The organism is Arthrobacter sp. 9E16, from assembly GCF_002929435.1.
GTDB lineage: Bacteria > Actinomycetota > Actinomycetes > Actinomycetales > Micrococcaceae > Arthrobacter_B > Arthrobacter_B sunyaminii.
In genome coordinates this window covers 397,401-480,110 of sequence record NZ_PJIU01000003.1, presented here as the reverse complement: position 1 = coordinate 480,110, position 82,710 = coordinate 397,401, and the positions used below count along the sequence as shown (strand labels likewise).

The 82,710-nt window shown below is 66.2% G+C and carries 60 protein-coding genes, 1 tRNA gene and 1 pseudogene (1 of these 62 cut by a window edge); 20 read left to right on the top strand and 42 right to left on the bottom strand.

Annotated elements, in window-relative coordinates; translation table 11 throughout:
* Positions 1–65 precede the first annotated feature (65 nt).
* Together CXR00_RS14480 and CXR00_RS18310 are read right to left on the bottom strand one after the other, a co-directional pair.
* Positions 66–441: pseudogene (locus CXR00_RS14480) on the bottom strand (aminotransferase class V-fold PLP-dependent enzyme); the annotation flags it as partial.
* A gap of 10 nt (positions 442–451) precedes the next feature.
* Complete coding sequence (locus tag CXR00_RS18310; RefSeq protein WP_181032574.1) at positions 452–589, bottom strand: hypothetical protein; 138 nt, start codon at positions 587–589, stop codon at positions 452–454.
* 196 nt (positions 590–785) lie between these two features.
* On the opposite strand from CXR00_RS18310, the gene CXR00_RS14475 reads away from it, so the two are divergent.
* Positions 786–1,526: a glycosyltransferase gene (locus CXR00_RS14475; protein WP_104055240.1), complete on the top strand. Its 741-nt coding sequence runs from the start codon at positions 786–788 to the stop codon at positions 1,524–1,526.
* Positions 1,527–1,646: 120 nt separating this feature from the next.
* Here the strand turns inward: CXR00_RS14475 and sufU are convergent, their stop codons facing one another.
* Positions 1,647–2,120, bottom strand: coding sequence for a Fe-S cluster assembly sulfur transfer protein SufU (sufU, locus tag CXR00_RS14470; RefSeq protein WP_104055239.1), 474 nt, complete (start codon positions 2,118–2,120; stop codon positions 1,647–1,649).
* Positions 2,121–3,437, bottom strand: coding sequence for a cysteine desulfurase (locus tag CXR00_RS14465; RefSeq protein WP_104055238.1), 1,317 nt, complete (start codon positions 3,435–3,437; stop codon positions 2,121–2,123).
* A gap of 281 nt (positions 3,438–3,718) precedes the next feature.
* On the opposite strand from CXR00_RS14465, the gene CXR00_RS14460 reads away from it, so the two are divergent.
* Positions 3,719–5,968 (top strand): LamG-like jellyroll fold domain-containing protein, encoded by a 2,250-nt coding sequence (locus CXR00_RS14460; protein WP_219816778.1) that lies wholly within the window; start codon positions 3,719–3,721, stop codon positions 5,966–5,968.
* A gap of 31 nt (positions 5,969–5,999) precedes the next feature.
* Positions 6,000–6,488: a VanZ family protein gene (locus tag CXR00_RS14455; RefSeq protein WP_104055236.1), complete on the top strand. Its 489-nt coding sequence runs from the start codon at positions 6,000–6,002 to the stop codon at positions 6,486–6,488.
* 21 nt (positions 6,489–6,509) lie between these two features.
* Here the strand turns inward: CXR00_RS14455 and CXR00_RS14450 are convergent, their stop codons facing one another.
* Positions 6,510–7,970, bottom strand: coding sequence for a glycerophosphodiester phosphodiesterase family protein (locus tag CXR00_RS14450; protein ID WP_181032573.1), 1,461 nt, complete (start codon positions 7,968–7,970; stop codon positions 6,510–6,512).
* A 23-nt stretch (positions 7,971–7,993) separates the two neighbouring features.
* Positions 7,994–8,446: an adenylyltransferase/cytidyltransferase family protein gene (locus tag CXR00_RS14445; protein ID WP_104055234.1), complete on the bottom strand. Its 453-nt coding sequence runs from the start codon at positions 8,444–8,446 to the stop codon at positions 7,994–7,996.
* A 248-nt stretch (positions 8,447–8,694) separates the two neighbouring features.
* On the opposite strand from CXR00_RS14445, the gene CXR00_RS14440 reads away from it, so the two are divergent.
* From CXR00_RS14440 to CXR00_RS14430, 3 genes are all read left to right on the top strand, one after another.
* Positions 8,695–11,802 carry a DNRLRE domain-containing protein gene (locus CXR00_RS14440; protein WP_146068519.1) on the top strand — a complete coding sequence of 1,036 codons (3,108 nt, stop codon included), beginning with the start codon at positions 8,695–8,697 and terminating at the stop codon, positions 11,800–11,802.
* Positions 11,803–12,166: 364 nt separating this feature from the next.
* Positions 12,167–12,661, top strand: a complete 495-nt coding sequence (locus CXR00_RS14435) for a hypothetical protein (RefSeq protein ID WP_104055233.1) — start codon at positions 12,167–12,169, stop codon at positions 12,659–12,661.
* An 83-nt stretch (positions 12,662–12,744) separates the two neighbouring features.
* Positions 12,745–14,223, top strand: coding sequence for a polysaccharide biosynthesis tyrosine autokinase (locus CXR00_RS14430; RefSeq protein ID WP_181032359.1), 1,479 nt, complete (start codon positions 12,745–12,747; stop codon positions 14,221–14,223).
* A 75-nt stretch (positions 14,224–14,298) separates the two neighbouring features.
* Here the strand turns inward: CXR00_RS14430 and CXR00_RS14425 are convergent, their stop codons facing one another.
* From CXR00_RS14425 to CXR00_RS14405, 5 genes are read right to left on the bottom strand one after another with little or no spacing between them, the layout of a single operon-like run.
* On the bottom strand, positions 14,299–15,534 hold the full coding sequence (locus CXR00_RS14425; RefSeq protein ID WP_104055231.1) for a hypothetical protein: 1,236 nt from the start codon (positions 15,532–15,534) through the stop codon (positions 14,299–14,301).
* Positions 15,535–16,338 carry a CDP-alcohol phosphatidyltransferase family protein gene (locus CXR00_RS14420; RefSeq protein ID WP_104055230.1) on the bottom strand — a complete coding sequence of 268 codons (804 nt, stop codon included), beginning with the start codon at positions 16,336–16,338 and terminating at the stop codon, positions 15,535–15,537.
* Entirely contained in the window at positions 16,335–17,813 is a 1,479-nt protein-coding gene (locus tag CXR00_RS14415) for an O-antigen polymerase (protein ID WP_104055229.1), read from the bottom strand. The genes CXR00_RS14420 and CXR00_RS14415 overlap by 4 nt, the downstream gene beginning before the upstream one ends.
* A complete protein-coding gene (locus tag CXR00_RS14410) occupies positions 17,803–19,008 on the bottom strand; it encodes a glycosyltransferase (protein ID WP_104055228.1) in 1,206 nt (401 codons plus the stop codon). The genes CXR00_RS14415 and CXR00_RS14410 overlap by 11 nt, the downstream gene beginning before the upstream one ends.
* Before the next feature lie 19 nt (positions 19,009–19,027).
* Positions 19,028–19,864, bottom strand: coding sequence for a glycosyltransferase family 2 protein (locus CXR00_RS14405; RefSeq protein ID WP_258060106.1), 837 nt, complete (start codon positions 19,862–19,864; stop codon positions 19,028–19,030).
* Between the two features lie 100 nt (positions 19,865–19,964).
* On the opposite strand from CXR00_RS14405, the gene CXR00_RS14400 reads away from it, so the two are divergent.
* Positions 19,965–20,753, top strand: coding sequence for an SGNH/GDSL hydrolase family protein (locus CXR00_RS14400; protein ID WP_104055226.1), 789 nt, complete (start codon positions 19,965–19,967; stop codon positions 20,751–20,753).
* 20 nt (positions 20,754–20,773) lie between these two features.
* Here the strand turns inward: CXR00_RS14400 and CXR00_RS14395 are convergent, their stop codons facing one another.
* The 14 genes from CXR00_RS14395 to CXR00_RS14330 all read right to left on the bottom strand — a co-directional run bounded on the left by CXR00_RS14395 (position 20,774) and on the right by CXR00_RS14330 (position 44,544).
* On the bottom strand, positions 20,774–21,463 hold the full coding sequence (locus CXR00_RS14395) for an acetyltransferase (RefSeq protein WP_258060491.1): 690 nt from the start codon (positions 21,461–21,463) through the stop codon (positions 20,774–20,776).
* Positions 21,463–22,746 carry a glycosyltransferase gene (locus CXR00_RS14390; protein WP_104055225.1) on the bottom strand — a complete coding sequence of 428 codons (1,284 nt, stop codon included), beginning with the start codon at positions 22,744–22,746 and terminating at the stop codon, positions 21,463–21,465. Before CXR00_RS14390 ends, CXR00_RS14395 begins: the two co-directional genes overlap by 1 nt.
* 3 nt (positions 22,747–22,749) lie before the next feature.
* The gene (locus tag CXR00_RS14385; RefSeq protein WP_104055224.1) at positions 22,750–23,718 is read right to left on the bottom strand and encodes an NAD-dependent epimerase/dehydratase family protein; all 969 of its coding nucleotides are present in this window, start codon (positions 23,716–23,718) and stop codon (positions 22,750–22,752) included.
* Between the two features lie 51 nt (positions 23,719–23,769).
* Positions 23,770–25,305 (bottom strand): sugar transferase, encoded by a 1,536-nt coding sequence (locus tag CXR00_RS14380; RefSeq protein WP_104055223.1) that lies wholly within the window; start codon positions 25,303–25,305, stop codon positions 23,770–23,772.
* 422 nt (positions 25,306–25,727) lie between these two features.
* The gene (locus tag CXR00_RS14375) at positions 25,728–28,496 is read right to left on the bottom strand and encodes an AAA family ATPase (protein WP_104055222.1); all 2,769 of its coding nucleotides are present in this window, start codon (positions 28,494–28,496) and stop codon (positions 25,728–25,730) included.
* Positions 28,493–31,357, bottom strand: a complete 2,865-nt coding sequence (locus tag CXR00_RS14370) for a LuxR family transcriptional regulator (protein ID WP_181035551.1) — start codon at positions 31,355–31,357, stop codon at positions 28,493–28,495. The genes CXR00_RS14375 and CXR00_RS14370 overlap by 4 nt, the downstream gene beginning before the upstream one ends.
* Positions 31,358–31,557: 200 nt before the next feature.
* Positions 31,558–34,266 carry a LuxR C-terminal-related transcriptional regulator gene (locus tag CXR00_RS14365; RefSeq protein WP_146068517.1) on the bottom strand — a complete coding sequence of 903 codons (2,709 nt, stop codon included), beginning with the start codon at positions 34,264–34,266 and terminating at the stop codon, positions 31,558–31,560.
* 204 nt (positions 34,267–34,470) lie between these two features.
* Positions 34,471–37,161, bottom strand: a complete 2,691-nt coding sequence (locus tag CXR00_RS14360; RefSeq protein WP_146068516.1) for a LuxR family transcriptional regulator — start codon at positions 37,159–37,161, stop codon at positions 34,471–34,473.
* A 27-nt stretch (positions 37,162–37,188) separates the two neighbouring features.
* The gene (locus CXR00_RS14355) at positions 37,189–39,816 is read right to left on the bottom strand and encodes a helix-turn-helix transcriptional regulator (protein WP_104055218.1); all 2,628 of its coding nucleotides are present in this window, start codon (positions 39,814–39,816) and stop codon (positions 37,189–37,191) included.
* Between the two features lie 519 nt (positions 39,817–40,335).
* On the bottom strand, positions 40,336–40,920 hold the full coding sequence (gene pth, locus CXR00_RS14350) for an aminoacyl-tRNA hydrolase (protein WP_104055217.1): 585 nt from the start codon (positions 40,918–40,920) through the stop codon (positions 40,336–40,338).
* Between the two features lie 66 nt (positions 40,921–40,986).
* On the bottom strand, positions 40,987–41,595 hold the full coding sequence (locus CXR00_RS14345; protein WP_104055216.1) for a 50S ribosomal protein L25/general stress protein Ctc: 609 nt from the start codon (positions 41,593–41,595) through the stop codon (positions 40,987–40,989).
* Positions 41,596–41,888: 293 nt separating this feature from the next.
* Positions 41,889–42,872: a ribose-phosphate diphosphokinase gene (locus CXR00_RS14340; RefSeq protein WP_104055215.1), complete on the bottom strand. Its 984-nt coding sequence runs from the start codon at positions 42,870–42,872 to the stop codon at positions 41,889–41,891.
* On the bottom strand, positions 42,872–44,389 hold the full coding sequence (gene glmU / locus CXR00_RS14335; protein WP_104055537.1) for a bifunctional UDP-N-acetylglucosamine diphosphorylase/glucosamine-1-phosphate N-acetyltransferase GlmU: 1,518 nt from the start codon (positions 44,387–44,389) through the stop codon (positions 42,872–42,874). Before glmU ends, CXR00_RS14340 begins: the two co-directional genes overlap by 1 nt.
* Positions 44,390–44,472: 83 nt before the next feature.
* Positions 44,473–44,544 (bottom strand) — tRNA-Gln (locus CXR00_RS14330).
* Positions 44,545–44,686: 142 nt separating this feature from the next.
* Here CXR00_RS14330 and CXR00_RS18755 point away from each other — a divergent pair.
* On the top strand, positions 44,687–45,751 hold the full coding sequence (locus tag CXR00_RS18755) for an NUDIX domain-containing protein (RefSeq protein ID WP_146068515.1): 1,065 nt from the start codon (positions 44,687–44,689) through the stop codon (positions 45,749–45,751).
* 115 nt (positions 45,752–45,866) lie between these two features.
* Here the strand turns inward: CXR00_RS18755 and CXR00_RS14320 are convergent, their stop codons facing one another.
* Genes CXR00_RS14320 through rsmA form a run of 3 tightly spaced genes read right to left on the bottom strand, consistent with a single transcriptional unit; the run spans position 45,867 to position 49,765 of the window.
* On the bottom strand, positions 45,867–47,732 hold the full coding sequence (locus CXR00_RS14320; protein ID WP_104055213.1) for an ABC-F family ATP-binding cassette domain-containing protein: 1,866 nt from the start codon (positions 47,730–47,732) through the stop codon (positions 45,867–45,869).
* A gap of 49 nt (positions 47,733–47,781) precedes the next feature.
* Positions 47,782–48,762 (bottom strand): 4-(cytidine 5'-diphospho)-2-C-methyl-D-erythritol kinase, encoded by a 981-nt coding sequence (locus tag CXR00_RS14315; protein ID WP_104055212.1) that lies wholly within the window; start codon positions 48,760–48,762, stop codon positions 47,782–47,784.
* Positions 48,763–48,820: 58 nt separating this feature from the next.
* The gene (gene rsmA, locus CXR00_RS14310; protein WP_104055211.1) at positions 48,821–49,765 is read right to left on the bottom strand and encodes a 16S rRNA (adenine(1518)-N(6)/adenine(1519)-N(6))-dimethyltransferase RsmA; all 945 of its coding nucleotides are present in this window, start codon (positions 49,763–49,765) and stop codon (positions 48,821–48,823) included.
* A 246-nt stretch (positions 49,766–50,011) separates the two neighbouring features.
* On the opposite strand from rsmA, the gene CXR00_RS14305 reads away from it, so the two are divergent.
* Positions 50,012–51,235, top strand: coding sequence for a helix-turn-helix transcriptional regulator (locus CXR00_RS14305; RefSeq protein WP_146068514.1), 1,224 nt, complete (start codon positions 50,012–50,014; stop codon positions 51,233–51,235).
* A gap of 92 nt (positions 51,236–51,327) precedes the next feature.
* On the opposite strand, the gene CXR00_RS14300 is transcribed toward CXR00_RS14305, so the two are convergent.
* Together CXR00_RS14300 and CXR00_RS14295 are read right to left on the bottom strand one after the other, a co-directional pair.
* The gene (locus CXR00_RS14300; protein ID WP_181032357.1) at positions 51,328–52,440 is read right to left on the bottom strand and encodes a resuscitation-promoting factor; all 1,113 of its coding nucleotides are present in this window, start codon (positions 52,438–52,440) and stop codon (positions 51,328–51,330) included.
* Positions 52,441–52,811: 371 nt separating this feature from the next.
* A complete protein-coding gene (locus CXR00_RS14295; RefSeq protein WP_104055208.1) occupies positions 52,812–53,714 on the bottom strand; it encodes a TatD family hydrolase in 903 nt (300 codons plus the stop codon).
* 137 nt (positions 53,715–53,851) lie between these two features.
* Between CXR00_RS14295 and CXR00_RS14290 the strand changes: the two genes are divergently transcribed.
* Genes CXR00_RS14290 through CXR00_RS14280 form a run of 3 tightly spaced genes read left to right on the top strand, consistent with a single transcriptional unit; the run spans position 53,852 to position 58,917 of the window.
* The gene (locus CXR00_RS14290; RefSeq protein ID WP_104055207.1) at positions 53,852–54,928 is read left to right on the top strand and encodes a MoxR family ATPase; all 1,077 of its coding nucleotides are present in this window, start codon (positions 53,852–53,854) and stop codon (positions 54,926–54,928) included.
* Positions 54,929–54,985: 57 nt separating this feature from the next.
* Positions 54,986–56,473: a DUF58 domain-containing protein gene (locus CXR00_RS14285; protein ID WP_104055206.1), complete on the top strand. Its 1,488-nt coding sequence runs from the start codon at positions 54,986–54,988 to the stop codon at positions 56,471–56,473.
* Positions 56,470–58,917, top strand: a complete 2,448-nt coding sequence (locus CXR00_RS14280; RefSeq protein WP_104055205.1) for a DUF3488 and transglutaminase-like domain-containing protein — start codon at positions 56,470–56,472, stop codon at positions 58,915–58,917. Before CXR00_RS14285 ends, CXR00_RS14280 begins: the two co-directional genes overlap by 4 nt.
* A 60-nt stretch (positions 58,918–58,977) precedes the next feature.
* Here CXR00_RS14280 and CXR00_RS14275 read toward each other — a convergent pair whose 3' ends face one another.
* Both CXR00_RS14275 and rsmI read right to left on the bottom strand, forming a co-directional pair.
* Positions 58,978–60,459, bottom strand: a complete 1,482-nt coding sequence (locus CXR00_RS14275) for an NAD-dependent succinate-semialdehyde dehydrogenase (RefSeq protein ID WP_104055204.1) — start codon at positions 60,457–60,459, stop codon at positions 58,978–58,980.
* 154 nt (positions 60,460–60,613) lie between these two features.
* Positions 60,614–61,438, bottom strand: a complete 825-nt coding sequence (rsmI, locus tag CXR00_RS14270) for a 16S rRNA (cytidine(1402)-2'-O)-methyltransferase (RefSeq protein ID WP_258060144.1) — start codon at positions 61,436–61,438, stop codon at positions 60,614–60,616.
* A gap of 159 nt (positions 61,439–61,597) precedes the next feature.
* Here rsmI and CXR00_RS14265 point away from each other — a divergent pair, with 159 nt between their 5' ends.
* A complete protein-coding gene (locus tag CXR00_RS14265; RefSeq protein WP_258060490.1) occupies positions 61,598–63,235 on the top strand; it encodes a dolichyl-phosphate-mannose--protein mannosyltransferase in 1,638 nt (545 codons plus the stop codon).
* Positions 63,236–63,247: 12 nt separating this feature from the next.
* The gene (locus CXR00_RS14260) at positions 63,248–65,092 is read left to right on the top strand and encodes a long-chain fatty acid--CoA ligase (protein WP_258060489.1); all 1,845 of its coding nucleotides are present in this window, start codon (positions 63,248–63,250) and stop codon (positions 65,090–65,092) included.
* An 88-nt stretch (positions 65,093–65,180) separates the two neighbouring features.
* Here CXR00_RS14260 and CXR00_RS18750 read toward each other — a convergent pair whose 3' ends face one another.
* Positions 65,181–66,842, bottom strand: coding sequence for a TIGR01906 family membrane protein (locus CXR00_RS18750; RefSeq protein WP_308470503.1), 1,662 nt, complete (start codon positions 66,840–66,842; stop codon positions 65,181–65,183).
* A gap of 182 nt (positions 66,843–67,024) precedes the next feature.
* Positions 67,025–68,020, bottom strand: a complete 996-nt coding sequence (locus CXR00_RS14250; protein WP_181032571.1) for a stage II sporulation protein M — start codon at positions 68,018–68,020, stop codon at positions 67,025–67,027.
* Between the two features lie 65 nt (positions 68,021–68,085).
* Between CXR00_RS14250 and CXR00_RS14245 the strand changes: the two genes are divergently transcribed.
* Positions 68,086–68,889 carry an RDD family protein gene (locus CXR00_RS14245; RefSeq protein WP_104055201.1) on the top strand — a complete coding sequence of 268 codons (804 nt, stop codon included), beginning with the start codon at positions 68,086–68,088 and terminating at the stop codon, positions 68,887–68,889.
* Between the two features lie 48 nt (positions 68,890–68,937).
* On the opposite strand, the gene CXR00_RS14240 is transcribed toward CXR00_RS14245, so the two are convergent.
* The 4 genes from CXR00_RS14240 to CXR00_RS14225 all read right to left on the bottom strand — a co-directional run bounded on the left by CXR00_RS14240 (position 68,938) and on the right by CXR00_RS14225 (position 72,492).
* Positions 68,938–70,182, bottom strand: a complete 1,245-nt coding sequence (locus CXR00_RS14240; protein WP_181032570.1) for an Ig-like domain-containing protein — start codon at positions 70,180–70,182, stop codon at positions 68,938–68,940.
* Positions 70,183–70,316: 134 nt separating this feature from the next.
* The gene (gene ahcY, locus CXR00_RS14235; RefSeq protein ID WP_104055199.1) at positions 70,317–71,795 is read right to left on the bottom strand and encodes an adenosylhomocysteinase; all 1,479 of its coding nucleotides are present in this window, start codon (positions 71,793–71,795) and stop codon (positions 70,317–70,319) included.
* A 33-nt stretch (positions 71,796–71,828) separates the two neighbouring features.
* Complete coding sequence (locus tag CXR00_RS14230) at positions 71,829–72,011, bottom strand: hypothetical protein (RefSeq protein WP_104055198.1); 183 nt, start codon at positions 72,009–72,011, stop codon at positions 71,829–71,831.
* A gap of 100 nt (positions 72,012–72,111) precedes the next feature.
* The gene (locus tag CXR00_RS14225) at positions 72,112–72,492 is read right to left on the bottom strand and encodes a DUF3499 domain-containing protein (protein WP_104055197.1); all 381 of its coding nucleotides are present in this window, start codon (positions 72,490–72,492) and stop codon (positions 72,112–72,114) included.
* Positions 72,493–72,599: 107 nt separating this feature from the next.
* Between CXR00_RS14225 and CXR00_RS14220 the strand changes: the two genes are divergently transcribed.
* Positions 72,600–73,130: a metallopeptidase family protein gene (locus CXR00_RS14220; RefSeq protein ID WP_104055196.1), complete on the top strand. Its 531-nt coding sequence runs from the start codon at positions 72,600–72,602 to the stop codon at positions 73,128–73,130.
* A 45-nt stretch (positions 73,131–73,175) separates the two neighbouring features.
* Here CXR00_RS14220 and CXR00_RS14215 read toward each other — a convergent pair whose 3' ends face one another.
* From CXR00_RS14215 to CXR00_RS18645, 3 genes are read right to left on the bottom strand one after another with little or no spacing between them, the layout of a single operon-like run.
* The gene (locus CXR00_RS14215; protein ID WP_104055195.1) at positions 73,176–74,885 is read right to left on the bottom strand and encodes a DUF5719 family protein; all 1,710 of its coding nucleotides are present in this window, start codon (positions 74,883–74,885) and stop codon (positions 73,176–73,178) included.
* Positions 74,885–78,421, bottom strand: coding sequence for a glycosyltransferase family 2 protein (locus CXR00_RS14210; RefSeq protein ID WP_258060537.1), 3,537 nt, complete (start codon positions 78,419–78,421; stop codon positions 74,885–74,887). The genes CXR00_RS14215 and CXR00_RS14210 overlap by 1 nt, the downstream gene beginning before the upstream one ends.
* The gene (locus tag CXR00_RS18645; RefSeq protein WP_104055193.1) at positions 78,421–78,951 is read right to left on the bottom strand and encodes a WhiB family transcriptional regulator; all 531 of its coding nucleotides are present in this window, start codon (positions 78,949–78,951) and stop codon (positions 78,421–78,423) included. The genes CXR00_RS14210 and CXR00_RS18645 overlap by 1 nt, the downstream gene beginning before the upstream one ends.
* A gap of 330 nt (positions 78,952–79,281) precedes the next feature.
* Between CXR00_RS18645 and CXR00_RS14200 the strand changes: the two genes are divergently transcribed.
* Positions 79,282–80,013, top strand: a complete 732-nt coding sequence (locus CXR00_RS14200; protein ID WP_258060488.1) for a TIGR03089 family protein — start codon at positions 79,282–79,284, stop codon at positions 80,011–80,013.
* On the opposite strand, the gene CXR00_RS14195 is transcribed toward CXR00_RS14200, so the two are convergent.
* Positions 79,991–80,584 (bottom strand): GtrA family protein, encoded by a 594-nt coding sequence (locus CXR00_RS14195; RefSeq protein WP_104055192.1) that lies wholly within the window; start codon positions 80,582–80,584, stop codon positions 79,991–79,993. The genes CXR00_RS14200 and CXR00_RS14195 overlap by 23 nt on opposite strands.
* A gap of 187 nt (positions 80,585–80,771) precedes the next feature.
* Here CXR00_RS14195 and CXR00_RS14190 point away from each other — a divergent pair, with 187 nt between their 5' ends.
* The 3 genes in view from CXR00_RS14190 to CXR00_RS14180 are tightly spaced (at most 9 nt apart) and all read left to right on the top strand, a layout consistent with a single transcriptional unit that may run on beyond the window.
* Positions 80,772–81,941, top strand: a complete 1,170-nt coding sequence (locus CXR00_RS14190; protein WP_104055191.1) for a 5-(carboxyamino)imidazole ribonucleotide synthase — start codon at positions 80,772–80,774, stop codon at positions 81,939–81,941.
* Positions 81,942–82,469: a 5-(carboxyamino)imidazole ribonucleotide mutase gene (gene purE, locus CXR00_RS14185; RefSeq protein WP_104055190.1), complete on the top strand. Its 528-nt coding sequence runs from the start codon at positions 81,942–81,944 to the stop codon at positions 82,467–82,469.
* 9 nt (positions 82,470–82,478) lie between these two features.
* A protein-coding gene (locus CXR00_RS14180) for an LCP family protein (protein WP_104055189.1) crosses the window boundary here: on the top strand, positions 82,479–82,710 show its start. 1,421 nt of this gene lie beyond the right edge of the window; only the first 232 of its 1,653 coding nucleotides appear in the window; the start codon lies at positions 82,479–82,481; the stop codon falls past the right edge of the window.

Sequence of the window (82,710 nt, the reverse complement as noted above, 5' to 3'; positions counted from 1 at the left end):
CCGTGCCGGGCCTTGGCATGGTCCAGGATGATCTGCTGGTACAGCTGCTGCAGCTCGGCGCTCATTTACTTCACTCCAAAAAACGGACGCACGCCGGCCACCGCGTTCAGGAACGCGTCGACGTCGTCGGTGGTGTTGTACAGGTAGGTGCTGGCGCGGGTGGTGGAGATCAGACCCAGGCGGCGGTGCAGCGGCTGCGCGCAGTGGTGGCCTACGCGCACGGCAATGCCCTGATCATCCAGGAACTGGCCGACGTCGTGGGAGTGGACACCGTCGACGTCGAACGCCGCCAACCCAATCCGCTCCACCCCGGCGCGGGGACCGAGCACGCGGATGCCCTCGATCGCTTCCAGCCCCTCGACCAGCCGGCGGCGCGGGCAGGTACTCGACCGTCTCCATGGTCACCTTGGTGATCACGGAGCCGCCGGTCAAAAACGGCGGCTCGCCGGGATCATCGGGCAAACGCCGCCACGACCACCACAGTGGTGGCCATTACAATCAATGCCAGTCCGGCGAGGGTGAGCCAATCTCGGCTCGTGCGTCGGTAGCGCTTCCGGCGCCATTCCCTGGTGGGCTCAAGTGTCTCCATGCGTTCGAACATATGGACCCGCCCTGAACTCCAAAACCGTGTTTGCTACTCGCTTTGGCGTCCGCTTACGTGCGCCAAACCAGCATTCCGCCCGGTATGCGCGGCGCTGTTCCCGAGTTCCTCATGCCACGGTAGGATCTGCCAATCTGCACTCGCCGCTGCCCCTCCGCAGCCGCGCCGACAGGAGGGCCCACCCATGCGGAACCACGTTCGGATCAGTGTCTGCCTAGCCGCTTACAACGGCTCCTCCTATATCGAGGAACAGCTCCGCTCCATCCTGCCCGAACTCGGTGACACCGACGAAGTCATAGTGGTGGACGACTGCTCCTCCGACGGCACCGAGACCGTGGTGAAGGACGTGGACGATCCCCGGATCCGGCTGCTGCGGAACGAGCAGAATTTGGGCCAGGTGAAAACCTTTGAGCGGGCGCTGCGTGAGGCCACAGGCGACTTCCTGTTCCTCTCCGACCAGGACGATATCTGGCTCCCCGGCCGGGTGGACAGAATGCTCAAGGCGTTGCAGGAGGACATGGTGGTGGTGTCCAACTGCCGGCATTTCGGCGCCGCTCCGGGACGGTTCCATCAGATCCGGCTGCGGGCCGCCGACTCATCCCGCCATGCGGCCAACGTGCTGGGCATTGTGGTGGGCTACCGGCTGCACTGGGGCTGCGCCATGGCACTGCGGGCAGAGTTCCTGAACCAGGCGCTGCCGTTCCCTAGCTACCTGCGCGAGTCCCACGACCAGTGGCTGGCCATGGCCGGAAACCTTGCCGGCAGCATTCGGTATCTGGAGGAGGACACCGTGCTGCACCGGCTGCACGGCGGTAACCTGACCCCGGACAAGGTCCGCGGCCTGCCCGCCATCCTGCAGGCACGGATGGCGTTCCTCACCAACGTGGTGATCCTTCTCGGCCGCACCCGGCTCCGGCGTTCCTAGCTGTGCAGCAAGGCGGCGTTCTGACGGTGTGCCACTCACTGTCCATGCTTAGACCCTGACCCGGGAGGCCGGGTTGTGCAGCCGGGTGGAGGGATGCCTCGGACCCGACGCGCCTCGGCACTAGTTGGCAGCCAGCAGCGCTTCCTCCAGCGCCACCCAGGCGAGCATGGCGCACTTAACCCGCGCCGGATAGCGGGAAACGCCGGAGAACGCAGCGGCGTCACCGAGCACCTCTTCATCAGCCTCCACGGTACCGCGGGAGCGCATGACCTCCCGGAAGTTCTCCACCAGGTCCATCACTTCATCCCGGGGCATACCGGCGGCCAGATCGGTCAGGACCGAGGCCGACGCCATGGAAATGGAGCACCCCTGCCCTTCCCAGCTGATGCCCTCAACCGCGGAACCGCCGTCGTTCTCCGCAGCGGCCGCACCCATCACCGCGCGCAGCGTAATCTCATCACCGCAGGTGGGGTTCAGCTGGTGGCTCTCCCCCGACTTCGCACCGGCCGGAACCTCCGCCAGACCGGCGCCGTGCCGGGCCTTGGCATGGTCCAGGATGATCTGCTGGTACAGCTGCTGCAGCTCGGCGCTCATTTACTTCACTCCAAAAAACGGACGCACGCCGGCCACCGCGTTCAGGAACGCGTCGACGTCGTCGGTGGTGTTGTACAGGTAGGTGCTGGCGCGGGTGGTGGAGATCAGGCCCAGGCGGCGGTGCAGCGGCTGCGCGCAGTGGTGGCCCACGCGCACGGCAATGCCCTGATCATCCAGGAACTGGCCGACATCGTGCGAGTGGACGCCGTCGACGTCGAACGCCGCCAGCCCGATCCGCTCCACCCCGGCGCGCGGCCCGAGCACGCGGATGCCCTCGATCGCTTCCAGGCCGGACACCAGGCGCTGGCCCAGCGTGGCCTCCCAGGCGTGGATGCGGTCCATGCCGGTTTCGCTCAGGTAATCCACCGCGGTGCCCAGCGCCATGGCCTGGGAAATGCGCTGCGTGCCGGCCTCAAAGCGCTGCGGCGCGGGCAGGTACTCGGCGCGTTCCATGGTCACGGTGGTGATCATGGAACCGCCGGTGAGAAACGGCGGCATGGCGTTAAGCAGCTCGGCCTTCCCGTAGAGCACACCGATGCCGGTGGGGCCGAGCATCTTGTGCCCGGAGAAGGCGGCGAAATCCACATCCAGCGCCTTCACGTCCACCGGCAGGTGGGGCACGGACTGGCAGGCATCGAGGACGACGAGCGCTCCCGCGCTGTGCGCCAGGCTCACCAGGGTTTCCACCGGGTTGATGGTGCCGAGCACGTTGGAGGCGTGCGTGAACGCCACGATCTTGGTGCGCCCGGTGATCAGCCGCTCGGCTTCCTCCAGCCGCAGCGCGCCGTCGTCGTCCACCGGAATGAACTTCAGCGTGGCGCCGGTGCGCGCGGCCAGCTCCTGCCAGGGAATCAGGTTGGCGTGGTGCTCCATTTCGGTGACCACAATGTCATCGCCCTCGCCCAGCGCGAAGCGGCGGGCCGCCTCTCCCCCGCGGCCGGCGGCGGCGTTGGAGAACGCGTAGGCCACCAGGTTCAGCGCCTCGGTGGCGTTGGAGGTCCAGACAATCTCATTGGGCCGGGCGTTGATGAACGCGGCCACTTTGGCGCGGGCGTCCTCGTACACGTCGGTGGCGGCCACGGCGAGGGTGTGCGCGCCGCGGTGCACGGCGGAGTTGCGCTGTTCGTAGAACTCCTGTTCGGCCTCGATCACGCTGAGCGGGTTCTGCGAGGTGGCGCCGGAGTCCAGGTAGACCAGCGGATGGCCGTTGACCTGCTGGTCCAGGATGGGGAAGTCGTTGCGGATGCGCAGGACCTCGGCGTTGTCCATCAGCTCCGGTGCGGGCTGAAGCGTAGCGGGGGTGGAAACCACAGGCACGGGAAAAACTCCTTGGCTGGCCGTCGGTGTGCGCGGGTAATCTGCATTACGCCACATAAGTCTGTGCTAATCATCCCACTGCACGCCCGCGAGCGCACGTGAGCAGGGCCTTAGTTGGCACACGGGTGGGGGGCTGAGTGGAGCCCAGCGGAAGACAAGTAACCCCTACTCATGCTCTCCCCCGGGCGCAGCGGCTAAAACTTCCTTAGCGGGTGCTCTCTGCACCCTCAGGTGCCGCTGGGGCACACACATGGTGCTGGGGGGCACCCAGGCGGGAGATCATGATGCGCAAGAAGATTACAGCTGTTCTGGCCGGCATTCTGCTCGCGGCGGTTTCACTGATTGGTCTGGCCCCGCCGTCGGCCGCCCTGTCTCCGGGGGTGGCGTTCTCCGCCACCAATCTGCCTACTTGGCAGACCAACGGCATTGTCTGGGCCATGGCCGAATCCAACGGCGTGGTCTATGTGGGCGGCACCTTCACCGCCATCCGTCCGCCCGGAGTGTCCGCAGGCGGTGCCGGAACCCGAAGCGCGGTGAACTTTGCCGCCTTTGACGCCTACACCGGCAACCCGATCAACTGTTCCCTGTCCGTGACCGGCGGCAGCGCCACGGTGCGGGCCATGGATGTCTCCCCCGACGGCCGCACCCTCTACATCGGCGGGAACTTCAGCACCGTCAACGGCGTCGGCATCAGCCGCATCGCAGCCATCAACCTGCCCGGCTGCACCGTGAACACCAACTTCCGGCCGCCGGGCTTGTCCGCCACCGTCCGGGCCATCGAAGCCACGTCGAGCGCCATTTATCTGGGTGGCGATTTCAAGACGGCGGGCAGCGCAACGCGCAGCATGCTGGCGGCAGTATCCTCCACCGGAACACTGCTGCCGTGGGCTCCGGCCGCGGACCAGCCGGTGCGGGCGCTGCACGCTCCGGCCGGCCGGGGCACCGTGCTGGCCGGCGGTGATTTCCTCACCATGAACGGCGCCGATTCCAAGGCCCTGGCAGTGCTGGACAGCACCTCCGGCGCCAACGTGCGCACGTACCCCAACTTCTTCATTCCGCGCACTTCCAGCGTTAAGTCCATCGACTCCGACGCCACCAGCTTCTACATCGGCAACGAGGGCACCGGCGGCGGCGTGTTTGACGGCCGCGCCCGGCTGGACCTGACCACCTACAACCAGGTCTGGCGGGACACCTGCCTCGGCGCCACGCAGGCGGTCTCCGTCTACGGGGCGACCCTCTATGCAGCGCACCACGCACACGACTGCTCCAGCATGAACTCCTTTCCCGACGGACCGCGGGTGCACCTCAGCGCACAGAGCATCAATAACCCTTCGCCCATGCTGCAGTGGAACCCCGTCACCAATGACGGCCAGGGTGAAGGCATCGGGCCGCGCACTCTGACCCACACCACCGCCGGCAACGGCACGGACATCCTGTGGACCGGAGGAGAATTCACCACCGTCAACGGTGCCGCGCAGCAGAGCCTGACCCGGTTCGGTCCCGGCCCCGGCACCGCCGGCCCCGGAACGCCGCGGTTTGTCAGCGCCGAGTCCCGCGCCTCCGGCCAGAACACCATCCGGTGGCAGTCCACCTCCGACCCCGACGATTCCGAGCTCACCTACCGTATCTACCGCAACGGTTCCGCCACCCCGCTGGCCACTGTGAACTCGTCGTCGCGCTGGTGGGACCTGCCCCAGGCCTCCTTCACCGATACCACAGCGGCGCCGGGCACCACCTACACCTACCGGGTGCAGGCCAGCGATCCCAGCGGCCGCACCGGCCCCCTGTCCGCGCAGGCACAGATCACCACCGCCAGTACGGCTGCCCCCTATCCGGCCATGGTGCGGGCCGACGGCGCCACCACCTACTGGCGGCTGGGCGACTCCCAGGCCGCGGCCGCCGACTCCTCCAACGGCAACAAGATGGGTCTGCCCAACCTCGGTGCCGCCATTGGGGGAACCACCGCGGCGCTGCGCAGCGACAGCAACCGCGCGGCCACCTTTGACGGCGTTGACGACATGATTTACGGCCAGCAGCGCGTCAGTGCTCCGACCGTTTTCAGCGCCGAAGCCTGGTTCAAGACCGACACCACCACCGGCGGGAAGATCCTGGGTTTCGGCAACGCACAGCCCCGCCGCAACGGAAACCTCCTTGGCTACAGCAGCGTCTATGACCGCCACGTGTACATGAGCGACGCCGGCAAGCTCGTCTTCGGCGTCTGGACCGGCACCCGGGTGGTGGTGACCTCCCCCGCCAGCTACAACGACAACGCGTGGCACCATGTGGTGGCCACCCAGGGTCCGGGCGGCATGGTGCTCTATGTTGACGGCGTGCGGGTTGCCTCCAACACGGTCTCGGCGAACACCGTCAGTCTTGGATCCTGGCGGATCGGCGGAGATTCGATTCCGTCCACCTGGCCCAGCGCTCCGACCAGCCGGCACTTCAAGGGCGCCATTGACGAATTCGCGATCTATCCCACCGCTCTGACTCCGGCTCAGGTTGCCAACCACAACCAGCAGGGACGCCGGTAGTTGCCGCCTGAGTCCTGTCCCGGGCACCACTGTGGGTAACGGGCACCCCGGCTGGCGCCGCAACGCCCTCCTCGCGGCCGCCGCCGTTGTCCTGGCCGGGATGGGGGCTGTGCTGCTGTGGCCTGCGCCGGTCGACAGAGAGTTATACGGCACCATTCTGCGGCTGATCCGCCGTCTGCAGGGCCACGGACTCCCCGTCTGGGTGGACTATCAGGCAGTGGAATCCTTGGCGAATGTGCTGCTCTACATCCCGCTGGGCATGCTGGCGGCAGCGCTCCTGCCGGTACGGCGGTGGTGGCTGGCGGTGCTTTTGTGCGCCGCGCTCACTGCCGGGGTGGAGGGGTTCCAGGATCTGTTTCTGCCCGGCAGGCAGGGGGATGCCCGGGACGTGCTGCTGAATTCCTGCGGTGCGTTGCTGGGCGCGGCTGCCGCGGCGGCGGCGAGGTGGCTCACCGCCGTCCGGCGCCGACGTCGTCGTGCCTTCACTGCCCGACGGCGGACACGAAGCGTTTCCGGTTGACCCCAGTGTCCCGGGACGGTTCTAGATGACCTTGATGCCGCGGAACTCCACGGGAGCGTCCTCGGGGTAGTTGCGGCAGAGGCTGAAGTAGCCGCCCCGGTACTTGCGGTCCGATGCAATGCCCGCCCAGCCTGCGCCGTCCAGACGTGAATACCGGACACTGTCCGGAGCAATGTCAATTTTGAAGGACATCCAACTGCCTGCCTTCACCGGGTCCGTCTTCTGGGAGCTGAGGCGCAGGCCACCGGGCTCGCCGGGGCTGCGCAGCAGCAGCGACATTTCTCCCGTGGGCCGGATTACCAGGTGATAGCCGCCCACTTCGCTGGGAATCAGCACCCGGTAGGGGCGGTCATCTTCCTGCCCAAACGCAATTCCGGCATGCAGGGTGGTGTCTGCCGGAAGGTCCGTGGGCCAGCGCATTTCGAAGTGGATGCTGTAGACCTCACGCTGAACCGGGCTCATGGACCCCATGCGGTAGCTGCTGTTGGCCTGGGCAGCCATCAGCAGGGTTCCCGTGGAAGCGCTCAGCTGCGGCTGCACGTCCCATCCTGCGCCCACCAGATAGGGCAGGTCTCCGGCTGCGCGCACGCCGTCCGCGAAACTGTCCGCGGTCGCCGCCGGCACGTCCGACGCGAGGTACGGAAGGTTGGCTGCCATTTGGCCTGCCACACCAAGTTTTACCAAGCGGTCGCGCAGAACCCGGGTGTGGACTTCCCAGCAGATAACGGGTTTGCCGGTAGCCACTACTGCGGCCACCTCCTCGTCGGAAGCTGAATGGTGCACCCCCAGGAGCGTGAACTGGCCGGCGAGGTCTGGTATGAACTCCAACTGCTCCGTGGTGAAATATCCCCAGCTCACATAGCCACGCTTGGTAACGGCAGCAATCTGCGCGGCTTCGGCCGACTGCTTCCAGATGAGACGGCTGCGTGACTCCGGATACGAGTCCATGAGGTCCAGCAACGCCCGGGCATTGGTGCCCTGTTTGTCTTCGATGAACAGCACGTGTGTGCCGGCGAACGCATCCAGTACTTCCTTGAGCAGAGGGATCTTCTCCGGCTCCGCCTGCGGTCCCAGCCATGCACGGGCATCCACTCTCAGCTCGGACAGCTGGGCATACGTGGAATCCTTGATGACCAGTTTGGTGCCGGTGGTGCGCTCTGTGTTCAGGTCATGGTGGCAAATGAGTTGGCCGTCCTTCGTGGCACTGACGGAAATCTCCAGGGCCACTGCTCCGGCGTTGACCGATTCCCGGTAGGCCGTCATGGTGTGCTCGGGCCAGTTGTCCCAGGAACCGCGGTGCGCCACCAGGAACGGGGCCGAAGCCAGCATGGATTCGATGGTGTGAACCGGTGCGGGGGCCTCGGCGGGCTGGGTGTCCTGGTCCGCTTCCGCTTCGATGCTACAACCGGCGAGGACCACTCCGGCTGCTCCCAGGGCAAGCAGGTTCCGCCGCGACAATCCGGAAAGGGTTCGAGACGCCATCGGCTCGAAAGGCGGAAGACGCTTCATGCCTTGAGCGCGGTGTCCGGGGCACGCCCGCCGTCAAGCAGGGTCAGGGCACGGCGAAGGACTGTTGACGACGTGCTCACGGTATACGGGAAGTAGACCACTTCCACTCCTATCCGGGCCATATCCTGTTCCAGGCGCTCGCCCTTCTCGGTGCCTTTCCAGTCATCGCCCTTGAAGAAGATGTTGAACCCGACTTCCTGCCAGGTGTCCGCCTTGTTCACATGGGTGTCCACCACCACTGCGTCCACATAGCGCACGCTGCGGACTATCTCCAGCCGCTCCGCGAGCGGAATGACGGGCGTGGTGCCCTTCAGGCGCTGCGTCATCTCAGTGGAAGCCACGCCTGCAATGAGGTAGTCGCACTGACTCCGGGCATGTTTGAGCAGGTTCAGGTGGCCGATATGGAAGAGGTCATAGGCACCCGAGGCATAACCAATCCGTACCGCCATGTTTTTTCAACTCCTGCTTGTCGACCATTCAAATACTTGTCCATCGTGGGTGCAGTCCCGGAGCCAGTAAAGCGATTTGGGCCTATTCAAGTAGCTGCCGGCAGAACATGAGTAGAGAGAAGATACTGGCGGGTAACCGACCGGGGAACTCGAGTAAAGGCCACCGTGGGACGCGCAGCCGGGCGGCGATACGCTTCCATTCAGTTTCGGGCCGCGGGCCTGTCCCCAGTTAATAGGTGGTTTTAGCCGTGCATAAAAAAATTGCGGCGATGTGTTCGGCTGCGGGTCTCGCCGCAGCTGCCCTGATTGCCCTCGCCGCTCCTGCTTCGGCACTGTCGCCGGGCGTAGCCTTTTCCGCCGTTGCGCTTCCCACTTGGCAGACCAACGGCATCGCCTGGGCCATGGCGGAAGCCAACGGCGTCATGTACGTCGGCGGCACCTTCACGCAGGTCCGTCCGCCCGGAACCACCGCAGGCAGCAGCCAATCGCAGGCAGCGGTGAACTTTGCCGCCTTTGACGCCTACACCGGCTCCCCCACCTCCTGCGCCCTGTCCTTCACCGGCGGAACCGGCGCCACCGTGCGTGCCATGGATGTTTCTCCTGACGGCAGCAAGCTGTACGTGGGCGGCAACTTCACCTCGGTGAACGGTGTCACCGCCAACCGCCTGGCCGCCATCAACCTTCCCGGCTGCACGGTGGACACCACCTTCCGCCCCGGCACGGTCAGCAGCACGGTCCGCGCCATCGCCGCCACCGCCGACGCGGTCTACTTCGGCGGTGACTTCAACACTGTCAACGGCACGTCCCGCAGCCGGTTCGCCGCCGTGAACACCGCCGGAACCCTCCTGCCCTGGGCACCGGCGGCCGACGGTGTGGGCCGGGCACTGGACGTGCCGGACGGCCGCAGCGAGGTCCTGCTGGCAGGCGACTTCAGCACGGTCAACGGCACCGAATCACGGGCCATGGCCGTGGTGGACAAAAGTTCCGGCGCCACGATGCGCGCCTACCCCGCCGCCGATTACATCCCCACCTCGGCCGTGGTCAAGGACATCACCAGCGACGGCACCAGCTTCTACGTGGCCGGCGAAGGCATGGGCGGGCGGTCCTTCGACGGCCGGGCCCGACTGTCCCTGAGCGGCAATTACGAACAGATCTGGAAAGACAGCTGCCAAGGAGCCACCCAGGCGGTGCTGCCATACAAGGATGTGCTCTACTCCGGCCACCACGTGCACGATTGCTCCGGAATGAACGGCTTTGCCGACGGCACCCGCAAGCACCTCTCCGCACAAGACATCGACAATCCCTATCCGTTCCTCGGCTGGAGCCCGGACACCAATGACGGCACCGGCGAGGGTCTGGGCCCGCGCGCCCTGGCCGTCACCGACAAGGGCACCGGCGACGTGCTGTGGGTTGCCGGCGAGTTCACCACCACCAACGGCACTGCGCAGCAGGGGCTGACCCGCTTCGGTCCCGGCCCCGCCTCGGCAGCCCCCGGGACACCGGCAAACGTGAGCGCCGTGAGCCTGGCCGCGGGCCAGAACCAGATCCGCTGGACGCAGGGCGTGGACAATGACGACTCGGGTCTGACCTACAGTGTGTACCGCAACGGCAGCTCCACCGCCCTGGGCACCGTCTCCGGGAACTCCACCTGGTTCGACACCCCCCAGCTCTCCTTCACTGACCGCACGGCATCCCCGGGCACCGCGTACAGCTACCGGGTGCAGGCAAGCGACGGAACCAACACCAGCGCGCTTTCCGGCCAGGTCCACCTCACTACGGCCACCACCACGCAGGCCTATCCGAAGGCCGTCCTCGACGACGGCGCCAGCACCTACTGGCGCCTGGATGACAGCAGGGCCACCGCTCCGGCAGACAGCTCACCGGGCAACAACCGGGGCGTGGCCTTCGGCGGCCCCCTGCTCGCCGGCGCCCCCGGTGCAGTGCAGGGAAGCACCGCGGGCCTGTTTGACGGCGTTGACGACCAGGTTTCCGGACAGCAGCGCTATCCGGCGCCCACCACCTTCAGTGCCGAGGTCTGGTTCAAGACCGACACCGTGAAGGGCGGCCAGATTATGGGCTTCGCTTCCGGCCAGCCCGACCGCAAAGGCACCCGAAACAGCACGGGCACCGTGGACCGCCATTTGTACATGACGACAACGGGCGCCCTCGTCTACGCCGTCCTTGATGACGCCAATGAGCGGGTTGCCGTGACCACCGCCGGGACCTTCAACAACAATGCCTGGCATCACGCCGTCGTAACCCAAACACCGGCAGGGGCCACCCTGTACGTGGACGGCAAGGCTGTGGGGTCCAGCCGGACGGCTGCGGCGCAAACCTATATCGGCTCGTGGCGGGTAGGCGGAGACAGTCTCCCAGCTGTCGCGGCGAACCCGACGATTCCCGGTTTTCCGGCCCGGACCGTCCCCAACTATTTTGCCGGCGCCATAGACGAGTTCTCCGCGTACCCCACGGCCCTCAGCGCCGGACAGGTGGAGCAGCACTTCACGGCCGGCGGCGGAATTCCCGCGCCGGTACCCGTGCCGGACACAGCGGCTCCGGACAAGGTCACCGGTGCGGCGGCTGCTGTCAGCGGGGCAACAACCACGTTGAGCTGGAACGCCTCCGCGGACAACGTTGCCGTGACCGGCTACCGCGTGTACCGGTCCGCTGCTGAAGGCTTCACGCCGTCGGACGCCACCTTGCTGACCACCACCGCTGCTTCCGTCCTCTCCCACAGCGACGCCGATCTGGCGGCGGGCACCTATTACTACCGGGTGGTGGCGATCGATGCTGCAGGCAACACCGGCACCGCCTCGGACCAGGTGACCGCAACCGTGGCCGGCGCGCCGCCGGCCGAGCCGGTGACGTTGTCCCTGACACCGGATGCTGACACCTACGTAAACCAGGGCGCTCCCAACAGCACTCACGGAAGCGCCGTCTCCATGGCCTCCCGCGGAAGCCTGGCCTACACCTCCTACCTGCGGTTCACCCCGGGCACCGAGGTGCCGGCCGGCATGCGCCTGCTCTCGGCCACTCTGCGCCTGTACACCACCTCGGAGTCCTACGGTGGGTCGGCGGACCAGCACACCGTTCAGGGAGTGACCGGCAGCTGGACGGAAGCCGGAACCACCTACAACACCCGGCCCTCCCTGGGTTCCGGGGCGCTGGGCACCCTCTCCCCGGTTGCGGCGAACAGTCCGTACACCGTTGACCTGGATCCCGCCGCCGTGTCCGCCATGCTGTCCCAGTCCGTTGACCTGGGCATCACCAGTGTGGGCTCGGACAACGCGTGGTTCTACACCAAAGAAGCCTCCTCCACCCGCCGCCCGGTGCTGACCCTCGTCTTCGGTCCCTAGGCCGGGACGGGCTGCACCGGCAACACAGCATAGTTGCACCGCCAACCGTGAATCGCCTGAAGGAGGGGCGCAGTCAATCTCTGAATGTTCCAACGCACAGAAAGCACACGTCATGAAATCTGGTCTCAAAAGAGCGACCCTGGGAATACTGTTGTTGCCGCTGCTGGGTGCGGCAACAAGCTGCAGCTCCCCGGATGCTTCTTCCCCAGCGGCCCCGGACGCCGCGTCACAGTCATCATCCGCCGCAAAACCGCCAACACCGTCCTCCTCGTCATCCGCAGCGGATGGGAACACCGGCTCCGCTTCGGACCCCTCCGCTGCCGCGCCTGGCCCGGAAGAAAGCCTGCCGGCAGATCCGGGGGCCGTGGTTCAGTCACCGCAGCCCGCCCCGGAACCCACCTTCGACGCCCCCCAGGAACAGTTCCTGGCAGGCAAGGTGCCCGAGGGCACCGATCCCAACGCCGTACTGCAGGTGGGGCAGGAACGCTGTGACCAGCTGACCAGCGCCAACGCCGTGGATGCAGACTCCGTGATCAGTGAACTGATCATGAACCCTGCCCCGGACACCGCCGATGCCATTGCGGCACTGTGCCCCGAGCTCCTGCCTGCTCTCGAGGCGGCCGGCCGGGGCTTCCCGGATGGTGTGTTTTCGGTTGGCGCAGCGGCTCCGCACAGCGACGAGCCCTCAGTGGAACCGGGAACCTACCGGGCTTACGGCGCACCTGCGGACTGCACCATATCGGTGTACGCCGGCGGTGGTGAGCTGATCGGCTCCCACAACGGTTCAGCTCCGGTGGTTATCGACGCGGTGGCGGCCCGAGTGGAATCGGACCAGTGCTACTCGTGGTTCAGGGCATGACGTCCACGCCCGCAAATTCAGTTTTGTACTTCATTTCATTGCACATTCATCTGCCTATCCAAGGGAAGGGGTAACCAATGGATATGCGCGAGCAAATACTCATCCTTCGCCGTAATTGGATGCTCATAGTCTCATTTGCACTCATCGGCGTCATCACCGCGGGCGTTGTGTCCGTTCTGATGCAAAAAACCTATACCGCAACCAGCAGCCTGTTTGTTTCCACACAGAATGTGGAAACTTCGGCAGAACTCCAGCAGGGCAGCGTTTTTGCCCTCGCCCGGGTGCAGTCCTATGTGGATCTGGTGAGCAAACCGCAGGTCCTGGACCCTGTCATTGAGGCCCTGGACCTGGACATGTCCGCCCAGGAACTCGCCACCAAGGTCAAGGCTTCGACCTCCCGGAACACCGTCATCATTGATATCGAAGCGGTCGATTCCTCGCCCGAGCGGGCGGCTGAGATTGCCAACGGAGTGGTGGCCAACCTTATTTCTTCGGTAGCGGATTTGGAGCGGCCCACTAACGGGCTGCCGTCCCCGGTCCGGCTCAGTTCCGTGGACACGGCGCAGCCCCCCGCGGTACCGTCCAGCCCGCAAACCTCGCTGAACCTGATGCTGGGCCTGCTGTACGGGCTGGCACTTGGTTTGGTCGTGGCCATCCTGCGCCATGTGCTGGACCGGCACGTGCGCAGCGAAGCTGATGTCCGCAAGTCCACGGCGCTGCCGCTGCTGGGCGGGATCGCTGAATCCCAGGGACAGCGGAACACGTCCCGGCCTGTCGTTCTGGGCGGCTCGGGAACGGATGCCTTCCGCCAGCTGCGAACCAATCTTGAGTTTGCCGCCGTCAGCCAGCAGATGAAGTCCCTGGTGGTGACTTCATCGCAGGCCGGCGAAGGCAAGAGCACTGTCGCCCTGAACCTGGCCCTGAGCATTGCGCAGAGCGGGCAGAAGGTGATTCTCGTGGATGCGGACCTGCGGCTTCCCACGGTGGCCTCCGCCACCGGACTTGAGGGCAACGTGGGGTTGACCACCGTCCTGATCGGCCGGTCCACCCTGGCGGATGCCACACAGCACTGGGGATCCGGCAGACTGTCCGTCCTGACTTCCGGGCCGCTGCCGCCCAATCCCACAGAACTGCTCGGCTCACAAGCCATGCAGGACTTGATCACGGCGCTGGAAGGCGAGTACGACACCATCATTTTGGATGCTCCCCCCGTCCTTCCGGTCGCCGACGCCACCATCCTGACGCGCAACACCGACGGCATCCTGTTGGTGGTGGGCGCCACCCGCGTCAGTCAGCACAACCTCTCCAAGGCCGTGGAACAACTGAGCCTGGTAAACGCCAACGTGGTGGGTGTGGTCCTCAACCGCATCCCCCGCACCGGGCCGGACGCCAACTCGGCATATCTGGCGGATTACGGCGTCACTCCCCTGCCCGTCCCGGCGGACATGGACGCCGGGCCGGCATCCCCGGTGGCAGAGGCGGAAGCGGCCATCATCCGGGACAGCGAGGGCACTCGCTGGAACAAGGGACAGCCGATTCGCAGCGGAGCCCACTACAACTAGGACATCGGTTTACGCGACAAACCCTTCGGGAGATGTGCAGCATGACGCACATTCCCCGAAGGGTTTTTCGTGTGCTCAATCCACCGGTGCCAGCGCGGCGTCCGCCGTCCGCCCGGAGCGGATGCGGCCCGCCCGGACGGCGAGGAGCCCGCAGACGGCAGCCACAGCCACCGCTGCGGCAAATCCCCAGGCGGAAGCCACGGCAGAACCGGTGAGTGCCAGGCCCAGGGGCAGGGCCAGCGTCAGGGCAGCAAGAATACCGCGCATCAGGGTCGAAAGCCGGTTGGCCTGGGCGGCCCGGAAATACGCCAGCAGAACGGTGTACGGAACCATCGCCAGATACTGCAGGGCATAGGGCCAGCGCAGTTCGGCGGCGTTCCGCCAGGTGTCTCCGAGGACAAACTCACCGGCTGAGGCCGGCAGGAGCAGCACGGCTGTCCCCCAGCTCAGAGACAGCACCAGCACAATGCCCAGCGTCTCCAACAGCCGCTTTCGGAAGGCTGCAGTCCCGCGGGTGCGGACGAGCTCCGGGATGACGGCGGTCTTGATGGCACTGAACACGGTGTTCAGCGGTGAAAAGAGCAGCTGGGCGGCCCGAAGTGCTCCGACTCCGGCCGCCCCCAGCGGAAACACCAACAGATACAGCACCGCAAAGGTGGAGGCATTCAAGGTGAGAAACTCCGCCAGATAGCGGAAGGCGAAGTCCCGGTTCAGCCATAGCCAGCGTGCCCCCGGAACGACGCCGGGAACGGTCCGTGCCAAGACCAGTCCAAGGGTGAGGGCAACAGCTGCGCCGGCACCCCACCAGATCAGGACGAGCATTAAATCCCCGCCCGCCCGGGCGGTCAGTATCATCGCGGTGATGGAACCAACCGCCCAGATACTGTCAATCAGCAGGGCCCTGGCCGGGCGTGCCTGGCAAATGAACAGGTAACGGATACTGTCCTGCAGCAGCACAAAAGGCGAAACAGCTGCCATGACCAGCCACAGACCGGCGTCCTCCGGCCCTGCGAGCAGTGCCGCACCCAGCAACAGCAGGGCCGCGGGCACGGCAACCAGGACCGTGGCCCCCAAGCCGGCACCGGCAATCCGGCGGGTCAGTTCCCCCGTGCGCGAGTAGCGAACCAGGAGCGTTTCCCCCACCAGCGCCCGCTGCCCGCCCAGGAACAGCAGCAGTCCCGCGTACGCCAGGGAGAATTGGCCGAAGTCATGGGCGGTTGCCACGTTTGCGGCAACCGCCACGGCCACAAAGTTGGAGATGCTCGAGACGCCCTGGTCAGTGAAGGTAACGAGCCGGCGGAAACCGCTCACCTAGCCCAGCGCCAGGAGTTCGGAGCGCCACTTGGGCAGGAAGGCCAGACACATCAGTACATGGGCCACAGCCAGGACGGCGTAGGCGGTCAAAAACAGGCCGGGCCAGGGCAGCAGCAGGAACGACAAACAGGTCACCCCGTAGTCCACGGGCAGGGTTACAACGGACCGCCGCAGCATGCGGCGGTTATTGGCCCGATCAGCCGCCTCGGAATCCCCGGACGCCGTCGTCGTTGGTGTTGGTGTGGGTGTGCCGGACGGATCTGGACGGACATTGCGGCGCAGCTGGTCCACCAGCGCTCCGCCGAAGAAGATGGTGGAGCTGGCCAGCAGGAAAATTCCACAGCCCGCCGCGAGGAGTACCGGGTCATAGTCCGTGGTCCGGGAAAGGTAACAGAAGACCGCTACGTGCATCACCGTTATGCGCCCGTTGTCGAGGGCATGGTCCAGCCATTCTCCGAACGCTGAGCTGGAGCCCTGAAGACGGGAAAGCTGCCCGTCGGCTGAATCCAGTACGTAGCCCAGGGCCAGCAGGAGACCCACAAGCGCGGACACCAGGTTTGGCTGGGCAGCGAAAGCCAGCCACAGCAGCGCTCCGTAGGTGAAGACCGCCCCCGTCATCGTGACGTGGTTTGGCGTCAGCCGGGTGTTGCGCAGTGCTGCGGCCACGGCGCGTCCTGCAGGCCTGTTCACGTACAACAGGTACAGGGGCACCCCCTTGCGGGTTTTCTGTGCTTGCTTGAGCTGGTTGAAAGACTCCTGGAAGGTAGCCCGGGAGGACGGCTGAGGCAGGGTCCGACTCATCGTTCCAGCCTTTCTTGACGGTTGGTGACAGCGGTGAGGATAAGGATGGACAGCACGAGGATCATCAGCCGTCCCATGGACTGCAGCAGCGATCCCCGCAGGATGATAAACAGGTAGCCGGCGAAGATGGAGATCCCCAGATACCCTACGGAGCCCTTGCTCAGGATTTCTGCCCGGAACCCCGCGTCCAGCCTGCGGGCCAGCAGGCCCAGAGCCGCAAAGATGAGAATGAGGCCCAGCAGCCCGAAATTAATCCATGCCTCGGCCCAGAGCGGGGCTGACAGGTTGAGGTTAGTGCTGTTCATCCACATCCCCACTTCAACTCCGGTGTCCAGCGGTTTCTCCGGCCAGGCGACGCGAGGCACCCAGAACAGCAGCGGGCCCAGAGCCTGCATACCCCAGGAAAGGCCGTGATCCATCGTGTACCCCAGGGTGTTGGACAGCATGGTGAACTGGTCATAATCCTTGGTGGCGATGGTGACCCAAATGGAATCTGACCGCACAGGCACGCCGGCACCGGCAGCACGGCGGGTGATGTCGGAGAGCGGGAAGATGACCACGGACGCGATCACTCCACCGGCTACGGCGGCGTTGAACAAAGCCTTTCGGCCGCGGATCAGCGGCAGCAGTACCCCGAAGACGACCGCCAGCGTCCAGTAGCGCGAATTGGAAACCGGGTTGTTGACGATCACGTTCATGATCACCAGGGCGGCGATCAGGAATCCGTCAACGGCCGCCAGCTTTCGGTCTCGGGTGCGCCAGACGTGAATATAGAAAATCAGTGCCGTGAGACAGGCAACCGATCCTGCGGCAGAGACAATGGCGCGCAGTGCCTGTCCGCTGTCCGGGCTGATTGCGTCCAGCGCCTCGCTGGTTTCCTGGCGGCTGAGGAAGAACACGGCCGGCCCGCCCACCTGGACGATATACACCAACGCCGCCACCACTGCACCAACCGAAAAAATACGCAGCACGTCCAAGCTGCGCAGCGTCCTGAACCGCAGCCGCGGACGGATGAGGCCCCGACGCCGCAGCCGCACGTGATAGGCAAGGTCAAAGCACACGCAGCCGACCAGCGTGAGCAGGCTTGCCATGGTCAGCAGGTCCTCCGTCACTTGAATCGCCAAGGCTGTGGACCGGCCCGTAGCGAGCTGGGCCAGCGGAGCCAGACCCATGCCGGTGTAGACAAAGATCCAGAACACGCCCGCCACCGGGCGGATGTCCGTCTGCCACAGCAAAGTGGCCAGCTTGATCGCGGCATACAGCGCCACGGCATATCGGATGAGGAAATTGGTGTCGGTGTAAAAGACGGAGCCTGCACCGCGGATCTGCAGCGGCAGGACCAGGGCGAAGACTAGGAGGGCAACCAGCGCGACGGCGGTGCGGGGACCGGACCGCCGCGAATCTGCGGCTTTCTCAGCACCTGCAGGGCCGGGCCCGCCGGGGGTGATCCTGTGCGGCACGAGTTCAGCGTTCACGGGATGCCTCCAGATAGTGCGCGGTAAGGTTTTCGGCAAGCCGCTCCGTGGACCAGAGCTCTTGGTGCAGCCGGCGCGCATTCGCACCCAAATCTGCCCGGCGCTGGGGATCCGCCGCCAGCTTGAGCATGGCTTCACACAGGGCGCCGGCGGTTGGCTCCGTCAGCACTGCGGCATCCGCTGCACCAAGGGCTCCGGCCAGTCCGCACTCTTCTGTGACGATCAGCGGAGTTCCCGCCGCCGCGGCCTCCAGGACGGACATGGGGTAAGGCTCATTGCGTGCCGGCAGGACGTATGCCGTGCAGTCTGCCATGGCCGCCTGCACCTGCCGGGGGGTCAACTCCCCGGGCAGGTGGAACCGGCCGGAGTGCGCAGAGGCAGCTATCAGATCCCGGACTCGGCTGCCCTCCCCCTGATCGGGACCGGCGAGGACAAACCGGGCGTCCAGCCCGGCGTCGAGCGCAGCAAGGGCTGCCTCAACAAAGACGGCGGGCTGCTTCCGGGCGGAGAGCCGGGCGGCAAACAGAAACACCTGCTGCTCCGGATCAGACCAGGCAAGAGCGGAATCTGCGCTGGCGTTGACCACCCGGCGCATGCGGGCACGGTCCACCCCCAGCTCCCGGAGGCCGCGTTCCTCGTCTTCGGTGAGGGTCAGCCAGAGCCTGGGTATGCGCACCAGCCATCGGGTGATCACGGCGTCGAACAGGCGCACGGACAACGCGGCGGATGGAACCAGCATGCCGTGGGACTGTGCCACCACGGGGGTTTTGGCCCGCCGAAGCATGGCCGTGGAGACGGTGGTGATGAAATCGCGGGAAAGATGAATCTGTACCACGTCCGCGGAAGCGGCGCGCATGGCGACGTAGCGCGGCAGGCTCAGGCTTACCAAGCCGCGGAGCTTGGCTCCGGGAAGCGGCCGCCGCACGCGGAACAGGCGGGCCTGTTCCTGTGCCTCGCTGTCCGCGCATCCAGCAGCTGTGTCAGGGTCTGAGGACACAGCACCGGGAGCACCGGAAGGCAGCGCGCCCAGCCATCCGCCCAGGAGTTCCACCGCCGCACCGCTGCGCCGCAGCGCGGCGCTCTGCATGCCCGCCACGGCCCAGACACCGCCGGCGGCCGCGCCGGGACCGGCCAAACCACCCACCTGGAGGACCTTCAAGCTGCCCGGCTGCCCGGTGTCGCGGGGGCGCGGCACTGAGACCGGTTTCGGAGCCCTAGCCACGGTCTTCGCCCGCTGCCCCGCTGATCTGCACCCGCTGCAGTTCCCTGCTCTTCAGGCCGATCTGCCAGTAGTACGCAGACAGCGCCAGCGCGTAGTCAAAGCCCGCCCTCCCGTCCAGGAACCCCCTGCGCAGCACATAGCTGTAGAGGAAGAACACCAGCGGTTTCAGCGGGACGGCATCGAAGCGCCTGCCCTGACTGCTCTTGGACTCCCGGACGCTGCCGCGGGTTTCCGGATGCGTCCGGATGTACGCCTCCCAATCGGAGTAGCGGTTATGGCGGTCGAACCAGGTCCGCACCGGGTCCATGTCATTGTGAACCAAGAGTGCCGATGTTCGTCCCACGGGACCGGACGGTTCGGGCTGGTAATGTGCCTCCACCTCGCCCATGCCGGGCAGATGGAGCAGGTCGATGTTGCGGAAGGCGTTGCGCCCGCGGCGCAGGAACGAGCGTTTGACCACCCGGTGCCCGTACCTGAGGCCGGTTCCGGCGAAGTGATAGGCCACTGGAAGGTCGAAGGCCACCCGTTCCTCTGCGGAATCCTCCGCAATGCTCCTGAGTTCCCGAACCAACTCCGGAGTGGGAAACTCATCGGCGTCAAGCATGAGCAGCCACTCGTTGCGGGTCTGCACCTGTTCAAGCTGCCATTGCTTCTTCTGCGGGAACTTGCCGTTCCAGGTGAAGTTGATGACCGTGGCACCGGCTTCCCTTGCGAGTTCCGCTGTGCGGTCTGTGCTATTGGAATCAACAACAATTACCTCGTCAAATTCCGTCAAAGCAGCCAGACAGCTGGTAATTCCTTTTTCCTCGTTCTTTGTTTGAATCAACACGGAAACAGGTATTTTGTTCACGTACTTTCCCCCCTGAAGCAGGTAATCTTATTGTTTTGGCAGAGCATTCAATTTGAGACCGCTCGGTTATCCTTTGTTAATGCCCACACATCGCCGCGAAGTTCGCCGCACCTCCCGTTCCCGCCGCAGGTGGCCCACAGTACTGGGTTTTCTTGCCCTGCTTGCCGCAGCCGGCCTGCTCACGGTCTACGCGCTCTCCCAGTCGGCTGAAGCGAACGGATCTCAACGGCCGACCGACACGAACTCGACGGGCGCCACCCTCACCGCAAAGGTTCCGCAGATCGACATCGTGGGAGACTCCTACGTTGCCGGTTCGGCCCAAGGCGGCAAAGGGGCGACCAACTGGACCAAGCTGATTGGCAGCCGTTTCAACGCCCGCGGACAGCAGGTGGACATGAATGTCATGGCCCTCCCGGGCTCGGGCTATCTGGCCCGTGGTTCCACGGATCTGGTCTTCCGTGAAACGGCAACCCTCCGCCTGCGCCCCACGGCTGACGTGGTGGTGGTCTTCGGCAGCCGCAACGACGGCCGGCAGACTGAGGCGGCCATGTACCAGGCTGCCAAGTCGCTGTACTCCGACATCCATAACATCGCCCCGCAGGCTCAGGTAGTGGTGATTGGACCGGTATGGGTGGATGCAGATGTTCCGGATTTCATCGCGGCTAACAACGTGATCATGGCCCGGGCCGCGGAGGAAGAAAACGTGCAGTACATCGACGCCCTTGAGGAAGGCTGGTTTGCCGGACCGGAAGAAGGATTGATCGGCGCTGACGGCATCCATCCGACCGACGCCGGGCACGCGTACCTTGCCGCCAAGCTGCTTCCCATGCTGGATGAGAAGATCAAGGGCCTCACCCCAGCGGGGTAGGCCGGGGCACGGCACCGGATTCATCCCTGCAGCCCGGACCCGTCAGCGCCGGTGACACCCGTTTCTTCAGTGAACCGCTCCCCCAGCTCCCCGGGCTGCACCGGGTTTCCATACACGCGGTTAGGTTCGATGGTGCCCTTAACAACGGTCATCGGCTGCACCACGGCAGACTCTCCGATCTGCGATCCTCCCAGCACCATGCACCGGGAGGTGAGCCATGCCCCGTCGCCAATCCGGATGGGACTGGTAATCAGGCCCATGTCCGTCCGCACCCGGTGGCTGCCCGTTGTCAGGAAGGTTTCCTGCGAGATCACGACGTCCGCTCCCACATAGACATGGTCCTGGTTGTGGAACCAGACGCCCTCGCCTATCCAGGTGCGCTCACCGATGTGCAGCTTCCACGGCGACTTCACCCGGGTCCGCGGCCGAAAGATGACGCCCTCGGCGATCTCAGCACCGAAGGCACGGAGCACGGACACCCGCAGCCGCGAACTGATCTGCCACGGGTTGGTGACGAACAGGAGTTCGCAGGCTGACCACAGATACACCACGGCGCGCGGCCTGCCCCACGCTTCCCCGGCACCCGGGGCACGTGACAAGTCGATCACCGGAGGACGACGCCGGCGGGTTGGCTGCGGAACGTCCCCCGGTGAATTGCCAATCTGCTGCTTCCCCGTTCGCGGCGCCGTACTCCGATCGTGCTGCAGCATTAGGAAGCCTTTCCCGGGAAAACGCGGAAGCCGGCAGCGGCGTGCGCCGGCCGTACCCTGGACAGCGCCGAGGGTCCGGGAACCACTTTGCGGAGAACGGTTTCGAAGCGGTCCGCAATGGGTCCGATGCCGAAACGGCTTTCCGCCAGCTTCCGTCCCTGCATTCCTGCAGCCCGTGCGGCTGCAGGGTCGGCATGAAGACGGCGAAGCCAGCCCACCGCAGCCGCTACTCCGAAGTCCGTGGGCGGGCCAACAAACCCTGCAGCAGCCAAGATGTCAGCTGCCGCCGGGTTGTCTTCAGGCATTAACCCCAGCACCGGACGACCGGCGGCCAGGGAGGAGAGCACCTTGCTGGGGATGGAGAATCGGGAGGCTTCCGGTTCCAAAATGGTCACGAGAACATCAGCCGATCCCAGCATGTCCGGCAGGTCTGCCGCAGCCTGGAACGGCAGCAGGGTGACGGGAAGCTCCGGTTCCCGGGCAAGGTCCTCCCTCAGCATGTCAATGCCCTCGCCCTCGGACGCCACAATGAGCCGTGCCGGCAAGCCTGCTGCAAGCGCTTCCCGCAGGAGCGCGGCCAAGAGCAGCGGATTGTGCTTCCGGCCCAGGGTGCCCGCGTACAGGAGGCGCAGCTCCTCACCGGCCGGCAGGTGCAGGCCTGCCCACTCGTTGTCCCGGGCCCGGGGCGTGATTTCGTCGATGGGAGCCCAGTTGGGAATCACCGTGACGTGATCAGTGGTTAGCCCCCACTCCCGGTAGGCCTGACGGAACTCCTCCCCAATCGCCACGACCTGTCTGGCCCCGATAACGACGCCGGCCTCAATCCTGCGCACGGCGGCACGCCCGACCAGCGCAGCCGGTGCGGGGAGCCTGCGGCCAAGCTCCTCGGAGATGGCGTTGCTGAACAGATCCTGGTGCCAGAGCAGCCAGGGCTGCTTTCGGCGGGCAGCTGCGCGCTTGAAAGCGGCCAAAGCGAAGAGCGGCACGTTGCAGGCGACCACACAATCCGGGGCCGTCTGTTCAGTGTGTTCCAGCCAGGTTGCCGCATAAGCCCGTTCAAAACGGATGCGGCCCGCCGCACTGTACTTTTGGAACGGCCGTTTTGTCGTGAGAGGTGAAAAACCCAGCTGTTCTGGATCCGCCGCCGTACGTTCCAGCAGGCCTTTCCCGCTGCCGTACTGGGTGGAGTACACATGGTCTACGTTGTGTCCGCGCGCAGCCAGCTCCCGGGAGAGCTCCGCCTGGAACGGATGACCGGAGAAGTCATGAACCTGGATCCGCATGGCTTATGCCCTTTGTGCTTTGACTTGATCCTGAATCCACTCGTAGGTCCGTTCCAGCCCTTCATGCAGGGAAATGGACGGCTCCCATCCGTAGATGGAGTGGAACAGGGTGTTGTCACTGTTGCGGCCGCGGACTCCCTGCGGTGCATCCAGTTTGTACCGGCGGTCAACGACGGTCCCGGAGATCTGTTCCAGCAGGTCCGCCATCTGGTTAATGGAAACCAGTTCCGCCGATCCCAGGTTTACCGGTTCCGACGAATCGCCATTCATGATTTCGAGGATTCCGCGCACGCAGTCGTCGATGTACATGAAGCTGCGCGTCTGCTCGCCGTCACCCCAAATCTCCAGATCCAAATCACCGGTGAGCGAGGCCATGGCGAACTTCCGGCACAGCGCGGCCGGGGCCTTTTCCCGCCCGCCTTCCCAGGTGCCCTCAGGGCCGTAAACATTGTGGAAGCGAGCCACCCGGGTCTGGAGGCCGTAGTCCTCCTGGAAGTGACGGCACATACGCTCGGTGAAGAGCTTCTCCCAGCCGTAGCCGTCTTCCGGCTGCGCCGGATAGGCGTCTTCTTCCTTGAGCGCCACGACGTCGGCACTTGTCTGGTGGTCCGCTGCGTAGACGCACGCCGAGCTGCTGTAGAAGAAACGTTCAGCCCCGGCATCACGGGCGGCCATCAGCATGTGGGTGCTGGTCAGCACAGTGAGCATGCACAGTGCCTTGTTGTTCTCGATGAACCCCATTCCACCCATGTCTGCTGCCAGGTTGTAGACGTGCTGCATTCCACTCGCTACTTCTCGGGCTGTCTCAAGCAGTGAACAGTCCCCCTGGATATTCTCGGCACCCTCATGGATCTGGTACCACTCATCCAGCGGCTTGCAGTCGACAGCACGCACCTCGTGACCCTCGTCAATCAGTTTGGCTACGAGATGACCGCCAATAAACCCGCCGGCGCCTGTGACTAGAGATTTCATGATTACCGCTTTCTGTAGAGATGAGACCAGCCGAAGCCGGATCGGATCGGGCTAATATGCGCCCACTGGGCGGCGGAGCATTTGCACCGTGCGCCAGAGAATGATGAGGTCGCCGGCAAGCGACCAGTTTTCGACGTAGTACAGGTCCAGCCGCACTCCGTCCTTCCAGTCGAGTTCCGACCGTCCGTTGATCTGCCACATGCCGGTCAGGCCGGGCTTGATGTAGAGCCGCCGGCGGACGGCGCCGTCGTACTGGGCCACTTCACGCGGGAGCGGCGGCCGGGGACCGACCAGGGACATGTGTCCCAGGAAGACGTTCCACAGCTGCGGCAGCTCATCGAGGGAGTACTTCCGCATCCACCGCCCAACGCTGGTGACGCGTGGATCGTGCTGCATTTTGAAGAGCAGGCCGGCGCCTTCGTTGCGGTCCAGGAGTCCGGCCAGGTCATCCTCGGCTGTCTGCACCATGGACCGGAACTTGAGCATTTCGAACGGTTCGCCGCCGCGGCCCACCCGCTCCTGCCGAAAAATCACGGGCCCGGGGCTGTCCCTGTGGATGAGCAGGGCCAACACCGCGAAGACCGGAATCAGCACCAGCAGCGCGGCACCGGAAAGCAGCATGTCCAGTCCGCGCTTGAGGACATGCTTTCCGCCGGCGTACTGCGGCAGTTCCACATGCATCAGGGGAAGGCCTTCAACGGGGCGGGTATGGATTCGCGGACCCGCCACGTTGGTCAGGCCGGTAGTGAGAATCAGCTGGGTGGCCGATTCCTCCAGCTGCCAGCCCAGTTCCTGCACGTAGGCGCTGTGGCCCTTCATACGGCCTGCCACAATGACGGCGTCCGCCCGCAGGCGCCGCACGGCGTCCACTACGGTGTCCCGGTCGGCGATCACGGGGATCTGGTTGCCGCTGCCTCCCACCTCGCAGTGCCCGGGACTGGTTAGCGCTGCACCGATGACCCGGTATCCCGATCCTTTCTGGCGTTGAATCTGTGCTGCCACATATCTGACGTCCTTGGGCCGTCCCAGAATGATGACTGTGGACAGGTACCGGCCTTTGGCCCGCTGGTCTGCCAGCCACAGCCGGAGGATGAATCGACAAAGGATCAGGCCGCCCAAACCAATAGGAAAGGCGAGCGCGAAGTACCCGCGGGAGATGTCCACCTGGAACACGAGGCAGAACACCGCAATCAGCCCCATCAGGATGACCGTGGAGTTGATGACACGCTTGTACTCGTCCACCCCGGTTCCGAGTATCCGCGGGTCACGGGTCCGGTAGACCGCCAGGGCCAGCAGCCAGGCCGCCCAGATGCCGGCGGACACGGCGACGTAGGAGATGTTGACGCTGGGGCCGCCGCCCGACATGAATTCCGGTGCCACCCCGAACCGCGCCAGGTGTGCCACTGCCACGGCCAGCGTTACCGCCGCCAGGTCAAAGGCCAAGAGGATTCTGCGGTACCTGCTAACCCAGCGGGCTCTGTCACCGGTGGCCAGGGCCGTGGCGCCGGAGCCCTTGTAACTGGGGAAGGTGAAGGGTGCAGGCGGGGCCTGGATCGGTCTCGGCCCAGCAACTTTGACATCTGTCATCCGAGACTCTCCTAGACGCTGCGAAATCTTCCGAAAGGGCCGACGGCGGCTGGGGGGAAGCCTTGGTCTCAAGAGGCTTCGACGCCGTCGGCCCCGCTCGGGGGCCGGCGCCTGGGGCGCCGGATGACTGGTTCAAGACGGGCCTGGAGGTGGGCAGTATCCGCTGGGAATATCCGCACTACCTGCGCTGAGAGAGGCGCAGCCGGTAACAACAACCAATCAACAAAACCAAGACTAGGAGCGGCTCAAAAGGCGGGCACGAGTAATGCCTACTCGAGTCCGCAGCCCAACTTCGCCCTCTGCGGGAGCTTTACCTAGCACTACTTGGAGGGACGCCCGGGGATGGTTCCGGGGACGCAGAAAACCGGCCCCGGTAGTGCGAATCCGGGGCCGGCAGGATGTCCATCTGTCTGCGGGTGCAGCTATTCGTGTGCCGCCGAACTCGTTCCCGGCTCCAGTGCACGGTAGGCGGCTTCAAGATCTGCGCGGCGGCTGATACCCAGCTTCACGTAGATGCGGTACACATGGCCTTCGACCGTTCGCTGCGAGAGAGTGAAGTGTGCCGCCACGTCCCGGGTGCTGGCCCCGGCGAGCAGCAAATCGACAATTTCATGCTCGCGGCGGGTCAGCCGGACCAGGTGCAGAGACGGGCTCAGGTAGGACACGGTCACGCCCGCCAGCTCCCCGCGCCGCCTTCTCAGTTGCTGGATCAGGGCCCGTTGCCGGCGCAGGTTGCCGTGCGTGCCGTAGAACCTGATGGCGTGCCCGATGCTCTCCACGGCAAGGAGGTATTTGCGGTGGCGCACTGCTTCATCCGCTGCCGCAACCATGAGATCCGGGTTGCCGGAAGCCACCGCACCGGCATAGGCGTTCAATGCCTGCGCCTCACCGCCTTCAAAGGCCGCACTGACCTCCTGCAGCCGGGATGCCTGGGACAGGTCCCCCACGGCGAGGCACAGTGCCAGGATGTCCTTTTCCGCCGCCAGCAGACCCTCAGTCCGGGCCTGTTCAGCGATTTCCGCCAGTGTTGCCGGAACGCGGGCATCCGGTTCGGATGACGCCAACGCCGCAGCCGCATATGCCTGGCTCACCAGCCACAGCGGCCGGGACCCGGTGCTGGCAAGGCTGCTAAGTTCCTTGGCATACCGGGCTGTCTGGTCCTGGTCCCCCACCACGGTGGAGGCATAGCCGGCAAGCCCCAGGGCATAGGGCAGGAATTTTTCCGGGTCGGAAATCCGCAGGGCTTCCACTGCCGGATGCAGGCTTTGAAGCCCTTCCCGCAACCGGCCCTGGTGAATCTCCAACGCTCCCTCGAAGACGCCCAGGGTGCCGCCGTGCGCGATCAGGTGCTTGGTGCTGCCCTCCAGCTTGGCCGCCAGAACGCGTTCGAGTTCACTGAAGCGTCCTCCGTGCAGCAGTGCCTGGGCGTGACGCACCAGCATGGCACCGCAGTATGCCTGCAGCAGACCACCCAGGCGTTTGATCAGATCCAGCGCCGTGCCCGAGTGCACCAGCGCGCTGCTGATCCGCCCTTCCGACACCAGGAGTTCCGCCAGCAGCCCGTGGGAGACCGCGGCCACCAGTGCCGGCAGCCCGGAGGCCTGAGGCTGCGGAGCTTTCGTTAGTTCGGTGAGCCTGTCCCGTGCCTCGGGATAGTTCCCCGCCGCCATGAGCGCCAGAACGCGAAGCACCTCAGCCCCGTCCTCAACCGAAGCCGGCGGCTTCCCGGTACCGCCGAGCCTGGCTGACAATTCGCCGGCGGCCGCAACCCAGGTGGAAGCAAGAGCCATCAGCTCCCCTTCGTTCAGCCCCGACCGGTTGTCCAGACGGACGGTGGCCAGCACCGCACGGGTGAGGGTTTCTTCATCCTGGGCCAGGGTTGGTTGTCCCGGTTCCAGCATGCCTTCCAGCAGGTCACCGGCCTGGGCGAAGCCCCCGGTTTCCATCAACGCAGCTGCGGTTTCCACCCGTGCCGCCGCGAGGCAGGAGCCGTCGCGGACGGCGGAGCCGAAGCGGACCGCCAAAGGCCACTGGCCGTCGTCGTTCGCTGCCCGTGCCGCCTGCAGCAGCTCCGCGTCGGGGATCCCTTCACCGCAGTCAAGGGCCCATTCCAGCCGGCGCAGCCAGGCCGTCTTTACGGACGGATCACCGGCCTCTGCCCCCTCGCGGTCCGGCAGGCAGTCCAGCACCTTTGTACGGATTGCGGCACTGCGCACGGCCGGCACCAGGGACCGGATCACGTCAGCGTGAAGGGGCTGGGCCAGCCGGAGCATTTCAGCCGGCCCCTGCACGGCGCACAGAATCCCGTCAGCCAGCAGGGCGTGGACCGGGGCCGGGCCGCAGACTGCCGCCAGCACCGAACGCTGCAGGGGCTGGGCCAGGGCGAGGGTCTCCAGGGTGTCGCGCTCTTCAGGACTCCGGGTAAGCAGCTGGCTCTTCACCCGGTCAATCACGGCGGCGTCCAGTCCGTCCGGTTCGCGGCGCAGGAACCATGCGCCGTTGCCTTCGGCGAGGTGGCCGAGGCGGCGTGACTGGGCGAGCAACGCCTTGAGATAGAGAGGATTACCGCCGGATAACGTTGCCAGCACGGCGCTGGAGGCCCGGAGCACGGGTCCGTCAAGGACACCTTCACAGACTTCGTGGACCGCCTCCCGGGACAGTGCCCCCAGGTCAATGCGCGCCAGCAGCCCGTCCCGGGCCAGGGACAGCAGTTCATGGATGTGTCGGGCACGCGGCTGCGCCAGGATCAGGAGCCTCAGCTCCCCGGACATGGCCAGCTGCGTCACCACGTGGGCGCTGGCTTCATCGAGGAACTGGGCGTCGTCGATGACCAGCAGCGGCTGCCCGCTTCCCATCTCGCTGAGCTTGCGGAAATGGCGGCGGATGGTCCGAAGCACTGCAAGCGGTGACTCCATATCCTCCGGTCCGGCGGTTTCGAGATACGCGGAGAGCACCCCGTAGGGCAACCGGGACAAAACGGGGCTGCCGTGGATGAAGGACGGCGTGACGATTCCGTTCAACCGTTCCAGGACCTGATCTGCCAGTGCAGACTTTCCCATTCCCCCTTCTCCAATAACCACGGCGCCGCGCAGCCCCGGCTCGAGCAGCCGGGAAGTGATTTCCGCAAGCTCGCGGTCCCTGCCGAACAGCGCCGGTGCCCGCCCAGGTCCGGGAATCGCTCCGGGGATCATGGCCGTACCGCCGATTTTTCAGCGATGACTTTGGCCAGTTCACGCCTGCTGCCGACGTGGAGCTTGGAATAGACCTGGTACAAGTGACCCTCCACGGTTCGCACCGAGATGTTCAAATCAGCGGCAATGGCTTTATTGCTCGTTCCCGCGGCGGCCATCCGGGCGATCGACCGTTCCCGGAAGGTCAGGGCGCTGAGGTACTCGTCGGCGGAGTCGGAACCTTCAAAGGCGGCGACGTCGGGCCCGCGGCGGCTGCGGTGAATCAGCCTCACCGTTGCACGGTCTCCCGCTCCCGACGCCACGGCGAGCGCACGTTCCGACGCCTCGGAGGCGAAGAGCACATGCCCGGCGGCCTTCCCCAGCTCACTGGCCTGGATCAGCAGCTGAGCGTCGAAACTACCCACGCCTTTGGCATAGACCTCGCACATCCGGGGAAACGAACCCTGCTGATGTGCGGCAACGGTCAGAATCCGGTCAAGGTTCTCCAGATCCCCCAGCCGGGCGGCGTTGAGCAGCGACAGCAGCTCGTATGAGTACGCTCCCCTTCGATGGTCATGGCCGGCCAGCTCAAGGAACCGGCCGGCAGCCTGCGGGGAGCCAAGCGCACCGTTGGCGAGGGCAGCGAAATGACGTGCGGCGCGGCGCAAGCTCCAGGGACCGCCGTCGCCCGCCTTGGCTCGGAGCTGCAGGTAGGCCTCGGCATTCTCGCGGTCCTTTTGCAGGGCAAGGCAATAGGCGGCTGCGGACGTGGCCAGCGGCAGCAGGGATGCCGGTCCGCTCAGCCGCAGCTGCGCGACGGCGGGGACCAGACAGCGCAGCGCGGGCGCCGGCTCTCCGGCATAGGCGTGCAGTATGCCCTCGGAAATTTCGCCGAGCAGCCCCGGGAACAGCTCTGCCTGGCCGTTCGCGGACGGCTGCTGCAGCAGGCGGCGGGCGCTGTCCAACGCTCCAATGGCCAGGTGGACGTGGACAATCCGGGCGAAGGCACGGGTACGGTGGGCCATGCTGATTCCGGAATCGCCCAGCAGCCGCTCCACCTCCCGGGAGACTTCGGCTGCCTCATCCTGCCGGTTTGTCATCCCCAGCGCCTCGCAGAGCCAGGAGCCTGTGAGGACGCGGTAGGTCTTGTCCTGGGAAGCTGCCTCAGCCTGCAGCGGTGCGAGGAAGGCGGCGTTTTCGAGGAACCGCCCGTGTGTGGAGTTGCACTCGGCCCGGGCCAGGACCAGCCTGCGCTTCAGCTCTGCGGCCTCGCTGCGGCTGACGGTTCCGGCACTGCTGATCGCGGCCACCCGCTGTTCGGCTTTGGCCAGCAGTTCTTCGTGTTTCTTGGCAGCCCCGGAAGGAAGCACTGCTGCGGACACCGTGGCGGACAACGCGCCGGTGGCAGCCATGCAGAGTACCCTGTTCTCCGCAATCAGCAGCAGCACCTCTTCCCGCGGTGCCGCGCCGCCGCTGCGGGCCCGGCAGGCACCCAATACTGCGACCGCCGCAGCGTAGTCTTCCAGTGCCATGTGGGCAGACACCAGCTCAAGGACGGCTCCCGGGCTGTTCGCGTAATTCTCACAGGTGGTGATGATGCGGATGGCGCCCCGGAAGTCCCCCGCGGCGTTGGCACTTTGTGCCGCCTCCACAGCGGACTCCAGGTCGGGGGACTCTCCGGCGTCGAGCCGCCACAATGCCAGCCGTGCAGGGTCCAGAACCGCCGCCAGCGGGTCCGTACCGGCGGCCGGGGTTTCGCCGGCCGGCACCGCAGCCGCGGCAACGTCCCGCAACTGATGCAGCAGTTTCGCCCGTGTGGCTGTGTCCGCTGAAGAGCGCAGGGCGGAGACCAGTACCCTGTCGGAGATCATGATCCGCGGGATGCTCCCCTGTTCGAGGGCAAGAATTCCCCGTTCCTGCAGGGTGTCCACTTCATCGGACGCGACGCTGTGCAGTGCTGCTGCCAGGGGCAGGGACCCTGCCAGCGCGACCGTTTGCACCAGTGCCAGCTGGCTGTCCGTCAGCGTGCCCAGCTGGTTGAGCACTGTTTCAGCCACACGGCCCGCGGGTGCCGCCTTGGCGCGGTCAAGAACCCAGACGCTTCCGCTGAGGCGGAGCTTGCCCGAGTCACGGTAGTCCTCGCAGCCCAGCTGGAGCAGATGGGGGTTGCCGCCGGTGGAACGGTGCAGGTGGGCGACGGCGGAACCCGAGACGGGGCCGTCCAGTGCAGCCGACATCAGTTCCGCCGTCTCCGCCAGATTCAGGGGGTCCAGATCGACCCGTGACAGGATGCCCTCGCGCCAGAGCCCGGCGAATTCGGCCGGTGCCCGGCTGAAGTCGCGGAAACAGGCCAGGAGTCCTGCCGTGCGGCTAAGGACCATTTGGCTAAGTGCCATGGCGGAGAACTCATCCAGGTCTTCCCCGTTGTCCACGGCCAGCAAGACGGCACGTCCCTGAGCACGTTCCTGGATCAACCGGGTGAGTCCGCGAAGGATCAGTACCGGGTGCGTGGCAATCTCCGGTTCCAGGTCCGAGAGGAGGAAGGTGAGGGCGCCGAAGGGGGTCCGGCCGGAGAAGGCCGATCCGCGGACATGGACCACATACGTGTCGGGGCTGCACTGGCGCAGTACGTGGTGGATCAGTGCGGTCTTGCCGCTTCCTGCTTCCCCCACCAAGATGCATCCTGCTCCTCCGCCGGATGCCAGGCGGCCGAGAATGGTGCGGGTGACGTTGCTGCGGCCCACAAAGTAGGATGGCGTCCGCTCTTCAGGGCCAGCCGTATCCGGCCTGGGAGCGCTGGCGAGGGATGCGACAGGACTCAGGGAGTTCGGCCCGGCAGCTGACTGGGGACGCACATAGGACTGGGAGAGACTGTTTTGCACGGTGAGACCCGATTCTTCCGATGGCCTGCACCCGACGGCGTTCGAGGGACACAGGCTGCGTTCTATACCTGCGGCCAGAGTAGAAGCCGGAGAAAGTACAAACACGAGTACCGTTCACCAGTCACGCGCGCCAACTACTCAGGTTCGTCCCGCATCCGGCCCGGACACCACTTGGTTTGAGGGTAAGTTGCGGCGTGTGTCTACGTAGTTTTCCCGCTGAGAGCCGCTCGAAGGTCGCTTCTGCCCGAGACACTCAACCGGGCGAAAATGCGGCCCAGATGCCAGTCAACAGTCCGGGCTGACAGATGGAACCGTTCCCCAAGCCGGGCGCTGGTCTCCCCTGCGGCGGCAAGCAGGGCAAGCTCCCGCTCAAAGTGTCCCAGCCGGGACAGGCCGTGCTCAATACTGTTGGCCGGCGACAGTTCACGGAAGGTCACGTGCTCCAGCTGCCGGGCCCGCCGCGACAAGGCGCGGCCGCCGCCGTCGGCCGCGAAACTGCGGGCAGCACCGGCAGCTTCATAGGCCAGCAGGGTGTTTGACTGCCCCAGAGCCGTTTCCCCGGCCCGGATCAGCGTTGCCGCGTCCTTCTCCAGGAGTCCGTCAGCCAGATTGCGGTAAAGGAGCCCGGGGATGCCGTTGGCCGATGACGCCGCAGCGGAAAGGTCCGCTGCCGCCGCCCGGCTGCCCCGCAGCGCTGCCGCACCGTAGCAAAGGAGGGCATCCGGAAGGTTTCCCTCAGCTCGGGCATGTCCGGCACGGGTATGAAGCTGCTCCGCCGTACGGCCGGTGCCGGCAGGGGTACTCAGGATCCGAAAGTACCGCACCGCTGTTTCGAGATATGGATCCGTGCGGTACCCGGATTCGGCGTATGCTTCCCGGTCCGGCTGCATTCCGGGTTCCGGACCGAGGAAGTCCGAGTAGGCAGCTGCCGCGGATGCCAGCGGCAGCATGTTGTCCGGGTCGCGCGATTCCAGCTGTGCCAGGGCCGGATTCAGGAAATCCATGGCGGTGTCGCCGCGGCCGGCATACGCGTGGACCAGGCCGGCGGGCAATTCGGTCCCTGCGGCGGCCCGCAGCCCTGTTCCATTTCCCGGGCGGGCAACCAGTTCGGTCATTGCCAGCGCCTGGCCCAGCTCGCCGCAGCGGATCAATAGGAAGAACAGATGGTGGAAGAGCTGTTCCCGGGTGCGGACGTCTGCCGAAATGCCTCCTGCCAGACGGGACCGAATCAGCGCCACAAGTTCCAGTGCTTCGTCAAAACGGCCGGCAGCTGCATCCTGCTGTCCCCGGCGGATACCGGCCATCAGCCTGAGGTCGGACGGAGCAGCGGGGTCGGCAAAGTCGTCCCCCAGGGACGCCGGCAAGTCCCCGAGCCTGCCGTCCAGCGAGAGGATTTCCGCCCGTGCCAGTGTTAGCCTCAGGCCGGGTCCGGGATTGGCGCCTTCGTCTTCGGGGAGCAGCCGTTCGGCCTGCTGCAGCAGGGCCGGCGGATCATCGGTTGAGTCCAGGATCCGGGCCGCTGCCAGCGCACGCTGGGTCAGGAGGCTGATGTGCCGGTCATGCGATGCTTCGCTGCCGGTTTGTGCCGCTGCAAGACACCGGTGCGCCTGCGCATGGTTTCCGATGGACCGCAGTGCGGCCGCTTCTTCCAGCACCAGAGGCAGCGGCCGCGGGGACGGAACCGCACGGGAATACCGCAGGGCGGCGTCAACGTCCCCGGTTTCGTTGGACCAGCGTGCGGCTGCCAGAGCTTCATCCGGGTCGAGGGAAACGCCCACCGAGAGGGACCAGGCGGCCATGCCGGCAGCAGCGTCTCCGCTCAGCAGTTGCGGATTCACGACCCGGGTTACTTCGGTCCAGAGATCCCGGCTGCGGCCGAAGGGGATTCTCGCTGCAATGGTTGCCGGCTGCAGGTTCCAGGCCAGGCGCACCGGCTGGCCCGGTCCGCCGCCAATGGTCACCAGCGATCCCTCCTCCAGTGCATCCACGGTGTGGGCCGGCAGCAGCTGCAGGAGAGTCTCCAGCGGCAGCCCGCCGCAGAGCGCAAGAATTTCCACGGCGTGCCGTTCACCGGGGGTGAAGCGGCGAAGTACTGTTTCCACGCGGTCCGGAAGCTCACCGGAATGAACCAGCGGACCGGTCCACGTCCAGTAGCCGCGTCGAAGCACCAGCGCCTTGGCCGCTTTGTGGTCCCTGCACAACAGGGCCGCCAGAAGCGGATTCCCCCTGCTTTGCTGCCACAGCTTCTCCTGCGCCAGCGTGGTCAGCGGGCCTCCGGCGGCGGTGGCGAGCAGTTCCGCGGTTTCCGGCAGGTCCATCGGTGCCAGGTCAATCCGTTTCAGGGTTCCGTCAGTCCACAGCCGCACGTAGTCCTGGTGGCAGCCGAGCAGGTCACCGCAGATGAGCAGCAGTGCCACGGTCCCCCGGCGGCACAGTTCCGACGTCACGAGGACGCCCAGATCATCAATTCCCTCGGCGTTGTCGATCACCAGGATAATTCTCCGGCCGCCGGCCAACCGGATCAGCAGTGATTCCAACGCCCGCAGGACCTGAACCGGATTGACGAGATCTTGCGGGGGCAAATCGCTGAGCAGCCAGGCCATGGCTCCGTAGGGGGTCTGTGCTGACAGGGGGCTGCCGCGAAGGTGCACCCGAAACCCGTCCTCGCAGAGGTCCACCGCCTCCCGTGCCAGCGTGGTTTTTCCGATGCCCGGGGGGCCCAGGATAACTGCACCGGATCCATCCAAGGCGTCCCGCACAGCCATGCGGGCGCTCCCCCGGGCGTCGGCGGATCGAGACGGGACGGGTGTCCGGTGGTACGGGGTACCGGCCGGGGACAGGGATCCAGGCACCCGGCCGTCCGGGGTCGCGGGGTCGCCGGGCGGACCGGACTGCAGGAGCGTGCTCATCAGGGACCTCTAAACAAGTGCGGAGTGCGGCTGGTGGGGGACCGCCGAATTTTCCGGGGGCCTCATTGGCCCCGGACAACAATTGCTCACCAAGGATCACGGCCAGATTAAGTCACGGGACTGAACCCTGCACGGGTAAGGCATACCCGAATAGCGGTCCCTGACCGCTTGGATTTACTGCCAGGCCACATACGGAGTACTGGGTCAGGCCGAGCCGTCCCGGGCCAGAAGCTCCTGTTTCAGCTCTTCCCGCTTGCTGATTCCGAGTTTTTCGAAGGTCCGGTAGATGTGTCCTTCAACTGTTCGCACGGAAAGGAAAAGCCGCTCGGCTATTTCCGCGTTACGGTAGCCCTGCATCACCAGCGCTGCGACGTCGCGTTCCCGGCGGGTCAGCAGTGGAATCCCGGCCTTGGTCCTTGACCCCGTCCCCCCACGCTGCTTGCTGAGGACCCGCTGGACGCGCTGGAGCAGAGCGTGGTCTCCTCTGGCCTTGGCAATCCGGTGCGCTGCGGCGGTGCATTGACCGGCCAGACGCTCCCAGCCCGGTTCCACGGGATCGGATCCCATCAAGAGCAGCTCATCGGCGTCGTCGTCCAGGATTGCCCGGGCGAAACGGCCCAGGACCGATGCCTGCGGTCCCTCAAAATCCTCTGCGATTTTCTGCAAACGGTTGAGCCCCTCCATGTCGCCGAGGGACAGGGACAGGAACCGCAGTTCCAGCTCAACGGAAACAAACCCGGCGTTCTCCGCCTCATCGGCGAGCTCGCTGAGCGTCTTCGCCGCCTGCCGCTCCGGCGACAGGATCGAGCGGGCTGCCGTCTCGTAGCCCTTCGCCAGTAAACGGTACGTAGCGGCTCCCCGGGGTTTACGGGAATCAGCGTCGGCAAGTAGTTCTTCAGCGAGGATCGGCTGCCCGCTCGAGGCTGCGACGAAGGCGCCAAGCCCCAGGGCGAGAGTCAGCAGTCCTTCCGAATCGCTGGTGCGCAGCCCCTCGACGGCGGCGGAGAGACGAACCATCGCCTCCTTAGTGTCGTTTGTCCGCAGGTGCGTGACGGCTTTGGTCAAATCCACGACACCGGCAACGTGGACCAGCGCGCCGAAGACACCTGAGACGCCGATTTGGATGGTGGAGTGGATTTCATCCCACTTCCCCAGCCAGAGGAGCACCGTCAAATGGCGGTACAGGACAAACTGGTAGTAGGCCATGAAGCGGTGCCCGCCCAGGTCCAGCATCGTGACCGCATCCTGCGAAAGACTGTAGGCGGCCTGAAGCCGGCCGGTTTCGGTCAGGATCTCGGCAAGGAGGGTCTTCGCGATGAGGACCGCTTCGTCGTCGTGCGCCCGCAGCCCTGCAGCGAGGATGGTGCGGAGCTCCTCCTCGGCGGATCCGAACCTGCCCTCGAGTATCCTTCCCGTCAGATCCAGCAGCCGTCCGCCGCGGCGCGATGACAGGATGTCCGCCGCCAGCTCGCTGCCCGCGTTTTCTCCCGCGGACTCTTCGATCCGATCCACGCCGGCAAGCCAATCCGCAGCTATGGCGGACAGCCCGCCGTCATCCGTCTGCTGCAACCGAAAAAGTTCCACCCGGATCAGTATTGCCATCTTGAGCGTGGTGAGGTCCGCAGCGGCGGCACTCACTCCGTCAATCAGTTCACGGGCCGCCTCCGGTTTACCGTCCTGGAAACGGGCGCGGGCGGCCTGAACCCGCGCGGCCATGGCATACGCCGGATCCTTGACGGCGGAAGCCAGCCGAAACGCTGACGAACTGTCGAAGAGGTTGTTGGCACGGTACGCGGCTGCAACCAGACTCGAATCCGGCACATCCGCTCCACAGTCAAGGGACCATGACACCCACCGCAGCAGGTTCTCTCCCGCGTCAGCCCCGGGATCGGAGACAGTGAGCAGCCGCCGGCGCAGGCGCGCACTGCGGGCGGCGGGGACGAGCCGGCGAACAACGTCACCGTACAGCGGATGTTTCAGCTGCAGAAGCCGAACCGGATCCCCGGAAAGGACCACAAGCTTGGCTTCGGTCAGCGAATCCACCGCGCGGTGCAGGCCCAGGCTGAACGCTGCGGCGGCCGGCAGCGGCTCCGCCAGCGCGATGATTTCCAGCGCGTCCCGTTCCTCGGTGGACAATCCTGACATCTGTGCCCGGAGCAGGTCACCCAGCCGCCCCTCCGGCGGAAGCATCTGTTCATGCAGCAGCCAGACGCCGTGCCGGAACACCAGGCTTTCGGCCCTCACAGTCTCGGCGAGAAGCGCCAGGACCAGCATGGGATTACCGCCGCTGACCCGGGCGAGGTCGGTGCTGGTGCTGGTCAGAACCGGTCCGTCAAGGACCTGGACGCAGAGCTCATGAACCTGGGCCTCGGTCAGCGGGGGCAGGTCGTGCCGGGACAGTACACCCTCCCACACCAAGTTGGACAGCCCGGCGGGAAGACCGGCGATCCGCCGGGTGAGCAGCAGGACACGTATGCGGCCGGAGGCCACCAGCTGCATCACGAGGTCACCGGACGCCTCATCCAGCGAATCGGCATCATCCACGATCAGCAGGGGTGCGGTGGCAGGTTCGTAGCGGGCATCCGGGAACAACCGGCCCATTAGCGACCGCATCACAGCGAGCGGAGAATCGGTCTCGCGTGGATCCAAATCGGAAATGAGCGGTGCCAGTGCACCGTAGGGAACGGTGGAAAGGGAAGAACTCGTGTGGATGCGATGCACCTCCACCCGGCCCTTCAGTTTTCCGGCAACGGCCGTTGCCAGCGAACTCTTGCCTGTGCCCGCGTCAGCCACCACCACCGCTCCGTGCCCGCCCGGCCGGCGGAGACTCTCCATCACAGCCTCAAGGACCGCATCCCGGCCAACCGGCGGCCGCACGTTAAAGCCCTGTCGCACCAGTCACCCCCTGACTTCCGTACCTGTTCAGCGCTGCCCCAGAACCTCGCCAAGTTCCGAGCGCCCCGAAACGTGCAGCTTGTCGAAGATCTTACCCAGGTGCCAGTCAATGGTGCGCGGTGACAGTTTCAACGCGCCGCTAATCTCCGCCCGCGTGGCCTCTCCTGCCGCACGAAGGGCAATTTCAGCTTCAAACGGCGTCAGGGTCTTCATCCGTTCCGTGATGGTGTTGGATGCGCGGAGTTCGCGGAAGCTCAGATGTTCGAGCCTGAGCGCGTCCCGGGCATGGACCCGGTCTGCGGAGTCCGAACGGCCGTCCAGAAGCCGGAGTGCAGCACGCGCCGCTGTGTTGGCCAGAAGGACGTTGCCCAGTTCAAGGGCGGTCTCCGCCGCTTCCACCAGCAGGGCGGGGTCATTGCCGTCCATGCCGGCACCAAAGCAGTACAACGCCCGGGCCCAGCGGCCGCTGGCTTGGGCAGCAGCCTCGGCCAGCTCGATTGCTGCTTTTGCATCCCCGTACCGCGTTGCCGCGGCCAGGCATTCCAGGGCCGGCGCCACCATTGACTGGTCCAGGCAACGGCGCGCCATGGAACGCAGTTCGACGCAAAGCCGCTGCGGTTCACCGGCCAGCACCACCTGTACCCGCAGCAGCTGTGCCACTGATTCCAGCTGGGCAGTAGGCCGCCACCGATATCCGGCACTGTTTTCGGACAGACGCGCGGCCTCATCCGTGTTTTCCAGCAGAAGGTGTGCGTAGGCAGCCAGTGACTGCGCCGTCGGCAGCAGATCGATGGAATCACGCAGCTGCAGTTGGCTCATGGCCGAAGCCAGCGACCTGAGCGCCTTGTCAGCTCTTCCCGAGAGGGCATGCACCATCCCGGAAGCAATTTCACCCGAGTTGCAGCAGAAAGCACGCGGGCTCCTGCCGTCCACCAGTTCATTTGTCAGCGCCGCGGCACGCGCATACTCGCCGGCCGCGGTGAGGGCCTGAAAAACCCGGACATGCACAGTGTCCAGGATGCTTGGAATGGACACGCCGCGGACATCCTCCATCACGGCATCGAGCAGTGTCACCGCCTGGCCGGCCCGGCCGGAGAGCGCCAGGAACTGTGCCTGCAGGGCACCCGCACCGGCACGGACTACGGGCGGGAGCGCCGGATCCGACCTGATGTCCGCGAGCTCCGGGGGCACATCGGCCAGGCACCCGGAGTCAATGGCCAGGGCGCCGCGCACCATCAGCAGCAGGGCCTCTCTCTTCCGGCGAACAGGTTCCGGTTCATCCGGCAGGACCGCTGCCCGGGCCTTCTCCAGCACTTCCACCGGGTTTCCGCGTCCGAGGAGTCTCAGCAGGAGGACCTGATGGCGGAGAAGATCCGCCCACGAGTCCACGTCTGCGGGGCCTTCCGCTCCAACCAACCTCTGAAGTGACTCCAGTGCATCGCTGTACTCGCCCTGCGCCGTGAGCGCGCGCACCTCCTCCACCACCATGGCCTGGGTACGCTGCCCGGCCTCAACGGACTGGACAAATTGCAGGGCCTGGCCAAAATTCCCCGACGCCGTGGCCAGGCTGGCTGCACGCTGTGCGCTTTGCGGGTCCAAGGTGCCGTCACATGCCAGGGTCCAGCGGCAAAAACCCGGAAGCGCCGAAGACGGCAGCAGCGCCGGATCCAGGATGGCGGACACTTCCTCCCAGAGCTCGCGGCTTCTTCCCGGGGGTATGCTTGCGGCGATTGCCTCGGCGGAGGTCTCCGGTCCAAGACGGATGGTCCCGGAGGCGGTCACTTCCAGCAGCCGCTCCTCTTCCAGCGTATCCACGGTTTCCGCGGGAACCAGCTGCAGGACAACGGACAACGGCAGCTCACCGGAGAGGGCAAGCAGTTGAATGACGGAGCGCTCCGCCGGGGGACGCCGTTTCAGCCGAACGGTCATCACTTCGGCAACCTGACCCGAAGACACCAGCGGTTCGGCCAGCACCCACACACCGTTCTGCTCCTTCAGGACTCCTTCGTCCGTCTGTTCCCTGGTGAGGAGCGTGATCAGGTGGGGGTTCCCGCCGGTATGCCGCTGCAAGGCACGGGCCGCGGCCGAGGACACCGGCCCCCGCAGGATAGCCTGCATGAGTTCACGGGTGTCATCCAGGTCAAAGGGAGCCAGGTCCACTCGGAGAAGCAGCCCTTCAGTCCAGAGTGCCTGAAACTCGGCAGCTGACCGAAACAGGCTTTCGGCCGTGGCCAGCACAGTGACAACGGAGCGCCGTACCAGTTGGGAGACCACCATGGCGGTCAGTTCGTCCAGGTGCTCCACGCCGTCCAACAGCAGCAGAATGCGTTTTCCTGCAGCCCGTTTCAGCAACAGCTGTTCAAGTTCCTGCAGCAGGTGGGCGGGACGGGATCCCAGCCCGTCGGGAAGGTCCGAGATCAGCCAGGCCAGAGCGCCGAAAGGCGTCTTGCCGGATTCGCGGCTGCCGCGGATGGTAACCGAATAAAAAGCCGGATCGGCCGCCGCGGCATGAACCAGGACAGTCTTGCCAATGCCCACCGGCCCCACCACAACGGCACCGCCGTGGCCGGTCTGCAGCGCCTCAGCCAGCACTTCAAGCTCTTTTGCCCTGCCAATTAGCGCGCAGTGCGCTACGCCAGTATCCTCAAGCAACATATTATTGTCCACGCCCCCGCGGCCCCCCACGACTATTGCAACCACACACACCGAGTCCGGCGGCAACTAGACTGCCGGCGCCTGAATTTTCAGATCGCTGCGGAAAAAGCGGCGGTTACTGGAGCGACAGTACGCGATATGCCGGGGTTTCGTCTACATACAAAGGCATGAGTTTTGGGCGTGGCGGTTTTATTGGATCGAGACAATCTGCAAAACGGCGGACAACCCTTAAACGCAAAAACCCGGGCGCCCGGCAGAAAAACTGCCGAACACCCGGATATTCTGTCAAAGGGACCGGCGCCGGGATGGGGGTGGCCCAGTCTCGGAGGCCTCCCGACGCCGGCCCCAGCTAATAGTGCCCGAAGGCATGATTCGATTCTAGGCCCGGGGTATGCCCCCAACAATGGGTGCCGGCCTGTTTGCCCTGACGGGATCAGTACCCGTTTTTGCTGGCCAACTACCTGCTTGGCCGCCCCGCACGTGCGAACACGGGCAAAGAAGACCGAACGCCCGCCGGTCTCAGGCCGCTGAGTGGAATTTCTGCTGCGCCGCCGTAAGGCCCTCCGTCAGCAGCAGCTCCACGGCATCCGCCGCGTCGCCAATGAGGAACGGCAGTTCCTTGGCTTCGACTGAGGGAAAATCCTTGAGGACGTAATCCGCGGTGTCCATGCGTCCGGGCGGCCGCCCCACCCCTACGCGGACCCGGTAGTAGTCCTTTGTGCCCAGGGCGCGGCTCATGTCGCGGAGCCCGTTGTGGCCGCCTTCGCCGCCGCCGGACTTCAGTTTGATGGTGTTGAAGGGGATGTCGATCTCGTCGTGCACGGCCACTACGTGGTCTGCCGGAATATCGAAGAACTTGGCCAGCGCCGATACGGGGCCGCCGGAGAGGTTCATGTAGGTCTGGGGTTTTGCCAGGATGACGCGCGGTCCCCCAATGCCCAGCCGGCCCTCCAGGATCTGCGCCCGGGATTTGTGGGACTTGAAGTTCCCGCCCACGCGGGAGGCCAGGTCATCCAGGACCATCTGGCCAATATTGTGCCGGTTGCGGCTGTAGCCGGGCCCGGGGTTCCCGAGCCCGACTACAAGCCAGGTGTTGCTGTTCACTGCGGGTACTGCTCCTTCGACAAGAACCGGACGGCTCCGTTGCGGGGAGCGGACCCCGGAGATGAATTAGACCTCTGCGTCAACTTCGGCAGCTGCAACGGCGATCTGCTCATCCGACGGCGCGCCCAGGTCCTGGACGACGGCTTCGGAGATGTTGATGATCATGGTTTCGGGATCCAGCAGCAGCTCAACGCCGGCCGGCAGTTCCAGATCCTTGGCGTAGATGTGCTCGCCGGCGACGCGGCCTTCGATGCTGACCACGATGGTTTCCGGCAGGTTGGTGGCGTCGGCCGAAACCAGAACCGTGTTGGCTTCCTGGTTGTAGACGTCGGTGCCCGGAGCCAGTTCGCCGTCAACGTGGACGCTGACCTCAACCTCAACCTTTTCGCCCTTGCGGACGGTCAGCAGGTCGATGTGCTCGATGATCTGCTTGATCGGGTCGCGCTGGATGTCCTTGGCCAGGGCCAGGTGGGATTCGCCGTCGACATCGATTTCCAGCAGGGCGTTGGCCGTGCGGACTGCCAGGGTGGTTGCCTTGGCGGGCAGCAGGATGTGCATGACATCTTCGCCGTGGCCGTAGATGACGGCGGGGATCTGGTTGGCAACGCGTGCCTTGCGGGCCGCGCCCTTGCCGAATTCGGTGCGGACGGTTCCTGCGAGCTTCTGCTCAGACATTTCAAACTCCTGATAATGGATGTTCCGTGGTTGCCGGGACGAAGGCGCCGGTATGGGAACAGCGCTGCATCCCGCGGATCAAACGTCCGCGGATGCAGTCAGAAGTTGCCAGCCACCGTCGATAACGGAGTATTGCCCGAATATATCCGGGCCTCTCCCTCGCCTAGGCATCGCAGACCATCCTACCAGCAGCACGCTGCCCGTCCGAACCGCGGCCCCAAGGGAGCCGGAGGTTGAACGGGCAGCGCGGATGTTGCAGTGATTAATTTATGAAGCCGCTGTCGCGGAAGGAACTAGGCCTTGCCGTCGAAGAGGCTGGTGACGGAGCCGTCTTCGAAAACTTCCTTGATCGCCCGGGCAATCAGCGGAGCGATCGAGAGGACGGTCAGCTGGTCGAAGCGCTTGGCGGCCGGAATCGGCAGCGTGTTGGTGACCACCACTTCGCGGGCACCGGACTCGGCCAGCGTGCGGGCCGCCGGGTCGGAGAACACGGCGTGCGTCGCAGCGATAATGACGTCCTTTGCACCGGCTTCCTTCAGCACACGCACGGCGCCTGCGATGGTTCCGCCGGTGTCGATCATGTCATCGATGAGCACGCAGGTGCGGCCTTCAACCTGGCCCACAACCTGCTTGGACACAGCCTGGTTGGGCACTGTGAGGTCACGGCTCTTGTGCACGAACGCCAGCGGGGAGCCGCCCAGACGTTCGGCCCACTGTTCGGCGACGCGGACGCGGCCTGTGTCCGGAGACACCACGGTGACGTTGGAAACATCCACTCGGGTACGGATGTAATCGGCCAGCAGCGGAATGGCCATCAGGTGGTCCACGGGGCCGTCAAAGAAGCCCTGGATCTGCGAGGTGTGCAGATCAACGCTCATGATGCGGTCCGCGCCGGCGGTCTTGTACAGATCAGCCACCAGGCGTGCCGAAATCGGTTCGCGGCCGCGGCCCTTCTTGTCCTGGCGTGCGTACGGGTAGAACGGGGACACGACGGTGATGCGCTTGGCGGAGGCGCGCTTCAGGGCGTCAACCGTGATCAGCTGTTCCATCAGCCAGTTGTTCATGGGCGCCGGGTGGGCCTGGATGACGAAGGCATCAGTGCCGCGGACGCTTTCGCCGGGACGGACATAGATCTCGCCGTTGGCGAAGTCATAGGAAGCCAGCGGCAGCAGGTCCGTGTCGAGACAGCGTGCGATTTCCTCGGCCAGTTCCGGGTGTGCACGGCCGGTGGCAAGGACAAGCTTCTTTTCACCTTGGGCGGTGATCTCGCTGCTCATTAATGATCGCTTTCTCGCGTGGGGGAATCAGTTGTTGAGGAAGAGGCTGTGGAATCGGCGTCCGCAGCGGCGGCTGCCGCATTGGCTGCGGCGGTGCCCGGACGGTTGGTCAGCACCCAGCCGTCGAGGTTGCGCTGAGGCGCCACGTTGATGGCCAGGGAGCCGGCCGGAACGTCCTTGCGGACCACGGTTCCAGCTCCACTGTACGCGCCGTCGCCCACCGTGACGGGGGCCACATACATATTGTCGCTGCCCATCCGCACGTGTGAACCGATGGTCGTGTGGTGCTTGTTGACGCCGTCGTAGTTCACGAAAACCGAGGCGGCACCGATGTTGGACTGCTCGCCGATGGTGGCGTCCCCCACATAGGAAAGGTGGGGAACCTTGGACCCGGCACCGATGTCCGCGTTCTTGGTTTCCACGAAGGTGCCGATCTTTCCCTTGGCGCCCAGGACGGTGCCCGGGCGCAGGTAGGCGAAGGGCCCGACGTCGGCCCCGGCTCCCACGCGGGCCTCGGAACCGTGGGTGCGGACCACTTTGGCCCCCTCCCCCACCACCACGTTGGTGAGGGTGGTGTCCGGGCCGACGACGGCGTCGCGCTCCACCACGGTGGAGCCGTGCAGCTGGGTGCCGGGCAGGATGGTGACGTCCTCGGCGAGCGTGACGCCGGCGTCGATCCACGTGGTGGCGGGGTCAACGACGGTGACGCCGGCCCGCATCCAGCGAACGAGGTTGCGGCGGTTGTGCTCGGCGTTCAGAGCTGCCAGCTGGACGCGGTCATTGGCGCCTTCCACCTGCCAGAAGTCATCGGTGACGACGGCGGCAACGCGGCCGCCGTTCGCCCGGGCCAGGCCGAGCACGTCAGTGAGGTACATCTCACCCTGGGAGTTGTCCGAGGTGACCTCGGCCAGGGCGCTGCGCAGCACGGCGGCATCGAACGCGTAGATGCCGGAGTTGATCTCGGTGATGGCGCGCTGGGCGTCGTCGGCGTCCTTGTGCTCCACGATGGCGGTGACGGTGCCGTCTTCAGCGCGCAGGATCCGGCCGTAGCCGGTGGGATCATCGAGCCGGGCGGTGAGCACGGTGACGGCGTTGGCGTCGATTTGGTGCACGGCCACCAGTTGCCGCAGCGTATCCGCTTCCAGCAGCGGCACGTCTCCGTAGGTCACGACGACGGTGCCCTCCAGCGGTGCGAAGGTGTCCAGTGCGTCCAGCGCCACCTGCACGGCGCGTCCGGTGCCGGGAATGTCATCCTGATCCACGATCACGGCCTGCGGGGCGGCGGCGGCAACGTGCTCTGCCACCCGGTCCCGCTCATGCCGGACCACCACGGCCAGGGCGCGGGGCGCCAGTGCCTGTGCGGCCGCCAGGGCATGGCCCACCATGGACGTTCCGCCAACGGGATGCAGGATTTTGGGTGTCCGGGACTTCATCCGGGTGCCGGCTCCGGCAGCGAGAACGATGACAGCCGCGGGTCCGCCGGTCTCGGCGCTTTCGGTGGATTTTGCATCCTGCATGGTCACGAAGTAGCGCTCCTGGGGGTGGTACGGCCTCGGGGTTTGGAGGGGCGGGCCACCGGACCTGGCCGGTGCTCCTACCGTTCCGCCCATAGGATTCGAACCTATACTCCACGGCTCCAAAGGCCGGGGTGCTGCCATTACACCAGGGCGGAAAATGTACAGGTTGCCCCGCACACAAGAGTTTAGTTTGCCATGTCTGCCGATGTCGGCGCGACTTGGGGCGGCGGAGTGTCACGCAGCGCCGCTTCCGGACACATCCGAACGCGGCCCGGAGACAAGGCTTAGACTGTGGAGGTGGCAAGAAATCCGGCTGGCGGCGCCCGCCTGCGCATGACCGGCGTGCAGCGGCGCGCACAGCTTATTGAGGTGGCCCGGGGGCTGTTTGCCCTGCGGGGGCTCGACGGAGCAACCATCGAGGACATTGCCGCTGCGGCCGGTGTCTCCAAACCGGTGGTGTATGAACACTTCGGCTCCAAAGAGGCGCTCTACACCGAGGTGGTTGAGGCCGAGTTCAACCGGCTGCTCGCCGTCATTACCGAAGCACTGGGCGCCGACGCCGGTCCGCGGATCCTGATTGAACGTGTTGCCTATGCATTGCTGGACTATATCGAAAATCACACCGACGGTTTCCGCATCCTGGTCCGGGACGCCCCGCCGTCGCAGCCCGAAGGCACCTTTGCCACCCTGCTCTCCCGGGTCACCAGCCATGTGGAGCACATCCTCTCCAAGGAGTTCAGCAACCGCGGCCTCAGCGCCGAGGTGGGCGGCATGTACGCGCAGATGCTGGTGGGCATGGTGGCCATGACCGGCCAGTGGTGGCTGGATGCCCGAACCCCGGACAAGGCAACGGTGGCGGCGCATCTGGTCAACCTGTCCTGGAACGGCCTGACCGGGCTGCAGAAGGATCCCGAACTCCGCCACATGCGCACGGATGACCCGGTGGTCCTCACCCTCTCCGCCGTCCTGGTCCGCGACGCCGGCGGACGGATCCTGCTGGTCCGCAAGCGCGGAACCAGCAAGTTCATGCAACCGGGCGGCAAGCTGGAGCCCGGCGAATCATTCAGCGCTGCGGCGGCCCGGGAGATGCAGGAGGAACTGGGCCTCTCCGTCGCGGAATCCGAACTGGAAGTTCTGGGCGACTGGTACGGCCCCGCCGCGAACGAGGAAAACACCTTCATTGATGCCGGGCTGTTCGCGTACACGCTGCCGGCGTCCAACGGTGATCCCTCCCGGGAACCCGCAGCCGCTGCCGAAATCGAGGAACTGCTCTGGATGGATCCGGCGCAGGCGCTGGAACGCGAGGACATTTCCCCGCTGCTGCGCGAGCACATCCTGCCGCACATGCTTGCCGGCGCCTGACCGCCGTTTGGGGCATTCCCCTCCGTTTTGGGAATTTACTGCCGGTACGCCCCGGCAGTAAATTCCCAAAACGGTTGCCTTTTTCGCCCTTTTTCGCCCTTTTTCGCCCCGAAGGCTACTCGAGCTTCTCCGACGCCTCGAGCCACTGCATTTCCAGGTCCTCCTGGTCCGTTGCCAGTGACTGCAGCTTCTTGTTCAGCTCGGCCAGCTGCTCAAAGTCCGCTCCGCCGGATTTCTCCGTGGCGGCCGTCATCTGCGCGTTGACCTTTTCCACCTGCTGCTTCAGCTTGGTCATCTGCCGGTCGATCCGGGTCAGGTCCTTCTTGGCGATCCGCTTCTCGGCTTCGGAAGAGCCGGAGGCCACCGCCGTCGCCACCCCGCCGCCGGAACCGGGCCGGGTGGACCCGGCCGCTGCGGCACGCGCCGCCTGCGAGGATCCGCGGGCCGCCGTCGACGCCGAAGAGTTCGCCACCAGAGCCGCGTTGCGCAGCTCAAGGTACTGGTCCACGCCGCCGGGCAGTCCGCGCAGCTTGCCGTCGCCCAGCAGTGCCATCTGGTGGTCGGTGACGCGCTCAAGCAGGTACCGGTCGTGCGAGACCACCACGAGCGTGCCGGGCCAGCCGTCCAGGACGTCCTCGACGGCAGCCAGGGTGTCGGTGTCCAGGTCATTGGTGGGCTCATCGAGCATCAGCACGTTGGGTTCGCCCACGAGCAGGCGCAGCAGCTGCAGCCGGCGCCGCTCACCGCCGGACAGTTCCTTCACCGGGGTCCACTGGCGCTGTGCGTTGAAGCCCAGCTGCTCCACGAGCTGGCCGGCGGAAAGTTCCCGGCCGCCCACGCTGAAGACCCGCTTCTCGTTTTCGATGACCTCGATGACGCGCATGTCCGCCACCTCGTCGAGTTCCTTGACCTCCTGGGTCAGCACGGCGGTCTGCACGGTGGTGCCGCGCTTCAGCCGGCCCTTCGTCGGCTCGATTTCGCCGTTGAGCAGGCGCAGCAGCGTGGTCTTGCCGGCGCCGTTGACGCCCACCAGGCCGAGCCGCTCCCCCGGGGCCAGGCGCAGGGTGACGTTCTTGAACAGTTCGGTGTCGCCCAGGGTCAGGGACACTTCCTCAAGGTCCAGGACGTCCTTGCCCAGGCGGGCGGTGGCCATCTTGTTCAGTGAGAGGGTGTCGCGGGGTTCGGGCACATCGGCAATGAGGTTGTTGGCCGCCTCGATGCGGAACTTGGGCTTGGCGGTGCGGGCCGGCGCGCCGCGGCGCAGCCAGGCCAGTTCCTTCTTGACCAGCTGCTGGCGCTTGCCCTCCACCACGTTGGCCATGCGGTCACGCTCAGCGCGGGCCAGCACGTAGGCGGCGTAACCGCCGTCGAACGGGTCGATGACGGCGTCGTGGACTTCCCAGGTACGCGTGCAGATTTCGTCCAGGAACCACCGGTCGTGGGTGACCACCAGCAGGCCGCCGGCATCGGCGCGCCAGCGGTTCTTCAGGTGCTGGGCCAGCCACGCCACGCCTTCCACATCCAGGTGGTTGGTGGGCTCGTCCAGCATGACGACGTCGTCGTCCCCGGTCAGGAGCTTGGCGAGGGCCACGCGGCGTTTCTGTCCGCCGGAGAGGGAGGAAACGGAGGCGTTCCAGTCCACTTCCTGGATCAGTCCGCTCATGACGTCGCGGATGCGGGCGTTGGAGGCCCACTCGTAATCAGCGGCGTCACCCACGATGGCCTGGCCAACGGTGAGGTCGCCGTCGAGCACGTCGGACTGGTCCAGGTAACCCACGGTGACGTCGCGGCGGCGGGTGACGCGGCCGTCGTCGGGCGTCTGCCGCTCGGCCAGCAGGCGCATCAGGGTGGACTTGCCGTCACCGTTGCGCCCGACAACGCCAATCCGGTCCCCCTCCTCCAGGCCCAGGGAAACCCCGTCCAAGATGGTGCGGGTGCCAAAGGAAATGCTGAGGTTCTCAGCACCAAGCAGGTGTGCCAATCGGTACTACTTTCTTCCGGGGTTGGAAATGTTGGAAAAGATAAAAAAGCTAGCCGGCGACGGCGGAGGCCAGCCGGGCGCCGGAAACCGGCCCCTCGACGGCGAGGGCGCGGTGGCCGGCGGCGCGCAGGGCCGCCGCAAGCTCCGCAGCCGCGGGCGCGTTCTGGGCCAAAAAGGCCACGGTGGGCCCGGAGCCGGAAACCATGCCGGCCAGTGCGCCCAGCCGCTCGCCGGCGCTCAGGACGTCCGCCAGGCCCGGCGCCAGCCGCAGCGCGGCCGCCTGCAGGTCATTGGACATAACGGATGCCAGGTCCTGAGCATTCCCGGAGCGCATGGCGGCAAGGATTGCCGGGTCAACTTCCTCCGGTTCCTGGGCCTGCAGCTGGCCCTCCTCACGGAGGGAATCCAGGGCACCGTAGACGCCCGGGGTGGACAGCCCGAAGTCGGAGGCGACGAGCACCCAGTGCAGGGGCGTCTTGGATATGGCCGGGGTCAGCCGGTCCCCCACTCCCAGGCCGACGGCGGTGCCGCCGAGCAGCGAAAAGGGAACGTCAGCGCCGAGCCCGGCAGCGATGCCGGCCAGCTCTTCGCGGGAAAGATGCGTGTTCCACAGGGCGTCACAGGCGACCAGCGCCGCCGCGGCATCGGCTGAGCCTCCGCCCATGCCGCCGGCAACCGGCACCCGCTTGGTGATGTGCAGGTGCACCCCGGTGGGGTTCTCCGCGAAGGCCGCCAGTGCCTGGGCCGCGCGGACCGCGAGGTTATCCGGCCCGAGGGGAATGTCCTTCACGGGGACCTGCAGGGCACCGTCGCTGTCCACGGTGACGGTGATTCCGGGTCCCTCGGTAACCGTGGCCCGGACCTCTTCGAACAGCGAAACGGCCAGATACACGCTGGCGACGCTGTGGTAGCCGTCGGGCCGGAGCGGGCCGACGCGCAGGGATACATTGATCTTCCCGGGGGCGCGGACGCACACGGACGCCGGGGCTGCCGTGGGGGGCTGTGCGGGTGAAAACTTCGCTGCGCTCATATCTTCCAACTTAGAGGAAGGGCGGGCCGCGCCGTTAATGCGCCCGCCGGAGCCAGCGTTAGGACGCTTCGCCGTCGGGCAGTGCTTCGGTCTCCGGTCCGGACGGATCCCCGGCGTTCGCCGGCGCCTGCGCACCCTTGGCCTCCGCAATCCGGGCAAAGGCATGGATGTCGATGACTTCGCCCCGGGCGCGCGGGTCCACCCCGGCCGCAACAAGCGCGTTTTCGGCCTGGGCCGGGCTCCCTGCCCAACCGGACAGAGCAGCGCGCAGCGTCTTGCGGCGCTGGGCAAAGGCGGCGTCGATCACGGCGAAGACCTCTTCGCGGGTGGCAGTGGTGGGCAGCGGATCGTGGCGGGTGAAGCCCACCAGCCCGGAAGCGATCTTGGGCGCGGGCCAGAACACGTTCATGCCGATCACGCCGGCCTTGCGCATGGTGGTGTACCAGGCGGCCTTCACAGACGGCACGCCGTAAACCTTGGATCCGGGGACCGCAGCCAGCCGGTCCGCAACTTCGTCCTGAACCATGACCAGGCCGTGCTGCAGGGACGGGAAGCGCTCCAGCAGATGCAGCACCACGGGAACGGCCACGTTGTACGGAAGATTGGCCACCAGTGCCGTGGGCTCAACGGGAAGCTCGGTAATCCGCATGGCATCGCCGAGGACCACGTGCAGCTGGTCCGCCTTCTCGGGCCGCCATGCCTTCACCGTTGCGGGCAGCCGTCCGGCAAGCACAGGATCGATTTCGACGGCGACCACGGCCTTCGCTGCGTCCAGCAGTCCCAGCGTGAGGGATCCCAGGCCGGGCCCCACCTCCAGCACGGTTTCTTCCGGTCCGACGCCGGCGGCGGCGACGATGCGCCGGATGGTGTTGCCGTCAATGACGAAGTTCTGGCCCAGGGTCTTGGTGGGGCGCACGCCCAGCTCGTCGGCCAGGGCGCGGATGTCAGTGGCACCCAGCAGCGGTTTGACCGGAGGACGGGAAGCGGAGGCGGATTCAGTCACCTAGCAATACTAGCCGAGCACCGTGTCCCTACCGATGGGGCGCTAGTCAGGCCAGTTACCCACCGCGGCGCCTGCCCGCAGGCGGAATTCATTCCTCTTCATCGTGTTTCCTTCCAGAATGGGGCACCACCCTGCCCCCGCCAAAAATCGGTCGGTAGCATTCCAGCCGAGGCACTCTTCCAGTGTCCCCCAGCCCCGGAACGGCGGTAATGACATATGGGCAAAACCTTCGGAAACCGACTTCAATTGGCGCGCACGGAACGCCTGCTGACCCAGGAAGAGTTGAGCGGCGACGTGTTCCTGGCACGCGATGTGTCGATGCTTGAAAAGGGCCGGCGGGAGCCGTCCGGCGGGGCCATCCGGTTTCTGGCGGAACGGTTGACCGCGGTGCCGGGCTATCCGCGCCCGAGGGCAGGCGGGGACAGCCGCCTCTTCCTGGAGTTCTCTGCAGCACAGGCGTGGGATGAGCGGAATTACCAGGCCGCACGAAGGTTGTCCCAGCTGGCGGCGGATGCGGCGCTGGTGGAGCAGGACCCTACCGGATGGTGGGAACTGTCCTTTATGGCGGCTGCGTGCCTGCGCCGGCTGCACGACTATCCGGCCTGCATCGCAGAGGCGGAACGGCTGGCACAACACCCCCTGGCAGCGGAGGGGCAACCGCTGCGCCCGCAGGCTGAGGCCTTGCTGGCAACCGCCTGCCAGGGAGCCGGACGGCTGCCCGAGGCTGTCAGCCATGCCAGACGCGCACTGGACATTGGCGTGCTGCTGCGGCTGAACGCTGATCAGCTCATCGAGGTATATCAGGCACTCATCGCTGCCCTTTCCGAAAGCGGTCTGCAGGAGGAAGCGTGGGGCCACTGCCAGGCATTGCTGCTTCCGCTGCTGGAAGCAGCGTCGGATGCCCAGACGGCGGGAAAGGGATTTTGGGCGGTAGGCAACGTCGCGTTCCGCCGGGGCGATACAGCCGCCGGCCTCCGTTACCATGCCAGAGCCGGTTTCCTCCTCAATCCCGACACGGATCTGGAAGCCTGGGCTGCATTTAACCGCTCTTCGGCAGCCATGCGTCTTGCCGAGGGACTGCACGACGCCGCTACCAGCCGGCTCATGGACCATGCCGAGACTGCCCTCTCAGTGCTGGGCGGCACCGAGGAAGACCTTCTGGAGAACCTGCACAGCAGGGGCCGGTGGCATCAGCTCTCCGGCAACCATCAATCCGCCGTGCAGATCCTTACCGATGTGTACGCCCGGCGGGCGGCGCTCTCCCCCCAGGGTGCCGCCGAGGTGGCCCTGCACCTGGGCTTGAGCCGGGCTGCCCTCGGAGAATTGAGCACTGCGGTGCAAATGCTGGAGGACAGCGCGAAGGCCTTTTTCAACGCCGGAGCCCTGGACCGGGCAGACCATGCAGCCCGGTTGGCGAGCCAGGCGCGGGCCGGAGCCCCTGTCGGGTTAACCGCGAGGACCGGAACCTGATAACAGGTTCCGGTCCTCGGGGAACTGGCAGCGCTCTGTGCCCTTAGCCCTTAGCCCGGGCGGGCACAACAGGCGGGGGAACTCCCGCCCGGTTAGAGCAGGCCCAGCTTGGCGGCGCAGGACGGCCAGTGGCCCCAGCCGCCGTTGGCGCGAAGCTTTTCTGCTACGGCAATCTGCTGGTCCGGGGTGGCCCCGGCGGCGATGGGCGCGTACTGGCCGCCACCGGCACCAAGCCAGCTGGAGACGCTGAACTGCAGGCCGCCGGAATAACCGTTGCCGGTGTTGATGTGCCAGTCTCCGCCGGATTCACACTGGGCCAGAGCCGCCCAGGTTCCGCCGGAGGGAGCGGCGCCGCCGGGAGAGGCAGCCGGGGCCGGTGCCTCGGCCGCGGGTGCCGGTGCGGGCGGGGCTTCCTTCTTCTTGGTACCGACGGCGATCTTCGCGTCAACCGGCTGCACGGAGACGGTTTCACTCACCAGGGTCCGGCTGACCTCACGGCCGTCAACGAGTTTGATCGCGAAAACTGCGGCCTTCTCGCCCGGCGTTCCCTTGACCGTCACCTTTTCTTCGCCCTCGTAAAGGTTGGGGTCCGGCACTTCAGCGGTTTCAAACGGCAGGGCTTCGGTGACTGTGACCTTTTCGCCGGCCGTGACGCGGGTAATCTTCAACGCCATGCCGTCCACCAGTGCGGCGGACTCAGGAGCCGAGAGGCGGTCCGTTGCCGCGAGTTCAATGCCCGCTTCGTCCAGCAGCTCCTCCACCGTCTCCGCTGTGGTGGGGCGGTTGTAGGACTTGCCGTCCATCACCATGGTGACTGTCTTCGGAGTGGAGATCGACAGCGGATCCTGAAGCCCGGAGAGGGCCGTGTCCAGGGAGGCGGACACTGCAGAGTTGGAAGCTACCCGAAGTTCCGACACCAGATCCGCAACGGTCTGGCCGGTGGTGCTTACTGTGTGGCCCTGGCCGTCCAGGGTTACGTCCACGGACTTTGCCTTGGAGACTTCAATCCGGGTTCCGTCGCTGACCTCGCTGGCCAGGTCGGGGCTCACCCGGTCTGCCTCGGTGACCTGGACATCTGCTTTTTGGAGAACTTCAGCGACTGTGCCGCCGAACGTCTTGACGTCGCTGGTCTGGCCGTCGACGCTTAGTACCACTGACTTGTTGGTGCCTACAAAGGCCACCAGTCCCAGAATGAGGGCGACCATAACAACGGCCTGCCCGGTTAGTTTTACCCCACGCCTCACGAGTGCATGTGCCACGGAATCCCAAACGTTCATAGTTTCCGGGCACGGGGATCAGGGCGCGTGGCAGCCGATGTCCCCGGGTCTCACGGGGCGACTCTGTGCGCAGGCAAGGAACCTCTGCCGCAACCAGGCACAGATGTGGCGCGGCGCTTCGACTGAAGCGTGCGCACACCTGTTCACAGGACGGTGTGTGGTTCGATATCAGTTCCGGCGCCTTCCCCGACCCCGGCTAATAGGTCCCCACCGTAACCGAACCGTGACCTGAGGGCAAACCGAAGTTTTGGCCGGTCCAAGTGATACCTGTGCCGTACGTGGAAACTTCCATACCGGGGCTAGGCCCATGAACCGTAGGTACGGACCGTGTTTTCCACCAACTGCGTTCCCAGTTCAGCCAGGTCCGCTCCGAGTTCTGCGGCCATGAACCGGACGGTGTAGGGCACCATGTAGCTGGCATTGGGCCGGCCGCGGAAGGGGTGCGGCGTCAGGAAGGGGGAATCGGTTTCCACGAGCAGCAGCCTCCGGTCGGCCACGGCGAGCGCCTCCCGGAGATTCCCCGCGTTCTTAAAGGTGACGGTGCCGGCAAAGGACATGCTCCAGCCATGCTCATTGCAGGTCCTGGCCAGATCCGCATCACCGGAAAAGCAGTGGAAGACCACCTTCTCCGGGGCCCCCTCTTCCAACAGCACACGGACAACGTCCGCGTGTGCGTCGCGGTCATGGATCTGCAGGGCCAGCCCCAACCGCTTGGCGATGTCGATGTGCCGGCGGAAGGAATACTGCTGCCGCTCAACGCCGTCCGGGCCGGTGCGGAAGTAATCCAGTCCGGTTTCGCCGATGCCCCGGACCCGGGGATGGCCGGCCAGTGCTTCAATTTCCTCGAGCGCCGCGTCCAGGGTCCCCTCCCCCGCCAGTACGGGGGCATCGTTGGGGTGAATGGCCACCGCTCCCAGCAGCCGCGGTTCCTCATCCAGGATCCGGACAGTGAACCGCGAAGATTCCAGATCCGTGCCTACCTGAACAGCACCCCGGACTCCCGCCGCGGCGGCAGCGTCCATGGCCGCCCCCACTTCCGCGGTGCCGGCCCCGCCGGGGGCAAAGTCCAAATGGGTATGGTTGTCAATCACGGGCACCGGCAGGGGCTCCGGCCCGGGAGGATAAGGTTTCCCGGTGCCGGACGCGAAGTCCAGATAGGCCGCAGGGATTTCGCCCGGAACATAACCACTGTCATTGCACATGTCTTTAACCCTAAGTGAGCTTGTAACCTGTATTCACATGAGGCCGCTGCCGAACCGGCGGAGGGCCTGTAGCGTCGCACACCGGATCCCCTAGCCAGGGCAACGGAGTGCGATTTCCCGAGGCTTGGAAGGTATCCATGGACGCTCGAACTCCAGCTGCAGCCGCCGCTCCCTTTGCCGGTGATTCACCGGGAACGGAGGTTCCCGGGCCTACGGCTGGATGGAACCGAGCCGCAGGAGCGGGATACAGTGCCGACGCATTTCACACCGCGGCGTCCAGCATCCTCGCCGCAGTCAATACTGTCATTGACGGCAAGAAGGAAGCAGCCTCACTGGTCCTGACCGTGCTGCTGGCCCAGGGCCATGTCCTGCTGGAGGACGTGCCCGGCGTCGGAAAAACGCTCCTGGCCAAGACGCTCGCCCGGACCATTGACTGTTCGGTGACGCGGATCCAGTTCACCCCGGACCTGCTGCCGTCCGACGTCACCGGCGTGTCCATCTACAACCAGGACGCCCACCGGTTCGAGTTCCGCCAGGGCCCCATCTTCGCCAACATCGTGATCGGAGACGAGATCAACCGCGCTTCCGCGAAGACCCAGTCCGCGCTGCTGGAGTGCATGGAGGAGCGGCAGGTGACCGTCGACGGCGGGACCTACCGGCTGGCCGAGCCCTTCATGGTGGTGGCCACCCAGAACCCGATCGAAATGGAAGGGACCTATCCCCTGCCCGAAGCCCAGCGGGACCGGTTCATGGCCCGCATTTCCATGGGTTATCCGGACACGCGGTCCGAAATTGAGATGCTCGAAAGCCACCAGTCCACCTCGCCGCTGGACGCGGTCTCGGCAGTGGTCGACGTCGGTGAAATTGCGGCCATGACGGCCCGGGTGCGGGATATCTTTGTCTCCTCCGCCGTAAAGGAGTACACGGTTGCCATTGGCCAGGCGACCCGGGAGCATCCCCATCTGCGCCTCGGTGCCAGTCCCCGCGCCCTGCTGCAGCTGCTGCGCGCCGCCAAGGCCCACGCCGCGCTGGCGGGGCGTGACTTTGTCCTGCCCGATGACATTTCCCGCCTCGCTGATCCCGTGCTGGCCCACCGCATCATCCTGGACCGCAAGGCCACCAGTTCCGGCGATACGCCGTCGGGCCTGCTCTCACACCTGCTCGCCCGCGTTCCCGTTCCGCGCAGTCCCGCCGGCGAGCGCCTGAGGCGGTAGGGCCGAGGCAGGACGGCTGAGGCAGCACCACCGGTACACCACCAGCGGGAAGGCTCCATGGACTTTGCAAGCGCAGCACGGCTGCTGACGGCGCGCGGCTGGGGTCTTGTCGCGGCCGGGGCCGCCGCCCTCCTGACCGCCCACATTATGGGCCGCCGGGACGCACTCATCCTGGGCCTGTTCCTGCTCGCCCTGCCGCTGCTTTCGGCGCTGGCACTGCGGCTGGTCAAGCCGGTGTTCCTGGTTGAACGCACCTTCAGCCCGGCCACCGTGGAGACCGGTGTCCCCGCCCGGGTGATGCTCTCGCTGCGCACTCCCCGCCCGGTCCGGCAGAGCGCCTCCATGCGCGAAGGCCTCCCGCTGCGCTTCGGACAGAGTCCGGTGTTCCGTTTTCCGGCCCGTTTTCCGGATGCCGACGGCGCCAGCACCTACGAGTACCAGCTGCGCTCCGCCCGGCGCGGCATGTTTCCGATCGGACCGGTGACGGCGGAGTTCACCGACCTTTTTGGCCTCTCCCGGAGGCTGCACACCCTCGGTGCCACAGATCCGCTGGTGGTGTCCCCGGCACCCCAGGAGCTGCCGGCCGCGTCGCTGGGCGGCCCCCGGGGGACGGAGGGATCCGTTTCCAATCCCCGCCGCGGCAGCCCCAGCGAAGATGACGTCTCCACCCGCGAATACCGCGCGGGCGATCCTATGCGGCGGGTCCACTGGGCGGCGACTGCCCGTCACGGCGAACTGATGGTCCGGCAGGAGGAACCCGTCACCTCCCCCAGCGCCACGCTGCTTCTCGATTCGCGGCAGTCCTGCTTTGCGGGCGGCCTTGGAACGCCGCTGTGGACGGACCCCGCCGCCGGAAACGGGCTGTCCACCTCCGAGTCCTTTGAATGGGCGGTCACAGCATCCGTTTCAGCTGCCGCCTTCCTGCTCGACAACGGCTACTCGCTGCATCTGCTGGATGCGTACGCACGGCCCGGTCTCGGCCGTTCCCCTTCCACCCCCGATCCCCTGCAGTGCGATTTCAGCGGCGCCGCAGGGCTGCAGGACATCGCAGAGGGCCTGGCAGCGCTGGAACTTGAGGCGCGGCCGTTTGAACGGCAGGCGGACACGGGCAAGGCGGCGGTCCCCGGGTCCGTGCCTGCAGCCCGGTTCCGGGGAATTCGCGCGGTCCGCGGCGCCCACAGCGCCGGCACGGCCAGCCCAAAGGGGGCGGACCCGTCACCGGCCGAAAACCGTCGCGCCTTCGGTTCCGGGCTGGCGGACACTTTGGCCCAGCGCCGACGCGGCCCCCTCGTTGCGGTTCTGGGCAGGCTCACGGCCGAGGACGCCGCCCGGCTGGCTCCGGCGGCAGACTATGCCACCCTGGCCTGCGCCGTCCTGGTCACGGACCGGCTCCAGGAGGCGGGGCCGGCACTGGCCGTCCTGCACGCCGCCGGCTGGCAAGCCGTTGCTGCTACCCCCGAATCCGATCTCGCGCGCTGCTGGGCGGCCTTCGCTTCCGCCGCCCAGCCGGTAACTTCATCCCCCGGTCGGGAGGACCGCCCATGACTGATGTGCTGTCCCGCCCCGCGGCCAACGCCCCGGCCGGGCCTCCCCCGCCGCCGCGGGCCAAGATCAGACCGCCGTGGGAGTGGACCGCCGCCGGAGCAAGCGCCGCAGCCGTCCTGCTCTGCAGTCTCAGTCTGCACGGAGTCCTGGACGGCTGGAGCTGGTTGCCGCCGCTGACCCTCACCACGGCCGCGGTGATCGCCGCCATGGCTGCGGCACGCAGGTTCCGGTTTCCCACCGCACTGGTGCCGGCGGCAGGTCTGGCAGCGCTCGCCGTCGTCCTGACCTGGTTGTTTGCCGCCTCGACGGCGCTGCTCGGGCTGCTGCCCACCGGGGCGACGCTGGGGCGGGGCAGACAGCTGCTCACCGAAGCCCAAGCGACCATCATGAACCAGGTTCCGCCGGTGCTCGCCGACTCCGGGATCGTTTTCATTGCCTGTTTGGGCACCGGACTGATTGCGCTGCTGGTGGACACACTGGCCACTACCCTGCGCATGCCTGCAGCCAGCGGCCTGGGGCTGCTGTCCCTGCTGATCGTGCCGGCCGTCCTGAAGCCGGAGAGCATCGGCGCGCTCCCCTTCATCCTTGCCGCAGCCGGATACCTGCTCATCCTGGCCACCGGGGCCTGGCAGGAGCGGCCGCACCGGCCGGGGGACGCCATGCGGCGCCCGCCGCGCAGCCAGGTGGGCACGGCGGCCGGCATCGGCGCCGGTGCCATGATCCTCGCCCTGTGCCTGCCCGCAGCTCTTCCGGGCTTTAACCAGGGCACGTTTCCGCAGGGCTCACGACTGAACATCTGGACCGGCCAATCCGGCCTCAACCCGGTGGTGGCGCTGGGCAATGACCTGCGCCAGCCCTCAGCCTCCGGCCGGATCCGGTATGCCACGGATTCTCCTACTTCGCTCTATCTGCGATCGACCACTTTGGAGGACTTCTCGGGCCGGCGCTGGGCACCGGATCTTCGGGAGGACACCCGACGGCGGGGCCTGCAGGACATGTCACCGGCAGAGGTGAACGATCGGGCGCCCGCCATGTCAGTGGTGACCACACGGGTCAGGTCCGAGACCTATGTCAGTCCCTGGCTGCTCGCCCCCTACGCTCCCCAGCGCGTGTCCGGAGCCCTCGGACCGTTCAGCTGGGATCCCAAAACCATGACCGTCATCTCCGGGGACAACACGGAGCGCGGGAAGTTGGACTATGAGGTCCAAAGCTTGGCGCCCAACTTGTCCCAGGCTGACCTGCAGGGCCTGACTCCGGCATCCAAAGACGCCGTGGATCCCGTTTTCACCTCGCTGCCCGAGGACCTGCCCGCAAGTATCCGGGACGCCGCGGCGGCTGCCACGGAGGGAACCTCCGGACCCTATGAACAGGCCATGGCCATCCAGGCCTACCTCCGCGGGCCGGCGTTCAGCTATTCGCTCGATGCTCCGGTTGAGGGCGGATACGACGGGAACGGTATCGATGTCCTTGACCGGTTCCTGCAGGAAAAATCCGGCTACTGCACTCATTTCGCCGCTGCCATGGCCGTCATGGCCAGAGAGGCCGGCATTCCCAGCCGCATGGCGCTGGGCTTCGCTCCGGGGCGGTCCACCGGTAATTCCTTCCCGGGCAACGACGGCCAGGAGCTTCGGGAGTTCGAAGTGGATTCCCGCGATGCGCACGCGTGGCCGGAACTGTATTTCGAAGGGCTGGGCTGGGTGCGGTTTGAGCCGACCCCGTCCCGGGGATCAGTGCCTGCCTACGCGGTGGAGCCCCGCTCGAACCCCACCCAGGTCCGCGACGACGAGCGGGACCTGGAGGCGGGAAACCCGGTGCTTCCCGAGCCCCTTCCCGAAACCTCAACCAGTGAGGCCGCCCCTGAGGCTGCCGCCCCGCCGCAGCAGGAAGAGACCCATGCCGGGAGGTTCGCCGGAGTTGGATTTGGCCTGGCGGCAGCCGCCGGTGCACTGCTGAGCCCCTGGCTGCTGCGCCGGCGCAGGCGCAGCATCCGCCGGCGCCTCCTCGGACCCGGACAACCGGCACGCGGCCGCGCGGGTGCTTCCGGAGCCGGCGGGGCGGGGCACGGGCACAGCCTCACCGGGCCCGCAACCCTGGCCTGGGAAGAAGCGGCGGACACCGGAGTGGACTACGGCCATGTCCCGCAGAAGGCCGAATCTCCCCGCGCCTACGCCCTGCGGCTGGCGCACGAGGCCGGACTGGCGGACAACTCCGCGGCAGCGCTGGAGCGGCTTCGGGCCGCTTATGAACACGAAGTGTATGCCGCACCGGCTGCACGGCCGCAGGGCGCGTCCGGAGCAGCCCGAGACCTGCCGCCGGACCCCGGAGCAGGGCTCTGGTCCGATGTCACCGCTGTCCGGCAGGGGCTTCAGGAATCCGCCACTTGGGGCGCAAAACTGCGGGCCCGCTTCTTCCCGGCCTCGCTGGCCTCCCGGTTCCAGCGCTGACGGACAGGCTGCACTGACCGGCAGTACGGTACGGGAGACCGGGAGCCCGGACCGTCCGGGCTAGACCGCGGTGGGGTCAGCGATGCCGATGTACTGCGTGTACAGGTACTCTTCGATGCCCTCGGCGCCGCCTTCACGGCCGAGCCCGGACTGCTTTACCCCGCCAAAGGGAGCGGCGGCGTTGGAGACCACGCCCGCGTTGAGTCCGAGCATCCCGGTTTCCAGCTTCTCCCCGATCCGCAGCCCGCGGTTCAGGTCCTCGGTGAAGACGTAGGCCACCAGGCCGTACTCCGTGTTGTTGGCGAGTGCCACTGCTTCATCCTCAGTGGAGAAGGTGACGATGGGGGCCACCGGACCGAAGATTTCTTCCCGCAGGATGCGCGCATCAGGAGCCACGTTCTTCAGCACGGTCGGCTGGTAGAAATAACCCGGGCCGTCCACCGGTGCGCCGCCCACTACGGCGGAGGCGCCGCCGTCGACCGCGTCCGACACCAGGGCGTGGACCTTGTCGCGGGACTTGGCATCAATCAGCGGGCCGATCTTGGACTCGTCCTCGGTACCGCGGGCAGTGGTCATGGCGCCCACCTTCGCCGCGAACTTCTCCGCGAACTCGTCGGCAACGGACTCGTGCACAATGAAGCGGTTCGCTGCAGTGCAGGCCTCGCCCATGTTGCGCAGCTTGGCGGCCATGGCGCCGGCCACGGCCTTGTCCATGTCAGCATCCTCGAAGACCACAAACGGGGCGTTGCCGCCGAGCTCCATGGAGGTGCGCAGCACCCGGTCCGCGGCGTCGCGGATCAGGCCCTGGCCCACGGGGGTGGAGCCGGTGAAGGAGACCTTGCGCAGCCGCTCGTCCTTCATGATCGGGCCGGTGACGTCGCCTGCGGACGTAGTGGAGACCACGTTGAGGACGCCGGCCGGCAGCCCTGCCTCCATCATCACCGCGGCAAAGAGCTGGGAGGTCAGCGGGGTGAGCTTGGCGGGCTTGAGCACCATGGTGCAGCCTGCGGCAACGGCGGGGGCGATCTTGCGGGTGGCCATGGCCAGCGGGAAGTTCCACGGGGTGATCAGCAGGCACGGTCCCACGGGTTTCTTGTTCACCATCAGGCGGGACTTGCCGTCCGGGGAGGTGCCGTAGCGGCCCGAGATGCGGACGGCTTCCTCGGAGAACCAGCGCAGGAACTCAGCGCCGTAGGTGACCTCCCCCCGGGCTTCGGCCAGCGGCTTGCCCATTTCCAGGGTCATCAGCAGGGCAAAGTCCTCAGCCCGCTCGGTTACCAGTTCAAAGGCGCGGCGCAGGATTTCCCCGCGTTCCCGCGGTGCGGTTTTGGCCCACGAGTCCTGGGCGGCAGCGGCGGCGTCCATGGCGAGGGCGCCGTCCCCGGCACTGGCGTCGGCGATGCTCAGCAGCACCTTCCCGGTGGCCGGATCCTCGACGTCGAAGGTCCTGCCGCCCTCGGCATCCCTCCACTCGCCGTTGATCAACAGGCCGGTGGGGACCTGAGCCAGCAGTTCGGCTTCGCGGTCAGCAGTAATACCCATGGAATGCCTCCAAGATTCGACGTCGTTGCCCGGGCCGGAAGACCCGTCATCTGTGTTCACCGTATGCGGGTGCCGTTGCGGCTGTAAATGCGGAAGTGCACCATGGAGTTACCGTGACGCTGTGCACTTGGCCAAAGACCGGACGGCTGCAGTCCTAGCCGCGGGCGGCCAGCACCGCCGAGTACAGCTCCCGCTTGCTGATCCGGGCGTCCTCCGCGACGGTGGCCACGGCGTCCTTCAGGCGTGCGCCCTGGGCCACCAGGCCGTTGACCGCCGCAACGTGGTCTTCGGGCAGCTCGGGGGCAGCCTCGCCGGCTCCGGCGACGACGACGGCGATCTCCCCGCGCACCTCGGAGGCCTCAGCCCATTCCAGCAGTTCACGCAGCGGGGCACGGAGCACCTGCTCGTGCAGTTTGGTCAGCTCGCGGGCGACGGCGGCCCGCCGGTCTCCACCGAACGCTGCGTCCAGCGCGCGGAGCATCGGTTCCAGACGGTGCGGCGCCTCAAAGAACACCATGGTGCGCCGTTCTCCTGCCAGCTCGGCCAGCCGTGCACTGCGTTCGCCGGCCTTGCGGGGCAGGAACCCTTCGAAACAGAACCGGTCGGTCGGCAGGCCGGAAAGCGCCAGGGCGGTCAGGACCGCGGACGGACCGGGAGCTGCGGTGACGGTGAGGCCCTCGCGGGCTGCGGCCTCCACCAGCCGGAACCCCGGATCGGAGACCGCGGGCATGCCGGCGTCGGTCACCATCAGCAGGGTGGCGCCGCCTCGCACCATCTCCAGCAGGTCCGCCGTGCGGGTGGCCTCGTTGTGCTCGTGGTAGCTGATGATCCGGCCGCTGGTGGTGATCTTCAGGGCGGACACCAGCCGGTGCAGGCGGCGGGTGTCTTCCGCGGCGATGACATCGGCGGTCTCCAGCAGCCCGATGAGCCGGTTCGTGGCGTCTCCCATATTGCCGATGGGAGTGGCGGCCAAAACAATCTGCCCGCCGCCGGTGCGGGCGGCAGCGGCGGCCGAACCGCCGTCGTTCTGCGTGTTTTGGGAGGTGCCGGGGCCGGTGGTCTGCTTGCTGGAATTCACCATCTAACCCTACGCGAGTTGGGAACATTGGACGCCCCCGGCACCTATAGAGTGGTGCGGGTGAGCCCGACCGTGATCGAGACCCCAGCCCCCGGAGCAGCACCGCTGGTGCAGGATCCCCGCCGCGCGTACAGCGGTACCCAGCTGCGGAACCGGCTGCTGGGCTGGGCGCCGGGCACCTCCTTCACCCTGGGCGTCTGGGGCTGGATCCTGCCCCTGGTGTCCACGGTGATCGGGGCGGTGCTGCGTTTTGTCCGGCTGGACGAACCGCATTCGCTGGTATTCGACGAGACCTATTACGTCAAAGACGCTTATTCGTACCTGATCTCGGGTTATGAACGGCAGTGGCCCGAAGACGCGAACGCGTCCTTCAACGCGGGCATCCCGGGCGTGCTGCTCGCCGACCCGGAATACGTGGTGCATCCGCCCGTGGGGAAATGGATGATCGCTGCCGGGATGGCGCTTTTCGGTGCGGACAACAGTTTTGGCTGGCGTTTCGGCGCCGCGCTGACCGGCACGCTCACCGTGCTGCTGGTGGGACTCATTGCCGTCCGGCTGTTCCGCTCACCGTTGCTGGGCGGCATCGCGGGGCTGCTGCTGGCTGTTGACGGCCACCACTTGGTGATGTCCCGCACCTCCCTGCTGGATGTTTTCCTGACGTTCTGGGTGGTGGCGGCTTTCGGCGCCCTGTTGCTGGACCGCGACGACGGGCGGCGGCGCCTGGCCCGCCGGCTGTCGGCGGCGGCCGGCGGCAGTGCACCCCCGGCAGCCGCCCTGCTGTACGGTCCGTGGCTGCTGTGGCGGCCCTGGCGACTGGCCGCCGGCGTCTGCCTCGGGTTGGCTGTGGGCACCAAGTGGTCTGCGCTGGCCTTTGTCGCCGTTTTTGGCCTGATGACCGTGCTGTGGGATGTCAACGCGCGCCGCGCCGCCGGCATCCGTGCCTGGCCAGCGGCGGGACTGCTCAAGGACGGCGTGCCGGCATTCTTCACCGTCATCCCGGCGGCGGCCCTCACCTATCTGGCCTCATGGACGGGCTGGCTGCGCTCGGCGAATGCCTACGACCGCAACTGGGCGCAGGACAACCCCTCCGAAACGTGGGGCTGGCTGCCGGACTGGCTGCGGTCGCTGGCGGAATACCACCGCAGCGCATACGCCTTCCATAACAATCTCAGCTCGGAACATGCGTACGAATCCAGTGCCTGGACCTGGCTGTTCATGGGCCGGCCCACGTCCTTTTTCTACGAATCATCAACCATGGGAGCCGGCGGCTGCACCGCGGACAGCTGCTCCACGGCCATCTCCTCCGTCGGCAACCCGGTGATCTGGTGGTCCGCTGCACTGTCCCTGCTGGTCCTGCTCTTTTGCTGGCTCGGCCGCCGGGACTGGCGCGCCGGCGCCATCCTGGCCGGAGTTGCCGCAGGCTATCTGCCCTGGTTCGCCTATCCGGAGCGCACCACGTTCTTCTTCTATTCGGTGTCCTTTGAACCGTTCCTGATCCTGGCTCTGACCTACGTGCTGGGCCTGGCCCTGGGCCGGAGTACTGATCCGCCGACGCGCAGGAGGACAGCCGGTTTGGCGGTGGCCGTGTTCCTTCTCGCCGCGGTTCTGGTCTCCGCTTTCTTCCTGCCGGTCTGGACGGCTGAAACTATCCCGTATTCTGACTGGCGGCTGCGTATGTGGATGCCCAGCTGGATTTAGTCTCATTTACCCATGTGCGCAGCACAGAAAGAGAGGCCAACGGTGCGCGAATCCGCCACTGATTTACTGGTCCATCTCCCCGAGAAGTCGAACATCACCGACATCCTGGTGGGACTCCATGCGAAGACCCCCAACCACCCCCTGTTTTCGCTGAAGAACGGCACCGGCTGGAAGAACGTCACTGCCGACGAATTCCTGACGCAGGTCAGCGAACTGGCCAAGGGACTGATCGGCCTCGGTGTGCGCCCCGGCGACAGCGTGGCCGTCATGTCCAAGACCTGCTACGAGTGGACCCTGGTTGACCTCGCTGTGTGGTTTGCCGGCGCGGTCACGGTGCCCATTTACGAAACGTCCTCCCCCTCCCAGGTGGAGTGGATCATCCAGGATTCCGGCGCCGCACACGTCTTCGTCGAAGATGCGCGGAAAGCGGCGGTGGTATCCGCCGCAGTGGCCTCGGGAGACCTCGACATTGCGCTGTGGCAGATGAAGGCCGACGGCGGCGAGGGAACGTTTGAGGAGCTCATCGCCGCGGGCGCTTCGGTGGACGATGACCGGCTGGAAACCGCCCGGACCACCGCAAACCTGGAATCCGTGGCCTCCATGGTTTACACCTCCGGCACCACCGGCCGTCCCAAGGGCTGCCAAATCACGCACGGCAACTTTGCGCTGTTCGGCGTCAACATTGTGGAGTTCCTGCCGGAAATGCTCAAGCACAAGGACGTCAGCACGCTGATGTTCCTGCCGCTGGCCCATGTACTGGCACGCGCCGTGCAGGTGGGCTGCCTTGCCGCCGGGGTGCGCGTAGGCCACTCCGGCAGCGCCGCGGACCTCATGGGCGACCTGAAGTCCTTCCAGCCGACCTTCCTGCTCGCCGTGCCCCGGATCTTCGAAAAGATCTATGCCGGAGCGCAGCAGTCCGCGGAGGCCGCCGGCAAGGGCAAGCTGTTCACCGCCGCAGCGGACACCGCCGTCGCCTATTCCACCGCACTGGATGCCGCAGCCCGCGGCGGCAAGGGACCCTCCCTTGCCCTGAAGGCACGCCACAAGTTCTTTGACAAGACCCTCTACCCGAAGGTCCGCAACGTCTTTGGCGGCAAGCTGACCCACGCCATCAGCGGTGCGTCCGCGCTGAGCCCGCAGCTGGCTCACTTCTTCCGCGGCGCCGGGGTCATGGTCCTCGAGGGCTACGGCCTGACGGAAACAACGGCTCCGGCCACCGTGAACACCGTCCCGCTGGCCCGGGTCGGTTCGGTGGGCCTGGCGCTGCCGGGCAGCAGGATCCGGATTGCGGACGACGGCGAGGTCCTGATCGCCGGGGCCGGCGTCTTCAAGGGCTACCACAACAACCCCGAGGCCAACGCTGCCGCCTTCAGCGGCGAATGGTTCCATTCCGGGGACACGGGTTCCCTGGACGACGACGGTTTCCTGACCATCACCGGCCGGAAAAAGGACATCCTCGTAACCGCCGGCGGCAAGAATATTGCCCCCGGACCGATGGAGGAGAAAATCCGTGAGCACCGTTTGGTGTCACAGGCAATCGTGGTGGGCGAAGGCCGGCCGTTTGTGTCAGCGCTGCTGACCCTGGACGACGAGGCGCTGGCGGCCTGGGGCCGCGAGAACGGCGTGTCGGCGGTTGCCGCTACGGCTGCCGATGACCCCCGGGTCCGCGCCTCGCTGCAGGAAGCCGTGGATGCGGCCAACGCAACGGTTTCCCAGGCCGAGCAGATCCGTAAGTTCACCGTTTTGCCGCAGGACTTCTCGCTTGAGTCCGGTCACCTGACGGCAACCCTGAAACTGCGGCGCAATGCCGTGATTGCGGATTACTCTGCCGAGGTGGAGAAGCTTTACCAGAAGTAAGCCTGCACGCCGCTCACCAAAAAAGCTGCACGCCTCCGGAAGGAGACGTGCAGCTTTTTTATTCGGTGTCCGAAGTACCGCCGGTCTGCTAAACCGCTTCCAGCGACTCGAGGTAGCGGCGGCGGGCCTCTTCCTGCTTGCGGCGGGAGCGTTCCCGGCGGGCCTTGGTGGGCCAGGCTGCGATCAGCACCACGATGCAGGTCAGCAGCACCAGTCCGGCAATGGCGATGCCGGCGTCCATCCAGAACTGGGCGGGGAAGAGGCGGATCAGGGTGTCATCCATGCGGAACGTCCAGTTGCCGTTGGCAAAGAAGATGGTGTGCACCTGGGTGAAGAAGCTTTCCCAGCCCAGCACGGCCGTCACAATCAGCGCACCGACCAGGACCAGCGTCACCACTGAACCGGAGAACAGTGCACGCCGGATTCCGCCGGGGCTGCGCTTCGCCAGGTAGATGCAGGCCAGAAGACTCAGCACCGCCATGGCGAGGGCGGTCACGAAGGCAACGGTCAACACGGTTTTGACGTCCGCCATATGGCTGACTTCGCTTTCCAGATACAGCGGTTCGCCGCTGGCCATCACCAGGTCACCCAGATAGCGGGCGCCGGAGAAGTTCAGCAGATAGTCCACGGCATAGGAGCCGTATGTCATGCGGTCATCCGTGGAGAAACCGTAGCTGTCGGTTGGGAACCCCGGCCGATGGTACTCGACCCAGAGGAACAGCGGGGTGGCCACCGCCCGGATGGCTGCCGCCAGCAGCATCACCGGGAAGAACACCGCAATCATGACCTGCAGAATGCGGGCCAGCACGGGCTTGGCCGCTCCGGCCCGTTCGCGTTCCTCGGCCCGGCGCCGGATTTCTTCTTCGGAGATCTCGTCTTCGGCCGGACGGTCCGCCTGTGCGGCCGTGTTGTTGCTGTTAGTACTGTTGCCTTCCCCGCTGCCGGTCCCGGCAGCGGCTGCTCCCGCAACAGGAATGGCGGCTGTGGCAGTGGTAAAGGCGGTGCTTCCGGACGCACCCTCCGCAGCGCCGTGGGTGCTGGCACCTGCTGTTTCCGGGCTGCGGTCCAGCAGCGCCGGGTCCTGATCCGGCGCAGTCTCCTGGACCGACGCAGTCTCCTGGACCGGCACCGTATCCGAAACCGGTTCTGTCGCCGATTCCTTTGCTGCGGCGCTGTCATCGAGGTGCGGGGCCGAGGCACCGGTGCTGACGGGGGTGGTCTCCGGCGACTCGTCCGGGTCCGTGTCACTGGCCGGAGCGTGGGAGCTGTCCTGCGCCGTGTTGTTCCCGGCGGAGGGCACCTCGGCGTCGATGCGGCCCGCTTGTTCCCGCTCCTCATCGCTGAGGTCCCCGTAGCCGCTGACGTTGGGCATGGTGCTTGCCCGCCGCATCGGCAGGGTGCTGCGCTGGGCGAGGGAAGGATGGCCGCCCGGGACAACGTTGGCGCTGGAAGTTCCTGCCGCCTCGGCAAAGGCAGCTTCCCAGTCATCATGATCGAGTCCGGCATCGTGCTGTTCCGGTTCGGAATCCCGGGATGCGGGAGAACCTGCGGCGTCAGCGGCACCCGTTGCACCGCCGTCGGCCGCAGCGTCTGCATCCGTACCGGCCGCGTGGTCGCCGCTCACGATGGTCTCGCTGGCGTCACTGAGCCGACTGCTCTCCTCGGCGGCCTGATCAGTGCGGTGCTTCTCGGGTTCGGCGGAGCCTCCGGGCGTGGGGTGTTGCTGGGGGGTATCGTCCTGGCTTGCCACTACTTCCTCTTTCACTTCCCTGGCCTGTTGGTTCTGGCCTGTTTGCGGATACCGATGGACTTTTGCGGTTCCATTCTTCTTCGACCCTACCGGGCAGGCACGTAAGGAACGGCGCCGCCACCCCGGGTTCAGGGAGACTCAATCCGACTGTTACCTTCGGACCGCCGGAGCGCAGGACCCGGTCAGGCGGTCCGCAGTACGTCACCGCTGTCGCGCCGGGACAAATCGCCGCGGTGACCCGCTCGGTAGGCCCGGCCGCCCAAGACCAGCGTGTATGCCCAGTAGGCGCAGAACAGGACAGCTCCGATACCGATCCGCAGCCAGGCGGGCAGCGGCGACGCCGTCACGAAGCCCTCGACCAAACCGGAAAGGAACAACACGATGACCAGGCCCAGGGCCACGGTGAACAGCGAGCGCCCTTCCGCCGCCACGGACACCGCGCGGGTGCGCCGTCCCGGAGCAACCCAGGCCCAGAAAATCCTCAGTCCCGCGGCCACCGCGATGAAAACGGCCGTCAGCTCCATGAGTCCGTGGGGCAGGATGTAGCTGAAAAAGACGTCCAGTTTCCCGTACGCGGCCATAGTCCCTGCGGCTATGCCAACGTTCAGGGCATTTTGGTACAGGATGAACGGTCCCCAAATGCCGGTGATGCCGAACGCGACAGCCTGCAGGGCAATCCAGGCGTTGTTGGTCCAGACCTGTCCCGCGAAGGAGGCAGCCGGGTTCTCCGAATAGTAACCGGCGAAGTCCTCTTCAACATACCGCCGGACTTCCGCATCAGAGCCCAGGGCCGCGGCAATGACTCCGGGGGTGTTCGCTGCCCAGATTCCAAAAAGCCAGGACACTGCAATGAACGCCGCTCCCACGGCAACGGTCAGCCAACGGACACGGTAAAAGCCGGCCGGCAGGGCAACCACGAAAAAGTACGCCAGGTCCTCGGCAACGTTGGACCGTGCGCCGGTGAATCGGGTTCGTGCCCGGGACAGGCGCATGGACAGCGCAGCTGAGAGCGCGCCTTCCGGAGCCACCGAGCGGACCATGGACAGGTGTGCCGAGGCCCGCTGGTAGAGGCGCAGCAGCTCATCGGCTTCCTCCCCGCTGAGCCGGCGCCGGGCGGCAAGCTCATCCAGCCGCAACCAGTCAGGGGCATGCACTGCACTGAACGCTTCCATATCCACGGTTACACCCTAGCGCTGGGTACAGTGGAGTACCCAGCACCAGTATTCGGACGAGAGGACCGCCCGTGAGCTCCATCGTCACCGGAGAGGCCGTTGTCCTGGAACTGCGTCCGGCATCCTTCGCGGCACGTGCCCTGAGTTCCATCATCGATGTGACGGCCCAGTTCGTTGTCCTTCTCGGGCTACTGCTGCTCTTCGGCCAAACCCTGGGCGAGTCCGTTGATCCCGCTCTGGGACAGGCACTGATCCTGGCGATCGTGGTCCTCGTCCTGATCGGCGTGCCCGTGACGGTGGAAACGCTGACCCGCGGCAAGTCGCTGGGACGCCTGGCCATGGGACTGCGGATAGTGCGCGACGACGGCGGGGCGGTGCGCTTCCGCCACTGCTTCATCCGCGGCATGGCTGCGGTCCTGGAAATCTACATGTCCGCGGGATCGGTGGCGTTCATCGCGGCCATGTTCAACGAGAGGTCCAAACGGCTCGGGGACATGATGGCCGGAACGTACGCGATGAGGGAACGGGTCACCGCTCCCCCGCCGGCTCAGGTTCAGATGCCGCCGTGGCTGCGCGGCTGGGCGCATCTGGCGGACATGGGACGCTTTCCCGACGCCCTGTCCCGCAGGGTGTCCCGCTTCCTGTCCCAGGCCTCCCGGCTCTCAGTCCCGGCACGCGCCGCCCGCGCCGCAGAACTGGCCGACGAAGTCTCGGCCTTCGTTTCCCCCCAGCCCCCGCCCGGCACCCGGGCCGAGGACTTCCTCAGCGCCGTGACGGCTGAGCGCCGGGACCGCGATTACGCCCGCATGTCCAGGCAGCGCGAACAGACCGAACGGGTGGCCCGGCGGCTGCACCGGCTGCCGTTCGAGCAGTAGGATTCTTCCGGCATCCTGCCGGCAGAGTGCTCCGCCGGGCAGGCTGGGTTACTGCTTGGGCTGGCTGACCCACTCGGCCCACGGCAGGTTCCAGTCCCCAAACCCGTCCCACACGAACATGGGTCCGTAGCCGGTGTTCAGCACCTGGACCACGTCACCGGCGTCGAAATTGTCGTAGATGTATTTGGCGCCCTCGGGACTCATGCCGATGCAGCCGTGCGAAACATTGGACACGCCCAGCACCGGCTGGGCGGACGGCAGGGCTTCGTGGATGAAAGCGCCGCCGTTGGAGATGCGGGAGGCGTTGTGGGCGGTGACCGGCTCGTAATAGTGTTCGTCGCCGGGCTTCAAACCAATGGATTCCGCGCGGAACGGGATGGACTCATGCTGGTCCATGATCACGTGGTAGCCGATAGTGGACGGCCAGTCCTCGGTGCCCAGCGTAACCGGGAAGGTCCTGGTGAGCTGCCCGTCGATGTATACACGCATCATCTTGTCCGCGTTGTCCACCACGGCCAGCCGGTTGTTGTGGGTGCTGAAGCTGGCGGTCTCATTGAAGTTGCCGATCATGCCGTTGCCGAAATCCACGCCGAGCAGCTTCATGTCCACGGTGATGGTGCTCTGCGGCGCCCAAAATTCTTCGGCCCGGTAACGGACTTTGGTGTCGCTGATCCAGTAGAAGGCCCCTGCCTGGCCGGAGGTGGAGGTGACCGTGATGGCCTTTTCCACGGCCTGCTTGTTCAGGACCGGTTCGCTGAAGCTGAGCTCCAGCGGCTGGCCGGTGCCCACCACTGATCCGGACTGCGGGTACATGACCGCGTTGGCCTCATTGGCGGTGGAGACGGTGGTGAACTTCCGGGTTTGGGTACTGGTGTCGCCGTTGGCATCGGCGAGGGTGAAGGTCAGGGCATAGGGCGTGTTGAAGGCCAGGGTCCCCGTGGCAGTCCACGTGGTTCCGTCGGCGCTGAGTTCGCCGGGGACGGGTTCGCCGCCGGAAACCGGAGCCAGCTTTGCTGATTCCACGGTCCCCTGCTCCACGGTAATGGCCGGCACAGAGATCGGGTTCACTTCCACCGCGTCCGCCTCCGGAGTGACAACGGCCACCGGCTCGGGAACGGCAGGCTTGGATTCCGCGGCCTTTGAGGCCTGCCCGGATGCTCCCGACCCGCTGCTTTGGACGTCTTCAGCGACGAACGAACACGACGTGAGCGCACCGCCTCCGCCCAGAAGAAGCGTCCCTGCGAGCAAGGGACCGATGATCCAGCTCCTGCGCTTTGTTGTGCCCTGTGCCATAACTGCTAACCAATGCTTCCCGGTGCTCTTGACAGATGTTGGAGCGACCATAGCTCCCCCTGCGTCATTTTACGGTAAGGGTGGCGTTAACGGTGCCACATCGTTGCCTGTCCTGACCCGGCGCGGCACGGAGCCTAGTAGCGGTAATGGTCGGACTTAAACGGTCCCGCCACGTCCACGCCCAGGTATTCCGCCTGGCTCTTGCTCAATTCCGTGAGTTCGACGCCGAGAGCATCCAGATGCAGGCGCGCAACCTTTTCGTCCAGCACCTTGGGCAGCACGTACACCTGGTTGGCGTAGCCGCCGTCCCGGGGTGACTTGCCGTGCTTGGTGAACAACTCGATCTGCGCGATGGTCTGGTTGGCGAAGGAATTGCTCATAACAAAGGAGGGGTGGCCGGTGGCATTGCCTAGATTCAGCAGGCGGCCCTCGGAAAGCACAATGATGCTGCGCTGCTCGCCGGTGCCCCCGTCAAACACCCATTCGTGCACCTGCGGCTTGATTTCCACCTTGCGGATCCCGGGGGTCCTGGCCAGGCCGGCCATGTCAATCTCATTGTCGAAGTGGCCCACGTTGCCCACGATCGCCTGGTGCTTCATCTTGGCCATGTGGGAGGCCATGATGATGTCCTTGTTGCCCGTGGCGGTGATGAAGATATCGCCCTGGTCCAGGACGGATTCCAGCTTCGCCACCTGGTAGCCGTCCATCGCGGCCTGCAGCGCGCAGATCGGGTCGATCTCCGTCACGATCACGCGCGCGCCCTGTCCGCGCAGGGCCTCGGCGGCACCCTTGCCGACGTCGCCGTAGCCGCAGATCACGGCCACCTTCCCGCCGATCAGGGTGTCGGTGGCGCGGTTCAGTCCGTCCGGCAGAGAGTGGCGGATGCCGTACTTGTTGTCGAACTTGGATTTGGTGACCGAGTCATTGACGTTGATGGCCGGGAACAGCAGCTTGTCTTCAGCGGCCAGCTGGTACAGGCGCAGGACGCCGGTGGTGGTTTCCTCCGTCACGCCGCGGATGCCTTTGGCGGTTTCGGTCCATTTGCCCGGATCCTCGGCCAGGGAGCGGCGGAGCACGTCAAGGATGACCGTGTACTCATAGGAGTAGTCGGCGTCGCCCTCCCGGGGGCTCTCCGGCACCGCACCGGCGGCCTCGAACTCCACGCCCTTATGCAGCAGCAGCGTGGCATCGCCGCCGTCGTCCAGGATCATATTGGGTCCGCCGGAGCCCTCCGGCCAAGTGAGGATCTGCTGCGCGGTCCACCAGTACTCTTCCAGGGACTCGTTCTTCCACGCGAAAACGGGAACACCTGCCGGGTCCTGGGGGGTGCCGTTTCCCACCACGACTGCCGCGGCCGCTTCATCCTGGGTGGAGAAAATGTTGCAGGAAGCCCAGCGGACTTCGGCGCCCAGCGCGGTGAGCGTTTCGATCAGTACTGCTGTCTGCACCGTCATGTGCAGGGAACCGGCAATGCGGGCGCCTGCCAGCGGCTGGCTGGGGCCGTATTCACGGCGCAGGGCCATCAGTCCGGGCATTTCGTGTTCGGCCAGGCGAATCTGGTGGCGGCCGGCTTCAGCGAGGGACAGGTCGGCGACTCTAAACTCGATGCTCACGCGGTGGAATCCTCACTCTGAAGTGTCGGAAGCTTAGCCGTCCCGCACTGCCGAGGGGGCCAGTAATACGGGGATGCCTTCCTCCAGGACGTAATGGACGAGATTACCGCTGGCATCGGGGGCAGTCGAGACCAGTCCCGTGTCATCCTGCTCCAGCGCGGAGCCGGTCACGGGACAGCGCAAAACCGCCATCAGATCGGCAGTGAGTTTAACCATGGATTGCAGCACTTCCTTGGGATACGTCGATGCCGTGCCTGAGAGTAAGAACGCGGCGCTGGCCCCCAGACTATCCCTTTAGGATGCGGCAGTGCAGGTGTCAGACCTCTTCGCGCAGGACCCGCAGGTGGGAGCGCCGGGCGCCGGGGGTCTCTGCCGGGGGTTCCAGGGCGTGCTTGCCGGCGCGCTTGGGTGCCTCCGCTGCAGGCTTTTCGGCGGCTTCCCGCACGGCATCCACGAGTGCGGACAGATCGTCGCGGCTGGGAGTGCGCGGCTGTCCGGCGAGATCCAGGCGGACCACTTCCCATCCCAGCGGCACCGTCAGCCGGGCGGCGTGAGCGTTACACAAATCGTAACAATGGGGTTCGGCGTACGTTGCCAGCGGTCCCAGCACCGCGGTGGAATCGGCGTACACATACGTCAGGGTGGCAACAGCTGCCTCTCGGCACGCTGATCTTGAGCACAGTCGTAAGGATTCCACGGAGGATCACTTTACCTGCCGGAGGCACCCGCAGCGGGCAGGCTCGCCGGGAAGACGAGGTCCCATTAACAGTGCCTCCCGGCGGGTACAGCCGTTACAGTACTTGTATGTCCACCGGACCAACTCTCAGGGTGTATCTCGGCCCCGGCGAAGAGCCGTCCGGAAACGGGCCGGCTGATGCCGTTTCCTCCGGGGCGGCTAACCCGCGCCCATTTCGGAGCCGACGCCGAAACCGGCATGGACGCGGCCTGCGCGGTGAGCTTATTCCGGCGCATTTGGCCGGTTTCCGCTCCCGTTCGGAGCGCTTCGACACCTGGGTGCTGGAGTCCGCGCAGCGCCTGGAACGGCTGTGGGGCGAGAGCATCCAGTCCTATCAGTTTGTGGTGCAGGACATCCCCCCGGGACTCGAAGAACTGGCAGCTACCCGCGGGAACATTCCGTTCGGTGCAGGCACGCCCGCAGCGGGACCAAGGCCGGCCGTCATCACGGTCTACCGGCATCCGATCGAGTCCGCCGCCCGGGGCTTGGTGCCGGTCAGCGAACTGATCCACGACGTCGTGGTGGAACAGCTGGCCACACTCATTGGCATGGATCCCGAAACCGTGGACCCCACCTACGGCCGTTTCCGTCCGCTGTAGCCGGCACCGGGCGCCAGCAGGGCACCGGCAGGGCACCGGCCAGGCTTAGTAGCCCAGGCTCACCGGAACCGAGGTGCCGCCGATGTTCCCCTTGGGCAGCGGCAGCACCGAAACGCCGTCGTCCTTACCCGTGAGGACCTGGGCACCGTACACCGGCTCGCCGGTGGTGCTGATCAGCACTGCCGCGAGACCTGACCCGACGCTCTGCGCCGGGATGGTGACCGTGGACCCCTCCGGCACCGAGACAATCTGCTCGTCGGTGAGGCTGCCGTCCCGCGCGACGCCGGTCAGCCGCACTTCAGCCGCACCGGCCGGGGCAGCAAAACTCAGCACGGATGTGATTTCCGCGGGCAGCACCGCCAAATGTTCATTGCCCAGGCGCTCTCCCGACGGCGCGACGGCCAGGTCCACCGGCGCGTCAGGCTTGCTGCCCCGGCTGGAAACGGTGCCGGCAACCACCGACACATCGGCTGTGACCTCCACCGAGTATGTCCCTTCGGGCAGCGAGTCCAGGGGAAGCTGCCCCACGCTGCCGGCAGGAACGGTGAAGACTCCCCCGCCCGGCAGGGAAACGTCTCCGTCCTTGCCCAGGATCCGCACCGACACCACGCCGTTGGTGCTGCCGGGAACGGCCACCTGGAGCACCGGGGCCGCTGATTCATACCCGCGCTTGGCGGTCAGCGCCTTGGTGGCTGCGGGGCTCTGGATGCGGACGCCGCTGATGACCTGCTGCGGCGACGCCGCGGCTGACGGCTGGATGAGTTCCACGCCTCCGGGTGTCAGTCCCCGCAGGAGGCTCTGCTGCACCATGGCCGTGACCGGTCCGCCGGAGCTGCGCACCCGGACCGCCAATCCGGGGTCATTCGCCGCCAGGCCGGCCAGGACAATTGCCTTGGTTGCGCCGGGCGGCACCAGGATCCCGCGCGTGCCGGTCCCTTCCACCCGCCCCTTGGAACCGTAAAGCTCCAGGTCCACCGTGGCTGCGCTTTCCGACGGATTGGTGAGGCGCAGCACCGCGGTGGCACCCACCGTGGTTCGTGCCCCCAGAATCCACATGTCGTTGCCCGGAGCCTGGCAGTTTGCCGCGGCGAGACCGGCAAGGTCACCGTCCTCGGCGGAGAAGCCCACCACGGCATTGGCCGTGGCCTGCAGGGTGCCCGAGGGCTCGGCGCTGAGGACCGTGGCCTCAGTGACGTTCTCGTTGGCCAGCACGCCCGCGCTCCTCACGCCGGCCAGTGGCTGCTCTTTCGGAGCACCGTCTGCAATGGCTTTCAGCACGCTCATCCCGTCAGCCTTCAGCAGCGACGACGCCGGAACGGGGTTCCCCGCGCCGCTCAGCACCACCGCGCTGAGGTTGGTCGTGGCGGATTCGGATACCGGGCTGAACTGGGGATCGGTTCCCGCAACGGCACCGGAGAGCAGCCGCAGCGGCTCCGGGCAGACCGCGGTAAGCGGTCCTGCCGGTACGTCAGCCGCGGCAATCTCCACGGATCTTCCCGCATTGCCGGATTCAACGGCCTCGGAACCTGCCACCACGGCCGTTGCCGCAGCAAGGATCAGCACGGCAGACCCCGCTGTGACAGCCTGGCGGCGGCGCCGCTGCCGCCGCACCCGGACCTCGGCCCGGCCAGCCGGAAGCGGGCCGGACTTTGACGGCTCCGCACCGGCGGGAACCGGAGAACCAGCCTCGGCGGCAGCATCCCCGGCTGCCCGCTTCCGCGCCCGGCGGTCCGGGGATTCCTTCTTGCCGCTCATCAGCGCTGCCCTTCCGTTGCGCCGGATTTCCCCGAGGCATTGAGTTCCTCTGTCCGCACCGGCGCACCGGCGCCGACCGTTGCGGTCCTGGACGGTTCCGCCGGCACCGCAGCGGCACCGGAATCTGCAGTTGCGCTGCTTCCGGCAGTACTGCCCCCGTCCGCCGGATCAACCGGTCCGCTACGCCGCGGAAGCTGCCGGCCGGGCAGCCGGACCGCGCCCCTGCGGGAGCGTGTGGGCAGGGCCAGCAGCACCGTCAGCGCAATAACCAGGACTTGAACTGCCCCAAGCCAGGGTTCCCACACCGTGTCATACCGGATTTCCAGGTCCCCGCCGTCGGCAGGAAGCGTCCAGGCCTGTGCCCAGCTGTCCGCCGTTGCTGCCAGCGGCACACCGTTCAGGGTTGCCTGCCAGCCCGGGTCCGAGCGTTCAGCCAGGACAAGAGTGCGGCCTTGCGCTCCTGCGGGGATGGCGGTACGAACGTCTGTGGCCCCGGACTGAACCACGGATTCCACGGAGCCGTCGCCGGCCAGGATGCGGACCCGGGCGGTGTCCTCGGAAAGGTCCTCGGTCCCCTGCTCATCAAGCTGGCCGACAACCCGCCACAGCCAGCCCGAACCGGTCTGCCCCACCGCCGCGAGGCCCGGAACGGAATCCATCTTCCCCGCCAGCAGCTCCGCGGACGTGTCGGATTGTTGAAGGACCACGTAGCCAACACCAAGCCGGGCCAGCTCCGCACGCGGATCCACTCCGGTCCCGACGGTAATAATGGCCACGGCACGGCGCACGTCTGCCGCGGCGTCGTCGTCGGCCGCGAGTTCCTCGGCATTGACCGCACCCGTGATCGTGCGGGCTGCGTAAATGGCGGACATGCCGTCCATGGTGGTGCCGCCGTGGCGCATCAGTGCCGCGGTGACGTCGTCGTTGGCGTCTGTGCGCAGCACCAGGGTGCGGGTGCGCTCGTCGCTGCTGCCCTTGTCCGCTGCGGTGGCGGGCAGCGTGCGTTCTGCTGCCGGGGCTACCAGGGGCTGCGCTCCGTGCACGCCGTTGGCGCCTTCGGCGGTGGTGGAGCCCGTGGCCAGGGGAATGCTCCACAGGGCCAGGCCCGCCGCAGGCCCCAGGGCGAGGAGGATTCCCAGCAGGACGGCTACCGGACGGCCGGCCTGCCGGGGACGTCCGCCCGCGGCATGGTCCGGGGCTGCCCGGCGGTTGAGCAGGGTGTTTCCCGCCAGCAGCGCCGCACACAGCTGCAGGAAGACTGCGGCTGAAACCAGTGGACCGGGGAACGGAGTCACGAGTCCGCCCGGAGCTGCACCCGTGGCGACGAATGCCGAGAGCCAGCTAAGGACAAGCGCGGCGAGGCTCAGGATCCAGGCCAGACGGGCCAGCGCGGTGCGGGGACCGGCGAAAAGAGCGGCAACGGACAGCAGCAGCACCGGGCCGCCAATGACCAGGGCCAGCACCAGCGGCCAGGGACCGGCCGGCAGGAAGTCCAGCAGGGGAAGTCCCCCGTTGACGTCAAAAGTGAGGGGGAAGCCGAGCAGCTGCTGCCACAGTGCGGCCGGATCGAAGCCCAGCGGAACCCCGGGGTCCGCGGCAAGCGCACGCGGACGGTCCAGGGTGGAGACCACCACCGGCAGGAGCAGCGCAGCCGCCGGGATCAGGGACCACCACAGCGTGCGGGCACGGCGGCCCACCCGCAGGGAGACCAGCAGCACCGCAAACGCGGCCAGCACAAACAGCGTGGGCGCGGACGCCGTGACAACGGCCAGCAGCAGCCCGGCAGCACCGGCAGCGGCCCAGCTGGATTCCTTGCCGGTCCATTGCACCGGCGTGCCCGAAAGAATCAGCCGGTCGTTGACGTTGCGCGGCGCCGTTCCCACGGCCCGCAGCATGGCCAGCACCAGCAGCGGCAGCAGGATGTGCGCAATCAGCGCTCCGAGCCGGCCCTCACCCAGCGCCACCTGGAGCGCGGGTGTGCTGCCCCAGAATAGTGCGGCCCAAAAACGCAGGCCCCGGTGACGGGTCAGTGCACCGGCGGCGAACCAGGCGCTGAGCCCGGCGAGCGGCATGGCCGTCAGCACCAGGGTGACGACGGCGATGTTGGTGTTTCCGAGTCCGGCGGCACCGAGCAGCCAGAGGACATAGTCGAAGGGATCGCCGTGGCCCGGGTAACCGGAGCCCAGATCGATCCACCAGGACGAAGCATTGGACCAAATCTCACCCAGGCTTCCGGAGAGCGGCAGCAGGGACCCGCCGGCCAGCGCGGACGCTCCGATGAAGCGGTGAAGCCCGGCCAGTGAAGCGACGAGCAGCAGCAGCGCTGCCGCGACGGCTCCCGCCCCCACCCAGGCACGGGACGGGGCAGCGAGGGCGGCGAAGTCATGGTTGGAATCACCGCTGGGTTCCAGGGAGCCGGCTTCCTGCGCCGTTCCGGCCAGTGCCGCCGTTCCGTGTGTCTGGGTTCCGTGCGTCTGGGTTCCGTGAATAGGCGCGTCGTCGGCGAAGAGAGCCGGTTCCGCCTCAAAGAGTGACCTGCGGTGTTCGCGTACTTCCCGCCGTCGGGTGCGCAGGGCACGGACCGCGCTGCGCGGCCGGGTGCGGGTGGCTGCGGCGGCGCGGCGGGACCGGTACAGGTCCACCGGACGCAGGACAGCGCCGATGCTGGCCGCGAGTGAGCTAAAAGCATAGGCGGGGTCTTTCGCAAGCATCCCCAGGATCAGCCGGCCGAAACCGCCCAGGACTGCACCAACGGCCAGGAACGGAACCTGCCACAGCGGCGCATGTTTGAGCCGCAGGAAGATTTCGGCCCGGCGGGAGGCCGCGGCGGTGGCTGCGGTGTTGGGCCGGCGTCCCGCGTGGCGCATCTTGGCTGCGGGGACGACGACGACGCGGTGGCCGGCCAGGCGGTTGCGCCAGCACAGGTCAACGTCGTCACCGGTGCCGAGCAGTGCCGGGTCGAAGCCGCCCAGGGCTTCCCAGACATCGCGCCGCACCAGCATGCCGGCGGAGTTCACGGCAAAAAAGTCGCTTCGCGCGTTGTACTGGCCCTGGTCCAGCTCATCGGCGTCGATCAGCGTGAGGCGTTCCGCCCACCGGCTGATCGAGACGCCAACGTCCACCAGCAGCCGCTGGTTGTACCAGTCGACCTGTTTGGCACCGGCAATAGTGACCGAGGGCGCCCGTTCAACGGCCAAAAGAAGTTCTTCAAGGGCTTCCGGGGCAGGCGCCGAATCATCATGGAGCAGCCACAGCCAGTCCACGGTTTCGCCGGGAGAAACAGGGGCTGAGAGTGCGCTCACCCCCGCCTGCACGGCAGCACCGAAACCGGATTTGGCCGGAGCCTCGGCAATGGTGGCTCCGGCCGGGAGGCCGCTGCGCAAAAGAGAAAGGGAATTATCGGTGGATCCGGTGTCAACGCCGACGAATTGGTCAGCCGGCCGGGTTTGCCCGGTCAGCGCGGTAAGTGTTTCGGGGAGGTACTGTGCGCCGTTGTGGGAAACAACAACGGCACAAACGCGAACGTGCGAAGGAATTAGACTGCCTGCTTCCGGAGCCGGCGGCGTTCGCGCTCGGACAGGCCGCCCCAGATGCCGAACCTCTCATCGTTGGCCAGTGCGTATTCCAGGCACTGGGACCTTACGTTGCAGGCAGCGCAGACTTTCTTGGCGTCCCGCGTGGAACCGCCTTTTTCCGGAAAGAAGGCTTCCGGGTCCGTCTGTGCGCAGAGGGCGTCGGACTGCCAGCCGAGTTCGCTGTCGTCGTAGTCGCCAAGGCCGGGCAGGCCAATCCAGACCGGCCGGGTGTCTTTCTCCGCGGGGGGAGAAAACAACGCGACGGGCGGGTCCAGGAGCTCTGTTTCCTCAGTGTCCGGGGCGAGGGCTTCGTGGGCGGCCAGGAAGGCCGTTGCCTGGTCCTCCAGGCCTGCGGTGTCCTGGCGGTAGCGCTCAGCTGCTCCCGGGTCCGCAGGGTCCACGTACCAGTCCACGGGTACGCCCCGAGCGCCGTAGCTAGCTGATGCCTGCGCGGCAATGGACTGGTCGTGCGTGTATTCTGCCTGCCCCATGGAGGTCCTCCCGGTGTTATTGTCCCTGCAACGGATCTTTGAGCCCTGCGTGGCACAATCAGCCTGCTTGGAATGCATCTTGGTGGTGGATTGCTGGAACAAATCCGATACCTAATTACACGCGTGTAATACGAAGACGTCAAGCTGTTTCGGCATCCTATAGAGTCAACTCCTCAGAACCCGTGCACGCCACGCCCGGATTTTCGGCCTCATCGTCGGCGCGTCGCAGTTGCGCTGTCCCGCCTGGAATCATCTTCCATCCGCCTTCGGGCGGAGAACTGCCCGGGGCAGGCGCACGCTGTCCCCGTACTCCACAGAAAAGAGCTCCCCATGCCCGACCAGATCTCCGTTCCCGCCATACTGTCCACGCTGCGCACGCGTCAGGCGACCTCCCCCGCACTGACCTGGTACGGCCCGGACTCGGAACGGATTGAACTTTCCGGCAAAGTGCTGGACAACTGGATCGCTAAAACGTCCAACCTGCTGGTGGACGAACTCGACGCCGAACCCGGGATCCGTCTTCTGCTGGACCTTCCGGTGCACTGGAAAACCCTGGTGTGGGCACTGGCAGCGTGGCAGACCGGATGCACGGTGATTTTGGGCAATAACCCGTCCAATTCCGCGGCTGCGCCGGATATTACGGTCACCGCGTCGCAGGAGTCGCTGGACACGGTGGAAGGAACAGTCGTGGCGGTGGACCTGGGAGCGTTGGCGCTGCGTTTCTCGGGTACCCTCCCCGCTGCCGCGGTGGACTACGCGGCGGAAGTCCGCAGCTACGCGGACACGTACATGGCGGGCGATGAAGCCGGCGAGGATTTCACGGCGCTGCACAGTTCACTGGGAGCCGGGCTGACGCTGACTTACGGGCAGCTCGCGGAAGCAGCCGACGGCGGCTCCGCGCAGACACTGCTGATTCCGGCGTCGGCGGATCTTCCGTCCGTCCTGGCGGCCTCACTCCGTACGTGGGCCGCCGGCGGCAGCGTGGTCCTTGCTGCTGCGGAAGTGGAGATCACCGAGCGGCTGCTCGCTGCCGAGAAAATTACGGGGCGGCTGGAGGCGTAGGCTCCGCAGCCAGGCGCGGGTTGCCTGCCTCGTTGCCGGGCTTGTTGGCGGGCACACCGGATGCGGGGGCGGGCTTCCTGGTGCCGTCGTCGAGCAGTTCATGGTCGTCTTGGAACCCGGGCTCTTCGTCCAGGGCCGCGTTGAAGACCCAGAACCGGTAGGCGAAGAACCGGAGAATGGTGGCTACGCCAATGCCCACGATTCCGGCAAAGCCAAGCCACTTGGCATCCGTGATGCCCATAGGATACTGGGCAACCCAGGTGAAACCGCTGGAGATGACAATGCCCACGCCGTTGATGATGAGGAACAGAACCAGCTCGCGGGTCACATTGTTCTGGCGGCGGCGCCGAAAGGTCCAGAACCGGTTGGCCACCCAGGAGAACAGGGTTGCCGCAGAGGCACTGATGAGCCTTGCCTTGGTGGCGCTTCCCTCCAGGACACCGTGGTAGAGCAACCACCACAGGCCGTTGTCCACAACAAAGGCGAATGCGCCCACAGTGCCGAACTTCGCTACTTCCCGCCAGAACAACGAGGCTAGGCCTCTGATGCGCGCAGACAGTGATGAAAACATGTTCCTCCGAGGCCGTTGGTGCGCCGCCGGCCGGGATTGCCGAAGCTGGACACAGTAACCCGCCGCACGTGGAAAGGCAGACGGTAAGACACAATATTACCCCCGTAGTGTGGGAGTTCCCTGAGGGTGCAGCCGCTGGACCGTCCTGCGAAAAGGATTTGTGGTCTCTTTTCGGTAACCTAATGTCGTGAGCTTTCCTATAATTGGCGTTGTCGGCGGTGGCCAGCTGGCCCGGATGATGGCCCCCGCAGCAGTGGCCCTTGGTTTCGAACTCCGCGTTCTGGCTGAAGGGCCCGATGTTTCCGCCGTACCCGCCGTTGTCCGTTCAACGGTCGGGGACTACACCGATCTGGAAACGCTGAGCGTGTTCGCCTCCGGGGTGGACGTACTGACCTTTGACCATGAACACGTCCCCGGAGAGCACCTGCACGCCCTTGCCGCCGCGGGCGTCAACGTGCAGCCCTCCCCCGAAGCCCTCATCCATGCCCAGGACAAGCTGGTGATGCGGGCGGCCATTGACCGGCTGGGCCTGCCCAACCCGCGCTGGGCGCCCGTGTCCGGCGTCGCGGATCTGGTGGATTTCGGAAAGGCCGCAGGCTGGCCCGTGGTCCTGAAGACCCCGCGCGGAGGTTATGACGGCAAGGGCGTACGGATCATCAATGATGCCGAAGAGGCGGCCGGAGCTGCAGACTGGTTCACCGGTGAACCGCTGCTGGCCGAGGAGAAGGTCCCCTTCAGCCGCGAACTTTCCGCCCTGGTGGCCCGGACCCCGCAGGGCAGCTCCCTGCCCTGGCCCGTGGTGCACTCCATCCAGGTGGACGGCGTCTGCGACGAAGTCATTGCCCCGGCCCAGGACCTGGACCCCCGGGTCGCGGCGGCCGCACAGGAGGCCGCGCTGCGGATCGCCGATGAACTGGGCGTCACCGGCGTGATGGCCGTGGAGCTGTTCGAAACACCCGGACGCGGCGCCGGCTTCCTCATCAACGAACTGGCAATGCGCCCCCACAATTCCGGGCACTGGACCATGGACGGCTCCGTCACCGGACAGTTCGAGCAGCACTTGCGGGCCGTCCTGGACCTCCCGCTGGGCGCAACGGATGTCCTGGGCGGCGTCGTCGTCATGAAGAACTACCTTGGCGGTGCCAACCTGGATCTGTTCAGCAGCTATGCTCAGGCACTGGCTGCCGAACCGGCGGCCAAAATCCACAACTACGGCAAGTCGGTCCGGCCGGGCCGCAAGATCGGGCATGTCAACGTAGTGGGCCGCAGCGCTGCGGACCTGCCCCAGGTGCGCCGCAGCGCTGAACATGCTGCGGCCATCCTCCGTGACGGCACCGATTCCTTGAAGGAGAACTAAATGAGCAGCCGCGACACCCCCCTGGTAGGACTCGTCATGGGCTCTGACTCCGACTGGCCCGTCATGGACGCAGCAGCGGCAGCCCTCGCCGAGTTCGGAATTCCGTATGAGGCCGACGTCGTATCCGCCCACCGGATGCCCACGGAAATGATCGAGTACGGCCAGCAGGCACACCGCCGCGGGCTGCGGGTCATTATCGCCGGAGCCGGCGGCGCAGCCCACCTGCCGGGCATGCTCGCTGCCGTTACCCCCCTTCCGGTCATCGGTGTTCCGGTTCCCCTGAAATACCTCGACGGCATGGATTCCCTGCTGTCCATCGTGCAGATGCCCGCCGGTGTGCCGGTGGCAACCGTGTCCATCGGCGGAGCCCGGAACGCCGGACTGCTGGCTGTACGGATGCTGGCGGCCGGCACGGATCCCCTGGCAGCCAAGCTGCAGCAGCAGCTGCTGGAGTTCGCGTCCGGACTGCGCCAGACCGCCCTGGCCAAGGGTGCCAATCTGCGCACCTCAGTCACCGGCAGCGACTAGGGCCCGCGCATGGATCCGAGGAACAGAGAGAATGACGGCGCCGGCCTGCTGACGGATCCCGTGCGGAATCCGCAGTCGGCACCGCCGCACACCCGCACCAAGCGGGCGTTCATCCTGCTGCTGCTCACGCTGGTGCTGCCCGGATCCGCCCAGGTTGTGGCCGGAAACCGCCGGCTGGGCAGGCGGGCCCTGCAGGTGACGTTCACGGTCTGGGCCCTGGTCATCGCCGCACTGGTGCTGG

What these genes read in the sequence shown, in the direction of transcription:
- CXR00_RS14195 (WP_104055192.1), bottom strand. Translation starts at nt 80,584, where the DNA reads ATGTTTTCATCACTGTCTGCGCGCATCAGAGGCCTAGCCTCGTTGTTC.
- CXR00_RS14355 (WP_104055218.1), bottom strand. Translation starts at nt 39,816, where the DNA reads ATGTTGCTTGAGGATACTGGCGTAGCGCACTGCGCGCTAATTGGCAGG.
- CXR00_RS14395 (WP_258060491.1), bottom strand. Translation starts at nt 21,463, where the DNA reads ATGCTGCAGCACGATCGGAGTACGGCGCCGCGAACGGGGAAGCAGCAG.
- CXR00_RS14390 (WP_104055225.1), bottom strand. Translation starts at nt 22,746, where the DNA reads ATGCGGATCCAGGTTCATGACTTCTCCGGTCATCCGTTCCAGGCGGAG.
- CXR00_RS14400 (WP_104055226.1), top strand. Translation starts at nt 19,965, where the DNA reads ATGCCCACACATCGCCGCGAAGTTCGCCGCACCTCCCGTTCCCGCCGC.
- CXR00_RS14285 (WP_104055206.1), top strand. Translation starts at nt 54,986, where the DNA reads ATGGACTTTGCAAGCGCAGCACGGCTGCTGACGGCGCGCGGCTGGGGT.
- CXR00_RS14450 (WP_181032573.1), bottom strand. Translation starts at nt 7,970, where the DNA reads ATGGCGTCTCGAACCCTTTCCGGATTGTCGCGGCGGAACCTGCTTGCC.
- CXR00_RS14300 (WP_181032357.1), bottom strand. Translation starts at nt 52,440, where the DNA reads ATGGTCGCCCTCATTCTGGGACTGGTGGCCTTTGTAGGCACCAACAAG.
- CXR00_RS14240 (WP_181032570.1), bottom strand. Translation starts at nt 70,182, where the DNA reads ATGGCACAGGGCACAACAAAGCGCAGGAGCTGGATCATCGGTCCCTTG.
- CXR00_RS14385 (WP_104055224.1), bottom strand. Translation starts at nt 23,718, where the DNA reads ATGAAATCTCTAGTCACAGGCGCCGGCGGGTTTATTGGCGGTCATCTC.
- CXR00_RS14345 (WP_104055216.1), bottom strand. Translation starts at nt 41,595, where the DNA reads ATGTCTGAGCAGAAGCTCGCAGGAACCGTCCGCACCGAATTCGGCAAG.
- CXR00_RS14380 (WP_104055223.1), bottom strand. Translation starts at nt 25,305, where the DNA reads ATGACAGATGTCAAAGTTGCTGGGCCGAGACCGATCCAGGCCCCGCCT.
- CXR00_RS18645 (WP_104055193.1), bottom strand. Translation starts at nt 78,951, where the DNA reads ATGGGGCAGGCAGAATACACGCACGACCAGTCCATTGCCGCGCAGGCA.
- CXR00_RS18310 (WP_181032574.1), bottom strand. Translation starts at nt 589, where the DNA reads ATGGAGACACTTGAGCCCACCAGGGAATGGCGCCGGAAGCGCTACCGA.
- CXR00_RS14475 (WP_104055240.1), top strand. Translation starts at nt 786, where the DNA reads ATGCGGAACCACGTTCGGATCAGTGTCTGCCTAGCCGCTTACAACGGC.
- CXR00_RS14230 (WP_104055198.1), bottom strand. Translation starts at nt 72,011, where the DNA reads ATGGTTAAACTCACTGCCGATCTGATGGCGGTTTTGCGCTGTCCCGTG.
- CXR00_RS14215 (WP_104055195.1), bottom strand. Translation starts at nt 74,885, where the DNA reads ATGAGCGGCAAGAAGGAATCCCCGGACCGCCGGGCGCGGAAGCGGGCA.
- sufU (WP_104055239.1), bottom strand. Translation starts at nt 2,120, where the DNA reads ATGAGCGCCGAGCTGCAGCAGCTGTACCAGCAGATCATCCTGGACCAT.
- CXR00_RS14280 (WP_104055205.1), top strand. Translation starts at nt 56,470, where the DNA reads ATGACTGATGTGCTGTCCCGCCCCGCGGCCAACGCCCCGGCCGGGCCT.
- CXR00_RS14290 (WP_104055207.1), top strand. Translation starts at nt 53,852, where the DNA reads ATGGACGCTCGAACTCCAGCTGCAGCCGCCGCTCCCTTTGCCGGTGAT.
- CXR00_RS14315 (WP_104055212.1), bottom strand. Translation starts at nt 48,762, where the DNA reads ATGAGCGCAGCGAAGTTTTCACCCGCACAGCCCCCCACGGCAGCCCCG.
- purE (WP_104055190.1), top strand. Translation starts at nt 81,942, where the DNA reads ATGAGCAGCCGCGACACCCCCCTGGTAGGACTCGTCATGGGCTCTGAC.
- CXR00_RS14340 (WP_104055215.1), bottom strand. Translation starts at nt 42,872, where the DNA reads ATGAGCAGCGAGATCACCGCCCAAGGTGAAAAGAAGCTTGTCCTTGCC.
- CXR00_RS14275 (WP_104055204.1), bottom strand. Translation starts at nt 60,459, where the DNA reads ATGGGTATTACTGCTGACCGCGAAGCCGAACTGCTGGCTCAGGTCCCC.
- CXR00_RS14200 (WP_258060488.1), top strand. Translation starts at nt 79,282, where the DNA reads ATGCCCGACCAGATCTCCGTTCCCGCCATACTGTCCACGCTGCGCACG.
- CXR00_RS14220 (WP_104055196.1), top strand. Translation starts at nt 72,600, where the DNA reads ATGTCCACCGGACCAACTCTCAGGGTGTATCTCGGCCCCGGCGAAGAG.
- glmU (WP_104055537.1), bottom strand. Translation starts at nt 44,389, where the DNA reads ATGCAGGATGCAAAATCCACCGAAAGCGCCGAGACCGGCGGACCCGCG.
- CXR00_RS14375 (WP_104055222.1), bottom strand. Translation starts at nt 28,496, where the DNA reads ATGATCCCCGGAGCGATTCCCGGACCTGGGCGGGCACCGGCGCTGTTC.
- CXR00_RS14445 (WP_104055234.1), bottom strand. Translation starts at nt 8,446, where the DNA reads ATGGCGGTACGGATTGGTTATGCCTCGGGTGCCTATGACCTCTTCCAT.
- CXR00_RS14295 (WP_104055208.1), bottom strand. Translation starts at nt 53,714, where the DNA reads ATGTGCAATGACAGTGGTTATGTTCCGGGCGAAATCCCTGCGGCCTAT.
- CXR00_RS14430 (WP_181032359.1), top strand. Translation starts at nt 12,745, where the DNA reads ATGCGCGAGCAAATACTCATCCTTCGCCGTAATTGGATGCTCATAGTC.
- CXR00_RS14365 (WP_146068517.1), bottom strand. Translation starts at nt 34,266, where the DNA reads ATGAGCACGCTCCTGCAGTCCGGTCCGCCCGGCGACCCCGCGACCCCG.
- CXR00_RS14420 (WP_104055230.1), bottom strand. Translation starts at nt 16,338, where the DNA reads ATGAGTCGGACCCTGCCTCAGCCGTCCTCCCGGGCTACCTTCCAGGAG.
- CXR00_RS14460 (WP_219816778.1), top strand. Translation starts at nt 3,719, where the DNA reads ATGATGCGCAAGAAGATTACAGCTGTTCTGGCCGGCATTCTGCTCGCG.
- CXR00_RS14260 (WP_258060489.1), top strand. Translation starts at nt 63,248, where the DNA reads ATGTGCGCAGCACAGAAAGAGAGGCCAACGGTGCGCGAATCCGCCACT.